This window comes from Rahnella inusitata (assembly GCF_003263515.1).
Taxonomy (GTDB): domain Bacteria; phylum Pseudomonadota; class Gammaproteobacteria; order Enterobacterales; family Enterobacteriaceae; genus Rahnella; species Rahnella inusitata.
This window is the reverse complement of record NZ_JYDE01000017.1, coordinates 1-115,343: the sequence shown is the minus strand read 5'-3', so window position 1 is coordinate 115,343 and position 115,343 is coordinate 1. Positions and strand designations below refer to the sequence as shown.

The 115,343-nt window shown below is 52.2% G+C and carries 109 protein-coding genes and 1 tRNA gene (1 of these 110 running past the window's edge); 37 read left to right on the top strand and 73 right to left on the bottom strand.

From position 1 onward, the window contains the following. The 5 genes from nuoE to lrhA form a co-directional block, all read right to left on the bottom strand. Positions 1-449, bottom strand: partial view of an NADH-quinone oxidoreductase subunit NuoE gene (gene nuoE / locus TU92_RS10480; RefSeq protein ID WP_244207705.1) — the 5' portion only. The gene continues 88 nt to the left of window position 1, outside the view; only the first 449 of its 537 coding nucleotides appear in the window; it begins with the start codon at positions 447-449; the stop codon falls past the left edge of the window. A gap of 2 nt (positions 450-451) precedes the next feature. Further along, complete coding sequence (gene nuoC, locus TU92_RS10475) at positions 452-2,251, bottom strand: NADH-quinone oxidoreductase subunit C/D (RefSeq protein ID WP_112166917.1); 1,800 nt, start codon at positions 2,249-2,251, stop codon at positions 452-454. 79 nt (positions 2,252-2,330) lie between these two features. Next, positions 2,331-3,005 carry a NuoB/complex I 20 kDa subunit family protein gene (locus TU92_RS10470; protein WP_112166915.1) on the bottom strand — a complete coding sequence of 225 codons (675 nt, stop codon included), beginning with the start codon at positions 3,003-3,005 and terminating at the stop codon, positions 2,331-2,333. A gap of 19 nt (positions 3,006-3,024) precedes the next feature. Then, positions 3,025-3,468 (bottom strand): NADH-quinone oxidoreductase subunit A, encoded by a 444-nt coding sequence (locus tag TU92_RS10465; protein ID WP_112166913.1) that lies wholly within the window; start codon positions 3,466-3,468, stop codon positions 3,025-3,027. A 705-nt stretch (positions 3,469-4,173) separates the two neighbouring features. Next, positions 4,174-5,118, bottom strand: a complete 945-nt coding sequence (gene lrhA / locus TU92_RS10460) for a transcriptional regulator LrhA (RefSeq protein ID WP_112166911.1) — start codon at positions 5,116-5,118, stop codon at positions 4,174-4,176. Between the two features lie 985 nt (positions 5,119-6,103). On the opposite strand from lrhA, the gene TU92_RS10455 reads away from it, so the two are divergent. Both TU92_RS10455 and yfbR read left to right on the top strand, forming a co-directional pair. Then, the gene (locus TU92_RS10455; RefSeq protein WP_112167387.1) at positions 6,104-7,318 is read left to right on the top strand and encodes a pyridoxal phosphate-dependent aminotransferase; all 1,215 of its coding nucleotides are present in this window, start codon (positions 6,104-6,106) and stop codon (positions 7,316-7,318) included. A gap of 111 nt (positions 7,319-7,429) precedes the next feature. Further along, positions 7,430-8,029 (top strand): 5'-deoxynucleotidase, encoded by a 600-nt coding sequence (yfbR, locus tag TU92_RS10450; protein WP_112166909.1) that lies wholly within the window; start codon positions 7,430-7,432, stop codon positions 8,027-8,029. A 45-nt stretch (positions 8,030-8,074) separates the two neighbouring features. On the opposite strand, the gene TU92_RS10445 is transcribed toward yfbR, so the two are convergent. From TU92_RS10445 to yfbV, 4 genes are all read right to left on the bottom strand, one after another. Continuing rightward, positions 8,075-9,907 (bottom strand): SLC13 family permease, encoded by a 1,833-nt coding sequence (locus TU92_RS10445; protein ID WP_112166906.1) that lies wholly within the window; start codon positions 9,905-9,907, stop codon positions 8,075-8,077. Between the two features lie 118 nt (positions 9,908-10,025). Next, positions 10,026-10,679 (bottom strand): sugar phosphatase, encoded by a 654-nt coding sequence (locus TU92_RS10440; RefSeq protein ID WP_112166904.1) that lies wholly within the window; start codon positions 10,677-10,679, stop codon positions 10,026-10,028. 27 nt (positions 10,680-10,706) lie between these two features. Further along, the gene (locus tag TU92_RS10435; protein WP_112166902.1) at positions 10,707-11,201 is read right to left on the bottom strand and encodes a YfbU family protein; all 495 of its coding nucleotides are present in this window, start codon (positions 11,199-11,201) and stop codon (positions 10,707-10,709) included. A gap of 200 nt (positions 11,202-11,401) precedes the next feature. Further along, positions 11,402-11,857, bottom strand: a complete 456-nt coding sequence (gene yfbV, locus TU92_RS10430; protein ID WP_112166900.1) for a terminus macrodomain insulation protein YfbV — start codon at positions 11,855-11,857, stop codon at positions 11,402-11,404. 463 nt (positions 11,858-12,320) lie between these two features. On the opposite strand from yfbV, the gene ackA reads away from it, so the two are divergent. Both ackA and pta read left to right on the top strand, forming a co-directional pair. After that, positions 12,321-13,523, top strand: a complete 1,203-nt coding sequence (gene ackA / locus TU92_RS10420; protein WP_112166896.1) for an acetate kinase — start codon at positions 12,321-12,323, stop codon at positions 13,521-13,523. A gap of 183 nt (positions 13,524-13,706) precedes the next feature. Continuing rightward, positions 13,707-15,845, top strand: coding sequence for a phosphate acetyltransferase (gene pta / locus TU92_RS10415; protein WP_208640419.1), 2,139 nt, complete (start codon positions 13,707-13,709; stop codon positions 15,843-15,845). 97 nt (positions 15,846-15,942) lie between these two features. Here the strand turns inward: pta and TU92_RS10410 are convergent, their stop codons facing one another. The 5 genes from TU92_RS10410 to TU92_RS10390 form a co-directional block, all read right to left on the bottom strand. Next, positions 15,943-16,896 carry a transketolase family protein gene (locus tag TU92_RS10410; protein ID WP_112166892.1) on the bottom strand — a complete coding sequence of 318 codons (954 nt, stop codon included), beginning with the start codon at positions 16,894-16,896 and terminating at the stop codon, positions 15,943-15,945. Continuing rightward, positions 16,889-17,722, bottom strand: a complete 834-nt coding sequence (locus tag TU92_RS10405) for a transketolase (RefSeq protein WP_112166890.1) — start codon at positions 17,720-17,722, stop codon at positions 16,889-16,891. The genes TU92_RS10410 and TU92_RS10405 overlap by 8 nt, the downstream gene beginning before the upstream one ends. Before the next feature lie 105 nt (positions 17,723-17,827). Beyond that, positions 17,828-19,204 carry a PTS ascorbate transporter subunit IIC gene (locus TU92_RS10400; protein WP_112166888.1) on the bottom strand — a complete coding sequence of 459 codons (1,377 nt, stop codon included), beginning with the start codon at positions 19,202-19,204 and terminating at the stop codon, positions 17,828-17,830. A gap of 46 nt (positions 19,205-19,250) precedes the next feature. After that, positions 19,251-19,532, bottom strand: coding sequence for a PTS sugar transporter subunit IIB (locus TU92_RS10395; RefSeq protein ID WP_112166885.1), 282 nt, complete (start codon positions 19,530-19,532; stop codon positions 19,251-19,253). Positions 19,533-19,651: 119 nt separating this feature from the next. Beyond that, a complete protein-coding gene (locus TU92_RS10390; protein WP_112166883.1) occupies positions 19,652-20,095 on the bottom strand; it encodes a PTS sugar transporter subunit IIA in 444 nt (147 codons plus the stop codon). Between the two features lie 331 nt (positions 20,096-20,426). Here TU92_RS10390 and TU92_RS10385 point away from each other — a divergent pair, with 331 nt between their 5' ends. Next, the gene (locus TU92_RS10385) at positions 20,427-21,443 is read left to right on the top strand and encodes a LacI family DNA-binding transcriptional regulator (protein WP_112166881.1); all 1,017 of its coding nucleotides are present in this window, start codon (positions 20,427-20,429) and stop codon (positions 21,441-21,443) included. A gap of 54 nt (positions 21,444-21,497) precedes the next feature. On the opposite strand, the gene yfcD is transcribed toward TU92_RS10385, so the two are convergent. Further along, on the bottom strand, positions 21,498-22,130 hold the full coding sequence (gene yfcD / locus TU92_RS10380) for an NUDIX hydrolase YfcD (RefSeq protein WP_244207704.1): 633 nt from the start codon (positions 22,128-22,130) through the stop codon (positions 21,498-21,500). 328 nt (positions 22,131-22,458) lie between these two features. Here yfcD and yfcG point away from each other — a divergent pair, with 328 nt between their 5' ends. After that, the gene (gene yfcG, locus TU92_RS10375; protein ID WP_112166879.1) at positions 22,459-23,103 is read left to right on the top strand and encodes a GSH-dependent disulfide bond oxidoreductase; all 645 of its coding nucleotides are present in this window, start codon (positions 22,459-22,461) and stop codon (positions 23,101-23,103) included. Between the two features lie 154 nt (positions 23,104-23,257). Next, a complete protein-coding gene (locus tag TU92_RS10370; RefSeq protein ID WP_112166877.1) occupies positions 23,258-24,154 on the top strand; it encodes a TIGR01777 family oxidoreductase in 897 nt (298 codons plus the stop codon). 233 nt (positions 24,155-24,387) lie between these two features. Here the strand turns inward: TU92_RS10370 and TU92_RS10365 are convergent, their stop codons facing one another. Next, positions 24,388-25,983 (bottom strand): ABC transporter substrate-binding protein, encoded by a 1,596-nt coding sequence (locus TU92_RS10365; RefSeq protein WP_112166875.1) that lies wholly within the window; start codon positions 25,981-25,983, stop codon positions 24,388-24,390. Positions 25,984-26,141: 158 nt separating this feature from the next. On the opposite strand from TU92_RS10365, the gene pepT reads away from it, so the two are divergent. Beyond that, entirely contained in the window at positions 26,142-27,374 is a 1,233-nt protein-coding gene (gene pepT, locus TU92_RS10360) for a peptidase T (protein ID WP_112166873.1), read from the top strand. Between the two features lie 89 nt (positions 27,375-27,463). On the opposite strand, the gene hisP is transcribed toward pepT, so the two are convergent. The 15 genes from hisP to TU92_RS10285 form a co-directional block, all read right to left on the bottom strand. Beyond that, positions 27,464-28,237 (bottom strand): histidine ABC transporter ATP-binding protein HisP, encoded by a 774-nt coding sequence (gene hisP, locus TU92_RS10355; protein WP_112166871.1) that lies wholly within the window; start codon positions 28,235-28,237, stop codon positions 27,464-27,466. 36 nt (positions 28,238-28,273) lie between these two features. Next, positions 28,274-28,990 (bottom strand): ABC transporter permease, encoded by a 717-nt coding sequence (locus tag TU92_RS10350; protein WP_112166869.1) that lies wholly within the window; start codon positions 28,988-28,990, stop codon positions 28,274-28,276. Continuing rightward, positions 28,987-29,673, bottom strand: a complete 687-nt coding sequence (locus tag TU92_RS10345) for a histidine ABC transporter permease HisQ (RefSeq protein ID WP_112166868.1) — start codon at positions 29,671-29,673, stop codon at positions 28,987-28,989. The genes TU92_RS10350 and TU92_RS10345 overlap by 4 nt, the downstream gene beginning before the upstream one ends. 105 nt (positions 29,674-29,778) lie before the next feature. Beyond that, entirely contained in the window at positions 29,779-30,561 is a 783-nt protein-coding gene (argT, locus tag TU92_RS10340; RefSeq protein WP_112166866.1) for a lysine/arginine/ornithine ABC transporter substrate-binding protein ArgT, read from the bottom strand. A gap of 323 nt (positions 30,562-30,884) precedes the next feature. Further along, positions 30,885-31,457 (bottom strand): UbiX family flavin prenyltransferase, encoded by a 573-nt coding sequence (locus TU92_RS10335; protein ID WP_112166864.1) that lies wholly within the window; start codon positions 31,455-31,457, stop codon positions 30,885-30,887. Between the two features lie 130 nt (positions 31,458-31,587). Then, positions 31,588-33,105, bottom strand: a complete 1,518-nt coding sequence (gene purF, locus TU92_RS10330) for an amidophosphoribosyltransferase (protein ID WP_112166862.1) — start codon at positions 33,103-33,105, stop codon at positions 31,588-31,590. Positions 33,106-33,135: 30 nt separating this feature from the next. Then, on the bottom strand, positions 33,136-33,627 hold the full coding sequence (cvpA, locus tag TU92_RS10325) for a colicin V production protein (protein ID WP_034791821.1): 492 nt from the start codon (positions 33,625-33,627) through the stop codon (positions 33,136-33,138). Between the two features lie 266 nt (positions 33,628-33,893). Beyond that, positions 33,894-34,709 carry a cell division protein DedD gene (dedD, locus tag TU92_RS10320; protein ID WP_112166860.1) on the bottom strand — a complete coding sequence of 272 codons (816 nt, stop codon included), beginning with the start codon at positions 34,707-34,709 and terminating at the stop codon, positions 33,894-33,896. Then, positions 34,699-35,985 carry a bifunctional tetrahydrofolate synthase/dihydrofolate synthase gene (gene folC / locus TU92_RS10315; RefSeq protein WP_112166858.1) on the bottom strand — a complete coding sequence of 429 codons (1,287 nt, stop codon included), beginning with the start codon at positions 35,983-35,985 and terminating at the stop codon, positions 34,699-34,701. Before folC ends, dedD begins: the two co-directional genes overlap by 11 nt. A 202-nt stretch (positions 35,986-36,187) precedes the next feature. Beyond that, entirely contained in the window at positions 36,188-37,105 is a 918-nt protein-coding gene (gene accD / locus TU92_RS10310) for an acetyl-CoA carboxylase, carboxyltransferase subunit beta (protein ID WP_112166856.1), read from the bottom strand. 262 nt (positions 37,106-37,367) lie between these two features. After that, on the bottom strand, positions 37,368-38,036 hold the full coding sequence (locus TU92_RS10305) for a DedA family protein (protein WP_112166855.1): 669 nt from the start codon (positions 38,034-38,036) through the stop codon (positions 37,368-37,370). Between the two features lie 36 nt (positions 38,037-38,072). Beyond that, positions 38,073-38,903, bottom strand: coding sequence for a tRNA pseudouridine(38-40) synthase TruA (gene truA / locus TU92_RS10300; protein WP_112166853.1), 831 nt, complete (start codon positions 38,901-38,903; stop codon positions 38,073-38,075). Positions 38,904-38,905: 2 nt separating this feature from the next. Then, entirely contained in the window at positions 38,906-39,919 is a 1,014-nt protein-coding gene (locus TU92_RS10295; RefSeq protein WP_112166851.1) for an aspartate-semialdehyde dehydrogenase, read from the bottom strand. A 119-nt stretch (positions 39,920-40,038) separates the two neighbouring features. Continuing rightward, a complete protein-coding gene (gene pdxB / locus TU92_RS10290; protein WP_112166849.1) occupies positions 40,039-41,166 on the bottom strand; it encodes a 4-phosphoerythronate dehydrogenase PdxB in 1,128 nt (375 codons plus the stop codon). A gap of 99 nt (positions 41,167-41,265) precedes the next feature. Continuing rightward, complete coding sequence (locus tag TU92_RS10285; RefSeq protein WP_112166847.1) at positions 41,266-42,060, bottom strand: AraC family transcriptional regulator; 795 nt, start codon at positions 42,058-42,060, stop codon at positions 41,266-41,268. Positions 42,061-42,185: 125 nt separating this feature from the next. Here TU92_RS10285 and TU92_RS10280 point away from each other — a divergent pair, with 125 nt between their 5' ends. Further along, the gene (locus TU92_RS10280; protein WP_112166845.1) at positions 42,186-43,082 is read left to right on the top strand and encodes a DMT family transporter; all 897 of its coding nucleotides are present in this window, start codon (positions 42,186-42,188) and stop codon (positions 43,080-43,082) included. Between the two features lie 241 nt (positions 43,083-43,323). Continuing rightward, on the top strand, positions 43,324-44,373 hold the full coding sequence (flk, locus tag TU92_RS10275) for a flagella biosynthesis regulator Flk (protein WP_112166843.1): 1,050 nt from the start codon (positions 43,324-43,326) through the stop codon (positions 44,371-44,373). An 8-nt stretch (positions 44,374-44,381) separates the two neighbouring features. Here flk and TU92_RS10270 read toward each other — a convergent pair whose 3' ends face one another. Beyond that, on the bottom strand, positions 44,382-44,837 hold the full coding sequence (locus TU92_RS10270) for a rhodanese-like domain-containing protein (RefSeq protein ID WP_112166841.1): 456 nt from the start codon (positions 44,835-44,837) through the stop codon (positions 44,382-44,384). Positions 44,838-44,936: 99 nt separating this feature from the next. Between TU92_RS10270 and pdxR the strand changes: the two genes are divergently transcribed. Continuing rightward, positions 44,937-46,463 carry a MocR-like pyridoxine biosynthesis transcription factor PdxR gene (pdxR, locus tag TU92_RS10265; protein WP_244207703.1) on the top strand — a complete coding sequence of 509 codons (1,527 nt, stop codon included), beginning with the start codon at positions 44,937-44,939 and terminating at the stop codon, positions 46,461-46,463. Here the strand turns inward: pdxR and TU92_RS10260 are convergent. The 6 genes from TU92_RS10260 to fabB form a co-directional block, all read right to left on the bottom strand. After that, on the bottom strand, positions 46,417-47,544 hold the full coding sequence (locus TU92_RS10260) for an SLC13 family permease (protein ID WP_112166837.1): 1,128 nt from the start codon (positions 47,542-47,544) through the stop codon (positions 46,417-46,419). The two genes, pdxR and TU92_RS10260, sit on opposite strands and share 47 nt — an antisense overlap. A gap of 214 nt (positions 47,545-47,758) precedes the next feature. After that, complete coding sequence (locus TU92_RS10255) at positions 47,759-50,065, bottom strand: Orn/Lys/Arg family decarboxylase (RefSeq protein WP_112166835.1); 2,307 nt, start codon at positions 50,063-50,065, stop codon at positions 47,759-47,761. 49 nt (positions 50,066-50,114) lie between these two features. Then, complete coding sequence (adiC, locus tag TU92_RS10250; RefSeq protein ID WP_112166834.1) at positions 50,115-51,452, bottom strand: arginine/agmatine antiporter; 1,338 nt, start codon at positions 51,450-51,452, stop codon at positions 50,115-50,117. Positions 51,453-51,730: 278 nt separating this feature from the next. Beyond that, positions 51,731-53,194, bottom strand: coding sequence for a PepSY-associated TM helix domain-containing protein (locus TU92_RS10245; RefSeq protein ID WP_112166832.1), 1,464 nt, complete (start codon positions 53,192-53,194; stop codon positions 51,731-51,733). A 94-nt stretch (positions 53,195-53,288) separates the two neighbouring features. Continuing rightward, positions 53,289-53,693, bottom strand: coding sequence for a DUF2946 domain-containing protein (locus TU92_RS10240; protein WP_248291965.1), 405 nt, complete (start codon positions 53,691-53,693; stop codon positions 53,289-53,291). A 204-nt stretch (positions 53,694-53,897) separates the two neighbouring features. Then, positions 53,898-55,118, bottom strand: coding sequence for a beta-ketoacyl-ACP synthase I (gene fabB / locus TU92_RS10235; RefSeq protein WP_112166830.1), 1,221 nt, complete (start codon positions 55,116-55,118; stop codon positions 53,898-53,900). A 172-nt stretch (positions 55,119-55,290) separates the two neighbouring features. Here fabB and mnmC point away from each other — a divergent pair, with 172 nt between their 5' ends. Further along, positions 55,291-57,321 (top strand): bifunctional tRNA (5-methylaminomethyl-2-thiouridine)(34)-methyltransferase MnmC2/FAD-dependent 5-carboxymethylaminomethyl-2-thiouridine(34) oxidoreductase MnmC1, encoded by a 2,031-nt coding sequence (gene mnmC, locus TU92_RS10230; protein ID WP_112166828.1) that lies wholly within the window; start codon positions 55,291-55,293, stop codon positions 57,319-57,321. Between the two features lie 70 nt (positions 57,322-57,391). Here the strand turns inward: mnmC and TU92_RS10225 are convergent, their stop codons facing one another. The 6 genes from TU92_RS10225 to prmB form a co-directional block, all read right to left on the bottom strand. Beyond that, positions 57,392-57,670 (bottom strand): YfcL family protein, encoded by a 279-nt coding sequence (locus TU92_RS10225; RefSeq protein WP_112166826.1) that lies wholly within the window; start codon positions 57,668-57,670, stop codon positions 57,392-57,394. Positions 57,671-57,705: 35 nt separating this feature from the next. Next, complete coding sequence (locus tag TU92_RS10220; RefSeq protein WP_112166824.1) at positions 57,706-58,260, bottom strand: elongation factor P hydroxylase; 555 nt, start codon at positions 58,258-58,260, stop codon at positions 57,706-57,708. A gap of 113 nt (positions 58,261-58,373) precedes the next feature. Continuing rightward, positions 58,374-59,174 (bottom strand): sulfite exporter TauE/SafE family protein, encoded by an 801-nt coding sequence (locus TU92_RS10215; protein WP_112166822.1) that lies wholly within the window; start codon positions 59,172-59,174, stop codon positions 58,374-58,376. A gap of 54 nt (positions 59,175-59,228) precedes the next feature. Next, complete coding sequence (gene mepA, locus TU92_RS10210) at positions 59,229-59,999, bottom strand: penicillin-insensitive murein endopeptidase (RefSeq protein ID WP_112167383.1); 771 nt, start codon at positions 59,997-59,999, stop codon at positions 59,229-59,231. Positions 60,000-60,084: 85 nt separating this feature from the next. Continuing rightward, positions 60,085-61,170 carry a chorismate synthase gene (gene aroC / locus TU92_RS10205; protein WP_112166820.1) on the bottom strand — a complete coding sequence of 362 codons (1,086 nt, stop codon included), beginning with the start codon at positions 61,168-61,170 and terminating at the stop codon, positions 60,085-60,087. A 198-nt stretch (positions 61,171-61,368) separates the two neighbouring features. Further along, on the bottom strand, positions 61,369-62,301 hold the full coding sequence (gene prmB, locus TU92_RS10200) for a 50S ribosomal protein L3 N(5)-glutamine methyltransferase (protein ID WP_112166818.1): 933 nt from the start codon (positions 62,299-62,301) through the stop codon (positions 61,369-61,371). A gap of 203 nt (positions 62,302-62,504) precedes the next feature. Between prmB and smrB the strand changes: the two genes are divergently transcribed. Further along, positions 62,505-63,044 carry an endonuclease SmrB gene (gene smrB / locus TU92_RS10195; protein WP_112166816.1) on the top strand — a complete coding sequence of 180 codons (540 nt, stop codon included), beginning with the start codon at positions 62,505-62,507 and terminating at the stop codon, positions 63,042-63,044. 91 nt (positions 63,045-63,135) lie between these two features. On the opposite strand, the gene sixA is transcribed toward smrB, so the two are convergent. From sixA to TU92_RS10175, 4 genes are all read right to left on the bottom strand, one after another. Beyond that, complete coding sequence (gene sixA, locus TU92_RS10190) at positions 63,136-63,624, bottom strand: phosphohistidine phosphatase SixA (protein WP_112166814.1); 489 nt, start codon at positions 63,622-63,624, stop codon at positions 63,136-63,138. Between the two features lie 404 nt (positions 63,625-64,028). Then, entirely contained in the window at positions 64,029-66,212 is a 2,184-nt protein-coding gene (fadJ, locus tag TU92_RS10185; protein ID WP_112166813.1) for a fatty acid oxidation complex subunit alpha FadJ, read from the bottom strand. Next, entirely contained in the window at positions 66,209-67,522 is a 1,314-nt protein-coding gene (gene fadI / locus TU92_RS10180) for an acetyl-CoA C-acyltransferase FadI (protein WP_112166811.1), read from the bottom strand. Before fadI ends, fadJ begins: the two co-directional genes overlap by 4 nt. A 213-nt stretch (positions 67,523-67,735) precedes the next feature. Continuing rightward, the gene (locus tag TU92_RS10175) at positions 67,736-68,068 is read right to left on the bottom strand and encodes a YfcZ/YiiS family protein (RefSeq protein ID WP_112166809.1); all 333 of its coding nucleotides are present in this window, start codon (positions 68,066-68,068) and stop codon (positions 67,736-67,738) included. 417 nt (positions 68,069-68,485) lie between these two features. On the opposite strand from TU92_RS10175, the gene fadL reads away from it, so the two are divergent. After that, positions 68,486-69,763 carry a long-chain fatty acid transporter FadL gene (fadL, locus tag TU92_RS10170; protein WP_112166807.1) on the top strand — a complete coding sequence of 426 codons (1,278 nt, stop codon included), beginning with the start codon at positions 68,486-68,488 and terminating at the stop codon, positions 69,761-69,763. Positions 69,764-69,844: 81 nt separating this feature from the next. Here the strand turns inward: fadL and mlaA are convergent, their stop codons facing one another. The 10 genes from mlaA to ccmA all read right to left on the bottom strand — a co-directional run bounded on the left by mlaA (position 69,845) and on the right by ccmA (position 77,880). Further along, positions 69,845-70,612 (bottom strand): phospholipid-binding lipoprotein MlaA, encoded by a 768-nt coding sequence (mlaA, locus tag TU92_RS10165; RefSeq protein WP_112166805.1) that lies wholly within the window; start codon positions 70,610-70,612, stop codon positions 69,845-69,847. A gap of 35 nt (positions 70,613-70,647) precedes the next feature. Continuing rightward, positions 70,648-71,862, bottom strand: coding sequence for a c-type cytochrome biogenesis protein CcmI (gene ccmI, locus TU92_RS10160; RefSeq protein WP_112166803.1), 1,215 nt, complete (start codon positions 71,860-71,862; stop codon positions 70,648-70,650). Continuing rightward, the gene (locus tag TU92_RS10155) at positions 71,859-72,344 is read right to left on the bottom strand and encodes a cytochrome c-type biogenesis protein (protein ID WP_112166801.1); all 486 of its coding nucleotides are present in this window, start codon (positions 72,342-72,344) and stop codon (positions 71,859-71,861) included. The genes ccmI and TU92_RS10155 overlap by 4 nt, the downstream gene beginning before the upstream one ends. After that, positions 72,341-72,892 (bottom strand): DsbE family thiol:disulfide interchange protein, encoded by a 552-nt coding sequence (locus tag TU92_RS10150; RefSeq protein ID WP_112166799.1) that lies wholly within the window; start codon positions 72,890-72,892, stop codon positions 72,341-72,343. Before TU92_RS10150 ends, TU92_RS10155 begins: the two co-directional genes overlap by 4 nt. Continuing rightward, a complete protein-coding gene (locus TU92_RS10145; RefSeq protein WP_112166796.1) occupies positions 72,889-74,859 on the bottom strand; it encodes a heme lyase CcmF/NrfE family subunit in 1,971 nt (656 codons plus the stop codon). The genes TU92_RS10150 and TU92_RS10145 overlap by 4 nt, the downstream gene beginning before the upstream one ends. After that, positions 74,856-75,350 carry a cytochrome c maturation protein CcmE gene (ccmE, locus tag TU92_RS10140; RefSeq protein ID WP_112166794.1) on the bottom strand — a complete coding sequence of 165 codons (495 nt, stop codon included), beginning with the start codon at positions 75,348-75,350 and terminating at the stop codon, positions 74,856-74,858. Before ccmE ends, TU92_RS10145 begins: the two co-directional genes overlap by 4 nt. Further along, positions 75,347-75,607, bottom strand: coding sequence for a heme exporter protein CcmD (gene ccmD, locus TU92_RS10135; RefSeq protein ID WP_112166793.1), 261 nt, complete (start codon positions 75,605-75,607; stop codon positions 75,347-75,349). The genes ccmE and ccmD overlap by 4 nt, the downstream gene beginning before the upstream one ends. After that, positions 75,604-76,341, bottom strand: coding sequence for a heme ABC transporter permease (locus tag TU92_RS10130; RefSeq protein WP_112166791.1), 738 nt, complete (start codon positions 76,339-76,341; stop codon positions 75,604-75,606). Before TU92_RS10130 ends, ccmD begins: the two co-directional genes overlap by 4 nt. Positions 76,342-76,557: 216 nt before the next feature. Then, complete coding sequence (ccmB, locus tag TU92_RS10125) at positions 76,558-77,217, bottom strand: heme exporter protein CcmB (protein WP_112166789.1); 660 nt, start codon at positions 77,215-77,217, stop codon at positions 76,558-76,560. A 21-nt stretch (positions 77,218-77,238) separates the two neighbouring features. Beyond that, on the bottom strand, positions 77,239-77,880 hold the full coding sequence (gene ccmA / locus TU92_RS10120) for a cytochrome c biogenesis heme-transporting ATPase CcmA (protein ID WP_112166786.1): 642 nt from the start codon (positions 77,878-77,880) through the stop codon (positions 77,239-77,241). Positions 77,881-78,128: 248 nt separating this feature from the next. Between ccmA and TU92_RS10115 the strand changes: the two genes are divergently transcribed. The 4 genes from TU92_RS10115 to TU92_RS10100 all read left to right on the top strand — a co-directional run bounded on the left by TU92_RS10115 (position 78,129) and on the right by TU92_RS10100 (position 81,355). Next, on the top strand, positions 78,129-79,046 hold the full coding sequence (locus TU92_RS10115) for a formate/nitrite transporter family protein (RefSeq protein ID WP_112166784.1): 918 nt from the start codon (positions 78,129-78,131) through the stop codon (positions 79,044-79,046). A gap of 110 nt (positions 79,047-79,156) precedes the next feature. Continuing rightward, positions 79,157-79,231 (top strand) — tRNA-Arg (locus tag TU92_RS10110). Positions 79,232-79,407: 176 nt separating this feature from the next. After that, on the top strand, positions 79,408-80,643 hold the full coding sequence (locus tag TU92_RS10105) for a tyrosine-type recombinase/integrase (protein WP_112166782.1): 1,236 nt from the start codon (positions 79,408-79,410) through the stop codon (positions 80,641-80,643). Between the two features lie 499 nt (positions 80,644-81,142). Continuing rightward, the gene (locus TU92_RS10100) at positions 81,143-81,355 is read left to right on the top strand and encodes a helix-turn-helix transcriptional regulator (protein WP_112167381.1); all 213 of its coding nucleotides are present in this window, start codon (positions 81,143-81,145) and stop codon (positions 81,353-81,355) included. 116 nt (positions 81,356-81,471) lie between these two features. Here TU92_RS10100 and TU92_RS10095 read toward each other — a convergent pair whose 3' ends face one another. Next, positions 81,472-81,660: a YlcI/YnfO family protein gene (locus TU92_RS10095; RefSeq protein WP_112166780.1), complete on the bottom strand. Its 189-nt coding sequence runs from the start codon at positions 81,658-81,660 to the stop codon at positions 81,472-81,474. Between TU92_RS10095 and TU92_RS22450 the strand changes: the two genes are divergently transcribed. From TU92_RS22450 to TU92_RS10045, 10 genes are all read left to right on the top strand, one after another. After that, positions 81,617-82,063: a host cell division inhibitor Icd-like protein gene (locus TU92_RS22450; protein WP_425272523.1), complete on the top strand. Its 447-nt coding sequence runs from the start codon at positions 81,617-81,619 to the stop codon at positions 82,061-82,063. The genes TU92_RS10095 and TU92_RS22450 overlap by 44 nt on opposite strands. Next, a complete protein-coding gene (locus TU92_RS10085) occupies positions 82,056-82,337 on the top strand; it encodes a derepression protein (protein ID WP_425272522.1) in 282 nt (93 codons plus the stop codon). The genes TU92_RS22450 and TU92_RS10085 overlap by 8 nt, the downstream gene beginning before the upstream one ends. Positions 82,338-82,403: 66 nt before the next feature. Beyond that, positions 82,404-82,865: a hypothetical protein gene (locus TU92_RS10080; RefSeq protein ID WP_112166778.1), complete on the top strand. Its 462-nt coding sequence runs from the start codon at positions 82,404-82,406 to the stop codon at positions 82,863-82,865. 158 nt (positions 82,866-83,023) lie between these two features. Beyond that, a complete protein-coding gene (locus TU92_RS10075) occupies positions 83,024-85,699 on the top strand; it encodes a DUF927 domain-containing protein (RefSeq protein ID WP_112166775.1) in 2,676 nt (891 codons plus the stop codon). A gap of 622 nt (positions 85,700-86,321) precedes the next feature. Then, positions 86,322-87,071, top strand: a complete 750-nt coding sequence (locus TU92_RS10070) for a hypothetical protein (RefSeq protein ID WP_112166774.1) — start codon at positions 86,322-86,324, stop codon at positions 87,069-87,071. Next, complete coding sequence (locus TU92_RS10065; protein ID WP_112166772.1) at positions 87,068-87,274, top strand: ogr/Delta-like zinc finger family protein; 207 nt, start codon at positions 87,068-87,070, stop codon at positions 87,272-87,274. The genes TU92_RS10070 and TU92_RS10065 overlap by 4 nt, the downstream gene beginning before the upstream one ends. Then, complete coding sequence (locus TU92_RS22620; protein WP_112166770.1) at positions 87,271-87,480, top strand: ogr/Delta-like zinc finger family protein; 210 nt, start codon at positions 87,271-87,273, stop codon at positions 87,478-87,480. Before TU92_RS10065 ends, TU92_RS22620 begins: the two co-directional genes overlap by 4 nt. Then, positions 87,473-87,718, top strand: a complete 246-nt coding sequence (locus tag TU92_RS22615; protein WP_112166768.1) for an ogr/Delta-like zinc finger family protein — start codon at positions 87,473-87,475, stop codon at positions 87,716-87,718. The genes TU92_RS22620 and TU92_RS22615 overlap by 8 nt, the downstream gene beginning before the upstream one ends. 592 nt (positions 87,719-88,310) lie before the next feature. Next, positions 88,311-89,324 carry a retron St85 family effector protein gene (locus TU92_RS10050; protein ID WP_112166766.1) on the top strand — a complete coding sequence of 338 codons (1,014 nt, stop codon included), beginning with the start codon at positions 88,311-88,313 and terminating at the stop codon, positions 89,322-89,324. Positions 89,325-89,333: 9 nt separating this feature from the next. Then, on the top strand, positions 89,334-90,302 hold the full coding sequence (locus TU92_RS10045) for a retron St85 family RNA-directed DNA polymerase (RefSeq protein ID WP_112166764.1): 969 nt from the start codon (positions 89,334-89,336) through the stop codon (positions 90,300-90,302). A 353-nt stretch (positions 90,303-90,655) separates the two neighbouring features. Here TU92_RS10045 and TU92_RS10040 read toward each other — a convergent pair whose 3' ends face one another. The 6 genes from TU92_RS10040 to hsdR all read right to left on the bottom strand — a co-directional run bounded on the left by TU92_RS10040 (position 90,656) and on the right by hsdR (position 99,038). Next, the gene (locus tag TU92_RS10040; RefSeq protein WP_112166762.1) at positions 90,656-91,093 is read right to left on the bottom strand and encodes a hypothetical protein; all 438 of its coding nucleotides are present in this window, start codon (positions 91,091-91,093) and stop codon (positions 90,656-90,658) included. A 110-nt stretch (positions 91,094-91,203) separates the two neighbouring features. Beyond that, positions 91,204-92,163, bottom strand: a complete 960-nt coding sequence (locus TU92_RS10035; RefSeq protein WP_168990326.1) for an ankyrin repeat domain-containing protein — start codon at positions 92,161-92,163, stop codon at positions 91,204-91,206. A 14-nt stretch (positions 92,164-92,177) separates the two neighbouring features. After that, positions 92,178-93,287: a PDDEXK family nuclease gene (locus TU92_RS10030; protein ID WP_112166759.1), complete on the bottom strand. Its 1,110-nt coding sequence runs from the start codon at positions 93,285-93,287 to the stop codon at positions 92,178-92,180. A 10-nt stretch (positions 93,288-93,297) separates the two neighbouring features. After that, entirely contained in the window at positions 93,298-95,061 is a 1,764-nt protein-coding gene (locus tag TU92_RS10025; protein WP_112166757.1) for a restriction endonuclease subunit S, read from the bottom strand. After that, positions 95,061-96,530, bottom strand: coding sequence for an N-6 DNA methylase (locus TU92_RS10020; RefSeq protein WP_112166755.1), 1,470 nt, complete (start codon positions 96,528-96,530; stop codon positions 95,061-95,063). Before TU92_RS10020 ends, TU92_RS10025 begins: the two co-directional genes overlap by 1 nt. A gap of 72 nt (positions 96,531-96,602) precedes the next feature. Continuing rightward, on the bottom strand, positions 96,603-99,038 hold the full coding sequence (gene hsdR / locus TU92_RS10015) for an EcoAI/FtnUII family type I restriction enzme subunit R (protein ID WP_112166753.1): 2,436 nt from the start codon (positions 99,036-99,038) through the stop codon (positions 96,603-96,605). A gap of 576 nt (positions 99,039-99,614) precedes the next feature. On the opposite strand from hsdR, the gene TU92_RS10010 reads away from it, so the two are divergent. Continuing rightward, positions 99,615-99,893: a DUF3761 domain-containing protein gene (locus TU92_RS10010; RefSeq protein ID WP_112166750.1), complete on the top strand. Its 279-nt coding sequence runs from the start codon at positions 99,615-99,617 to the stop codon at positions 99,891-99,893. 137 nt (positions 99,894-100,030) lie between these two features. Further along, a complete protein-coding gene (phoC, locus tag TU92_RS10005) occupies positions 100,031-100,768 on the top strand; it encodes an acid phosphatase PhoC (RefSeq protein ID WP_056774350.1) in 738 nt (245 codons plus the stop codon). Positions 100,769-100,833: 65 nt separating this feature from the next. Here phoC and nlpA read toward each other — a convergent pair whose 3' ends face one another. Next, positions 100,834-101,652, bottom strand: coding sequence for a lipoprotein NlpA (gene nlpA, locus TU92_RS10000; RefSeq protein WP_112166748.1), 819 nt, complete (start codon positions 101,650-101,652; stop codon positions 100,834-100,836). Between the two features lie 267 nt (positions 101,653-101,919). Between nlpA and TU92_RS09995 the strand changes: the two genes are divergently transcribed. After that, positions 101,920-102,441, top strand: a complete 522-nt coding sequence (locus TU92_RS09995) for a GNAT family N-acetyltransferase (RefSeq protein WP_112166746.1) — start codon at positions 101,920-101,922, stop codon at positions 102,439-102,441. A 43-nt stretch (positions 102,442-102,484) separates the two neighbouring features. Here the strand turns inward: TU92_RS09995 and TU92_RS09990 are convergent, their stop codons facing one another. From TU92_RS09990 to TU92_RS09975, 4 genes are read right to left on the bottom strand one after another with little or no spacing between them, the layout of a single operon-like run. Next, complete coding sequence (locus TU92_RS09990) at positions 102,485-104,023, bottom strand: MFS transporter (RefSeq protein WP_112166744.1); 1,539 nt, start codon at positions 104,021-104,023, stop codon at positions 102,485-102,487. Between the two features lie 40 nt (positions 104,024-104,063). Continuing rightward, positions 104,064-105,083, bottom strand: coding sequence for a Gfo/Idh/MocA family protein (locus TU92_RS09985; RefSeq protein WP_112166742.1), 1,020 nt, complete (start codon positions 105,081-105,083; stop codon positions 104,064-104,066). 15 nt (positions 105,084-105,098) lie between these two features. Beyond that, positions 105,099-106,166, bottom strand: a complete 1,068-nt coding sequence (locus tag TU92_RS09980; protein ID WP_112166740.1) for a Gfo/Idh/MocA family protein — start codon at positions 106,164-106,166, stop codon at positions 105,099-105,101. Between the two features lie 2 nt (positions 106,167-106,168). Then, a complete protein-coding gene (locus TU92_RS09975) occupies positions 106,169-107,344 on the bottom strand; it encodes a Gfo/Idh/MocA family protein (RefSeq protein WP_112166738.1) in 1,176 nt (391 codons plus the stop codon). 281 nt (positions 107,345-107,625) lie between these two features. Here TU92_RS09975 and TU92_RS09970 point away from each other — a divergent pair, with 281 nt between their 5' ends. Then, positions 107,626-108,693, top strand: coding sequence for a LacI family DNA-binding transcriptional regulator (locus TU92_RS09970; RefSeq protein ID WP_112166736.1), 1,068 nt, complete (start codon positions 107,626-107,628; stop codon positions 108,691-108,693). Positions 108,694-108,860: 167 nt separating this feature from the next. Further along, a complete protein-coding gene (yghU, locus tag TU92_RS09965; RefSeq protein WP_112166734.1) occupies positions 108,861-109,715 on the top strand; it encodes a glutathione-dependent disulfide-bond oxidoreductase in 855 nt (284 codons plus the stop codon). A 61-nt stretch (positions 109,716-109,776) separates the two neighbouring features. Here yghU and yghX read toward each other — a convergent pair whose 3' ends face one another. Then, positions 109,777-110,664, bottom strand: a complete 888-nt coding sequence (yghX, locus tag TU92_RS09960) for a YghX family hydrolase (protein WP_112166733.1) — start codon at positions 110,662-110,664, stop codon at positions 109,777-109,779. Between the two features lie 153 nt (positions 110,665-110,817). Between yghX and TU92_RS09955 the strand changes: the two genes are divergently transcribed. Beyond that, positions 110,818-111,822, top strand: coding sequence for a WaaS/CpsH family glycosyltransferase (locus TU92_RS09955; protein ID WP_112166731.1), 1,005 nt, complete (start codon positions 110,818-110,820; stop codon positions 111,820-111,822). Positions 111,823-111,863: 41 nt separating this feature from the next. After that, positions 111,864-112,064 (top strand): DNA polymerase III subunit theta, encoded by a 201-nt coding sequence (locus tag TU92_RS09950; RefSeq protein ID WP_112166729.1) that lies wholly within the window; start codon positions 111,864-111,866, stop codon positions 112,062-112,064. A gap of 10 nt (positions 112,065-112,074) precedes the next feature. Here the strand turns inward: TU92_RS09950 and TU92_RS09945 are convergent, their stop codons facing one another. Beyond that, entirely contained in the window at positions 112,075-112,971 is an 897-nt protein-coding gene (locus TU92_RS09945) for a LysR substrate-binding domain-containing protein (RefSeq protein WP_112166727.1), read from the bottom strand. A gap of 103 nt (positions 112,972-113,074) precedes the next feature. Here TU92_RS09945 and TU92_RS09940 point away from each other — a divergent pair, with 103 nt between their 5' ends. Together TU92_RS09940 and TU92_RS09935 are read left to right on the top strand one after the other, a co-directional pair. Continuing rightward, the gene (locus TU92_RS09940) at positions 113,075-113,398 is read left to right on the top strand and encodes a carboxymuconolactone decarboxylase family protein (RefSeq protein ID WP_112166725.1); all 324 of its coding nucleotides are present in this window, start codon (positions 113,075-113,077) and stop codon (positions 113,396-113,398) included. A 13-nt stretch (positions 113,399-113,411) separates the two neighbouring features. Next, the gene (locus TU92_RS09935; RefSeq protein WP_112166723.1) at positions 113,412-113,804 is read left to right on the top strand and encodes a tautomerase family protein; all 393 of its coding nucleotides are present in this window, start codon (positions 113,412-113,414) and stop codon (positions 113,802-113,804) included. A 49-nt stretch (positions 113,805-113,853) separates the two neighbouring features. Here the strand turns inward: TU92_RS09935 and TU92_RS09930 are convergent, their stop codons facing one another. After that, positions 113,854-115,143 (bottom strand): glycoside hydrolase family 68 protein, encoded by a 1,290-nt coding sequence (locus TU92_RS09930; RefSeq protein WP_112166722.1) that lies wholly within the window; start codon positions 115,141-115,143, stop codon positions 113,854-113,856. Positions 115,144-115,343 lie beyond the last annotated feature (200 nt).

Here is a 115,343-nt window from a genome sequence, read left to right as displayed (position 1 = left end):
TCACAGTTGCCAAGGCAACAGGTCGGCAGCAGAGTAAAACGTCCGTCTTCGGTCGTTTCACCCGGCTTGATGTGCAACTGTTGTTCCAGAGCGGCCTGGATCCCCTGATAACCGGTGATGTGGCACACCACGCTGTCACAGTAACGGATCACATGGCGACCTACCGGCTGGCGGAAGATTTGGCTGTAAAACGTTGCCACACCTTCCACGTCGCTGGCTGGAATGCCCAGAACATCGGAGATCGCGTAGATAGCGCCGTCAGGCACCCAGCCACGCGCTTTTTGCACGATCTTCAACGCTTCGATGGAGGCCGCACGGGCATCTTCGTAGTGATGTTTCTCGTGTTCAATCGCTTCACGTTCAGCATCACTCAGCTCAAATACCGGAGTAACCACCGGCTCGCTGATGTTGATGTACTGAACGCCTGAGTCTTTATTGATATCTGTCATCGTTAGCGGTCCACATCTGACATTACAAAATCGATACTGCCCAGATACACGATCAGGTCGGATACCAGGCTGCCACGGATTACGGACGGGATCTGCTGCAAATGCGGGAAGCTTGGCGTACGGACGCGCGTGCGGTAGCTCATGGTGCTGCCGTCACTGGTCAGGTAGTAGCTGTTGATCCCTTTGGTGGCTTCAACCATCTGGAAAGATTCTTGCGCAGGCATGATCGGACCCCACGACACTTGCAGGAAGTGAGTGATCAGGGTTTCGATGTGTTGCAGCGTACGCTCTTTCGGTGGCGGCGTGGTCAGCGGGTGATCCGCCTTGAACGGGCCTTCCGGCATGTTTTTGTAGCACTGTTCCAGAATGCGCAGGCTCTGACGAAGCTCTTCCACTTTTAGCATCACGCGGGAATAGCAATCACTGACGCCATCGCCGACCGGCACTTCAAAATCGAAGTTTTCGTAACCTGAATATGGACGCCATTTGCGGACATCGAAGTCGATCCCGGTCGCACGCAGGCCAGCACCGGTGGTGCCCCACGCCAGCGCATCATCGGCGTTGTATGCTGCTACGCCTTTGGAACGTCCAATCAGAATGGTGTTTTTCAGCGCTGCCTTGACGTAGGAATCCAGACGGGCTGGCATCCAGTCAAGGAATTCACGCAGCAGACGCTCCCAGCCTTTCGGCAGGTCGTGTGCAACGCCACCAATACGGAACCAGGCCGGGTGCATACGGAAACCGGTGATCGCTTCCACCAGATCGTAAATTTTCTGACGATCGGTAAAGGCGAAGAACACTGGCGTCATCGCGCCCACGTCCTGAATAAACGTAGAGATGTACAGCAGGTGGCTGTTGATACGGAACAGTTCAGACAGCATCACGCGGATGGTGTTAACGCGATCCGGCACGACGATACCCGCCAGTTTTTCAACAGCCAGTACGTATGGCATCTCGTTAACGCAACCGCCGAGGTATTCGATACGGTCCGTGTATGGAATGTAGCTGTGCCATGACTGGCGCTCGCCCATCTTCTCAGCACCACGGTGGTGGTAACCGACGTCCGGTACACAGTCGACAATTTCTTCGCCATCAAGCTGCAGGATGATGCGGAACGCACCGTGCGCAGACGGATGGTTAGGTCCGAGGTTGAGGAACATGAAGTCCTCGTTTTCGGTGCCGCGCTTCATTCCCCAGTCTTCCGGCTTGAAGGTCAGCGCTTCCATCTCGAGTTCTTCTTTTTGCTTGGTCAGCTCATAAGGATCGAACTCGGTGGCGCGTGCCGGATAGTCTTTACGCAACGGGTGCCCTTCCCACGTCTGCGGCATCATGATGCGCGTCAGGTGCGGGTGGCCATCGAAGGTAATACCAAACATTTCCCAGGTTTCGCGCTCGTACCAGTTAGCATTCGGGAATACTTTGGTCAGAGTCGGAACATGGAGATCGTTTTCAGCCAATGCCACCTTGAGCATGATGTCGCGATTACGCTCGACAGAGATCAGATGGTAGAAAACGGAAAAATCCGCGGCCGGTAAACCGTCGCGGTGGGTACGTAAACGCTCATCAACGCCATGCAGGTCGAACAGCATGACGTAAGGTTTTGGCTGTTTTCGTAAAAAGGTAATCGCTTCCAGGATCTGTTCACGTTTGAACCACACCACGGGAATTCCGGTGCGGGTCGGCTGAACAGTAAAGGCCTCGGGCCCAAAACGGTTACGCAACTCGCCAATCACCGGATCATCAAGATGATCACGGGTATGCCATGCTGGCAGGGCGGTATTTTGCGTCGTCAAATCTGTCATATTTTTTTCACCACACTAAATGGTCATTTATGCCGTAAGGGGTTTACCACCCCTCAGGGTTGACTCTCAGACCGCAGTGTTAAATCTCGTCCGGCGAACGCAGATTTGTCACGGCTATGCGTTCAGCACGTTTACGCTCTTTTTCAGACTGCATATTCGCGCGGTAAACACCCTGATCGCCGACGACCCATGACAATGGGCGGCGTTCTTTACCGATAGATTCCTGCAGCAGCAATAGCGCCTGCATGTAAGCCTCAGGACGCGGAGGGCATCCAGGGATATACACATCGACAGGCAGGAACTTATCCACGCCCTGCACCACTGAATAAATATCGTACATGCCGCCTGAGTTCGCACAGGCGCCCATCGAAATCACCCATTTCGGTTCGAGCATCTGGTCGTACAAACGTTGAATAACGGGGGCCATCTTGGTGAAGCAGGTGCCTGCAACCACCATGAAATCGGCCTGACGTGGCGAAGCACGCAAGACTTCTGCGCCAAAACGCGCAACGTCATGCACCGCAGTGAATGACGTCACCATTTCTACGTAGCAGCAGGAAAGGCCGAAGTTGTAAGGCCAGAGGGAGTTTTTGCGTCCCCAGTTCACCATGCCGTGCAGTGATTCCTGAAGGTTTCCCATGAAAACGCTGCGCTTAACCTGCTCCTGAAGAGGATCGCCGACGACCTCCTGATTCTGCAGGGGGTAACGGTCGTTCTCACCGTCCGGGTCTACGCGGGTGAGCGTATATTCCATCTTATTGCCTCGCTATGACTTACTGAGGGTGACTGTTGGTATTAATCGCCGGGCTTGGTTTAACAGGTCCTTTCGAACGTGTTGGTGTCCAGTCCAGTGCGCCAATACGCACCAGATAAAACAAACCAGCCAGCAGTACCAAAATGAAAATGGTGGCTTCTACGAATCCGGTCCAGCCGCTTTCGCGAATAGACGTTGACCATGCGTACAGATACAAGGCTTCAACGTCGAAAATGACGAAAAACATGGCGACCAGGTAGAACTTAGCGGAAAGACGCAGGCGGGCGGTGCCCACCGAGGCGATACCTGATTCAAAAGGCGTGTTTTTGTAGCGTGCTCTGGCTCTCCCGCCAAGGAACGCGGCGCCCAGTAACATCAGGCAACAAAGCCCAACGGCAACGACAAGAAAAACGGCGAACGCCCAGTGTTGAGCGATGACTTCAGTGGCTGTTGACATACGCATTGCTTACTCATCAAAAGTGGCACTCTGGCATCTGCTCTATGGGATCGGCAGTTTGCGTACCACATCGATTCAAGGGAAGGATTAATAACCACACAGTTCACGGCTCAATAAGGCATTAAGCCAGTGATTTGTTGTGGGCTTTTTACCCTTTTCTATAACCTTTTGTCAACTTTGACAAAAGTATCTCCACATTAGTTTACATGCTTATCATTTAATTAACATATCATGCGCCGACACTTAAGCTAAATCGTGTCAGTTAAATACCGTGATAAAGCATGAGCCTGTGACGGGAGTTATGACATCTTTCTCACTTTCCTATTGTCGCAGGAATAGACAGCGCTTCCACTCTCTTATTAGGGTTATTTTTTTGATCCAGGTCAGAGTTCTGTCAATTTCGACAGCAAAAAAGCCATATTTTTAACAAGTTTTGTTGAATTACAGAAAGCAGCAAGCGGATTACGGCAAAAAACACTGGTTATTGTTAATGTGAAAAAACGTCGATATTTAGGCAATTTAGTGAGGTGCTTATTGATGATGGAAACAGTCACAGCGTGGGATGAGACGGATTAACAGGGGAAAAAGGCACTTTGAGAGAAAATGGTAAACAAAACCACTAAAAGGAAAGGTTTTACTATCCAAAAGGAGTAGATGCCTTTACCTCCGCCCTTTACAACCATGGGCGGAAAGTAAAGCAGGCCAAATGTATTAACTTTTTGAATCAGCCACCAGCTCCTGATCGTCATCAACGACAGGACGAGGACCGTAGGCGCTCAGAGAATAGGGATCATTCCCCTGCTCTACCGCGTTAAAAATGGCCATGGCGAGTTCATTGGTGCAACGGGCATTTTTATACAATACGTATTGCGTATCCGGCAGACGCGGCAAGCCGTCCTGTTCACCCAACACACGCAATTCCGGGCTCATCATTTCGATAGGTCGTGCGGTCACGCCAAGCCCGGCACGCACGGCGGCGCGAATTGCAGACAAGGTAGATGCAACATAGGCAATGCGCCACGGGATACCAGCCTGATTGAGATACTCCGTTGCCATCTGACGGTAAGGGCTAGGCTCATCAAGCACCACCAGCGGCACGCTGTCGCCGGAAGGATAGGCAAAGTCAGCCGAGCAGTACCACAGCGTCGGTGAGGTTCTCAGTACAATATGCGGATGGTCGGTGCCCGTCATCGTGGTGATGGCCAGATCGATTTCTTCGCTTTCCAGCATGGATAACATAAACGGACTGCGTTTCACCCGAACGTCGATAGACAATTTTGGGTACACAGACGTCACGCGACTGAGCAGGAAAGGCAAAATAGTGTCGGCAGTATCATCGGATGCACCGATGGTGATCCCGCCCTGGACATTGCTGTACATCAAAGAGGTGCAGGCTTCATCGTTAAAACGAAGAATTTTCCGTGCATACCCCAATAACTGAATGCCGTGTTCAGTTAATAATTTATTACGTCCATGTCTGGCAAACAGTTCTTTTCCAACAAGTTGTTCAAGACGTTGCATTTGTTGACTGACCGCCGACTGAGTACGACACACGGCAGCAGCTGCTGCAGCGAACGTATTTAAATCCGCTACAGCTACAAATGTCCTCAACAGGTCAAGGTCGAGATTGAGGATTGGACGATTTGCATTTGTCATAGTTTTTCTTCGCTTTATAGAATCTAATAACAAGCTACCCTGATGATGCGTCAAAGTACCCGCAATAAGCAGAATACCAGATATGACAGATACTCACTCATTTGATAAGCAAGATTGAGAAATATTTGTGCATGAAAGTTTTCATTAAAGCCGTTTTCATCCCCTTAAATGCAGATGCAGAAATTCCACACAAAGGGTGAATGATTAGATAATCTTAATAAAAAAAGAATAGACCATTTTGACTAATTAACCGACATCTTTTCAGGCAACTTCCCTGCTGCCGCCTGCGATTGAGCGCTATCATCGCCCCAAAACCATAAGCAACATTAATTATTCACTTGTGATGTATAAAAATATACTTCAACAAATTCATTAACTCACGAGGATATCCATTACTCTTCGCAAAAAATCAGTTTAACTGACATTAAGATTTTTCTACACCCTGCCAAAATTCTTTATAGCCAATTGATCAAATATAGGTAAAGAACGTATTTATAAAACCTGACAAAATACATACGCCGACAGGCTTATCTTATGATCATTCATCCAGCGGTTATTAATAATCATTAGATAAATAAAACATATTCGTCTTCATGATTTGTGCCTGAATCTCAAAATCAGGGGATTTTTTTTCAGAATTTATCGAGGTTTAGTAAGTTTTAGTGATGTACTGTGCAAATTACCTACAAACTCCTGTCAGCTAATCACCTGTCAGGCAGTCAAAACAGTGAATTTTTCGGTCACAAATCAGGCGTTGGCAGAATTTAAAACTACCAATAACCTAATTGGCAAATTAACACACCAATTCAAAACCCCAAACGAAACAGAAATCCCCAACACCCGCGCTTTTCCTACTGTTTTTCACCAAAACGGTGCGCAGCCCTTCTCATGCCCGACTCTGGAGAGTAAATTGGCCGCTTCGCACTGTTCTACGGCGCTGTGCGCCAGGGAAGAACAGGCTTTACTGCAAAAGGCTCACATTTACATGTCCCCGATTGAAAAATCCCGCAAACTGGACAACGTCTGCTATGACATTCGCGGCCCGGTGCTCAAAGAAGCAAAACGTCTTGAAGAAGAAGGTAACAAAGTCCTCAAACTGAATATCGGCAATCCCGCGCCTTTTGGTTTCGATGCACCTGATGAAATTCTGGTAGACGTCATCCGCAACCTGCCGACCGCGCAAGGGTACTGTGACTCTAAAGGCCTGTTCTCCGCACGTAAAGCCATCATGCAGCACTATCAGGCACGCGACATGCGTGACATGACGGTGGAAGATATTTACATCGGTAACGGCGTTTCGGAGCTGATCGTTCAGTCAATGCAGGCGCTGCTTAATACCGGCGACGAAATGCTGGTACCGGCTCCCGATTACCCGTTATGGACTGCGGCAGTTTCTCTATCTGGCGGTAATGCGGTGCACTATCTGTGTGATGAAGGCGCCGACTGGTTCCCTGACATCGCCGATATTCGCGACAAAATCACCCCGCGCACCCGCGGTATCGTGATAATCAACCCGAATAACCCGACCGGTGCGGTTTACAGCAGAGAACTGCTGATGCAGATCGTGGATATCGCCCGCGAACACAACCTGATCATTTTCGCCGACGAAATCTACGACAAAATCCTGTACGACGAAGCCCAGCACATCTCTATTGCGTCACTGGCACCGGATTTGCTGACCGTCACTTTTAACGGGCTGTCGAAAACCTACCGCGTCGCCGGTTTTCGTCAGGGCTGGATGGTCCTGAACGGACCGAAGAAACACGCCAAGGGCTACATTGAAGGGCTGGAAATGTTGGCCTCCATGCGCCTTTGCGCCAACGTGCCGATGCAGCACGCGATTCAGACAGCGCTGGGCGGTTATCAGAGTATTAATGAATTTATTCAGCCGGGCGGTCGTCTGGTGGAACAGCGTGACCGCGCGTGGGAACTGATCAACCAAATCCCCGGCGTCTCCTGCGTGAAACCGAAAGGTGCGCTGTATATGTTCCCTCGTATCGACGCCAAACGTTTCAATATTCATGACGACCAGAAACTGGTGCTGGATTTGCTGTTACAGCAAAAAGTTCTGCTGGTGCAGGGGTCGGCGTTCAACTGGCCGTATCCGGATCACGTTCGTATCGTGACGCTGCCGCGCGTCGATGAGCTGGAAATGGCAATTAATAAACTGGGCCGGTTCCTAGAAACCTACCGTCAGTAATTCCCCAGGGCGCAGAATTCTGCGCCCTGTTTTATCTTTCTGATCACACTTGCCGATTGCCTTCACACTCCTCACAATGGACACTCATTTGCCGTTATTAATGAGAGTGCTATGAATCAGAGCCATTTCTTCGCCCACCTTTCCCGCCTGAAACTGATTAGCCGCTGGCCGCTGATGCGTAATGTACGCACCGAAAACGTCTCCGAGCATAGCTTGCAAGTCGCCTTCGTGGCTCACGCACTGGCCGTGATTAAAAACCGCAAATTTGATGGCAACCTGAACGTCGAACGCGTCGCCCTGCTCGCGATGTATCACGATGCCAGCGAAGTGCTGACCGGCGACATGCCGACACCTATCAAGTATTACAATCCGCAGATCGCGCATGAATACAAAAAGATCGAAAAGATTGCTCAGCAAAAGCTGATTGAGATGTTGCCTGAAGAATTGCAGGAGGATTTCCGCCCGCTGATCGATGAGCATTACTACAGCGATGACGAAAAACTGACTGTAAAACAGGCGGACGCGCTGTGCGCCTATCTGAAATGTCTGGAAGAGTTGTCGGCGGGTAACAACGAATTCACGCTGGCTAAGGCGCGTCTGGAAAAAACGCTGGCCGACCGTAAAAGCCCGGAGATGGATTACTTCATGGAGATCTTCGTCCCGAGCTTTAGCCTTTCCCTGGACGAAATCAGCCTCGATGAATCGCTCTGACCGTCATAGATGGTCAGCGCGATGGGCTTTCAACATGGCCGTGAATCAAAACGGATAGAGTACCGGCACCAGAAACACGCTGACGGCCATCACCAGCAACGTGAAAGGCACCCCGATACGCAGGAAATCACCAAAGCGGTAATTCCCCGGTACCATTACCAGCGTATTCACCGGAGATGACACCGGCGTCATAAATGCCGCCGAAGCCGCAATAGCGATAATCATCGTGAACGGGTATGGCGATACGCCCATCTGATGCGCCGCCGCGATAGCGATCGGCGCCATCAGTACCGCCGTCGCCGTATTGGAAATAAACAACCCGATGGTGGCGCAAAGGACAAACAAACTCAGCAGCATCATGTACGGTCCATAACCGCCACTCACCTGCATCAGACCTTCGACAATCAGGGCCACGCCGCCGGTTTTTTGCAGCGCCAGTGCGAACGGCATCATCCCGACGATCAGCAGCAAACTCGGCCAGTGAATGGCCCGATACGCACCTTCCATTGTGATACAGCGAAATTTTCCCATCAGCAGACAGGCGACGATTGCCGCAATGGCATTTGGCACGTCGTCGGTTAGCATCAGTGCGACCATCAGGGCCAGACAGAACAGCGCATGAGGTGCCTGGCTGAGTGCCGGAGCGACGTCATCCACTTCGGCGGGCAGGCTGAGCACAATGAAATCATGCATCTGCTGCTGAAGCTGGCGGATCAGTTTCCAGTCGCCAATCACCAGTAACATGTCGCCGAGCTGCAATTCCTCATCGACCAGTTTGCCCGGCAGCGCTTCGCCTTGTCGGCGGATGCCCACCACGTTCAGACCGTACGTGGAGCGAAACGCCACATCGCGTAAAGTTTTGCCCAACAACTCAGAATCAGGGATCAGCGACACTTCCGCCATCCCGACATCGCGGGACTGCTCGGCGAAATATTCGCCACGCAGCACCATGGGCTCCAGCATTTCATCGATACACATTTGTCTGACGGAAATATCGGGATCCGTCATATCGAGCAGAAGCACGTCGCGGGCGCACAATTCCGTGTTACCGGTCGCGCTGACCATCACGCGGCGGAACTTGCGCCAGCGCTCGATCCCCACCACGTTGGCGCCATAGCGGGAACGCAGATGCAGATCGTCGAGCGTGCGCCCCACCAGCGGTGAGCCGGGACGGATGGTCATCCTCCTCGCGCGTCCGTTGAGCTGATAATCGCGGATCAGATCGCGGAAAGTGCGGCGCTTCCAGCGCTGTTTATCCTGCGAGGCCTCTTCGGCAGACAACCACCGACGGGCGATCAGCATATATCCGATACCCATGACAAGCACCACAAGCCCTACCGGCGTGACGCCAAAGAAGCCAAAACCGTCAAATCCTTCCCGCAACAGCTCGCTGTTCACCACCATATTCGGCGGCGTGGCGACCAGCGTCATCATGCCGCTGATGAGACCGGCAAAACTCAGCGGCATCATCAGCCGCGCCGGCGAGGTTTTCATGCGGGCAGAAACGCTGATCACCACCGGAATAAAGATTGCTACCACGCCGGTGGAGCTCATAAATGCACCCAGCCCGGCGACAGTCAGCATCAGCAAAATCAGCATCCGGATTTCACTGTGACCGGCGACTTTCATTAGCCAGTCACCTACCTGATACGCCACGCCAGTTCGCACCAGTCCGTGACCGACGACAAACAAAGCAGCGATCAAAATCACGTTCGGATCGCTAAATCCGGCCAGCGCTTCGTTAAGAGTCAGCGTACCACTGAGCACAAAGGCAATAATGACCAGCAAAGCGACGATGTCCATGCGCAGCGTATTGCGCGCGAACAGCACCATCGCAATCAGCAGCAGAACCACAACCCAGATTAATTCACCGGTCAAAACAAACTCCTTTTGCGTTGAGTTGGAAAACTTAAAATCGGTTTTAGCATGGCATAAAAAAACCCCGCCGGAGCGAGGTTCAGGTCAATGAATGTGTACTTTTAATCAACAATATGAATTAACGCAGGCTCACTGTGACGCCCTGCTCTGTACTGTTCACCAGCAGAACTTCCAGCGTGGTGAGTTCGAAATCGACATTCTCGATCCCCGGCGTATCGTCGGGCGCATTCACCGCAATCACTTTGCAGCCTGCCGCCAGACCGGCCATTACGCCTGCCGCGGCATCTTCCACTACGACGCACTCATGCGGTGCCAGACCTAAACGCTCTGCGCCAAGTAAATAGGCATCTGGCTGAGGTTTGCCGTGTTTAACCTGCTCGGCGGTAATGAACACTTCCGACGCGGGCAGATGCGCCGCGGCATGGCGCGCACTGGCAACCGGCATTGAGCCTGATGTCACAATCGCCCATGGAATATTCTGGCGATTCAGTTCGCTTAACAATAAATGTGCACCCGGCAGCGCACAGACGCCTTCGGTGTCAGTGGCTTCGATTTTTTCCAGCTTCAGAAACTCTTTCTGAATCGTCTCCTCACTTTCACCGGTCATGAAGTGACGTAAAGAGGTGATCGCCTGTTTGCCGTGAATAAAGGCCAGAACGTCCTGCGGGCTGACTCCCCAACTGAGTGCCCAGTTAACCCATGCACGCTCAACGGCCGGTAATGAATCCACTAACGTTCCATCAAGGTCGAACAAAAAACCTTTACACTCCACAGGTCATTCCTCTTTAGTTAATTCAAATCAGGCATTAATAATTTGCGCTATCTCGACGGCGCTCAGATGATACTGACGCGGGCACGATTGCCAGACCGCCAACATACGCTGGTATTTATCCCACATTTTGGTCTGCGAGTTAAACCCATGGGTGCCAGCGTCAAAGTCAGTGTAACGTCCTTCGGTGTTCACCATAAAGCGAACATAGCTTAAAAAGCGGGATTCTGTGGCAGCGTCAAAGCCGAGAAAATCGATACGGCGGCGATCCAGACCCTGAGTGTCTTTCAGATTGGTCCAGGACACCTGCATCGCATGGTGCATTTCCATAATGTTAATCACGGTGCGGCAGGTTTCTTCCGGCAGTTCACCGAAGTCCCTGTCAAGCTCGCGCATTTGCAAGCCGAAACCGCGTTCGATCACCGTTTGCAAACGGCGATAGCGTTCGGCGTTATCGGGATCCAGCATGGTCATCATTTTGTATTGATTCGACAAGATCAGGCGTTGCGCGTTAGTCATTTCCATCGTGAAAATCCTCATGTCTGCATAATGAGCAAAGCATGGCATAGCGCAAACTTCTGCGAAATCGCAAGCACACCATTCTTTGATTTGGGTCTGGATCTCATGTGAAATAATCACCGGAGGAGACTTTCCTCCGGTCAATATGCACTGCAGCGAAGCTTAACAATTATGAAGCTGAGAACGTAAGCGGGGGGAGAAACGTCTTACAGATCGTCTAGAAAGGTTTTATCGAGCTGCTTGAACGCACGTTTCAGAACGTCCGCGAGTGCCTGATAGGTCGGGGTGCCTTCCACTGGTGCGAGGGCCTGACCGGCTTCGGCGAGTTTGTTGCGAACATCGTGGAACCAGCTCAGCAATGTTGGCGGCAACGGCGTCAGTGAACGGCGGCCGAGCCACCACAGTCCTTGCATTGGCAAACTACAGGCAAATATCGCCGTGGCGACCGCGGGGCCAAGCTGGCCGCCGAGGGCTATCTGCCAGGTCAGCGTGAAAATCGCGACCGGTGGCATAAAGCGCACCGCAAAACGGGTCGCTGTGGAGATCCGGTTTTCCGGAAATACCGGAGCCAGGCGCTTATCAGACGGCCATGTTTTCATATAATGCTGCCCACGCTGGAATACCTGGAACCAGCTTACAGAGCCTGTTGGCTTACTCGTCATAATTGCACCTCAACTTCACGTGTAATAATTAAAAAATATTTGTAAAACACAAACTGGAGTTTACCACGATAAAATATATTTTGTTTTTGCTGAAACGTGCCGGTATCCTGTCGCAGCATTTACACCCTCATCATTAAGCATAGTGCCTCGGGCTGAGGTGTTTTGTAATTACTAATTGTATTCTTTGTTAGGGTTTTTACTAACAGATAACATTCTAAAGACGTAAAACAGAGACATTTTGTGCACTGCGCCATCACTCTTCGGCGATGGATATGCACAAATAAAACCGGCGTCCTGCGATTCTTTAGCTTTTTCATTATCATGCCTGCTTTGGCTCTCTGGCATGATGTTAATCATAATTGTCACCGCCATTATGCGCTACGCTTGATGTCAGACTGACGATTTATTAACCATGTGTTTTGTTTTTTTCCTTAAACAGCACCAACAATAAATAGGTACTTCCATGTCGAGTAAGCTTGTACTGGTTCTTAACTGTGGTAGTTCTTCCCTTAAGTTCGCAATCATTGATGCTGTGAACGGCGAAGAGCACATTTCAGGTTTAGCCGAATGCTTCCACCTGCCAGAAGCGCGCATTAAGTGGAAAATGGACGGTGGCAAAGAAGAAGCCGCGTTGGGTGCGGGTGCCGCACACAGTGAAGCGCTGAAATTCATCGTTAACAAGATCCTGAGCAAAAAACCTGAGCTGTCCGCAGAGCTGGTTGCCATTGGCCACCGTATCGTTCATGGCGGCGAAAAGCTGACCAAGTCCATGCTGATCAACGATGCTGTTATCGAAGGCATCAAAGAATCTATCCCGTTTGCACCGCTGCACAACCCGGCTCACCTGATTGGTATCGACGAAGCGCTGAAATCTTTCCCTAAACTGGCTGACAAAAACGTTGCCGTTTTCGACACCGCTTTCCATCAGACCATGCCAGAAGAATCTTACCTGTACGCTCTCCCGTACAAGCTGTACCGCGATCATCACGTCCGTCGTTATGGCGCACACGGCACCAGCCACTTCTATGTGACGCAGGAAGCCGCGAAAATGCTGAATAAACCAGTGGAAGAAGTGAACCTGATCACTTGCCACCTGGGTAACGGCGGTTCCGTCAGCGCAATCCGTAACGGTAAATGCGTCGATACTTCCATGGGTCTGACCCCGCTGGAAGGTCTGGTGATGGGCACCCGCAGCGGTGACATCGACCCGGCGATCATTTTCCACCTGCACGACTCTCTGGGCATGAGCGTTGATCAAATCAACAAAATGCTGACCAAAGAATCTGGTCTGCTGGGCCTGACCGAAGTCACCAGCGACTGTCGTTACGTTGAAGACAACTACACCACCAAACCTGATGCCAAACGTGCAATGGACGTATTCTGCCACCGTCTGGCGAAATACATCGGTAGCTATACCTCACTGATGGAAGGTCGTCTGGACGCGGTAGTCTTCACCGGCGGTATCGGCGAAAACGCAGCCATGGTGCGCGAACTGTCTCTTGGAAAACTGGGCCTGTTAGGCTTTGAAGTTGACCACGAACGCAACCTTGCAGCACGCTTTGGCAAATCCGGTGCCATCAATAAAGAAGGCACCCGCACCGCTCTGGTTATCCCAACCAATGAAGAGCTGGTGATTGCGCAAGACGCCGCACGTCTGACCGCATAATCCGATTCAACACTGCCAGCGATTGCTGGCAGTGATTTTTTAACTCAAGGCAAACGCCGCCCGTTTGGACGCACCGCGCAGGATAATCATCGCGCTTATGCTGATCATTATCTCCTCTGCACAAACCTGCGACCGTCTCTGCCTGGCAACCGTTAAAGAGGTTTAGCCGTGTCCCGTACAATTATGTTGATCCCCACAGGCACCAGCGTTGGTCTGACCAGCGTCAGCCTCGGCGTGATCCGTGCAATGGAACAAAAAGGCGTCAGCCTGAGCATCTTCAAACCGATCGCACAGCCACGTGCCGGCGGCGATGCACCTGATCAAACCACCACCATCATTCGCGCTAACTCTTCCGTGACCGCAGCTGAACCGCTGAAAATGAGCCACGTTGAAGCGCTGCTCAGTTCAAACCAGCAAGACGTGCTGATGGAAGAAATCATCGCGCGTTATCACGAAAACACCAAAGACGCAGAAGTGGTGCTGGTGGAAGGTCTGGTCCCAACGCGTAAACATCAGTTTGCTAACGCGCTGAACTATGAAATCGCTAAAACCCTGAACGCAGAAATCGTCTTCGTTCTGGCGCTGGGCAACGATTCTCCGGCGCAGCTGAAAGAACGTATCGAACTGGCCCGTTCCAGCTTCGGCGGCAGTAAAAACACCAACATCACCGGCGTTATCATCAACAAACTGAATGCCCCGGTTGACGATCAGGGCCGCACACGTCCTGACCTTTCTGAAATCTTTGATGATTCCAACAAAGCCAGCGTGGCGAACATCGACCCGACTCAGCTGTTCGCTAACAGTCCGCTGCCGGTGCTGGGCTGCATTCCATGGAGCTTCGAGCTGATTGCCACCCGCGCAATCGACATGGCGAAACACCTGAATGCCCGCATCATCAACGAAGGCGACGTGCAAACCCGCCGCGTGAAATCCGTGACCTTCTGCGCACGCAGCATTCCACATATGCTGGAGCACTTCCGTCCAGGTTCATTGCTGGTGACCTCCGCTGACCGTCCAGACGTGCTGGTATCAGCTTGTCTGGCAGCAATGAACGGCGTGGAAATCGGCGCTATCCTGCTGACCGGTGGCTACGAAATTGACGAACGCATTAACAGCCTGTGCGAACGTGCTTTCCAGACTGGCCTGCCAGTGTTCATGGTAGACACCAACACCTGGCAGACGTCCCTGAGCCTGCAAAGCTTCAATCTGGAAGTCCCGGCGGACGACCATCAGCGCGTAGAGAAACTGCAACAGTATGTGGCTTCTCACATCAACGCGGACTGGATCGAGTCTCTGAGCGCTCACTCCGAGCGTTCACGCCGTCTCTCTCCGCCAGCGTTCCGTTATCAGCTGACCGAGCTGGCCCGTAAAGCCGGTAAACGTATCGTTCTGCCGGAAGGCGACGAGCCACGTACCGTAAAAGCGGCAGCACTTTGTGCTGAACGTGGTATCGCAGAATGCGTGCTGCTGGGTAATCCGGATGAGATCAAACGCGTTGCCGCGGCTCAGGGTGTGACTCTGGGTGCAGGCATCGAAATCATCGACCCGGTTGCCGTGCGTGAAGAATACGTGGCGCGTCTGGTTGAGCTGCGTAAAAGCAAAGGCATGACCGAAGTGGTTGCGCGCGAGCAGCTGGAAGATAACGTAGTTCTCGGCACCCTGATGCTGGAACAAGGCAAAGTTGACGGTCTGGTTTCCGGTGCCGTTCATACCACCGCTAACACCATCCGCCCACCGTTGCAGTTGATTAAAACCGCACCGGGCAGCTCCCTGGTGTCTTCTGTGTTCTTCATGCTGCTGCCTGACCAGGTTCTGGTTTACGGTGACTGCGCGATCAACCCGGATCCAACGGCTGAACAGCTGTCTGAAATCGCGATCCAGTCTGCGGATTCCGCTGCGGCATTCGGTATCGAACCGCGCGTGGCGATGATTTCCTACTCGACCGGTAATTCCGGCGCGGGCAGCGACGTTGAGAAAGTGCGTGAAGCGACCCGTCTGGCGCAGGAAAAACGCCCTGACCTGATCATCGATGGCCCTCTGCAATACGATGCCGCGATCATGGCTGACGTTGCTCTGTCCAAAGCACCGAATTCACCGGTTGCAGGTCAGGCGACCGTGTTCATCTTCCCGGATCTGAACACCGGTAACACCACCTACAAAGCGGTACAGCGTTCTGCGGATCTGGTCTCTATCGGGCCGATGCTGCAGGGTATGCGCAAACCGGTTAACGACCTGTCCCGTGGCGCACTGGTTGACGATATCGTCTACACCGTGGCACTGACTGCGATTCAGTCTGCTCAGGCAGAAGAGGCAGCAAAATAATTCCCTGAATTATTTTACGCCCGAATAACAGTATGCAAGACAGCAAAACGCCGACATCTCGTCGGCGTTTTTATTTTCTGATTTCCTCACTTCTCGCTCACAGCAACTGCTTTGCAGCCTCGAGAATATGTTCGGCGGTCAGCCCGTATTCCTGCTGTAAAAACTCCTGGGTTCCGACCTGTCCATAACGCTCCTTCACGCCAACGCGACGCATCGGCACCGGATGGTTTTCTACCAGCACTTCCGCGACTGCTGACCCCAGCCCGTTGTGAATACTGTGGTTTTCGCAGGTGATGATTTTGCCCGTTTTGGCGGCGTATTTAATGATGATGTCTTTATCAATCGGTTTGAGCGTAAACATGTCTATCACCGCCGCACTCACCCCCTCGCGCTCCAGCATCTCTGCCGCTTTCAGCGCTTCCGCCACCATGATGCCGTTGGCAATCAGCGTCACATCTTTCCCGTCGCGCAGCACATTCGCTTTACCGATGGTGAAGGTCGAACCTTCCTGATAAACCTGCGTCGCCTGTTTACGTATTGTCCGCACCCAGTAGAATCCTTTCAGATCCATCAGCTGTAACAGAATATCGCGGAACATCACGGCGTCGGTCACTTCCATCACTACCGAGTTCGCCAGCCCGCGCACGATGCCCATATCTTCAAAGGACATATGCGTACCGCCGTTGTGACAGGCGCTGACGCCAGCGTCGGATGCAATAATTTTGACGTTATTCTTCTGGTAATCCAACGACATAAACAGCTGATCGAAGCAGCGGCGGCTGGCAAAAGCGGTGAACGTATGCACAAACGGCACGCGGCCAGTAAGTGATAGTCCCGCGGCAACGCCGATCACGTTGGCCTCCATGATGCCGCAGTTAATGACATGGGAAGGATGGTCTTTATGCACGCCGTCCATCGCCATCGAGCTCATCAAATCCGCTTCCAGCGCGATGATCGGCGTGTTCTCAACAATCTTTTCGCGCACGGTATTGGCGTAAACCTTACGCATTTCCACCGCGTCTTTTTGTAATTCCAGAGAGACTTCAAACATGGGTGGCCTCCAGCTCAGCGATCGCATTTTCGATTTCCAGTTTCACATCCGGCGTTAAGCGCAAATGGTGGGAATTCGCCAGTTGCTCAAGATAGGTCACGCCCTGCCCTTTAATGCTGTCGAGGATCACGACCAGCGGACGCTGCTCGCCCTGACGCACCGGCGTGACTGCATTGCTGATTGCGACGACATCGTCGCCTTTGATGGTTTGCACATCAAAACCAAAGGCGCTGAATTTACCGGCCAGATCGAAAGGCCTGATCACTTCATCCAGCGTGCCGTCGAGCTGTTGTTTGTTGTAATCAATAAACAGCGTCAGGTTATGCAGATTATGGTGCGCGATAAACTGGAAGGCTTCCCAGCACTGGCCCTCGTTCAGTTCACCGTCGCCGAGAATGCAGAACACGCGGTTGGTACGGCCCGCCAGCTTGTGAGAAAGCGCCATACCGGCGGCAATAGACACGCCCTGCCCAAGCGAACCGGTGGTGGCATCGACGCCAGTCGTGCGCAGGCGATCGGGATGGCTTGGCAGTTTGGTGCCATTTTCATTCAGCGTTTTCAGTTCGCTGACCGGAAAATACCCTTTCAGCGCCAGCGTGGCGTACAACGCCGGACCGGCATGACCTTTGGAGAGCACAAAATAATCGCGCTCCTGCCAGTCAGGTTTTTTCGGGTCAATGCGCATGACATCGCCGTATAACACTGCCAGCGTTTCCACCACTGACATACTGCCGCCATAATGCCCGAATCCCAGACCGGTCAGCATTTTCAGCGTCTCGATGCGGATATGACGGGCCAGAGAACGAACCTCGTGGACATCTTTCATCTTTTTGAGTCCTTATTTTAGTGAGCACTTATCCAGACCTGCCATTGCTGGCAGGTCTGAACGGTGTTTCCCGGTGGGTGATAAGAGACGTAATGAGTGACTGAATTACTCTTCGCTGACTGCTTTCGCCGCAGCAGGTTTTTTACCGAGATAGTTGTAAGCGACGAGGACGGCAAAGATCCCGACGATCAGCGCCATAATGGCTTCTTTCGACATGAAGCGAGCCAGATTACCCAGCAGGATACCGATGACACCGAAGTCCGCGTCAGAGAACGTGGCGTTGGCAAAGCCCAGGGCACCGAGTACCGGCAGCAACAGAACCGGCAGGAAGGTGATCAGCACACCGTTGGCAAAGGCACCAAACATCGCGCCGCGGCGTCCGCCGGTGGCATTGCCGAATACGCCCGCTGTGGCACCGGTAAAGAAGTGCGGCACTACGCCTGGCAGGATCAGCACCATGTGCATCTGCCCCAGCAGGAACAGCCCGACCAGACCGCCGAGGAAGCTGAACAGGAAGCCAATCAGCACTGCGTTTGGCGCATACGGATACACCACCGGGCAGTCCAGTGCAGGACGCGCGTTCGGCACCAGTCGCTCGGAGAAACCGACGAACGCAGGAACGATTTCAGCCAGAATAAGGCGTACACCTTGCAGGATGATGAACACACCCGCGGCAAAGGTAATTGCCATAATGATGGAATACACCAGATAGTTCTGGCCTGCGCTGTAGGTTGCTTCAACGAAAATCTGTCCGGCGAAGACCGCCATAATCAGATAAATAATGATCATGGTTAGCGAGATGGAGATGGAGCTGTCGCGCAGGAAGCTGAGGTTTTTCGGCAGGTTCATCTCTTCGGTTGAGCGTGATCCTTTACCGACCTTACTGCCTATCCAGCCGGAAAGCACATAGCCGATGGTGCCGAAATGGCCGAAGGCGATATCATCGTTGCCGGTGATTTTACGCATATAACGCTGCGCCAGTGCCGGGAAGAACGCCATGATAAGGCCGAGTGTCAGGGAACCGGTAAAGACCAGCGCCACGCCCTCAAAACCGGCCACCGTCAGAATGACGCTGATCATACAGGCCATGTAGAACGTGTGGTGTCCGGTCAGGAAGACATATTTTAGGCGGGTGAAACGTGCCACGATAAGGTTCGCGACCATACCAAAGGCCATAATTAATGCGGTAGGGGCACCGAATTTTTCCATCGCGATTGAGACAATCGCTTCGTTATTGGGAATAATTCCCTGAATATTAAAGGCGTGTTCGAACATTCCGCCTAACGGATTTAACGAGCCGACTAATACCGTCGCACCGCCTGCTAATACGAGAAAACCCAGTATGGTTTTCACCGTACCTTTCACCACATCAGAAAAGTTTTTCTTTTGTGCGACCAGGCCGATTAATGCGATGAGCCCTACCAGAACTGCCGGGACTTTTAATATATCAACCACAAACTTGAGCGTTTCCTGGATAAACATATCCACCTCATACTTTATTAGTTTTATATGTAGGGTTTAGTGGCCGTCAGGACACCGGATGTTTTTCAAAATGGGCGACTAGTTTAGCTTCCAGCTCGTTGATATCCACAATATTAGTTATGACAACCAGCTGATTTTCCGGGATGTTAGCACTGGCAGCGATGTCCTTCGCCATGACGAACAGATCGGCCTCGCCGGGAATGGCCGACGACAAATCAGAGTGCTCAACGTCAGCCTGAATATTTAATTTTTTCAGCACTTTTTTAATGTTCATTTCGACCATAAAGCTGCTGCCTAAACCGGAACCGCAAATCGCCATGATTTTCATCTTATTCACCTGTGTTTTTAAAAGTTTGTAGGTTCTCGCATCAGAATGTTTTCTGATGTCATTACTGGTCACTACTTCCGTGATGAATTAACGTCATTCCATTAATGAAGAGTTCAGAGTCAGAATTTCGCGATGACATCCTGAATTGTTTTAATATCTGCCGCCTGATGTATTTTCTGCATCTCTTCATCGCTGGAGAATAACTCCGCCAGTTCAGAGATTAACTCGATATGACTGTGTTTATCCGGTGCCGATAACATCACCACCGTATACACCGGGTCATTATCTTCTGAATTAAATTTCACGCCGTGTGGTAGCGTGAGCAGCGACAGCCCTAATCCTTTCGCGCCCTCTTCCGGCCTGGCATGCGGCATCGCAATCCCCGGTGCCAGAACGAAGTACGGGCCCAACTTTTCCCGCTGGGCAAAAATCGCCGTCAGGTAATCAGGCGTGATAGTGCCATCTTTCAACAGTGGCTCAGCGCTGACTTCCACTGCCTGCCGCCAGTCCGTGATATCTGTTCTGATCTGAATCCTGTCAGACGTCAGCCAATCATTCAGCATAGGTAAAGCTCCGGTTTATTTTTTTATGAGCTGGCGTGCCGAATTCCCCCAGACAACACCAACGCCCTGACTCTACTCACCGGTAGCGTTAACATCTGTGATACATCTCACAAAGATAGCGCTACCAAGCTTCTATCATTGTGAAGTGTGATAGCGCTATCAAAAATAGTCACCTTCCGGTATCGCCGGACCGCAGTTCGCACAAATAACGGTATACTTTGTCGGGAAATCACCGATAATTTACCCAATTCTGCCGCAGAACCTTCGGGTATCACCCTGCTGTGGCTTGCTTTTTTCGCTATACCTGCGGGTGTAGGAGTCAGGATTGTGAATGTCCATTAACAAGAAAAGACGCAGTACCGGGAGGGTAACGCTGGCTGATGTGGCGCAGCTTGCGGGCGTGGGTAGCATGACCGTCTCCCGCGCATTGCGCACGCCAGAACAAGTCTCCGATAAGCTGCGTGAAAAGATTGAAGAAGCTGTCAGCCAGCTGGGTTATTTGCCCAACCAGGCCGCCAGTTCATTGGCCTCCGCCTCTTCTTATACCATCGCCATGATCGTCCCGAGCCTGTCAGAACCGGGCTGTGCCGAGATGTTTGCCGGGCTACAGAAAGTTCTGCAACCCGCCGGTTATCAGATAATGCTGGCTGAATCCCAGCACCGTATTGAGCGCGAAGAAAAGCTGCTCGAAACGCTGCTGTCATACAACCTGGCCGCAGCCATTTTGCTCTCCGTCGAGCACTCCGCCAATGTGCGGCAGTGGCTGGACAATCTGACTATTCCGGTGCTGGAAATCGGTGCGCTGACCGATTCCCCCATTGATATGAACATCGGCATTGATTATGTCGAAGCGATGTTTCAGCTCACGCAAACCGTGGTTGCCAAGGGATACCAGAACATCGGCATGCTGTGTGCCAATCAGGAGCAGTGGATTTTCCAGCAACATTTACAGGGCTGGCGCAAAGCGATGCTGAAAGCGCATATGTCACCGCACAGGGTGATCAACGCCGCCGAACCCGCCAGCTTCTCTACCGGTGCTCAGCAGTTACCGGAGTTTCTGCTGGCGTGGCCGGAGATCGACGCGCTGGTGTGCGTTTCAGACGATTTGGCATGCGGTGCGCTGTATGAGTGCCAGCGCAGGCATATCAAGGTGCCCGACAGTCTGGCAGTCGTTGGGTTTGGCAATGCCGACGTGAGCAAAGTCTGCCAGCCGCCGCTGACCACCATTGCCATTCCGCACAAAGAAATTGGCACCCGTGCAGCGCAGGCATTGCTGGCAAGAATCCATGATGAAGAGTGGGAAGAGGTGACGATCGCCTCGTCATTGTGTAAGCGGGAAAGCTGTTAAAGCGCGGGCTGAAAAGCAGCGGACGACGTGATATCGCCCGCATTTATCGGATAATCAGACAGAAGGACCCTGATTTTTTTCCTCATCATTCACATCGGTTGTTTCAACGTCTTGCGTTTCAACAACCGGCGCAGCCGTTTCGCGGGTTAACGGCTTGCCGTGTTCTTTCTCATTATTGCGTGTCATCCACAGCGACAGCGCTTTCAGAGAATCCGGCGTGAATTCGTCGCAGCGCGCGGTGATTTCTTCCGGCGTCATCCAGCGCACCGAATCAATCTCTTCTTCCTGTAGCGCGAACGGGCCGTGCGATACGCAGCTGAACAACGCGCCCCACACGCGGCATTTGTTCTCTTCTTCGAAGTAGAACTGGCCGTGTTCGGCAAAAGGCACACCGGCAATTCCTAACTCTTCTTCCGCTTCACGGCGGGCTGAATCAAGAATATTTTCGCCGCTTTGCACCACTCCACCTGCCGTTGCATCCAGCCAGCCAGGATAGAAGTCTTTGGTTTCTGTACGGCGCTGAACCAAAATATTTCCCATTCCGTCATGAACCACAATGTAGCTGGCACGGTGACGCAGGACCTGAGCACGCATTTGTTGTCGGCTGGCCTGGGCAATGACCTCGTTGTCTTCGTTGACGATATCAACCCATTCTTCCGTACTGATGTTTTGCTCTTGTTCTGACATCCGCTGAAACCTTCTGTTTTAAGCGCTGGTCTGTGCGCAATGGGTCTGTGCGCAGTAATTGGTGCAACACGTCGACAATGTCCGGAGATTCTATCTGGGTCTGCCACATGGCTTCAATAGCAATGGATGCGTTGGTGACAGGTAAAAGTTATGTTACCCCGCAAACTTCGCCATAAGACAACTCCGACAAAGGTCTGAGGCAGGCCGGTATTCATCGGCATTATGATACCCTACTCAATCACTTTAAAAACGTGTGATTGACGACTCCACATTGGCGTATCTCGTCCCGCAGCTCCCACAGAGTGATTAACATAACGCAGGAGGCAATATGATTGATCTTTATTACGCACCCACACCGAACGGCCACAAAATTACCCTCTTTTTGGAAGAAGCCGGATTGCCCTACCGCCTTCACCGAATTGATATCAGCGCAGGCGATCAGTTCAAACCCGAGTTTCTGGCCATCTCGCCTAACAATAAAATCCCGGCCATTGTCGACAGTCTGCCCGTAGACAACGGCGCACCGATAGGCGTATTTGAATCCGGCACAATCTTGCAGTATCTGGCGGAAAAAACCGGCAAGTTTCTCAGCAAGGAACTGCGCGAACGCACAACCACCCTGGAATGGTTAACATGGCAGGTGGCCGGACTGGGCCCGATGCTCGGACAGAATCATCATTTCACCCATTACGCCCCGCAGCCAGTCCCCTACGCCATCGAACGTTTTCAGCAGGAAACCAAACGTCTGTACGGCGTACTCAATACCCAACTGACCAAAAATGCCTACATCGCCGGGGACACTTATAGTATTGCAGATATTGCGACTTACCCGTGGATTGTGGCGCATGAGCGCCAGCGCATTGATCTGGCGGAGTATCCGGCGGTGCGTAACTGGTTCGAGCGCGTCAAAGCCCGTCCGGCGACGCAAAAAGCCTACGCACTGGCCGACACTACCCGCATCAACAATCAATAACCGCTCTATCCCCGGTGTCTGCCGGGGGTTCTTCTTTAAACTCCCGCTGTAAATAATTTCCACTAATTGTGCTCCATATCGCGCGTTAAGCGCGGCGACTCAACTATGATTACAAACAGTTCACTCGCATATTCAGACAGTTAAGGAACCTGACATGAAAATCCTGATCACTGGCGCTACCGGGCTCATTGGCCGCAGGCTCACCGAGAGACTTGTTGAGCAATCTCATCAGATTACCGCCCTCACCCGTGCTCCCGAACGCGCCGCAAAAATACTGGGTTCACAGGTTCAGCTCTGGGAAACGCTGGACGGCAAAACGTCGCTGGATGGTTTCGATGCAGTGATCAATCTTGCGGGCGAGCCGATTGCCGATAAGCGCTGGACGAAAGAGTACAAAGCCAAACTTTGCGAAAGCCGCTGGCAGTTAACCGAAAAACTGGCCCAGCTCATCAACGCCAGCCAGACGCCACCTTCAGTCTTTATTTCAGGTTCGGCAGTGGGTTATTACGGCGATCAGGGGCAGGCGTTAGTCCCCGAGGATGAACCGCCTAATAAGCAGTTTACCTGGCAACTTTGCGCCCGCTGGGAAGCGCTGGCGCTGACGGCCGAAAGCCCGCGCACCCGCGTGTGTCTGCTGCGAACCGGCATCGTGCTGGCGGCCAAAGGCGGGGCGCTGGCGAAAATCGTTCTGCCTTTCCGCGCAGGTCTCGGCGGCCCGATCGGCGATGGTCAGCAATACATGCCGTGGATCCACATCGACGACATGGTCAGCGGCATCATTTTCCTGCTGATGCATGAAACCCTCACCGGCCCGTTCAACATGGTCTCGCCGTATCCGGCGCGTAATGAACAGTTCAGTGCCCTGCTCGGTGAAGTTCTGCATCGTCCGGCGTTTATGCGGGCGCCTGCGGGCGTTGTAAGGTTGCTGATGGGAGAATCGTCGGTGCTGGTGCTTGGCGGCCAGCGGGCGGTACCGAAGCGGCTGGAGGCAGCCGGGTTTGCGTATCAGCACCAGGAGCTGAAGGGAGCCCTGGAGGATTTGTTGGGGTAATGGACTGCCAGCTTTTCAAACATGAGCCATGCATCTCGGCTATATTTCAGGTAGTTCTGCTATTGCCAGCCATACTCCTCCCCCTTCGCAGGGGGAGGAGCAAACCGGTTCAATTTTTATATTTAAATTCCGAAATGTAGATTCACTGTTCATTCGACTTACATAGCCAGTGGCCGCTTTCAAAAACGGCGTCGAATGAACGGCGAGAAACCGAAACCTTCCCGATCTAGGCCTTATTCCTTAATATCCACCTGATAAAAAACATGTTTCCCAAACGGATCAATCTCATACCCGCTCACTTCTTTGCGAACCGGTTCGAAAATCGTCGAGTGCGCAATCATCACCGCTGGAGCCTGATCGTGCATCATCTGCTGTGCCTGCTCGTAAAGCGCGACGCGTTTGGCGTGATCGGTGGTTTCTTTGGCTTCGGTAATCAACTGGTCAAAGGGTGCGTAACACCACTTGGCTGAGTTGGATCCACCCTTCGCGGCGTTGCAGGTAAACAACGGGCCAAAGAAGTTGTCCGGATCACCGTTGGCGGTGGTCCAACCCATCAGCGCAGCCATGTGCTCGCCATTGCGGATACGCGTCTGGTACTCGCCCCACTCATAGCTGACGATGTGCGCTTTCACGCCAATCTTCGCCCAGTCAGACTGAATCATCTCCGCCATACGTCGGGCGTTCGGGTTGTAAGGGCGCTGTACCGGCATCGCCCACAGGTCGATGTCAAAACCGTTCGGCATGCCCGCTTCCGCCAGCAAAGCTTTGGCTTTTTCCGGTGAATAATCGTAATCGGTTACCTTGTCGTTGTAACCCCAGACGCCGGTCGGCAACAGCGTTTTCGCCGCTGTGCCGGTGCCACGGAATACTGCCTCGATGATTTGCGGCTTGTTGATCGCCATGCTCAGTGCCTGACGCACTTTCACGTTATCCAGCGGTGGCTTCTGGGTATTGAAGGACAGGAAACCGGTATTCAGGCCAGATTTGCTCATCAGATTGATGTCTTTATTGGCGCGCATACGGTCAAGATCTGCCGGATTTGGGAACGGCATCACCTGACACTCATTTTTTTCCAGTTTTGCGAGACGCATCGAAGCATCCGGGGTGATGGTGTATACCAGACGATCGATTTTAGATTTGCCCTGCCAGTATTCCGGGAAGGCTTTGTACAGGAGACGCGTGTCTTTCTGGTACTGAACCAGCTCGAACGGACCGGTGCCCACCGGGTTGAGATCGAGTTTTTCCGGTGTACCGGCTTTCAGCATCTGATCGGCATATTCTGCCGAGAGGATAGACGCGAAATACCAGGCCAGATCGGCGACAAACGGCGCTTCCGGGCGGGTCAGATTGAAGCGCACCGTGTAGTCATCAACCTTATCAATGCTGCCAATCAAATCGCCCAGCTTCAGACTGTCGAAGTTCAGGTACGTGCCGCCGGAGACTTTATGGTACGGATTATTTTCATCTTTCTGGCGCATGAACGAGAAGATCACGTCATCGGCGTTGAAATCACGGCTCGGCTTGAACAGCTTGCTGCTCTGGAATTTCACGCCTTTGCGCAGGTGGAAGGTATAGGTTTTGCCGTCAGGGCTGACGTCCCAGCTTTCCGCCAGACTCGGCACCAGCTCAGTGCTGCCGGTTTTGAAATCGACCAGGCGGTTATAAATCGGTACCGCGCTGGCGTCCACCGAGGTTCCCGAGGTGTAAAGTTGCGGATTGAATTGCTCAGGTGAACCTTCAGAACAATAAACCAGCGTTTTGGCGGATACACCACCAGTGATTGCCAGAGCCAGTAACCCTGTGCTTATTTTGAGGATGTTGTGTTTCATTTTTTCCCTTTTTTCCCCGTCCGGAGAGTGTTTAAAAGTTCTTCATCATGGAACCCAAAGCAAAAACAGATTAACATCTGAATAACAACTAGTAATACTTTGTTATATATGAAAATCTTATAACAAGTAAACCCATTGGCGATCATTCAGAGGTCAAGATGTCGACAACTATCGCAAAACAGCTTACCGAACGTTTCTACCGCTATCTCTCCGTGACGTCACAAAGTGACGCCAGTGTGAACACCTTACCGAGCACGCCGGGTCAACATGACATGGCGCGTTTGCTGGCCGATGAGCTACATCAGCTCGGCTTAGAAAATATTCAGATTGATGAATATGCGACCGTCACGGCGGTTAAGCGCGGCACCAAACAGGGTGGCCCGCGCATTGGTTTTATTACGCATATTGATACCGTCGATGTCGGTCTTAGCGCTGATATTCACCCGCAGACGCTGCGTTTCACCGGCGGCGATGTGTGCCTGAACAAAGAAAAAGACATCTGGCTGCGCCCTTCCGAACGACCGGAAATCCTGCCCTATCAGGGCGAAGAGATCATTTTCAGCGACGGCACCAGCGTGCTGGGCGCCGATAACAAAGCTGCCGTGACCGTAGTGATGACCGTGCTGGAGAATCTCAAGGCCGATCAGGAATACGGCGATATCGTGGTAGCGTTTGTACCGGATGAAGAGATCGGACTGCGCGGCGCAAAAGCACTGGATTTGGCGCGCTTTGACGTGGATTTCGCCTACACCATCGACTGTTGTGAACTGGGCGAAGTGGTGTACGAAAACTTTAATGCGGCGGCGGTGGAAATCGACTTTACCGGCGTGACGGCACACCCGATGTCGGCCAAAGGCGTGCTGGTTAATCCGCTGCTGATGGCACAGGATTTCATCAGCCATTTTGATCGCGCAGAAACACCGGAAAACACCGAAGGTCGCGAAGGCTACGTCTGGTTCAACGGTATGAGCGCTACGCAACAGGGCGCGCAGCTGAAAGCGTCAATCCGTGATTTTGACAGTGCCAGCTTTGCGGCGCGTAAACAGAAAATTCAGGATGTGGCGAAGATCATTGCCGCTCAGTATCCGACGGCGAAGGTCTCGGTGGATATCAGCGATACCTACAGCAATATCAGCAGTGCGATCGGCGAAGATCGCCGGGCGATTGATCTGATTTTTGCCGGGCTGAAAGAGATCGGCGTTGAGCCGAAAGTGATCCCGATGCGCGGCGGCACCGACGGCGCGGCGCTGTCAGCCAAAGGTCTGCTGACCCCGAACTACTTCACCGGTGCGCACAATTTCCACTCAAAGTATGAGTTTCTGCCTGTGAATTCGTTTGTGAAATCTTACGAGCTGACCGTGCAGCTGTGCCTGCTGGCTGCGAAAAGCTAATGACTTAAGCACCTCCCCCAGCGAAGGGGGAGGTGGAGGGAATATAGCCGGCGAATAAACGCCATCCCGCTCTTCTCAGTGGCTTTCAATTACTTCAGCGCACCCGACAAAAACTGTTGCAGACGCGTACTTTTCGGATTGCTGAAGACTTCCGCCGGATTGCCCTGCTCTTCAATCACACCTTTGTGCAGGAAAATCACGTGATTTGACACATGACGGGCAAATTCCATTTCGTGTGTGACCACAACCATGGTTTTCCCCTCTTCCGCCAGCTTCTGCATGATGCGCAGCACTTCGCCAACCAGCTCAGGGTCGAGCGCGGAGGTCGGTTCATCGAATAACAGTACTTCGGGCTCCATCGCCAGCGCACGGGCGATAGACACGCGCTGCTGCTGGCCACCGGACAAGTTCACCGGATATTTTCCCTGAGCACGTGCGTCGATCCCGACTTTGTCGAGATACTTCACGGCACGTTCGCGCGCTTGCGCTTTGCTCAACCCCAGTACCTGCACCGGCGCTTCCATGACGTTTTCCAGCACCGTCATATGACTCCACAAGTTGAAATGCTGAAACACCATCGTCAGTTTGGTGCGCAACAGTTGCAGCTGCTTCTTGTCGAAGACTTTCAGCTGGCCGTCGGTGTCGCGCACCATACGGATGTCCTGATTATTGACGCTGATCGAGCCTTCACTTGGCTTCTCGAGAAAGTTAATACAGCGCAAAAAGGTACTTTTACCGGAGCCCGATGAGCCGATAATGCTGATCACATCTCCGGCGTTAGCCGTAAGCGACACGCCTTTCAGCACTTCATGGTCGCCGTAGCGCTTGTGTAAATCGAGAACAGCTAATTTGTTTTCTGACATAACGTTTCCCGCAATGGTGTCGATAGTTGGCTTTTTTTAATGAGCGGACTGAGGCTTAACGTGCGCCAGCCAGCGTTTTTCCGCCTTGCGGAACAGACCAATCAGAACAAAAGAAACACAAAGATAAATGACCGCCGCGATGCCGAAGGCGTAAAACGGCTGATAGGTCGCCGAGTTAATATCACGGGCAATCTTTAGCACATCCGGCACGGTGGCGGTAAAGGCCAGCGCGGTGGAGTGCAGCATCAGGATGACTTCGTTACTGTACGCAGGCAGCGCCGTGCGCAGTGCCGATGGCAAAATAATGCAGGTATAGAGTTTGAAGCGCGAAAATCCGTAGGCGTTCGCCGCTTCAATTTCACCGTGCGGCACCGAACGGATGGCACCGGCAAAAATCTCCGTAGTGTATGCGCAGGTGTTGAGCGTTAACGCCAGGATCGTACAGTTCAGACCGCTGCGAAAAAACGCATTCAGAAAATCCGTTCCGCGCACGATTTCCAGGCTGTACATCCCGGAATAAAACACCAGCAGCTGAACGTACAGCGGCGTGCCGCGAAAGATGTAGGTGTAGAGCCAAATAGGATAACGGATAAATTTATTGGAAGAGACGCGGCCCACCGCCATCGGTACGGCCAGCAATCCGCCAATGACGACGGAGCTGATCAGCAGCCACAGGGTGACAGCCAGACCGGTAAACCGGTAGCCATCGCTGTAGAGCAGCGACCAGCCATATTGTTGAAGAATGTCGATCATAGCTCAGCCCTCTTCACACCCAGCGAATAGCGGCGTTCAAGCCATAACAACACGCCGTTCGACAGCGTGGTAAAGATCAGATAAACCACACCCGCGACAATCGCAAAGTAGAACGGCTGATATGTGCCCTTGCCTGCCAGCTGCGTGGCTTTTACCACATCATTGAGGCCGAGCAATGACACCAGCGCGGTGGCTTTCAAAATCACCTGCCAGTTGTTGCCGATCCCGGGCAGCGCAAAGCGCATCATGGCCGGAAAGAGAATACGGCGGAAAATCTGTGAGCCGGAGAAACCAAAGGCGGTCGCCGCTTCGATCTGACCACGGGGAACGGCCATAAACGCGCCACGGAATGTCTCGGTGAAGTATGCTCCGTAGATAAAGCCGAGCGTAATGATACCGGCGCTCATCGGGTCGATATCAATTTGGGTCAATCCCAGGGATTCCGTTACGCTATTGAGCGCAATCTGCAAGCCGTAAAAAATCAATAACATCAATACCAGATCAGGTACGCCGCGGATAAGCGTGGTGTAACAACCAAAGAAACCAGAGATAACCCGGCTTTTTGACAGTTTCCCACCCGCTCCGATAAGCCCTATCACCAGCGCTAAAACCACTGACGAAATCGCCAGTTCCAGTGTCACCAACGTGCCCTGGATGATTACCTGGGAATACCCATACAGCATGGTTTTTTCCTGTCTCAGTGGATCCCGCCGCAGGCCAGCGAGCGCCCGCGCCAGAACCTCAGGGAGCGGCGCACCGCCCCCTGTGGCACATCACACAGCGGGCAATTAGCCGCCGTATACGTCAAAGTCGAAATATTTCTTCGCCAGCTTGTCGTAAGTCCCGTCTTTACGCATGCTGTCAAACGCCTTGTTCAGCGCGGCTTTCAGATCGGTATCGGTCTTGCGCAAACCCATGCCGGTACCCACGCCGAAGAATTTATCGTCTTTCACAGAAGGGCCCGCAAACGCGTAATCTTTACCGGCTGACTGTTTCAGGAAGCCTTCGCTACCTGCTACTTCATCCTGGAAAGCTGCGTCGAGACGGCCAGATGCCAGATCCGCATAAATCAGATCCTGGTTCTGGTAAGCCACCACGTTGATGCCTTTTGGCTGCCACATTGCGTTGGCATACGCTTCCTGAGTGGAACCCTGCAATACGCCGACGTTTTTGCCTTTCAGCGCATCCAGTTCAGGCAACACTTTTGAGCCTTTTGGCGCGATCAGACGGGCGTTGGCGGCGTACAGTTTCTCAGTGAAATCGATTTCCTGCTGACGCTTTTCAGTGATGGACAGTGAGGAAATGATCGCATCAATTTTTTTGGCTTTCAGGGAAGGGATCAGCGCATCGAAATCACTTTCAACGTAAGTACACTTGATGGCCGCACGCTTACACATTTCGTTAGCGAGATCGATATCAAAACCGACCAGCTTACCGCTGGAGTCTTTTGATTCAAATGGGGCGTAAGTCGGATCGGTGCCGATATTAATTGCTTTAGGCGCGGCAGCAAATGCACTGCCTGCACTGGCTAAGACCAGAACCAGCGGAAGAACCTTGAACAACTTTTTCATACATTAGCCTCAGTGATTATTCATCTGTTGTGGTTGTGTGTGCGTGAATGAACGTCTTTTTATAGTTTGCTGAACGAAGCAAATGGCTTTTTTGCCAGATTCTCTCATGCACTTTTCGTGCCGTTTCTCAGCAAGGACAATTTCCCTGCAAAGAGAGCGAAAACCGGTCAAAAAATCATCAGGAAGTTGAAAGTATTCAGAGGTCTGAAGAAAGGATAGCGTAAGGGGCGCTTAGCAATGCACCGCAATGAATCAATTTGTGATCACCGTTGGTGCAATGTTAGTTAAATGCTAGAAATGAGTGCGTAACAGGTGGGGAAAACTCAGTGGCTGCCCTGCCATCGAACAAATAAGTCCTGCGGCAGCTCAATATCAAACTGGTCAATTACGCGGTTAACGGTTTGATTGATGATATCGTCCACCGATTCCGGGCGATGATAGAATGCCGGCACCGGCGGCATGATAATCGCGCCAAGCTCAGCAGCCTGCGTCATCAGGCGCAGATGCCCGAGATGCAGCGGAGTTTCGCGCACGCACAGCACCAGACGGCGGCTTTCTTTTAGCACCACGTCTGCGGCGCGCGTCAGTAAACCGTCGGTGTAACTGTTCACAATGCCGGATAAGGTTTTAATCGAACACGGTAAAATCACCATACCGGTGGTTTTAAACGAGCCGGAAGAAATACTGGCAGCAATATCACGGGAATCATGCACCACATCAGCCAGTGCCTGAACGTCGCGCAGCGTCAGATCGGTTTCCAGAGTCAGCGTTTGCCGTGCGGCATTGCTCATCACCAGATGAGTTTCGATGTCGGGCACGCTTTGCAGCACCTGCAATAACCGGACACCATAAATTGCGCCACTGGCGCCTGAAATGCCGACAATAAGTCGTTTCATGAAAATGCCTTAGAAAAATGTTACCGGACCCGATGCTGCTAATACTGACATAAATTCAGGCATAAAAAAACGCGCCCGCCCGGCTGTTCACCGGAGGGGCGCGTTTAAGCGGATGTCAGCAACCGGCTAATCAGCCTTCGTTGTGCATCTCAAGGTTTTCAGCTTCCTGCTGGCCACGTAACGCCTGAGCGTCATCGTTGCGCAGGGCTTCGAGATATTCGAGGTAATTCTGATCAACGTCTTTGGTGACGTAAATACCGTCGAAAACCGAACACTCAAACTTCTCGATATCGCTGTTATCTTCTTTCACTGCGGCGATCAAATCGCTGAGATCCTGGAAGATTAACGCATCCGCACCGATGATCTGATTGATTTCGCTGACTTCACGACCGTGCGCAATCAGCTCGTTCGCGCTTGGCATATCGATGCCGTACACGTTCGGGAAACGAATTTCCGGTGCCGCAGAGGCCAGATAAACGCGTCTCGCCCCCGCTTCACGTGCCATCTCAACGATCTGCTGAGAAGTGGTGCCGCGCACGATAGAGTCATCAACCAGCAATACGTTCTTATCACGGAACTCAGCACGGTTAGCGTTCAGTTTACGACGCACCGATTTACGACGTTCCTGCTGACCCGGCATGATAAACGTACGGCCCACGTAGCGGTTTTTCACAAAACCCTGACGGTACGGTTTATTCAGGATGCGCGCAATTTCCAGCGCGATATCGCAAGAGGTTTCCGGGATCGGAATCACCACATCGATATCCAGATCTTCCCATTCACGGGCAATTTTCGCGCCCAGCTTTTCACCCATACGGACACGGGCGCTGTAAACGGAAATTTTGTCGATGAACGAGTCAGGACGTGCGAAATACACATACTCGAACAGGCATGGGTTGTACTGTGGATTCTCAGCACACATGCGGGTAAACAGCTGGCCTTTTTCGGTGATATACACCGCTTCGCCCGGCGCAACATCACGCAGGAATTCAAAGCCCAGCGTGTCTAACGCTACGCTTTCAGACGCCACCATGTACTCGTTGCGCTCGCCTTCCAGCGTACGTTTGCCGATCACCAGTGGACGGATGCCGTGCGGGTCACGGAATGCCAGCATGCCGTGGCCGATGATCATCGCTACGCAGGCATACGCACCACGGATTTTCAGATTCACCGCCGCAACGGCAGCGAAAATGTTGTCAGCTTCCAGCGGATAATGCTGGAAACGATCCAGCTCGCTGGCCAGGATATTCAGCAGAACTTCAGAATCGGAAGTCGTGTTGACGTGGCGACGCTGGCCTTCGAACAGGTTACTTCTCAGTTCATGGGCATTGGTCAGGTTACCGTTATGGGCCAGGGTGATGCCGAACGGAGAGTTGACGTAAAAGGGTTGAGCTTCTGAAGCGCTGGAACTGCCAGCCGTTGGGTAGCGAACATGGCCAATGCCCATGTTGCCTTGCAAGCGTTGCATATGGCGGGCTTCGAAAACATCCTTCACCAGGCCATTCGCTTTCCGTAAACGGAAGTTATTATTGGCGTCAATGGTGACGATGCCTGCGGCATCCTGCCCACGGTGTTGTAACACCGTTAACGCGTCATAAATCGACTGGTTTACCGGCATGAAACCGGCGATACCGACAATACCGCACATGTTGTCTTTTCCTCTTCAGCGCTGCCAAAACTAAAGATGTTTTGGCAAGAAACTCGACGTGCTCTGCAGGTAGTCAAAGAACCACCTGATGATATAACTGAACTGTGGGATCAACTGAGATTGTTTCCAGTCTTCACTTTGTGAGAAGCCGGTAAAGGTATCCAGGAAGAACAGCATCGCGGAGACAATCAACACACCGCGCAGTGCGCCAAAGCACACACCTAACACCCTGTCAGTGCCGGACAACCCGGTTCTTTCGACCAGCGAACCAATCACATAGTTGACAATTGCACCTACGATCAACGTCGCGATGAACAAGATGGCAATTGCGATCCCGTTTCGAACTAACTCATCTTCGAAACGCGTGAAGTAGATGGCGAGGTAAGGGTAATAATGGCTGGCAACGAAGAAGGCGCAAGCCCAGGTTACCAACGATAAAGCCTCACGAACAAAGCCACGAATCAAACTGACTAAGGCAGAAAATCCGATAACCGCAATGATGACGTAATCAATCCAGACCATTAACTATTCCAGTGTCTAATCCAGTCACGTCTACCCCGGCATCCAAATCGCTGCGAATTCTAACAGAAAAAGAAAACGTTTGCGTAGGGGAAATCTGCCGGTCAGACAAATTAATAATAGCGATTAAAAAAACCTCAATCGCAGCATAAACCTATAAAAATTCAGCGTACCTATTCTATAGAAAAAGGGCACAAATCGCTTGTGCCCTCATACAGATTAAATGAGTAGGTCTCACTCATCCCCCGGCGAAGGGAGAGGCCGTTTAATCAGCGCGCGCTGTAAGCGCGAACCTGCCCGCCCAGTCCACTCAGCTGTTGCAGCTGTGGCAATGACGCCTCGAGTTTTTGCTTCGACGCATCCGGGCCGACGTACAACCGCGTGATTTGTCCCTGCACCGGAGTGGAAGGCACCGTGAAGGCACGGAACCCTGACAACCGCAGATTCGCGACGATCTCATTGGCTTTGGCAGCATTTTTCAATGCCCCCAGTTGCACGACGTAAGACTGACCCGCTGGCGCTTTTTCTTCCGGCGCGGCTTTCGGCTGTTCGACCGCTTTCGGCTGCTCGACAGGTTTAGGCTGTTCGATCTGCTTCGGCTGTTCGACCGGCTTCTGTTTAACTATTGGCGGCGCTTCGACCATTGGTTTAGGTTCGATGGCCTTCGGTTTTTGCACCACCGGTTTTTGCTCAACCGGTTTCTGCTTCGCCGGCTCGGTCCGCGTTGGCGTCACGGCCTTCTTCTGCTCTGGCAACGTGGTGGACGGCGGCGTTTCCACCGTGGTATTGCCTGGTGCGACTGCGCCGCGATTGGCAGCTGTAGTATTGTTCGCAGAATGGTCCTCTTCAGGCGCGCCACTCATCGCCTGATTGGCACCTTCCGGTGCCTGCGCTGGCAGTGACTGCGTCACCGGCGGCACCGAGTCCTGTTCTTCAACATCACCCGCTTTTGGCACCAATGGGATAGACGCAAATTCGTCTTCGTAATGTTTTTTCTTGCCGTCGAGTAAACCGGGCAAAATGATGACGCCCAGCGCCACCAGAATGACCGTCCCGACCAGACGATTTTGAAACTTACTTGCCACTGGTTTTCCCCGTATCTAAAGCATCCATTACGTGAGCGACGGTATGAAACGAACCGCAGACGATCACAATATCCTGAGGAGCCGCCTCCTGCATAGCCTGCTTCCAGGCTGATCCGACATCCGCAAACTCACGCGCCGAAGGCAGGTGCGCCGTCAGCTCTTTTGCGCTGGCACCGCGCGGACCTTCGAGCGGTGCGCAATACCAAACATCGACCTGAGGCGACAGACATGCCAGCGTACCGGCAATATCTTTATCTGACAACATGCCGACCACCGCACGCACTTTCCCGTCCTGACGCGGCAACTGCGCCAGACGTCCGGCCAGATAAGCCGCGGCATGAGGATTGTGCGCAACGTCGAGGATCAGGCGTGGCGATTCACTTACCGTCTGAAAACGTCCCGGCAGCGCGGCGCGCTGCAACCCCGAACGTATGGCGTCAGCAGGAATATCCAGCGGTGAATAATGCAATGCAGCCAGCGCCGTGGCGGCATTCGCCAACGGAACGTTCGGCAGCGGCAGATTTTCCAGCGCACCGGTTTCTGCGCCGTTGTGCAACGCCGCCCAGCGCCAGCTCTGATCACTGGCGGTAAAATGCCAGTTCGTATCCCGACGGTACAAATCAGACTGTTTTTCCTGCGCGACGTCGGCAATCGACTGCGGCATATCCGGCTCACCGACGACTGCCGGTTTGCCCGCACGGAAAATACCGGCCTTTTCGCGGCCAATGCTTTCGCGGTCGGAGCCCAGCCAGTCGGTGTGATCCAACGCAATGCTGGTAACAACCGAAACGGCGGCATCCACGATATTCGTGGCATCCAGGCGCCCGCCCAGCCCCACTTCGAGAATAACCACGTCCAGCTTTGCCTGCTTAAACAGATGCAACGCCGACAAGGTGCTGTATTCGAAATAGGTCAGTGAAATATCACCGCGTCCGGCTTCCAGCAGCGCGAAAGACTCACAGTGCGCCGATTCCGGCAGCTCTTCGCCCTGAATGCGCACGCGCTCGGTGTAACGCACAAGATGGGGAGAGCTGTAGACGCCGACGCGATAACCGGCGGCCATCAGAATCGATTCGAGTGTGGCGCAGGTGGTGCCTTTACCATTGGTGCCCGCGACGGTAAAGACCAGCGGTGCGGGCGTCAGCAAATCGAGTTTTGCAGCAACCGCGCTGACCCGTGTAAGGCCCAGCTCAATCGCCTGAGAATGGAGGTGTTCGAGATAATAAAGCCACGTGGCTAAAGGCGACGTGGCTTGAGGGATATGTTGATTTTGCATGAGCCCGTTCAACCTGTTCAGGTTCGCTTCGACACGGCATCACCAGACTGAGACAGCAGGCAATGCCCTCTTTGTCAGATACCACTAACAGAGTAAAAGCACGGCCTGCCAGTCCTGAGCGATAACAGCTTGAGGCGACAGTTTGGGCGGCACAACGATGAGTGGCCGCCCTGAACAACTGACCGGCTTTTACTCTGATCGATCAGGCATCCTGATGATGGTCATCGGCAGAACCGTTGACAGCAGCCGGAACCTCGGCCACTTTTGGCTCCGGTTTCCCGGTCAGTTTCGCCAGAACGCTGCCTAACTTGGCACGCAGATCCGGACGACGGACGATCATATCGATCGCGCCTTTTTCGATCAGGAACTCACTGCGCTGGAAACCAGCAGGCAGTTTTTCACGCACGGTTTGCTCGATAACACGCGGTCCGGCAAAACCAATCAGGGCTTTTGGCTCAGCCACGTTGATATCACCCAGCATCGCCAGGCTGGCTGAAACACCGCCCATCGTCGGGTCAGTCAGTACAGAAATGTACGGCAAGCCGCGTTCCTGTAACTTCGCCAACGCCGCACTGGTTTTCGCCATCTGCATCAGCGACATCAGTGCTTCCTGCATACGTGCGCCGCCACTGGCTGAGAAACACACCAGCGGGCAGTTATCTTCCATTGCCTGTTCAACGGCACGCACGAAACGCGCGCCCACCACGGAGGCCATGGAACCGCCCATGAAAGCAAACTCAAACGACGCGACCACAATCGGCATACCAAACAGCGTGCCTTTCATGACAACCATGGCGTCTTTTTCGTTGGTTTCTTTCTGCGCAGCCACCAGACGATCTTTGTATTTTTTGGAATCTTTAAACTTCAGAACATCTTTAGGCTCAAGCTCGCTACCTAATTCAACCTCACTCCCTTCGTCCATGAAAGAGGCCAGACGCATACGCGCAGAAAGACGCATATGGTGGTCACACTTAGGGCAAACCATGAGATTGCGCTCGAGCTCGGCGCGGTAAAGTACCTGTCCGCAGCTGTCACATTTAGTCCAGACGCCCTCAGGAATGCTTGCCTTACGGGTTTGCGAGTCAGTGCTCTTACTAAGAATTCGTTCAATCCAGCTCATCGATAACCTTTCTGTTTGAACCCGGCCAAAGCCAGTCCGCTGTTCATGCTGTAACAAGTCCCCTGAAACCTACCCAAAAACGTCTGCCCGCGAGGTGATAAAAAAACTCACACGCCGCATCACAGAAGGGTTGTTCGCAGGAACAGACCATAAATTGTCGCTCATTAAACCATAACAGCCAGAGACTGTGGATAAAAAACTGGTGAGTCTGCGGGTTTAATGACCGTCAATATCCTGTTAATTCATAAAAATCGTCACGGGATTAACCCTGATGACGTTTCTCTTTCGCCGCCGCACGTTTGTGCCGCCAGATTTCAATCACACCCGGCAGGACCGAAACCACGATGATGCCGACGATCAGTAATTTCAGATTTTCCTGAACAATCGGAAGATCGCCGAAAAGGTAGCCTGCGTAAGTAAACAGCAGCACCCAAATTAACGCACCAATCACGTTATACGCAGCAAAGTGACGATAAGACATGTGTCCCATACCGGCGACAAACGGCGCAAATGTCCGGACGATCGGCACGAAGCGCGCAAGAATAATCGTTTTGCCGCCATGTTTCTCGTAAAACTTATGCGTCTTGTCCAAATAACTGCGACGGAAAATCTTCGAATTCGGGTTGCTGAACAAGCGCTCACCGAAGACCCGCCCGATGGTGTAGTTCACGGCGTCTCCCACAATGGCAGCAATTGCCATCAGAAACACCATCAGATGCACATTAAGATCGTTGGTCGGCAACGCGGCCAGTGCCCCCGCGACGAACAGCAACGAATCCCCTGGCAGGAAAGGCGTCACCACCAGCCCGGTTTCACAAAACAGGATCAGGAACAAAATTCCGTAAACCCAGGCGCCATACTGTGCAACCAGTTCTGCCAAATGCACGTCAATATGTAGAATAAAATCGATCACAAACTGGATGAAACCCATTTGATTTTCCGTCCTTTCTTACATCTTCAGAGGTTCTTAATCTTCTAAGAACAGCGGCCCCATATTGACCTGAGGTAATGCAAATTTCTCGGGGTAATCCACAGAGACCAGATACAGCCCTTCGGCTTTACCGGTCGCCGCCGCCAGATTGCGATCTTTCGCCGCCAGCAGTTCGGCCATCCAGTTCACCGGCTGATTCCCCGCACCAATTTCCACCAGACTGCCAACGATGTTACGCACCATATGATGCACAAACGCGTTAGCCTTGATATCCACCACAACATAATTGCCGTGACGGGTGACGTTCAGATGCATCATGTAGCGCCAGGGCGTGCGTGACTGACATTGCGACGCGCGAAACGACGTGAAATCGTTCTCGCCCAGCAACGCCTGACCGGCCAGCTGCATTTTTTCCACATCCAGCGGCATATGCACGTGCGTCACGCCGGTATGTAAAATCGCCGAACGGTAGCGATGATTGTAGATGACGTAGCGATAACGGCGGGCTGTGGCACTGAAGCGCGCGTGGAAATCTTCCCCGACGTTCGCACACCAGCGCACAGCAATATCTTTCGGCAGATGAGTATTCACACCCATCGTCCAGGCCGCGTCATTACGCATCACCGGCGTATCAAAATGCACCACCTGACCGGTGGCACTGACGCCTGCATCAGTGCGACCAGCGCAGAACACCACAATTGGCGTATCTGCCACGCGGCTAAGCGATTTCTCCAGGCACTCCTGAACACTGGCAGCACCCTGCTGACGCTGCCACCCATAATAAGCGCTGCCGTTGTACTCAATACCTAACGCAATGCGTCCCACGACAGGTGCAGCACTGACGTCAGCAATAACTTGGTCGGACATAATCAGTACCAGTACTCATTAATCAGTTTTTCTGCGGTTTCCACCGCCATCAGGGCACCGCCAAAACGCACGTTATCTGCCACTGACCAGAACTGCAATAACTCAGGCACGCCGTAATCGTTACGCAGACAGCCAATGCTCAGATTGGCATTGCCGGAAGCATCGCTCACCTGAGTCGGAAAATCGTCTTCGTCACTCAGGGAAATATCGTCAATACGTTCCAGTTCCGTGCGCGCTTCTTCCGCAGACAGCGGACGCAAACCTTCCAAATGCACAACCTGCGCATGGCCGTAGAAAACCGGCGACTGCACGCAGCTGACAGAAATTGGCAGGCCATCGTCCTGTAACACCTTACGCACCTGATCCACCAGACGACGTTCCTGCAGCACGCTGCCCTCTTCGTCGCTTACCAGCGGCAACATGTTGAACGCCAGCTGCTTGCTGAACAGACCGCCCTCTTCAGCCGGAATGCCGTTCAGCAGGCGCGCACTTTGCCCGGCTAAATCATCCACCGCGACTTTACCCAGCGCGGAAACGGACAGCAGTGAGGTGACATGCAGACGCGACAAACCGGCCTGTTCGGTCAGCGGTTTGATGGCGGTCAGCAGCTGACTGGTCAGGCTGTCAGCGACGGCGACGATATTGCGGTTGCGATAATGAGACAGCGCATCAGGATTCACGCCCGGTACCACCAGCGGAATGTCGTGCTCGAGCGAGAACAGACCACTGCTGTCGATCACCAGGCAGCCCTGATTGGCAGCTTCTTCGGCATACAGTGCAGAGGCTTCGCTGCCCGCTACAAAGAACGCCAGCTGAACCTGCGACCAGTCAAATTCGGACGCCAGCTGTACGCGCAGGCTTTTGCCATTAAAACGCACGGTCTGGCCGGCGCTGCGCTCACTCGCCAGCGGGAAGAGCTCACCAACCGGGAACTGACGCTCGGCCAGTAAATCCAGTAACGCATCACCGACTGCGCCCGTTGCGCCAAGCAGCGCAATATTCCAGCCATCAGACATGTTGGTTTTCTCCAGAAATAAAAGTGCAAAATACAAAGGGGCGATGAATGATCACCGCCCTGTTTTCGAAATCGTTATCACATCACTGTATGCGCAAAAGCTTAAGGGCGCGTTAAGGCTCAGCCCATCACGCTGTTAAATCCCAGCTTTTTCAGCACATCGGCGGTCGCCGGATCGTCACAGACCACCCGCAAAGATGACCACTCGCGACGCTCTTCATAGAACTTACGCAGCTTGTCGAATTCACCCGGTTTTCCGGCGACACGGCGCAAAGGCCGGTCATCGCGGCGCACATCATACACTAAGTGAATAAGTCGCAGCAGTTTGGCTTCACTCAGCGCACCGCGCAGCGTTACTTCGGCAAATTCAGGCGCAGGCAACAGTGATTCCAGCGGCACGGTTTGCGGCTGACCGATAAACTGGCTGAATGCCTCAAACACCTGCGTGGTACCGCGCGCTTTGCCTTCCAGGCTGTAGCCCGCAATATGCGCGGTGCCAATGGCCACTTTATCGAGCAGCGCCAATGACAGATCAGGCTCCGGCTCCCAGACATCCAGCACGGCGGTGAGTTTTTTGGTGCCGTTTAGCGCCTCGAGCAAGGCAGCGTTATCCACCACTTCGCCTCGACAGGCGTTGATCAAAATACGGTCAGCAGGCAGTTGCGCCAGCAAATCAGCGTCCACCAGATGATGGGTGGCATAAGGGCCGGACATATTCAGCGGCGTGTGGAAGGTCAGAATATCGGCTTCAGCGACCAGTTTTTCCAGCGGCCAGAATTCACCGGCGTCGCCGCGATCGGCACGCGGCGGATCGCATAACAGCGTACGTATACCCAGCGCTTCAAGGCGGGCATTGAGTCGCGAACCGACGTTACCGACGCCGATAATGCCCACGGTTTTGTCACGCAGCTGGAAGCCATCACGCTGGGCGATAATCAGCAGCGAGGAGAAAACGTACTCAACCACGGCAATGGCATTGCAGCCCGGCGCGGCGGAAAAGCCGATGCCTTGCGTCGCCAGCCACGCGTCATCCACATGGTCAGTGCCCGCCGTGGCTGTACCGACAAATTTCACCGGTTTTCCCGTCAGTAAACCTTCGTTCACCTTAGTCACAGAACGTACCATCAGCGCATCGGCGTCATTCAGGGCGTCTTGCGGGATCGGACGGCCGGGAACGGACTGTACAGTGCCCAGCCGGCTGAACAGCTCGACGGCGTAAGGCATATTTTCATCAACCAGGATTTTCACGTTTGTCTCCGGCAGCATGGCCTAAGAAAGAATAGAAAATAAAGAAGAGTGGGATTTTGCCACGTTCGCCGCGCCGATCCCAACTTTCAGGGCACAACTTTACCTGTCGTTACGAAAACGCTGCGGCGTGGTGCCGGAAATCTGCTGAAACATGGTGATAAACGCCGACGACGAGCTGTAGCCCACTTCGTGCGCGACGTCCTGCACATTTTTGCCCTGCTCGAGCAGCGAGATGGCGTGTAAAAAACGCAGCCGCTGACGCCACTCAGAAAAGCTCATGCCCAGTTCCTGCTGGCATCGGCGCGATAGCGTGCGCTCGGTGGTGTAAATTTTCGCTGCCCATTGCGCCAGCGGGGTGCTGTCCGCCGGATTCTTTTCCAGTCCGGTCAGCACCTGCGATAACAGCTTATCTTCCGACGTCGGGAGGTAAGTGTTCTGACGCGGTGCCAGACTGATTTGATCGAGCAATACGCGGCACATGCGCAGATCGGCCTCGGTTTGCGGCTCGGTCAGCTTGCGCGAAAAGCAATCGTCGGCGATGGCATTGAAAATCCCCGTTGGCGTAAGCAGGCACGGCGCAGCAGGCAGGTTTTGACTCATCTGTGGCGCGATATCAATTGCGCAAAACCGCGTGGTCTTACGGTTATAACTTGAATGCTCGGTGCCCGCCGGCAACCAGACGGCAAACTCACGCGGCGCCAGATAACGCTGTCCGGCGACCAGCATGGCAAGAACACCGGACTTCACGCAGATAATCTGGCTCCACGGATGCGAATGCCGCACATATTCGGAATTCCCTTCAATAATTTCACCACGAAATAACAGCGTCGTCGGGGTCTTTTCCGGTAACGGTGGATAATAGCGCGGGAGCGGTGATGTCCGGCGAGTCGGCATAAAAACCTTTTGTCTGTGACGGCGCAGGTTGTCTGAATTACAGAAAGGGTTGTCTGATTATCGTTATATATAACAAATAAGACAATCGTACACTTGCGGAACGATTTACTTAGGGATGATTTGCAATGAATGTACTTTTTCCGCTGCTGGCCGTTTTAATCTGGTCGCTCAATGCTGTAGTCAGCAAGGTGTCCGCGACCGCCATTGATCCCGCAGCGATCTCTTTCTACCGCTGGCTGCTGGCCTTACTGACGCTGACCCCGTTTATTTTGCCGGGCGTACTGCGCAATCTGCAGGCGGTGAAGCAATACTGGTGGAAGCTGTTGATCCTCGGCCTGCTGGGCATGGTCTTGTATCAGAGTCTGGCCTATTACGCCGCACACAGCGTCAGCGCGCTGTTTATGGGGATCCTGAACTCACTGATCCCGCTGCTGACGGTGGTGATAAGCCTGTTCCTGCTGAGCGTGGTGCCAACCGTCGGTATCGCGCTGGGTTGTGTGATTTCCTTCGCCGGGCTGGTATGGCTGGTCAGCGCTGGCGACCCTGCGCAACTGCTGCAACACGGGATTGGCAAAGGTGAGCTGATGATGTTTGCGGCGTCGGCGTCCTATGCGCTGTATGGCGTACTGACCAAACGCTGGGCGATCCCGCTGCCTAACTGGCAGTCGCTGTATGTGCAGATCATTTTTGGTGTGCTGCTGCTGCTGCCAAACTTCCTGCTGGCGAGCGACGTCAGCCTGACTGTGCACAATATTCCACTGGTGTTGTTCGCAGGGATCCCGGCCTCGATCATCGCGCCGTTTTTGTGGATCCAGGGTGTTATCCGCCTCGGTGCTAACAAAGCGTCTATTTTCATGAACCTGTCACCGATTTTTACCGCCATTATCGCGGTGTTGTTCCTGCACGAACAGCTGCACAGTTACCATATTATAGGCGGCGGCATTACGCTGGCCGGGGTGGCTCTCGCCCAACGTTTGCGTAAACCCCTGTTTGGCCGCTCGTCGGTAACCACGCAAAAATAACCGCTCAAAACCTCACTGCTCTGTGCGTAAACATGCCGGGCAGTGAGCCATTTTTCGCTTTCGCGCCCCGCCGAACGTTTTTAACGTCCGTTTTGATAAATAATATTCCTAAGAATCTTAATCGGCCTGCCATTCCCGGTGTTGATTAATAAACTTTGCAGGTATGATGAGGCGCTTCTGCGCTCTTGCGCCGCGCTTTTCCAATCAAGCGACGATTTAATTTCCAGCGAAGGACGGTGATATGCAACCTTTGAGCGGCCCGGGCATGCCGGTTGGCGACAACAGAACACAGCCTCAGGGTCAGACCGTTCCTGCTCAACCGGGTGGCGAACTGCCGTTAACCCCGGCGCAGCGAACCACGCTGGAGAAGCTGATCGTCAAGCTGATGGCGCTGACCCCGATAAAATCTGCGGAGATCTGGGCAAACCTGCGCCACGATCTTTCTTTGCCGCACGGCGCAGAAATCACGTCATCGCAATTTCCTCAGGCGCAGACTCTGCTTCAGGGGAAACTGACGCAGGCGCAGGATAGCCACGCCTCGCGCCAGTTGATGTTGCAGCTAACCGAGCTGTTGCCACAGGGCAACAACCGCCAGGCCGTCAGCGACTTTATCCGCCAGAATTTTGGCCATACCGTGCTGAGCCAGCTGACTCACCCGCAGCTGCAACAAGTGCTGGACTTGATCCAGACGCGCCAGATGAATATCCCGCAGCCACAACAAACTCCGGTAACCGATCGCCCTTTGCTGCCTGCCGAACACAACAACCTGCAGCAGCTGGTTACGCGTCTCAGTGCAGCCACTGGCGAAGCACCGGTCAAAGTGTGGCAGGAGTTGTTTACTCTGGTGGGCGTAAAAGTCGGTGATTCTATTCCGGCAAAACACTTCCAGTTACTCAGCCAGTTTATGCAGGTTAAAGCCTCACTCAGCCAGCAGACCACGCCACCGACGCTGACCACTCTGCTGAGCGTGCTCAAACAGCCTGCCAGCACCCAGGAAATCCGTCAGTTGACCGAATATGTGGAAAACCGGTTCAATGCGACTTTGTCTACGCCGTTGACGCCGGTGCAGGTGAATGACCTGATTGGCGTATTGTTCAGCCAGCGCGTGGACCGCACACCACGCAGCGAAGAGGTGGATGACCACTTCTCCACCACGACGCGTACGGATCCGCAGCCGATCATGAATCCGTTTGTCGCGATGCTGCCACCTTCCATGCAGGCGCTCGGCGGAAAACCGCTGCTGTTTATCGCCTTTGTGGTGGTCGTGCTTCTGCTTTGGGCACTGTTTTAAACGCAGGTTCAGGCACAACCGCAGTCATCGGGGGCGAGGCTCAGGGAATAGTTTCCCCGTTCTTCGCCCGTGGCTAATGGATGATTATCGCGGATCCAAAAATCCAGCCCGCCAATCATTTCCTTCACATGAAATCCCAGCTTTGCCAGCTTGTACGCCCCCTGCGTCGAGCCGTTACAGCCAATCCCGTCACAGTACGTCACGTAAACCACCTCTTTGCTCAGCGCCAACGTGCTTTCTGCCGTCATCAGTTTATGCGGAAAACTTACTGCGCCCGGCACATGCCCGCGCACATAATATTCAGCAGAACGGGTATCAATAACCACAATGCGGGTAATGCCGTTCTGCAGGTCCGCCGCCACGTCGGCAGCATCGGTATAAAAGCTCAGTTTCGAGTGCAGATACGCGGCGCTGACCTCCGGTGACGGCGGTGCGAAAGCCAGAACATAAGATGAGTGCGACATAACTTCTCCTGTGAAATTTTCTCTGTTGAAAGCCGTTCCATCATCGCTGTTTTTGGTCTTATTATTGATACCAATTCTTCGCCAATGATGAGACCCATTATGCCCGGTCCGGCTCAGCCCTCTGCGTTAATTACGCTGTTCGAAAATACAGGTGCGCAGGAAGGCGCAGCGACCACCGGCCTGCGTGACCGGCTGTGTGCCGCATTGCGCAAAGCAATTAACACCGGCGCGCTGACTGCCGGGCAAAGGCTGCCATCTTCACGCATGCTGGCTGCTGATTTGAAAGTGTCGCGTATTACCGTGGAAGCGGCATATGCGCAGACTGAAGCCGAGGGCTATTTGCGACGTCATACCGGCAAGGGAACATTTGTCAGCACATCACTTTCCCTCCCCTCAGCACCGCGTAAAGGCACCACGACTGCCCCCAGCCTCTCAAGACTGTCCTTACGCGGGCAAAAAATTGTCGCGACTGGCGGATGTCGTGATCCACAGTTTCCCGTGGCTTTCGCAGCGGGATCACCGGATCTGCGTGCCTTCCCGCTAAAAACGTGGAAACAGCTGACGGCCAGAGAGCTGCGCATTCACGGCGAGCACCTGCTGGGATATGGTGATCCGCAAGGCTATTTACCTTTGCGTGAAGCTATCGCCAGTTATCTGCAACAGTCCCGTGGTGTCGTGTGCTCCGCCGGGCAAATCATGATCACCACCAGCTCGCAGCAGGCGCTGCAACTACTGGCGATGCTGCTTATCGACCCTGCTGATAAGGTCTGGCTGGAACAGCCCGGCTATCTGGGCGCACGCAACGCTTTTGCCAGCGCCGGTGCAGATATTTGCGCTATCCCGGTCGACTGCGAAGGAGTTAACCCGACGCCGGATTTCCCCACACCTCGTCTGATGTATCTGACGCCTTCACATCATTATCCGACCGGCGTCAGCCTGAGTTTACCGCGCCGCCTGCATCTGCTCGATTATGCAAAACGCCACGGCAGCTGGATCATCGAGGACGATTACGATAGCGAACTGCATTATGACGGCAGACCTCTTCCGGCGATGCAGGGGCTGGATAAACATCAGCAGGTAATCTATCTCGGCACCTTTTCGAAAGTCCTGTTTCCGTCACTGCGTCTGGCTTATGCCGTTTTACCCCCCGCATTGGTTGCGCCGATGGTTACGTTGCGCACCGTCAGCGACGGGCACTCTTCTCAGCTGATGCAGGCAGTGACCGCTGAATTCATGCATGCCGGGCATTTCGCCGCTCACCTGCGCTTTTCCCGTCAGCTGTATCACAGCCGTCGCGACCATCTGTTGCACCAGATTAAGCAAAAAATTAGCTGGCTGACCCCGCAGGTTGCCGCGGGTGGTTTGCAGCTCGCGGCTCACTTACCCGCCGGGCAGGAAGCCTATTTAAGCACGCTGGCAGCACAGGCCGGGGTGGAAACGCCGCGCCTGTCGCCGTTATTTTTCACTGAGGCAGGCGCTACCAGTCAGCATCAGGACGGCTGGATGTTAGGATTTTCCGCCCTGACACCAGCGGAAATCACCGCCGCCGTCAACCGGTTGGCGTCTCTTAACGTGCAGGCTACTTCACCACCAGGGGTAACAGAAACCAGCCTGCCAGCCCGCTGAACAGCAGGAACGGGAATGAATAGGCGTGGAATTTGAGCCAGATCTTTTTGTCATTTGCCATGCGCAGAGCAATCAGGTTAGCAAGCGAACCAATCGCCAGCCCGAAGCCACCAGCATTCACGGCGTAGGCCAGCAGCGCGCCCGAAGGCAAATAGTTGATCATCAGGATGGTTGCGGGCACGTTACTGATCACCTGAGAAAGCCCGATGCTGAGCAGGTAATGTCCGTAATCCGGCAGACCGGCAATATGCGCAAAGGCAGGTTGCAATATATCCAGTCCGACAATCAGTCGCACATCGATAAACATCACGATGAAGACCAAAATCAGCGGCCAGTCGATGCGCAGCAGCACCTGCCGTGCCAGCCAGATAAAGCACAGAATGACCGCCAGTAAGCCGTAGATCGCCAGCCCCAGATCCACACAGGCAATAAACGCTACATACAGCAGCACGGAGCTGAACAGCAGACGTTTCTGGAAGGGATAACCTTCGTTACTCTCCAGCTTTTTAAGGCTGTGAGATGGAAAACAGAACCAGGTAACCAGCAGCAATGCGGCCAGCGTAATTATCGCCAGCGGTGCCATCTGAGCAATAAATTGCAGGAACGACAGACCGGATTTATTCCATAACAGAATATTTTGCGGATTACCGATGGGCGTCAGCAGAGATCCGGCATTTACCGCCAGCGCTTCAAAAATGATGAGCCGGGTGACCGGCAGCGACGTCAGTTTTTTCAGCGTAATGGTCAGGGGGATAACGATAAACAACGCCACATCGTTGGTCATAAAGGTAGAAAGCACCGCCGCCGCCATCACCAGAAACAGCGCCAGCCAACGTTCGTTATCGATGGCGTTAATCATCTTACGGCCAACAAAATCGAAATAGCCGCTGACTTCCACACCCTTGGTCAGCATCAGCAAACCTAACAGTGTAACGATGGTGTCCCAGTCAACAAACTGCGGGAACTGGACAATTTTGGCAGGCTGAAAGCAGGTCAGCACAATGCCAAGCAGCACTAAAAGATGCAAAAAACGATCGCGTAAGAAAGGTTTAAGTAATGTGCCCATGACTGTTTTGAACATAAGTTTTCTGCATTAATAAGCCGGTTATCTGATGCGCTGACGTTACCCGAAGAAATTTCCCTCTGCCACTGCAATTACTCACTTCCCGCGATATCACGCAAAAAAAACGAGGCTCATACAGAGCCCCGTCAGCGGATTGCGAGATGTGCCGCAACCCTTTCATTTGCCCTCTCTATCATCTTGCAAACCGCAAAACGGGGAGGCAGACTCGCCGCTAGTTTTTCAGGACCCAGATGTGATACTGCCCGTCCTTAAACTCTGCGCCTTCGAGCTCTTTTTCGAAGCCGGGGAATTTCTCGCCCCACTGCGCAATGCTGCGGATATAGCTGAGCCACGGATCGTTTTTGGCGCCAAAGCTTTCGCCAGGCATGACGATAGGAATGCCCGGTGGATAAGGGATCACGCCCACCGCAGAGACCCGCCCGGCCAGCTTGTCCAGCGTCAGGTGTTCACAGCGTCCGGCCATGTGATCCTGAAACGCGGCGCGCGGCAGCTTGACCGGCATCGGGATTTTGCCAAAGGCCTCGGACTGGAGTTTATCCATCTGGCTGGTTTTCATGTAGGCGAACATTTCGTCGCAGAGATCCTTCAGCCCCATACCGGCATAGCGCGCAGCGTTAGAGGAAGCCAGATCTGGCAGGCACAGCGTCAGCGGGCTGTTGTCATCGTAATGCTGTTTAAATTCCAGCAGCACGTTGATGAGCGTCCCCCACTTACCCTTGGTGACGCCGACCGAGAACAGGCACAGCACCATGAAATCGGTAGTGCGAGAAGGCACGATCCCATGCTGAGAAAGGAACGCGGTGACCATCGCCGCCGGGATGCCATTTTCCAGCATTTTACCGTCATCCCCCATACCCGGTGCCAGAATACCGGCTTTGATGGGGTCGAGCATGCACCAGTCATCGTCGAGCTGGTCGAAACCATGCCAGCTTTCCCCCGGCCTGAGCACCCAGCAGCTCGGGTCGGTGGTGAGTTGTTCTTTGGAGGCATTAATGAACGGAATTTTTTTACCGGTTTTGACATCCACAACATCCGGCGCATTCCACGGCGAAAAGAACCATTCTCCCTGAGCGGAAAACGCCGCATGCACTTTGGCGAGCGCCATGCGGAAATCCACCGCTTCGTTGATGACTTCCTGCGTCAGTGATTCGCCCTGCTTGCCGTCCATCATCGCCGCGCCCACTTCATTGGCGGCAATAATGGCATACAGCGGCGAGGTCGTTGCCTGCAACATGTAGGACTCGTTGAAGCGGGAATGCTCCACGGGTTTTTTACCGTTGCGGATGTGAATGTAAGATGCCTGGGAGAGCGCGGCCAGCAGCTTGTGCGTGGAATGCGTGGCGAAAACGGTCGGGCCTTCAGGATCATGATCCGCCGGATTGCCGCGCATGGCATAACGATCGCGGTAGAACGGGTTAAAACGCGCGTAGGCGTACCAGGCTTCATCAAAGTGAATATTATCAACGCTTTTCGCCAGCAAATCCTGCGCCTGTTTCGCGTTGTAGCACATGCCGTCGTAGGTACAGTTGGTAACCACGGCGTAAATAGGTTTCGGATCGGTGGCGAGTTTTTTCAGCGGATGTTCGTCGATCTTCTGCTGAATGGACTCGGCCATAAACTGTGATTTAGGGATCGGACCGATGATGCCAAAACGGTTGCGCGTTGGAATGAAGAAGACAGGAATGCCGCCTGTCATCACCAGCCCCTGTTCGATCGATTTATGGCAATTACGGTCGCAAAGCGCGAACTGACCGTCGCCGACGACCGCCGTCATGATTGCGCGGTTGGAGCCGGAGGTGCCATTAAGCACCGAATAACTCTGGTGTGAGCCGAAGACCCGTGCGGCATAAGTTTCTGACTCTTTAATGGGTCCGCTGTGATCGAGCAATGAGCCCAGCGCACCACGCTCAATGCCGGTATCGGTACGAAAGAGATTTTCACCGAAGAAATCGAGAAACTCGCGCCCCACCGCCGTTTTGGTGAATGCGACGCCGCCCTGATGTCCGGGTGCAGCCCATGAATATTCCGGTGAATATTTGGTGTAGTTAAACAGTGCCTTGGTGAACGGCGGCAGCAGCTGATCGTAATATTTGTCGATCAGTGCGACAGAGCGTGCGGCGATAAACTCGGCGGTATCTTCATGCATCCACACGAATTCGTTGACCATCTTCATAGTGTCCAGCGTCAACGTGTCGATACAGGAGTGCTCTGCCATCAGCAGCACGGGCACGCCTTTATTTCGACGGCGGATCTCCTTTAGCAGCGCAAATGCCTGACTGTGCGAGGCGTCGTCGTTGCCACCGGAAGTCCAGTCGACAAACACGCAGCAGATGGAAGCATCTGAGGTGATAGTTGCAATGCCGTCTTCGAAGGTGACCGCCGGGATCACTGTCAGGTTAGTGTCTTCCAGCGCTTCGATAAGCTCCCGCACGGCGCGCCCGTTGGCGGTGTTTACATCCGTAATATTGCTGTCAACAACCAGCACTTTACGTTTTTTATGGCGACTTAAATCGATCATAACCTTTCCTTTTCGTCTTGAATTTAAAAATCCGGGAGTTAAAAAACGGTCAGTCCAGTTCAAGCGGTTTACCCAACGGGTACGGGTTTTTATGACGACGGTTATAGTTGAAACTGTACATGGCGGTAATCACCATCAGCGCGATAAATGACCACATCACCTCTTCCGCGCCGGAGCCGACCACAGCCCAGATGCAGTACACAAAGGCAATCAGCACAATGAAACTATACATCCCGGTACGATTGCCCAGGTGCCCATGCCCGACCAGCAGTAATGCGGCGCAGGTATAGAGGTACGGCACTAAGGTGAAAATGACCGAGACCGAAGAGACCAGCGCGAACTGCGCCGTGGCGTCGGGAGATATGGTGGAAATCTGGAAGATGGTCATCAGGATACCGAGCACGATAAGTCCTTTCACCGGCACGCCCTCCTTGTTGACCTTGGCAAATATTGGCGGAAATAATCCGTCATCGGCTGCCGCTTTCGCCGTCTGGCTGGCCAGTAACGTCCAGCCGCCGAGTGATCCCAGACAACCGGCCGCCGCGCAGAAGGTGACTATCGCCCCTGCCGTATCGCCCATCGCCATTCTTGCAGCATCACCGAACGGCGAAGTGGAAAGACGAAGCGCCGCATTGGGGATCATTCCCATGATGGCGGTGGTTGAAAGCACATAACAGATGGCAGCGATCAGCACGCCGCCAATAGTGGCAATCGGCACGTTGCGTTTCGGGTTCTTCACCACCGCAGCAGCGACCGAGGCGCTCTCTACGCCGATAAACGACCACAGCGTTACGCTCAGCGTGCTTTGAATAGCACCGAAGGTGCTTTTCCCACTGACATTCCAGGCCTCCATGTAGGTATCACTTTTGAACCAGAACCAGCCAAAAATGGCAATCGCCAGTATTGGGATCAGCGCAAGCACCGTCGCGACGGCCTGAACGCGGGTGATCATCTTCGCCCCGACAATGTTCAGGATGACGAATAACCACAACACCGCGACGCAGGTGAAGGTCAGTACCAGAGGTTCTTTTAAAATCGGGAAGAAATAACTGAGATAGCCGACGCCGATCACCACCATCGCGATATTACCGACCCAGCAGGCCAGCCAGTAAAGCAGGTTGGTTTGATAGCCGAGATACGGGCCAAACGCTCTTCGTGCGTAGGCATACGAACCACCGGCACTGTCATCAAGAGAGGACATTTTGGCGTACACCATCGACAGCGCCAGCGCGCCAATAATGGTCACCAGCCAGCCGTAGATCGCTACCCCGCCGGTGGAGGCCAGGTTTGCCGGTAAGAGGAAAACTCCCGAGCCCATAATATTCCCGGACACCATCAGCGTGACCGGAATTAACCCTACTTTATGATCGTCTGATTCAATAGCCATAAACTAACCCCTACAAAAAGTAATGCATTAATTTTCAAAGGAAATATTGAATAAATCAAAGACAGACTTAGGACTAATCTGATGCAAAGATAAGACTAGTAGAGTTTTATAGTGGGCGTGATAAATCGCGAGATAACTTAAAAAAATGGTTAATCATCACAAACATAAAAAGTCTGTTTATCAGGTTGATAAATGAAATTGTGAATGTGAGATTCAGCAGAAGGACAGTAAAACCGGCAGCGCGGCGCTTTCGCACCACCGGTCAGGGCGTTGAAATCTTAGTCTGACGTTCGGGCAGTCTGCAAAGCGCGTTCAGAACGAGCCCAGCGGACGATATCAATCAGCATAAAAATGACCAGACTGACGCCCATTACCGGCAAAGAAATTGCCAGCCCCAGCGTTATCAAAAATATCGGGCATTGCAGAGTGAAAGGGGCTGATTTCCAAGTCTTCATCAGCGTTATCACCGGATTCACCCCGTCAGTGTTAACGCTTCTGCGCAACCACCAAAGGCGATATCCCCAGGCAATCATCACGCAAAGACCGATGCCAAACACCGCCAGAATCACCTGATTCCACAAACCAAATAAAATCCCCATGTGGGCGTCGACGCCCCAACGAGTGAGTTTAGCCAGCAGAGGGAAATCAGCAAAATAGACGTGATCGACAATCCGCATTGTTGCCGGATCGACCGACACCGCATCGACCTGCGTCGGCCAGCTGCGATCCACTTCGGTCACCGTCCAGGCTTTATCGGGTATATAGGCCGGGCGAATTTCGATTTTGTTCGCCTCAATCCCCGACGCCCGCGCTGCCGCAACGACCGTATCAAAAGTGTGCGCCATGACCGGCACCGCTTTCGGTTGCTCGTGCATCGCATGCGTGGACATATCCATGCCCGGCATATCAGGCATGTCGGCCATTGCAGCGTGATGTTCTGCGTGTTCGTCCGCAGGCGCCGCCGCCACTTGCGCATCCAGATTGGTGTTCACCGCAGGGGTCAGCCAGCCCATATAGGCGCGCAGCACGCCAATGTTGTCCCCTGCCCACTGTGACCACGTCAGACCGGTGGCGGAGAAGAACAACAGCCCGGCCATCAGCGCCAGTCCGATGGTGCTGTGCCAGCGGCGACTGCGATGCTGTTTTTCGGTTTTCTCGCTGAGCTTACGCGGCATGCGAGTTTTCCGGCGCCCGGTAAGCCACAGGATCACGCCCCCCAGCGCGGCAACCCACAGCCAGGATGCGGCCAGTTCGCTGTAAATCCGCCCCGCGTCGCCCAGCAGCAGGCCACGATGTAAATCATCCAGCCACGTACGAAACGGCAAAATACCGCTGGTGCCGTACACCGTCATATCCCCTTTCACCGCCAGCGTGGCAGGGTCGATAAAGATAGCGCGGCTTTTTGATGCGCCTAATAGCGGATCGGAAAACATTACCCGCGTTGTATCGCCCGTATGAGGTGCGGGGCGAACGGCATAAATCTTAGGATTTGTGCCCGCGGCGTTTACTGCAGCATCAATCTGGCGTGACAACGGCTGCGCCTGGCCTTTCGACGATGTGAACAGGGCATCGGCGTACAGATAATTTTCAAACTGTGGCGTAAGGACGTACAACGTGCCGGTCAGCGCGGCGATAAAAATAAACGGACCGACAAACAGGCCAATATAAAAGTGAATGCGCTTAAGCAGCGCAAGGGATGCGGCTTTGACCGTCATTTTGTGAGAAACAGCAGGCTGGCTCATCAATCAAATTTCCTGAATTTTCCATAGCATATGCATAACGGCTACGCGGGCTAGGCGCCGTTATGACGATAATTTTTTTAAGAGAAAAGTGACTTCAGGAGATGACAGGCGGCGCGCGGGGCTGGGAATCGGTATAGAACTGTGACGGGATATGACGTTGAATGATCGAACGCGCAGGTGCGCGGGCGGAGAAACCCGGCCACCACAGCATCGGCATGGCCTGCAAATCGAGCATCGGCAAATGCACCAGCAACACGCAATAACCGCAGGCGGCATCGCTCATGTCACCGAACATCATCATTTTAGCGATGTCCTGTGGTACCGACTGGCAGGTTGGCTTCTGGCAATGTGCCGCAGAGGCGTCGTGGTCTGACATATCCATGTCAGCCATTTCACCCTCAGGCATGTCCATATCGGACATTACCATGCCGGACATCATCACATGCTGCGCACCCTCCGCCACCAGTGATTTTGAAACCACCGGTGCAATAAACAACATCAGTATCGCCAGGATCCCAAGCCATGCCGGGAAGCGCAGATGCCGATGATTGATTTGTCGCAGTGAGAGCATCATGTCAACAAAATGAGAGGAAAAAGTGGCTAAATTGTACCTGAATCGTTGAAATATGACAGAAACTACAAATCACAAATATAAAAAAACCCGCTAAAAAGCGGGTTTTTTTATCACACTGAGCGACGCGAATTATTTGTCGTTTTTCAGTTTACGCATGACCAGCGTGGCGTTAGTACCGCCGAAGCCGAAGCTGTTGGACATTACTGTCGTCAGCTCGCGCTGTGTCGGTTTGGTGATGATATCCATCCCTTCTGCTTGCGCATCGAGTTCTTCGATGTTGATGCTTGGTGCGATAAAACCGTTTTCAACCATCAGCAGGGTGTAAATCGCTTCCTGAACGCCTGCGGCACCCAGAGAGTGGCCGGTCATGGCTTTAGTAGAAGACAGGGCTGGCGTTTTGTCGCCAAACACTTCACGGATAGCACCCAGCTCTTTAACGTCACCGACCGGAGTAGAAGTCCCGTGCACGTTAACGTAGTCGATTGGGGTATCAACGCCATTCATTGCCATTCTCATGCAACGCACTGCGCCTTCACCCGATGGAGCCACCATGTCAGCGCCGTCAGACGTTGCGCCGTAGCCAACGATTTCAGCGTAGATGCGCGCGCCACGTGCCAGAGCGTGTTCCAGCTCTTCAACAACCACAATACCGCCACCACCAGCGATGACGAAGCCGTCACGTTCCTGATCGTAAGTACGGGACGCTTTTTCTGGGGTTTCGTTGTACTTGGTAGACAACGCGCCCATAGCATCGAATTCGCAAGCCATTTCCCAGCACAGTTCTTCGCCGCCGCCGGCAAAGACCACGTCCTGTTTGCCCAGCTGGATCATTTCTACCGCGTTGCCGATGCAGTGTGCTGAAGTAGCGCAGGCAGAACTGATGGAATAGTTAACACCGCGAATTTTGAACGGCGTTGCCAGACAGGCAGAAACACCTGAAGCCATCGCTTTGGTCACCATGAATGGACCCACGCCGCGCAAACCTTTTTCACGCATACCGTCGGATCCCGCAACCTGGTTGCGCGGAGAGCCGCCACCGGAACCGGCAATCAGACCGGTACGGTCGTTGGATACCATTTCTGGCGTCAAACCGGAATCTTCAATAGCCTGCTGCATAGAGAGATAAGCGTAGATAGAAGCATCGCTCATGAAACGCACAACCCTGCGGTCGATAAGCCCTTCGGTGTCTAATTTCACATCACCCCAGACGTGACTACGCATGCCGGAATCTTTCAGCTCTTGCGAGAAGGTGATCCCTGAGCGACCCTCTTGCAGAGATGCAAGAACTTCCTGCTTGTTGTTACCGATGCTCGAGATGATACCCAGGCCAGTAATCACTGCACGTTTCATTTAATACCTCTTGTACTATTAATAACTATTCGGGATTTCGTCACGCACTCTAGCGTACAGTTGTACGCCGAACAAGTCCGATCAGCAATTCGTTGTGTAAATCGTGGTAAATTTGCGCAGGGTCAAACGCAGGCGTAAACTCCGGCATCGCCTTGAACTGAGAGAGTTTCACGTGAGCCATAACCCGATCACACCCGCTGAATTAAGCTGGAACGAACAGGGTACACCTGTTTCCCGACATTTTGATGACGTCTACTTTTCCAACCAGGACGGCTTACTGGAAACGCGTCATGTCTTCCTGAATGGCAACCATTTCCCGGCCCGTTTTGCCGACCACCCTCGCCCGCTTTGCATCATTGCGGAAACCGGTTTTGGTACCGGACTGAATTTCCTGACGTTGTGGCAGACCTTCGAGAGGTTCCACAATGAGAACCCCGACGCCATCCTGCAACGGCTGCATTTCATCAGCTATGAAAAATTTCCGCTGTCTGCGCAAGATCTCGCCGCTGCCCATGCGCAGTGGCCGGAGCTGGCCTCCTGGTCCGCCGAGCTTTGCGAGCAATGGCCGATGCCCTTTGCCGGTTGCCATCGCCTGCTTTTAGCTGACGGGCGCATTATGCTCGACCTGTGGTTTGGCGACGTGACTACCCTGCTTCCGGCATGTGACACCAGTATGAATCAGCAGGTGGATGCCTGGTTCCTCGACGGTTTTGCGCCGTCGAAAAATCCGGACATGTGGACACCCGATCTTTTCAATGCCATGGCGAAAATGACCCGCCCGCAAGGCACCTTTGCGACCTTCACCGTGGCCGGCGTCGTCCGTCGCGGCTTGCAGGATGCCGGTTTTGAGATCGAAAAAGTGCCTGGCTTCGGTGAAAAGCGCCATATGTTATCCGGCGTTTTACCTTCAAAAATTGATGTTCCTCATCCTGCCCCCTGGTATTTTCGCCCGGCGGCACAAAATGCAACAGAGTTTGCAATTTTAGGCGGCGGCGTGGCAAGTGCGGTATTGGCGCTGGCGCTATTGCGCCGTGGCTATGCGGTGACGCTGTACTGTGCCGATGAAAAACCGGCGCTCGGCGCGTCGGGCAACCGTCAGGGCGCGGTGTATCCGCTGCTCAACGGACGCGGTGATACGCTGGAGCGTTTTTTCGCTCATGCCTTCACCTTCGCCCGCCGCCAGTATGCGCAACTGGAAAAACAAGGTGTGCCTTTTGATCATCAGTGGTCTGGCGTGACACAGTTGGGTTACGACGAAAAGAGTCAGGGGAAGATCGACGGGATCGTGAACGGCGGCTGGCCTGAAGGTCTGGCGGCGGCGCTGACAGAAGAACAAGCGGAAGCCTTGTGCGGCGTGCCCTGTGGCAGCGGCGGCGTCACGTATCCGCTCGGGGCATGGCTGTGTCCGGCAGAGCTGACGGCGTCGCTGATTACCCTTGCGCAAACGCAGGGCTTAACCGTGCATTACCGCCAGCGGGTGACGAACTTACGTCAGGTTACCGGTTCACAATGGACGCTGACCTTCGCCGACGGCCACGAGGCCGTTCATCAGGCCATCGTGCTGGCAAACGGCGCGGACATCACGGATTTCGCCCAAAGCGAGAAGCTGCCGGTTTATGCGGTCAGCGGTCAGGTTTCGCATATTCCGACCACGCCTGAACTGAGCAAACTCAAACAAGTGTTGTGCTATGACGGCTATCTGACCCCGGTGAGTCCGCTCAATCAGCATCACTGCATCGGCGCCAGCTACCATCGTGCGGATAAATGTACCGATTACCGTGACGACGATCAGCAGCAAAACCGTCAGCGCCTGATCGATTGCCTGCCCAAGCAACAGTGGCCGCAAGACGTTGACGTCAGCGGTGGCGAAGCGCGTAACGGCGTGCGCTGCGCGACCCGCGATCACCTGCCGATGATCGGTTCAGTTTCTGATTACGATGCACTGCTGAAAAGCTACAAGGCATTGGATCTCGACGTGAAACGTCATCGGCCAGTCGCGCCTGCGCCAGTGCATGAGAATCTGTTTCTGTTTGGCGCCCTCGGCTCGCGCGGCCTGAGCTCCGCTCCGCTGGGTGCGGAAATTCTGGCCGCGCAGATTGCCGGTGAGCCGTTACCGCTGGACAGCGAAACGCTGGCGGCACTGAACCCGAACCGTATGTGGGTGAGAAAATTACTGAAAGGCCGCCCGGTCGAATCGCATTGATTCAGAATCGTCAGGCAATAAAAAAGCGCAGCCGGATAAACCGTAACTGCGCTTTTTTTTACTGAAGAGATTACTGAGGAAGGGATGCCTGATAGAGATTTTCCCACATGCCCTGCACCAGCGCCTGATCGCGTGGGGATAATTCACCTGCGTGGATAGCTTTATCCAGACCTTCCTGAACGAGAATTTTCAACGCTTCAGGGGTGTGCTCACCGTTCTCTTCCGCTTCTGCGACAGCAACAGTCAGATGACCACGCAGATAGCCGCTGGCAAACAGTTCGTCGTCGCTGGCGCTTTCGACCATGTCGTCAATCAGCGTTAAAATCCGCGTTTCAAATTCTGCGATCATTACTCTTCCTCTCGTATCCGGAACTCAGTTTTTTATTACAGCGGCTGCAACGCAGGGAAGTCTGCAGGCGTCAAAGGGGCGGTATTGTAAAACGATTGTAACGCTTTAATAAAGCGCAAAGGTCTTGGGGGAATACCCTGCTCCAGCATGCGCAGCACTTCTTCGCGCACTTTGTTCTGGAATCCGACACGGTCTGGCTCACAATCGCCGCTCAGGTTGTCACAGCTGACGTTGAAAGCAAATCCCGCCGCCGCACAGAACAGCCACTCATAAGACTGCGGTTTGATTTCCACTTTCTCGAACTCGCTTTGCGTCTGGGCATCGCGACCGTCCGGACAATACCAGTAACCGAAATCCACCTGTTTATGCCGTTCGGCACCGGCGACGCACCAGTGGGAGATTTCATGCATTCCGCTGGCGTAATAACCGTGGGCAAACACGATACGGTTAAACGGCACAACTTCGTCCGCCGGCAGGTAGATCGGCTCGTCGTCGCCTTTGATCAGGCGCACGTTGAATTCCTCAAAGAAACAGGAATCAAAAATGTCGATCAATTGATGGTAGTTATGTGTTGCGGTCGAATCAGACATATTTGCTGTGAAACTCTGTAAGTAAGATCAGGGGCGACAATATAACCCTGTTTAATCGCGCGTTTTTATGACCTCGGGCAAGCCGGGGAACGATATCCGGCTTGCCTGAAAGATTATAAATGCAGGCTCAGCCAGTGGTGAATATCTGCTCCGTGATTGTCATAAATCAGCTTGCAGCTCATCACCACAGACACGACCACCACCATCGGGCGGATCATCCTCTGGCCTTTACTCAGCACCATCCGCGCTCCGAGTCTCGCTCCGATAAACTGCCCGGTCATCATCACGAAACCCAATCCCCACACCACTTTTCCGCCGAGGATAAAGAACAGCAGGCCGCCGAAGTTGGAGGTAAAGTTCAGGACTTTAGCGTGTGCCGTGGCTTTTGCGAGGTTAAACCCGCATAAGGTCACAAAGCCTAAAGCATAGAAGGAACCTGCGCCGGGGCCAAAAAAGCCGTCATAAAATCCGACGCAACCTCCGCCGACCAGCGCATACGGCAAGGCTGACAGGCGACGCTGACGATCGCTTTCGCCAAGTTTTGGCGTCAGCAGGAAATACAGCCCGATGCAGATGATCAACAGCGGCAAGACCTGTCGCAGCATATCCGCCTGCAACCGCTGAATTAAAATCGCGCCCAGCACCGCCCCCACAAAAGTACAGGCGATATTGAGCTTCTGATCGTTAAGATTGACCACGCCCCGCCGCACAAAGTACAGGCTGGCGGAGAACGAACCGCCCACAGCCGATAGCTTATTGGTGGCGATCGCCTGTGCCGGAGAAACCCCGGCGGCCAGCAGCGCTGGCAGGCTGATAAGGCCACCGCCGCCTGCGATTGAATCAATAAATCCCGCCACGACAGCCACTAAAAACAGAACGCCTACTACCCAAGGGGCAACAATCAACCAGTCCATTTTCTATCAGTCCCGCTTTACGTGGCGAAGAATTATTGAAGTATTCATGCGTGATTAAAGAACGTGCTTGTCCAGCAGCGCCTGACAGGTCGGCGGCAACGGAGGTGGCTCGCTTTTGACTGACCCGCTACCCGGTTTCGGCGGCAGGAACCAGCTTTGCAGCTCAGCACCACAGCCATCGCCCGGCGGAGGCGGCGCCTGATTTTCACATTCCAGACTCCCGACCGGACAGCTCAGACGAACATGCATGTGGGCACGATGACCAAACCATGGACGCACTTTATGCAGCCATTCGCGGTCGGTTCCTGCGTCCAGACAAAGTTGTTGCTTGATAGCCGGATTAACGAAAATCCTCACCACTTCTTTATCCTGCGCGGCCATTTTGATCAGCGTTTCAATGCGCGGCTGCCACTGGCCCGGCACGACGTTTTTACCATTAGCACTGACCAGATCAATAGGCTGCGGTTTGAGCAGCATTTGCTCGCTCCAGCGCTGACGCGGCAGTTGCAGCCAGATATCCACGTCCAGCCCGGACTGATGGCTGGCGTGACCACTGCTAAAGCGCCCGCCGGCAGGCATCGCCATATCACCGACCAGCATGGTACCCAGCCCTTTTTCACGCGCCTGCGTACCAAGACGGGTAATAAAGGCCAGCAAATCCGGCTGACCGAAATAACGGCGCTGATCGGTACGCATCACCTGATAATCCGGTGAATTGAGCGGCAGCGGCTGTGCGCCAATCTGACAGCCGTTGGCATAGCCACCCACGGCTTGTGGGGTACCGGAAATCGGTTGAGTAATTTTCTGCCACGGCGTCGCCGCCATAGCGGGTGCGCAGAGCGCAAGCGCCAGAAGACTGGCGCAGGCCGCTTTCAATGCAGGGATTTCGCGTAAGGATTTCATCAAAGGCTTACCAGCGTGGCACGGTAGAATGGACGTCGCCGTTCTGAGCGCGCTGTCGCAGTAAATGATCCATCAGCACAATTGCCATCATCGCTTCGGCAATCGGCACCGCACGGATACCGACGCAAGGATCGTGACGGCCTTTGGTGATCATCTCTACCTGTTCGCCTTCACGGTTGATGGTGCGCCCCGGTACGGTGATGCTGGAAGTCGGCTTCAGCGCCAGATGCGCGATCACCGGCTGGCCGCTGCTGATCCCCCCGAGGATCCCGCCTGCGTGGTTACTATCAAAACCGTTTGGTGTGATTTCGTCACGATTCTCGCTGCCGCGTTTGGCGACAACCGCAAAACCGTCACCGATTTCCACGCCTTTCACCGCATTGATGCTCATCAGCGCATGCGCCAGATCGGCATCCAGACGGTCAAAGACGGGTTCACCAAGGCCGACCGGTACGTGATCCGCCACGACGGTGATTTTGGCACCAATCGAATCGCCTTCTTTTTTCAGCGCTCGCATCAGTTCATCCAGCGCTTCCAGCTTACTTTCATCCGGGCAGAAGAACGGGTTGGTTTCGACCAGGTCCCAGTCTTTAAGCTCGCAGGTGATATCGCCCATCTGGGACATATAACCGCGTACTTTAACGCCGAATTTTTCCAGCAGATATTTTTTGGCCACGGCGCCTGCGGCTACACGCATCGCTGTTTCGCGGGCTGACGAACGGCCACCGCCGCGATAATCACGCACGCCGTATTTCTGTTCGTAAGTGTAATCCGCGTGCCCCGGACGGAACACGTCTTTGATAGCACTGTAATCCTGCGAGCGCTGATCGGTATTCTGGATGATCAGACCAATGCTGGTGCCGGTGGTCACGCCTTCGAACACGCCAGACAAGATCTTCACTTCGTCGGCTTCACGGCGCTGCGTGGTGTAGCGCGAGGTCCCCGGACGGCGACGGTCGAGATCGTGTTGCAGGTCTGCTTCGGTCAGCGCAATACCCGGCGGCACGCCGTCAATAATACAGCCCAGTGCCACACCGTGGGATTCGCCAAACGTGGTGACGCGGAAAAACTGCCCAATACTGTTCCCTGCCATCACGGCTCCTTAACCATTATGTTGATGTTTTATTCTGGAATGGCCGGTGATATATCGGCCATGAAATAGTTATACCCTTAAGAATTCGCGCTCCAGGAAGGCGGCAAATTCATGAATCCCCGGCAGCATGGCCGTACCATGTGACCGGGGTGAATGAACGCAGCCAACGCATTTGCAGCGTGAAGTATGACGGGTATTTTAGTCGCGGTAGCCGGTGAAGTACTCGGCACATTCCACAAGCTGCTGTTTGGTCAACATAAAGACACCGTCACCGCCGTTTTCAAACTCCAGCCAGGTGAACGGGATCTCAGGATATTGTTCCATCAGATGTACCATGCTGTTGCCCACTTCACAAATCAGCACGCCGTCGTCGGTCAGATAATCCGGCGCACAGGCCAGAATGCGGCGGGTCAGTTTCAGACCGTCTGTGCCGGAAGCCAGACCAAGCACCGGTTCGTGGCGATATTCCTGCGGCAAATCAGACATGTCTTCTTCATCCACATACGGCGGATTGGTGACGATCAGGTCGTATTGCAGCGGCGGCAGTTCGCGGAACAAGTCGGAGCGGATTGGCGTAACCCAGTTCTCGATCCCGTGCGTGTCGATATTGCGCTCAGCCACGGCCAGCGCATCCGCAGAGATGTCGACAGCGTCGACTTCGGTTTCAGGGAACGCGTAGGCACAGGCAATCGCAATACAGCCGCTGCCGGTACACATGTCGAGAATATGCTCAGGCTGATTGTGCAGAATGCCGGAGAAACGGTTGGTGATCAGTTCACCGATCGGTGAACGCGGCACCAGCACACGTTCATCGACGTAAAACTCCATGTCGCAGAACCAGGCTTTATTGGTCAGATAAGCCACCGGCACGCGCTCGTTGACGCGGCGGATCACGCGCTCAACGATGCGGTGACGCTCGCTGGAGGTCAGGCGCGCCGTGTGCATATCTTCGGGAATATCCAGCGGCAAAAACACGCTTGGTAACACCAGCTGCACTGCTTCGTCCCACGGGTTATCGGTGCCGTGACCGTAATAGACATTGGCCGCGTTCAGGCGGCTGACGGTCCAGCGCAGCATATCCTGAATGGTATGCAGTTCACTGACAGCTTCGTCGACGAAAATTTTGTCCAATTTTATTCTCCAGGCAGTGCACGGGTTTTTAACAGACGTTTAACCCATAATTTGCCGCATAGTTTGCCACGAAGCCCGTCACAAATCAGCAGCTAGTCAACGCACTTGCGCGATGTCTCGAAGAATTTAACCCTGAGTTTTCTTTAAACCACAGGGTCCCCGCAGGTACACTGTCCGCATTGTGCGAAAAAGACGACCAGAAGATGAAGAAAAAGCACCTGCTCAGCCCGGAAGAAGCAGCGATATTTCGCGAGGCTGTGCCGGGCGTCAAGCGCCTGAAAAATGACACTATTACTCACCGCCCGCCGCGTAAAAAAGCCATGCAACTGTCGCCTAAAAAGCTGATTCAGGAGCAGGTGGATGCGAGTTATTATTTTTCTGACGAGTTCCAGCCGATGTTGCAGGAAGAAGGCCCGGTGCGCCATGTGCGGCCTGACGTCAGCCATTTTGAATTGAAAAAATTGCGCCGCGGGGATTACTCACCCGAGCTGTTTCTCGATTTGCACGGATTAACGCAACTTGAGGCCAAGCAGGAACTCGGTGCGTTGATCGCCGCCTGCCGCCGCGAACATGTGCACTGCGCCTGCGTAATGCACGGCCACGGCAAGCATGTTCTCAAGCAGCAAACCCCGCTGTGGCTGGCGCAGCATCCCGACGTCGAAGCTTTTCATCAGGCACCGAAAGAGTTCGGCGGCACCGCCTCGCTGCTGGTACTCATCGAGCTGGACGACAAAATCAGTTAACCGCCGTTTCCAAACAGCGGAAAGCAGAAAGGCACAGCGAGTACGTACGCGCTGTGCCTTTCTTTTGTTTAATCTTCCCGTCCCGGAAAAATTAAACTTTAGCCATAACCTGGCACGGACTGAACTGCCAGTCAAAGCTGCCCTGCCCGGTTTCGCCGTTCAGTTCCACACTGGCCATCGCGGAAGTGGCAAACATCGGCGGACACATGCCCGGACACAGCTCGGCAATTAGATAACCCACCAGCGGCAGATGAGACACCACCAGCACGGCTTTCGCGCCGGTCAGCGCCAGATGTTGCAGCTCGCTGGCCACCAGAGCAGGATCGCCGCCCGGCGTCAGTTCTTTCAGAGTATCAATTTCAACGTTTTCAGGCAGTGACAGGTTCTGCCGCACTTTTTCAAGTGTCTGCTGCGCACGCAGGTACGGACTGACCAGAACGTGGTCAATTTTAACGCCACGGCCATTCAGCCAGGCTGCCATATGTACTGATTCGTCACATCCGCATTCGCTCAATGGGCGAACCGAGTCGCTTGCAGCTTCAAGAACCGCATCACCGTGACGCATAATTACAACTTGCATATTGCACCGCTTTTGTTAACAAAAATAGCGCTATACAGAAACGCTTTGCGTGCTGTATCACCCATTGCCCAGCATTTTTTCATCGTCGTATTAACAGTAAAAAAGCTGAAAGGCAGTACATCCACTTAACCCACCGAGCCCACATGCTTTGCATGGTAAGCATCAGCGGTCGGGCATTTTGCCTGAAAGTTCGCGTAAAGAAAACGCTGTTTTTTACACCAACCCATACCGCATGTAAATCACTACGGCTGATTTTTAACCACTCGGGTTGTAGATCAATCGTTTGGGTTTGTTCTTGTACAAAACGGGCCTCAACTTAAAAAAGATCCCGCAGGCTTAAGTATGGCTGCAAGCAGGATCTGTTCCAGATTCTCGCGAAATTCATTACCACGCAGTGATAGAGGTCACACTACGTCGGCAATTTCCTTCGTTTCCCCTTGCGGATAGAACAGCGCGTGGCTCTCTGCGCGGCGCAACAAACCTTCGCAGGGGGTGAAATGCTCACCGTAACGCTGCGCCAGCTGCTGCAGCGTTTTCACCACGTTGGCTGCGCCCAGCGTATCGATATAGCGGAACGGGCCGCCGCGAAACGGCGGGAAACCGATGCCGAACACCGCGCCCAGATCGCCATCGCGGGCGCTGCGGATGACTTTTTCATCCAGACACCGCACCGCCTCGTTGAGCATCAGCATCACACAGCGCTGCGCCAGTTCCGTTTCTGATTGCTGCGCTTTTGGCGTGACGTTCAGTAAGCGATAGATGGCCGGATCGACCTGTTTTTTCTTCGCAGACCGCCCTTTCTGGCCGTAGAGATAGAAACCTTTGCCGTTTTTACGACCTTTGCGATCGTCTTTCAGCACCGCGTCAAAACCGGCGGGCGCCGCAAAGCGTTGTCCAAACGCCTCTACCAGAATCGGGCTGATTTTTGTCCCGACGTCGATCCCCACCTCATCCAGCAACTGGACAGGCCCGACCGGGAAGCCAAAATGCACCAGCGCTTTGTCAATGTGGTCGATAGGTTCCCCGGCCAGCAAACAGCGCGCCGCTTCGTTGATGTAGGGCGCAAGAACGCGGTTTACGAAGAACCCGGCGCTGTCGCCGACCACGATCGCCGTTTTACCCTGTTTCTTCGCCAGCGCCACCGTAGTGGATATGGTCTGTGCGCTGGTGCCTGCGTGCGGGATCACTTCCACCAGCGGCATTTTATCCACCGGACTGAAATAGTGCAGACCGATGACCTGCTCCGGGCGGGTGGCCAGCCCGGCAATCTGATGAATCGGTAAAGAAGAAGTGTTTGAGGCGAAAATGGTGCGCGGTGCGGCGTTTTTCTCGATCTCCGCCACCATACTTTGTTTGAGGGCTAAGTCTTCAAACACCGCTTCGACGACCAGATCCACCTGCGCAAAACCGCTGTAATCGGTGGTGCCGGAGATAAGCATCATCTGCCGCTGTTGTTCGTTACGGGTCAGCCTGCGGCTGCGAACTTTTTTCTCCAGCAAATCCCAGCTGTATTTCAGCGCATGGCGGATGCCTTCGTGATTGACGTCTTTAATGCGCACCGGCAGCCCGGCTCGGGTCGCGGTGACGTTTGCGATCCCCCCTCCCATCAGACCGCCACCCAATATACCCACGCGACGAACCGTCAACGGTTCGGCATCCGCACCCTTTTCTTTTTTCAGTGCCGTGGAAGCGAAGAATAACCCGCGCAGCGCGGCGGATTCCGGCGTCATGACCAGTTCGCCAAATGCATTGGCTTCCGCCTGATAACCATTGCCACTGCCCTGATCCAGGCCGGTTTTTACCACATCCAAGATTTTTTCGGTGGCCGGATAATTACCGTGGGTTTTTGCACGCGTTTGCTTGCGCACAAAATGGAATAGCAAACTTTTGCCAAGCGGGCCGCCCGCCAGTCGCGCCTGCCAGGGTAACGGCGGACGCGCTTTACGGCCTTTCGCGACGCGCTCAAGTGCGGTTTGCAACAGAATAGAATAAGGTACGGCGTCATCCACCAGCCCCAGCTTTAGCGCCTGCTTCGCCCGCAAACTGCGGCCGGTCAGCATCAGCTCGAGCGCTTTCGGTGCGCCGATCAGGCGTGGAAGACGCTGCGTACCACCGGACCCCGGCAGCAGGCCAAGCTGAACTTCCGGCAGACCGAGCTGGGTTTTATCATCCAGTGAACAGATACGGGCATGACACGCCAGCGCCAGCTCAAGACCCCCGCCGAGGCAGGCACCGTGAATAGCCGCCACAACTGGCACCGGAAATGAGGCAATTTGCGACATCACCGTCTGGCCTTTCACCGCAAGCTGGCTGGCCTCTGCGGCGGTTTTGCAGCCAGCAATCATAGTAATATCAGCGCCGGCGATGAAGGAGTCGGGTTTGCCAGAAATAAGCACCAGACCTTTCAGATTTGGATATTGCTGCGCTTTATGCAAAATAGAGGAAATTTGTTCAGCAAATTCAGCCTTTAAGGTATTCACTTTTTCACCGGGAACGTCAATGGTGATAATGCCGACGTGTTCCGTCGTAAACATCAGTGAAAACGCGGAATCCGGCGTTGTGGTTGGATTTTCCATATTGTCCCTCATTGTGCCGCCTCCAGAATCATTGCCGCGCCCAGCCCACCGGCGGCACAGGCCGTCGTCAGACCGTATTTTCCGCCACGGCGGCGCAATTCGTGCAATGTCTGGGTGATCATTCGTGCGCCGGTGGCGGCGAACGGGTGCCCGTATGCCAGAGATCCGCCCAGTACGTTAAATTTATCCCAGTCGATTTGGCCGACGGCCTCGCTGCGCCCCAGCTTTTCACGGGCAAACTGCTCACTGCCAAGCATTTTAATGTTCGCCAGCGTCTGCGCCGCAAAGGCTTCATGCATGTCGATCAAATCAAGGTCGGCAAACGTCAGCCCGGCGCGATCGAGCGCGACAGGCGTGGCATAGGCCGGGCCCAGCAACATATCTTCCCAGACGTCGATAGCGGCAAAGGCAAAACTTTTAAGGTAACCCAGCGGCTGCAACCCAAGTTCGCGGGCGCGGGATTCGCTCATCATCAATACCGCTGCCGCACCGTCGGTCAGCGGCGTACTGGTGGCCGCCGTCACCGTGCCGTGTTTGCGATCAAACGCCGGACGAAGCCGGGCATACTGCGCGATTTCGGAATTCAGGCGAATGTTGTTGTCTTTTTGCAGCGCCTCGCGGTACGGCGGGATCTGCGCAGTCATCACCTGACTGTTCAGATAGCCCTGCTCCCAGGCCTGCGCGGCCAGCGTATGCGAGCGGTGCGCCAGCTCGTCCTGCTGTTCGCGGGTAATGCCGTGACTTTTCGCCATCTGCTCGGCGGTGTCGCCCATACGCAGGCCGGTCGAATACTCCGCCACAGCAGGAGGCACTGGCATCAGGTCGCGCAGTCTGAGTTTGCTGAATAAAGACAGGCGTTGCGAGAGCGTGCGGGCTTTGCTGACGTCCACCAGCGTACGGGCGAGGCGTTTGCTGACGCCAATCGGCAGCACCGAAGAGGAATCCGCGCCACCGGCAATCCCGACGCTCACGGTGCCACTGAGAATACTTTCCGCGACGTTGGCCACCGCCTGAAAGCTGGTGGCGCAGGCGCGCGAGACGCTGTAGGCATCCGTCGATACATTCATGCCGGTGCCAAGTACGATTTCGCGGGCAATGTTGGGTGCTTCCGGCATCTGTACCACCTGCCCGAACACCAGCTGGTCAATGACTTTCGGGTCGATCCCACTTTTTGCCAGCAACTCGCTGACCACCATTTTGCCCAGATCAACGGCGGGGATGCCGTGGTAGGCGGTAGCCTGTTTCGCGAATGGCGTGCGTAAACCATCGACAATCGCAATGCGATCGCCTTCACGCGTGACCAGTGGAATGACGTTGTTCATACAAGCTCCTGAGTAAAGAGGGTCTTAAGAGGTCTGACCTGATAACTCAGTTTTAACCATGTATTTACATTTGGCAAAGCGAAACCCGCCGAAGTGCGAGCAACAGCAAATTTTTCTGAAAATAGAATGAGAAGGAATGCTGGCGGGGAAAGATGACAGACAAAAAAATACCGCTGCATTTGGGCAGCGGTATTTTGAAATCGATAAAAGAAATTATCTGAGAGCCAGTTGGAAGATCATGGTCTCGGCCTGGCAAGAGAACGTGAAGTCGATGTTCAGCTCTACGCCACCTTCGACTTTCTCAATGCGGCTGGTTATTTCGCACGGTTCGGATTCAACGCCGCGCGCGCGTTCAGTCAGTGCCTGCAACATCTCTTTGGCCTGCGCTTCGGTTTCGAAAACGTGGCTGTAAGTGGCGGTGCAGTCGGTGTTATCCATGATGGTACCCACATCAACACAACAGCAGGCGGCGGTTTCTTCTGCGCCGCATTTGTTGATGGAATGCAGAGGTTGGGTGGATTTGGAGGACATGGTTACGTCAGACATAATTTTCTCCCCGGCACCAACGGCAACGTCCACCGTCTGGCCTTTAAGCGAATTTAAGATTTATTTTCCGTGGGTATTTTACGCCACCCCTTACGCTTCGACTAGCACTTACTTTTTATGGGTGTTTAAAGTGATCTGCATCACGATTTCGTGAACAACAGATTAAAATTAAGCCGCTCTTCTCACTTTAGCGTTTCTAAATTGAACTTTTATTGTTGGTTTTTTGTTAAGCAGATCCAATTTCTTGCATCAAATAAGAAATATCAATGAAACATCATTGCAACTACACCACAGGTCAGACCTATACTTCGCTCACTGGTCTGATTTGTCAGACTGATAACGGACCCTACAATCCCGCGCTCATTGTTACCTTGTGTAACATTGTTTGATAAAAAACATAAAATTGAGGTTTTGGTCATGAACCAGAAAAACCTGTTAAAAAAATCAGCTCTGGCAGCTGCAGTGGCAATTGTTTCTTCTAACGTATACGCGGCAGGTTTTCAGCTCAACGAATATACCGCTGCGGGTTTAGGTCGTTCCTTCTCTGGTGAAGGTGCGATTGCGGACACCGCGGCTTCCGGCAGCCGTAACCCGGCTACGATGACGATGTTTGATCGTCCGGCATTTTCTATCGGTGCAGTTTACGTTGACCCGGACGTAAGCGTGACCGGTAAATCCCCTGTCACCGGCGCCAGCACAGACGCAGGCAATATCGCGCCGAACCAGTGGGTTCCGAACATCCACTTTATTATGCCGCTGAACGATCAGTGGGCACTCGGTGCGTCAGCCACCTCCAACTACGGTCTGGCGACAGAGTTTAACGATAATTATCCTGCGGGTCCTATCGGTGGCGAAACCGATCTGATGACCATCAACAACAACATTAGCGCGGCTTATCGTTTTAACGAACACTTCAGCTTCGGCGTAGGCTTTGATGCCGTTTATGCCAAAGCCAAAATCCGTCGCACCGCCGGTGAACTTGCACCGCTGAAAACCGGCGGATTGATCGCCGAGGATACCGAAGCGGCGAAGCTTAAAGGCAACGAATGGGGTTACGGCTGGAACGCCGGTATCCTGTATGAAGTTGATGACAACAACCGCTACGGTTTCACGTACCGTTCAGAAGTGAAAATTGATTTCGACGGCGAATACCGTAACGGCATTCCTCGCGCATTGGGCGGTACCGGCGGTCAGACCGTGCCGGGTTCACTGACCCTGAACTTGCCGGAAATGTGGGAAGTCTCAGGTTATAACCGCGTTGCGCCGAAATGGGCTGTTCACTACAGCCTGGCCTACACCAGCTGGAGCCAGTTCCAGGAGCTGAAAGCGACCGGATCTAACGGCCAGACGCTGTTCCAGAAAGAAGAAGGCTACCACGATGCTTATCGCATCGCGCTCGGTACAACGTATTACTACGACGAGAACTGGACCTTCCGTACCGGTGTGGCATTCGATGACAGCCCGGTTCCGGCGGATAACCGCACCATCTCTATTCCGGATCAGGACCGTTTCTGGGTTTCAGCCGGTACAACTTACGCGTTCAATAAAGATGCGTCAGTGGATGTCGGTGTTTCCTATATGCACGGTCAGACCGTCAATATCAGCGAAGAAGTGGCTGCCGGCGCACCTAAATATGAATTCCAGGCTAAAGGCACCGCCATGCTGTACGGCGCGAACTTTAACTACAGCTTCTGATCACTCTTTCAGAAATGAAAAAAGCGCCGGGAGGCGCTTTTTTTTGCTTTCTGTTTATATGCAGATAGCGCGTTGCCGATATTATTCGGAATCGATATCTTTCAGATCGCCCTGAATCAGTGCCGCATTCGGGTTCAACTGTGGCGTCAGCTGACCGCCCTTCGCTAAGAAATCGTGACGCTGGAAATACGCTTCACGCATCATCAGGTAAGGATCGGAAGAGTTACGCAGAATGCCGTCAGAATCGAGCAATTCGGCACGGGTTTCGATGCCCTGAAGCGCCCACTTACCGGCTGACATCCAGAAGGTCAGGTAGCTCAACATTGGGTAGAGGGTATCGACAAAATCGCCACCCTCGTCACGCACGGTGAAGCTGCCATACGCCGGTAACTGGACATACGGACCGTAACCGACGCCGTAATGGCCGAGCGTGCTGCCGAAGCCCTGCGGTTCTTCGCGCGCCAGTTTCGGGTTCGCCATGGAAGCCACGTCAATCAGGCCGCCCATCCCCAGCAAGGTATTGAGGAAGAAACGGTTGAAGTGGATCGCCGCACGGTACGGATCGCCTTTTAGCAGGGAGTTCACCATGCTGGCCGGTTCGTCTAAGTTGCTCATAAAGTTGCTGGTGCCGTTACGCGCCGGTTGCGGCACGTAATCACGCCATGCCACGGCGACCGGACGCAGAACGTACGGATCAACGTAGTTGTAGTTGAAGTTGAACATCGTCCGGTTGAAACCTTCCAGCGGATCAGACCGTCCCTGCGGTTCGCTGTCCGAGGATCCGGACGTGCCGGCACAACCGACCAGCATAACTGATGCAAACGCCAGCCCAGTCAGGCGTAAGTTCATGGATATCTCCCTGTTATTGATCTTCGGCTCTCTGATTACGGAACCTGCTGATTAATCTCAATGCTGACCTGACCGTTACCGGCAAAATCTGTCAGCGGACTGTCGCCGTACCAGTCACCGGTGGCTGGTGTTGCCAGACCATTTCGTGAAATACGAACGCGTACTTTTAATTTTTGCAGCGAAGAAAGCAAGCGTTCCGGCATCATTGCGTTGCTGTCATCTACCGTGATTGCCAGCGGGAAGCGACTCAGCGGCAGTTTTTTCACTGCCACCGGAACCGGGCTGCTGCCATCTGTCACGGAAATAAAGACCGTGCCATCCGGCGGAATATGTTTCGCCGCGTCCTCTGACAGCGAAACATTCACCGCCAGTTTGGCCTGATCGGCACCGGACTTTTGTTTCGCCTGTTGGATACTGGCCTGCACCATCTCAACACGCTTGTCACCGGCAGGCAGAATTTTCAGCATAACTTCCCACGCGCCAATCGCTTGCGGATAGTGACCTTGCTCATATTCATTATAGGCCAGCAGGCTTAATACACGCAGGTCGCCCTGAGATTTTTCCAGCATACCGCGCAGGAGATTTCCGCCGGTAAGGTTATCCTGCGGATCCGCTGAGCGGGTTAACACTTCGGCATAACCCAGTTTTACCGCCACATCATCCGGCGAAAGTTCCCAGGCATGAGCGTAGGCCTGCGTTGCCGTCGCGCCATTATTGAGCGCCATACCGACGCGGCCCAGCATCACCCAGTCCTGCACATTTTTCGGATCCGCCTGTAAATCGGTGCGCAGCCCCAGACCTAAATCCTGCACATCCATTGCAGTCAGCGGCGCGCCCTTGTCGCTGGCAATGCGTTGGCGCAAATCGGGCATACGTTCCATGACCTGATTCCATGCGCTGACCTGCCCCAGACCACCGGCGTACAGATAAACGCCGAGCGTGATAACCACCAGCAAAATCGCGCCCGGTACCAGCGTCCAGCGGCCAATCGGCTGCACCGGCGCGGGCGTTTGTCCGGCCGGAATATCGGTCAGCAAGTTTTCCTGCAATTCCTGAATATGTGCCGGACGCTCATCCACCACGCCCTGCGCTTCGTCGTCTTCCAGCTCACTCAAACGGTGATGATAAAACGCCTTATTTAGCGCATCCCGCGACGTGTGTTCGCTGCGGTCACCGCGGATCACCGGCACGATAAACAGCGCCAGTGCGATAACCAGCATCACCCCAATACACAGCCAAAAAATACTCATGATCCTTTCCTGTCGCTGTCTTTAAGTAACTGCGCCAGGCGCTGTTTTTCTTGTTCTGACATTTCTTCTGCGGCGGTTTTGGTGTTTACAGACCCGCGGCGCGAACGCATGAAAATCATTCCACCGCCGATAATCACCACCAGCACCGGTCCCAGCCAAAGAATCAGGGTAGATGGCGTAACCGGCGGTTCGTACGTCACGAAATTACCGTAACGTGCCACCATATAGGCGACGATCTGCTGGCGATTTTGTCCTTCATTAAGCAGCTGAAATACCTTGGTGCGCATGTCAGCGGCGATGATCGAATCCGACGCCGCAATATTGGTGTTCTGGCATTTCGGACAACGCAGCTGCGCGGTAATGTCGCGGTATGCCTGTTCCTGCTCCGGCGATTTGAACTGATAAGTGTCGATGGCTGCAAATGCGCTGACGCTCAGCAACATGCCGAGCAGTAACGCGGGCAGTGACGAAAACAGTCTCATGCGCCACCTCCGTATTTCTTGTACAGCGGCAAGACTTCGGTTTGCCAGACTTTCTCATTTAAGTCACCGGCATGGCGATAGCGAATGATGCCCTGCCCGTCGATCAGGAAGGTTTCCGGTGCGCCGTACACTCCGAGATCTAATCCAAGCATGCCGTCGCCGTCGTACAAACTCAGCATGTAAGGATTGCCCAGCGTGTTCAGCCAGTTCACCGCTTTCTGGCGATCGTCTTTGTAATTAAGCCCGACCACGCGCACACCGGTGGCGGCAAGCCGGTTCAGATAATCATGCTCGGCGCGGCAGGTCGGGCACCACGTCGCCCAGACGTTGAGCAGCAGCGGTTTACCGTCGCGCAGCACCGACTGATCGTAGGTTTTCCCGGCTTCGGCCAGCGATTCGAGCTTAAACACCGGCACCGGTTTACCGATCAAGGCTGATTCGAGCAGCGTCGGATCATCGCCGTTGGCGTTTCGCGTCAGCTGAACTAAAAAAGCTGCCGCCAGCGCCAGAAACAGGAACAGCGGAATAAAGAGGAGTTTACGGTTCATACTTCAGCCTCCGCTTTACCTTGTTTCTTGAGTTTCTTGCTCATCCGGTAGCGCGGATCGAGAATACAGAGCACGCCGCCGACCGCCATGAAGATGCCGCCCAGCCAGATCCAGCGCACGAACGGTTTGTAGTACAAACGCACTGCCCACGAACCATCGTCCATCTCTTCACCCAGCGCCGCATACAGATCCCGTGCCAGATTGCCGTCGATCGCCGCTTCGGTCATCATGCTGCGCGCCACGCTGTAGAAGCGTTTTTCGGCGTGCAGCGTGGTGATTTTTTTGCCGTTTTGTTCGACATCGATATTGGCTTCGCCGCCGGTGTAATTCGGGCCAGTAATGTCGCGAACGTCGCGGAAGATAAAGTGATAATCATGGATATCCACCGTATCGCCGGCTTTCATACGCACATCACGCTCAACGCTGTAGTTCTGGCTAAATGCGATTCCAATTACCGTCACCGCCACGCCGAGATGTCCGAGCACCATGCCCCAGTGGCTGCGCGACAGTTTGGTCAGGCCGCGCCAGAAAGTATGGCGATGCGTGGCGCGCTCATGTAATTCCATCAGCGTCAGCACAATCACCCACACTGACATCAGCAGGCCAACAACGGTCATCCCAACGATTTTGTCCTGCAACAGCCACGGCAGCAGAATCGACAGGATCAGCGTAATCACCAGCGCCACGCCCAGACGACGCCACAGCTTGCTTGGCTCATCGCGACGCCAACGCACCAGCGGACCGATACCCAGCAGCAGCGCCAGCGGCGCCATCAGCCAGGTAAACATCGTATTGAAGAAAGGTTCACCGATGGAAATACTGCCCATGCCCAGTTGCTTATGAATAAGCGGCAGCAGCGTGCCGAGCAACACCACCAGCATGGCGGCAACCAGCAGCACGTTGTTGCTGAGCAAGTAGCTTTCACGCGAATGTAGCTCGTGACGGCTTGGTGCCCGCACCGAATTCCCTTTAATGGCATACAGCAGCAGCGAGCCGCCGATGACGATCACCAGATACGCCAGAATAAACATGCCGCGCGCCGGATCGGAGGCAAACGAGTGAACCGACACCAGCACGCCGGAGCGTACGAGGAACGTGCCGAGCAGGCACAGCGAGAAGGCGGTGATCGCGAGCAGTACCGTCCAGGCTTTGAACGTACCGCGTTTTTCGGTCACGGCGAGGGAGTGGATCAACGCCGTTCCTGCCAGCCACGGCATAAAGGAAGCATTTTCCACCGGATCCCAGAACCACCAGCCGCCCCAGCCTAATTCGTAATACGCCCAGGCAGAACCCAGCACGATGCCGATAGTCAGGAACACCCATGCGGCCTGCGTCCACGGACGCGACCAGCGCGCCCACGCGGTATCGAGACGTCCGGCCATCAGCGAGGCAATCGCAAACGCGAAGGCAACGGAGAAACCGACATATCCCATGTACAGCAATGGCGGATGAAAAATCAGGCCAATATCTTGCAAGACCGGGTTGAGATCACTCCCGTCGACCGGGAAATTCGGCAAAGAGCGGATAAACGGATTGGACGTCAGCAGGATAAACAGCAGGAAGCCGCCGGTGATCATGCCCATCACCGCCAGCACGCGCGCGATGGCATCCTGCGGCATCTGTCGGCTGAACAGCGCAACGGCAAGCGTCCAGCAACTCAGCAACAACACCCACAGCAGCAAGGAACCTTCGTGCGCCCCCCACGTTGCCGCCACGCGGTAATACACCGGCAAGTGGGTATTGGAATTGTTAGCCACGTAAGCGACGGTAAAATCATTCACCACAAATGCGTGAACCAGAATAATGAACGCCAGCGCGATACAGGCGAACATGCCGTAAGCCAGCGGGCGCGCCATCGCCATCATCCGGCTGTCCTGCCGCGCGGCCCCCCACTGCGGATAAATACTCAGCAACACCGCCAGACCTAACGCCAGACAAAGTGCAAATGTTCCCAGTTCCGGCATCATGAGCGATCGTTTCCTTTATCATTACCCACGTAGGCCGACGCCGGTCCTTTGTGGTTTTCTTTCATGGCGTCGGCAACTTCCGGCGGCACATATTTTTCATCGTGTTTTGCCAGCACCTGAATGGCGTTGACCACGTTGCCCGGCTCCATCACGCCCTGCGCCACCACGCCCTGCCCTTCACGGAACAGGTCCGGCAGAATGCCGTTGTAGGTCACCGCAATCGCGCCGCGCGCATCGTAAATTTTAAAACTCACCTGCAAACTTTTCGGGTCACGTTTCACCGAACCCGGCATCACCATGCCGCCGATACGCAGCCGCTGGCCAACTTCCGGCATTTCGTGGTTTTCACCTTTACCTTGCAGAATTTCACTCGGGGTGTAGAACAAATCAATATTGGAGCGCAGCGCGTACATCACCAGCGTGATGCTCAGGCCGAGACCGGCCAGCACCAGCAGCGCCAGCGTCAGGCGCTTTTTACGACGTGGATTCACAATAACTTCTCCGGGGAGGTGTCCGGTTCCAGCGCTGACGTCTGGGCGCCTTGCTGTTTTTTAGACTGAGACTGAATAATGCGTTTTTCGCGCGCCTGACGACGGCGGACTTCACCGAGGATCTGCCGATGCTGCACAAATGTGTGCGCCACCAGCGCGAGCAGCGAAATCAGGGTGACGGCCACGGAGAGCCAGACGTAAAACGCATAGCCGCCCATCGCAAAGAAATCGTGCCAGCTTGAGAATGCAGGGCTCATCCGCGGCGCTCCTTATTCAGCAGGCCAGCTACCCACGGACGCAGACGTTCCTGAACGAGGATCAGGTTACGTAAACGCATCAGCGTCAGGGTAATGAAGAAGAACAGATAACCGAAAATCGCCCAGCGGAGCGGATAGCGCATACTCGGATCGATGGTTTGCTGCATGTTGGTGGACCCCTGATGCAGGGTGTTCCACCACTGTACGGAGTAATGAATGATAGGAATATTCACCACGCCGACCATCACCAGAATACCGGCCGCGCGACCGGCTAGACGGCGGTCATCAAACGCGTTATACAGGGCGATCACGCCGAGATAGAGAAACAGCAACACCAGTTCAGACGTCAGACGCGCGTCCCACACCCACCAGGTTCCCCACATCGGTTTGCCCCAGGCGGAGCCGGTAACCAGCGCGATAAAGGTGAAGACCGCCCCGACCGGCGCCATCGCCGCCACCGCCAGATCGGACATTTTCATCTGCCATATCAGGCCGATAAATGCCGCGACCGCCATCGCGCTGTAAATGCCCATCGACCAGATCGCCGCCGGGACATGAATATACATAATCCGGTAACTGTTACCCTGTTGGTAATCCGGCGGCGCATAGCCAAATCCCCAGACCCAGCCAATCAGCAGGCAGGCGAGACCGAGCAGCCCGAGCCACGGAATAAATCGCCCGCAGACGTGGTAAAGCCGTTCCGGCCTTGCGAGTTGATGTAACCATTTCCACATTGTTATCGTTGCTCACTCTAAAATGTCACTGTGTGGGTTGCCGTGGAGCCTCATCGGGCTCTTGCGCGGTCAGACACGAATCTTCCGCACTTACTTAGCAATCTCTCTATTTTTACGCATAGAGAAATGTGATGTTAGTCAAAGGTTGCGATTTTTCTTCCGTATTGTAACGACAGGTAAAATAATTACGCTCTGCGCGGCAAACTGACACATTTGTCAGTGGACGCTCACTCTTAACGCCACCGCCGTGGCAAAGGGCGCTAACGTCGCACTGCCCGCCAGCATTGCGCCCAGAATAGCCAGATAGCCATCAATAGGCATCGACATCGACGCCGCATCAATTGCGCCGGTGGCAAAAATCAGCACCGGAATATACAGCGGCAGCACCAGCAGGCTCAGCAACACGCCGCCCTTGCGCAGCCCGACGGTCAGCGCCACGCCAATCGCACCGATAAAACTCAGCGTCGGCGTACCCAATAAAAGGGTCAGTGCCACGGCTTTCCACGTTTCAAAATCCAGTGAAAGCAGTAACGCGATGAGCGGCGAGAGGACAAGCAACGGCAAACCGGTCACCACCCAGTGAGCACACACTTTCCCCAGAACCGTGAGTGCCAGCGGCGAAGGCAATAACAGCAGCTGTTCGAGCGTGCCGTCGAGATAGTCATCGCGGAATAACCTTTCCAGCGCCAGCAGCGAAGACAGCAGTGCAGCGACCCAGACAATCCCCGGCGCGATGCGCGCCAGCAGTTTGGGTTCCGGGCCAATGCCTAACGGAAACAGGGTAATAACAATCAGGAAAAACCACAGCGGGTTAATAATTTCGGCGCTTTTGCGAAAGGCAATTTTTAGCTCGCGGCGCAGGACTTTAGTCAACATTCCGTCTCATTTCCTTTCACGTCACGCCAGCGCTTCACTGGTCAGACGGAGTTTTCGCACGTCGCGGCTCATGCCCTGCAAATCCTGATGCGTGGTCAGCAGCACCATACCGCCCTGCTGTGTGTGCTGTTCAAACAGCGCAATCAGTGTCGCCACGCCTTCTTTATCTATCGCGGTCAGCGGCTCGTCGAGGATCCACAACGGCGCATCGCTCAGCCACAAACGCGCCAGCGCCACACGTCGCTGCTGCCCGGCGGACATCTGTGCGACCGTGACATCCTCGTAACCCGGCAATCCGACATTTTCCAGCGCCTGATAGATGGCATCAGCGTCACCTTTGCGGTTAACGGACTGGCGGTTCACAGACTGATAGAAAGCAAGGTTCTCAAACGCAGTAAGTACTGACTTTACGCCGGGCTGATGGCCGAGATACAGAAGCTGCTGATGAAAAACATCACGCTGGCGGCGGGTGTTCACGCCCTGCCAGCGAACTTCACCGCCGTCCGGTGAGGAAAGGCCGGCGAGAATGCGTAATAAGCTGGTTTTACCGGCGCCGTTGCGGCCCTCAATTTGCACCATTTCAGCCGGTTCGACAGTGAAACTTAAGCCACTGAACAGGGTTCGCTCATCGCGAACGCAACTCAGATTTAGGGCTTCAAACATGAGGATGTCTCTTATTTTTCACAAGTGCGCATCATATCACAGGCGTCAGGCGCGACGCAGCGCAAGGTGCCACAGTTTACATGGCTGAAATCCCTGAAATCCAGCAGCTATTCTTCAAAATGACCCATAAGGTTCATGGGTTAATGATTTGTAACTTTTCGGTATACCTCTTCATAAATCCCACGCCTCGCCTATGCTTATCCGTGAACACTTTAAAAGCCGCCTTGCGGCACACCGAAGGATTACCCATGAACGAAGAAAAGAAAAAACAGGACACCAGCGACGTCGACAGCGACGAGCACTCACAAGGCAAAGAGATCGAGACCGGTGAGGAAAATTTACCCTCCAAAGCCGCAGCCGTGCATGAAGTTATCCGCATGGAAGGTGAAAAAGAGCTGGATCGTGACGGACAGGCTTTACTGTGGTCAGCCATTGCCGCCGGGCTTTCGATCAGCGCGTCGTTGATGGCGAAAGGCATCCTGCACGCCCGTCTGCCCGACACGCCGGAGCGATTTTTCATCGAGAACATTGGTTATACCGTCGGGTTCATAATTGTCATCATGGCGCGTCAGCAACTGTTTACCGAGAACACTGTCACTGCCGTATTGCCGGTAATGCAAAAACTGACCGGTAAGAACATCCTGCTTCTCTTGCGGCTATGGGGATTAGTGCTTGGGGGAAATATCATCGGCTGCGGGATTGCAGCGCTGGCTTTCCATCTGGTGCCGTTCTTTGATTCGGACACTGACAAAGCGTTTCGCACCATCAGCATGGAGATCATGGAGAAAGGGCCGGGAGCGATGTTCGTTGGCGGCATGGTTTCCGGGTGGCTAATCGCCACGATGGTCTGGATGATCCCGTCAGCCGGTACGGCCAAACTGTGGGTGATCATGCTGATGACCTATATGGTGGCGATCGGTGACCTGACGCACATCGTGGTCGGCTCGGTGGAAGTTCTCTATCTGGTCTTCTCCGGCGCAATTCCCTGGTATGAATTCATCTGGCCGTTTGCCCTGCCGACGCTGGCAGGCAACATCGCCGGCGGGACCTTTATCTTCGCGCTGATAAGTCACGCGCAGATCCGCAACGACATGAGCAACCAGAAGAAAGCCAAAGCCAAAAAAGAGGAACAGGAAGCCGCAAAGAAAGAGGCCGCGAAGCCTTAGAAACCGGTAAAACGGCAAGACTGGCGAGGAAACGACCAAACGGCAGTCTAACGCCTTATTATTGAGAGAAAAACGAGTATACTACGCGGGCGCTTTCCACAGGCGCCCGTGTCTCCTTAGTTAAACGGATATAACAAGCCCCTCCTAAGGGCTAGTTACAGGTTCGATTCCTGTAGGGGACACCATAACCACTTTCCACGACATCCCGCCAAGTACAAAAACCTAGTAAAATCAGAAAGTAAAATAGAAACATCATCCCATTCAATCCCATATAAACCCACTACAGCCCATTTTTTCTTGGGTATAAATACGGGTATAATTGGTTCGATAAAATTTGTACCCGTCGAACTAAGGAAATTTCATGCCATTAACTGATACAGGCATCAGGAGCTCGAAGCCAAAAGATAAACCTTATAAACTCAGTGATTCCAATGGGTTATATCTTCTGGTGCATTCTAATGGTTCGAAGTATTGGCGCTTCAGACGCACTATTAACGGGAAGGACACCACTCGAGCTTTAGGCATGTACCCAATAATGACACTTGCAGAAGCAAGGAAAGCTCGGGATGAATTTCTGAAAAGTTTGTCTCAAGGGATCGATCCTTTGCATGCAGAAAAAGAAGAAATCGCCTCGTTTGAAGAGATTGCGCGGCAGTGGCATGCCAGAAAGAAAACTTGGTCTTCCCTACACTCTCTTAATGTCATGCGAGCCTTCGAGACTCATCTTTTCCCTGAAATCGGCAGTAAAGCGATAGATCTGTTAACCACTCAAGACCTTTTAGCTCCTCTCAGAGCAATTGAAGAAACTGGGAAACATGAATTAGCCTCTCGTTTACAGCAACGCACGACTTCAATAATGAGATATGCAGTACAGAGTGGTCTTATTAAATACAATCCGGCACAAGAGCTGACTGGAGCGATTGAAACCCATAAGTCGCAGCACCGGCCTGCTTTGCCACTTGAAAGAATCCCTGAACTATTGCAAAAAATCGACAGTTATAGTGGCCGTAATTTGACCAAAATTGCCGTTAAATTAAACCTGCTGATTTTCATTCGCTCAAGCGAACTAAGATTTTCGAGATGGGCTGAAATTAACAAAGAGCATCGTATATGGGAAATTCCAGCGAACCGTGAAGAATTGGAAAAAGTGCGCTTCTCTTATCGTGGAAGCAAAATGAAAATGCCTCACTTAATTCCTCTTTCAAGTCAGGCTCTGATGCTTATAGAAGAGCTTGAGGCAATCTCTGGTGATGAAGTGTTAATGTTTCCCGGAGATCATTACCAACATAAGCCTATGAGCGAGAATACGATTAATAAAGCTTTACGCACGATGGGTTTCGATACAAAAATAGAAATTTGTGGTCATGGATTCAGGGCAATGGCATGTAGCGCATTGATTGAATCAGGCAGATGGTCGCGCGACGCCGTGGAACGTCAAATGAGCCATCAGGAAAGGAACAGCGTCCGAGCTGCTTACATTCATAAAGCGGAGCATATGGAAGAACGTAGGCCAATGCTGCAATGGTGGGCAGATTACCTTGATGCATGTAGAGAGGAGTTTATCCCCCCCTATGCATTTGTATGGGGAAGAAAATAGCAGCTTTAAGGCGTGGACATTATGTGGACACGTTTTTAAAATTCTCTATTAAAAACAGATATTTATCTTATTTATTTTTTACACTAGGAGCCTTTAAGCCATAACCGATTGAAAATTAATATAAAAATTTAAAGCAGCGTCTACTTAAGTTATAGACTCAAAATAATCGCCACAATTTTGTGATCGACATCACAAAATTAACCATTAATTATCACTTGCCATCACCCATTTGCTCATATTAAAGCCAGTCCCCCCTCTTTTCCTTGTTCACAACTATCCAATTCATTTTTTTCGAAACCGCTCTAAAACCTTCTAGAACCATCTAGCTGCTTACAGTGGCTTATTTTCTGACTTTGTTTATTAATAACATTTGTCAACTCTGTCTTTTTATCAGCAATTTTACAAACTAGCCCTAATTTGTTTATTATTTTTACGTCCCGTAAGCAACCGTAGCTTACCAAACATGAATAAATTAATAGCAGAAATTTGGAGATTGATCATGTACACACAACCTCAAACCGACTTTCCGAGCAAACTGATTCGCTTACCCAAAGTGATCGAAAGAACAGGTAAATCAAGAACACGTATATACGAGGACATAAAATGCAATCTATTCCCAAAACAAATTAAAACAGGGATACGTACTGTGGCATGGATTGAGAAAGAAATAGATGAGTGGATTGAAAATCAAAAAATGCAGCGTTACATGTAAAAAACCTCCCTACAAATTAAATCGAGAGGTATTTAAAAATCAGAGCTTAACTGAAAAAATTAAAATTCAGAATAGTATTTCTATGAAAAGTACTTGATTAAATCATTAACATTGAATTACTGGTTGTTTTTACTTAGCTCTATTTTAAGCTTTCGCTCACAAGCGTCTAAAACCCAAGATGAAAAATTAGCACTGGGATTTTTATTTTTTTCTCGCTCGACACTTGCATCAACTTCTTCAATCAATTCGTGGGGAAAACGAATGTTCTTTTTGGCTGATTTATTGTTGGTGTTACCACTAGACACTTATGCACCTCAAAATAGTGATATTCATGTGCGCACACAATACAACAAAGAAAGTCAAAATGTAAGAGTTGACATGTGCGCACACATGGAAACATACTGTGCGCACAGTATCGTTATCCGGTACTACAACGAGCGACGCCCCGATGTGCTTGCAACCACTATCGAGGCGTCTAATCAAAACGTAATCGAGATTTACGCTATGACTACTATGAATACTAACACACACTCACCAGCTATCTATTATTGGCTGTTTCTTGCAGTTAGCCGCTCTGACAGTAATGATCGCCCACATCGCGAAGCTGTTACGGCACCCGATGAGCGTACTGCTCGTCAAATACTGACTCGTCAATTCGTTTTGTCTTTCGCTGGCCGCCTGCCCGTACAGGAGGCAAAACATGCATAAACAAACGCAGACTAAATCCCCTGCTTGCACTGTTTCTGTACGCCGCCGTAGTCGTAAAATGCCAAAGGAACATCTGAGCCTTGAGGCCTATCACAAGCTAAGCCGTTCTCAGGCTGTATCGAATTATATCGGTGGGGACTTAATGCATCGGGAGCTTAATGGCCTTCACCAACTTTATATCCCGCATATTTTAAGCTATCTGAATGAAGATATCAGTTTCGTACTGGAAGAGTTAAAAGCCAAAGGGCTGTGCACAGACTTCCTGCATAACTAATTTATTTAATTCGCACCGTATTCATTACTAACTTTCTTGTTCTGATAACAAGCAGGGAGATACTCCATGTTCGATTTTCCACAGCCTGATGAAAAATGTTGCCTGAATAATATCGTTGTGTCCGTTATTGGTATTTTGCAGGATGGTATTCCTCACGAAACACCCTACCGCTGTCCGGGTCTCGTCTGGAACCCGAGCAACCTCCGTTATACTATCGTTATTCGTATTGAGCACGATGGGCGCGTAATTAAGTTGCCGCTGGGTCGTTTTATAAATGAATTCACCTGTATCAAGGTTGATACATTTAAACGCGATCCTGCTAACCGGCACGTCGTGCTAAAAGAAATAATGAATAACGTCATTTTGCAGGCGTACCGCAAGGAGAATATTGATGTGTATCCAAAAGAGAACTACGTCTATTTAAGCAAAAGCAAAGTCGGGCGGACGAGAAGGCATACCGGCTGGTTCTCTCACTGGACGGCAATGCGGGAAAATAACGACAGTCAGCATTACCTAAACTTCCTTTAACCCTCATAAACGCAACAGGAAGCCAATACTGGAATATTTTTCTCGGGTATATCTGCGCCTCTTTTTTGAAAATTAGCAATAAAAAAGCGCCGTATGCGCGGCGCTTAATATATTTACACGGTGCTGTAGAGCAACGTCATTACTATAAGGGATACGTGATGAAACACCAACCCATCGGTCAGGTTATTAAGGGCGCTAACGGGCGCTGGGCGACGCTATTACCATCACTGGGTATCAAGGTTCCCGCTGGCGGTCATCATGGCGCCTGCCCTTCCTGCGGGGGAAAAGACCGTTTCCGTTTCGACGATAAAGGCGGGCGTGGCACATGGTTTTGTAATCACTGCGGCAGCGGTGACGGCTTCGATTTAGCCTGTCTGGTCTCAGGGCAGGATAAAACGGCGACCGCAGCCGAAATCACCAAAATTCTCGGCACGGCTCCCGCCGAAAATATGCCTGCCAGAAAAGAATCCTCGGACGCCCAAAAGCGCGTGCAGCTTGAGAAAGCTTATCAGTCATTAGCCGGTCAGTCCTCGCTGGGTGAAAGCCTGTACCTCAAAAATAAAGGGCTTATCGGTCATACATACCCACTGACGGCCAAACCCTTCTCCATGGCCGGTATGACCTTTCCAGAGGGCTCTTTGCTGTTACCTCTGGTCACGCTGGATAACCAGACCACCGGCGCGCAGCTTATCAGCCCTGCGGGGGATAAATGCCTGCTCTCCGGCTCTAAAATGGCGGGCTCATTTTTGGCCGTCACGCCGATGCCCGACGAGTATCCAGAGCGCGTGATCATCACCGAGGGCTTCGCCACGGCCGTGACCGTTTCCGGTCTGAGCGACGGCTGGTGCGTGGCCGCGGTGTCAGCCAACAACCTGCTGAACGTTGCCAAGGTCATGCGGGACAAATGGCCGGATGCCCGTCTGGTTATCGCCGGTGATAACGACTTCGCCGACGGCAAGGATAATCCGGGCCGAGAGAAAGCATTTCAGGCGGCGCAGGCGGTTAACGGCTGGGTCACTATCCCGTCAGGACAATTTAAAGCCGACTGGGATGATTTTCGCCGTGAATTTGGCATCCAGCGCGCCCGTGACGCCTTTACCGACGAAATGGTGAACACTAACGACACGGCAACCCGTCTGCCCCATGGCTTTCGTCTGACAAAGGATTTTCTGTGGTTCGACAAGCCGGTCAATGACGACGGTGACAGCGGTCAGGTCAGGCAAATCAAAATTTGCAGCCCGCTGAGGGTCACGGCTATCAGTTGCGATGCCGACGGAGGGAAGTTTGGCCGCCTGCTGGAATGGGAGGATTCCAACGGCATCAATCATCAGTGGGCAATGCCGATGACGGTGCTTGCCGGCAGCGGTCAGGAGCTGCGGGAGGTTCTGCTTGAAAACGGTTTACATTTTATCAGCGTCAACGGTTCGGCCCGCGGGTTTCTGATGGAGTACATCTCCACCTGTCGCCCCGTGCGCAAGGTCACCTGTGTGAATAAAACCGGCTGGCACGGCTCCGTGTACGTCCTGCAGGACGAGGTGATAGGTAACGGGGCGGAGTCCGTGATTTTACAGTCGGCCTATTCCTCAAAGAATGATTTCAGGGTGGCGGGCAGCACGGCGGATTGGGTCGAACAGATTGGCCGCTACTGTGTTAATAATTCACGCCTGACATTCTGTGTCAGTCTGGCGCTGGCCGCTCCCCTGCTCCACCTTATCGGCGCAGGCGGCGGCGGTTATCACCTCAAGGGCGAATCCACCGACGGCAAAACCACCACCATGAAGGTGGCCGCATCGCTGTGCGGCAGCCCCGACTTCTGGAAAACGTGGCGAGCCACCGGTAACGCGCTGGAGGGTATCGCCCTGCGGCGCAACGATGCAGCCCTGATGCTGGATGAGATAAGCGAGGTGGACGGTAAAGAGGCCAGCCGCATCGCCTACATGCTGGGAAACGGTCAGGGTAAGGCTCGTAGCCGCGTCGACGGTAGCGTACGGGATCCGGTGACGTGGTCGATGCTTTACATGTCCACCGGCGAGGTTTCCATCATGGAGCACGCCGCCGAGGCCGGAGAAAAACGCACCGGCGCAGGCGTCGGTGTTCGTATGGTGCAAATTCCCAGCGATACCGGCGTACACGGTGCCTTTGAAACCCTGCACGCCTTCGACAACGGCAAAGACTTTGCCGAACATCTTGAACAGGCCACCAAGCAGTATCACGGCGCACCGTTCCGCGACTGGATACGCTATCTGGCCGCTAACCTTCAGGACGTGACGAACCGCGCCAAAACGCTGAAAAAGGAGTATGAGCGCGCCCTGCTTCCTGCGGATTCCGGTAAACAGGTTGGGCGCATCGTTGACCGCTTTGCCCTGCTGGCCGTGGCGGGAGAGTTGGCATCGGCGGCGGGGATAACGGGCTGGCCAGCCGGTGAGGCATTACGCGCCGCCAGAGCCTGTCTCGATGCATGGCTGAAAGACCGTGGGCATTCTGCCAATCAGGAAGAAGCGGACGCGCTGGAGCGCATAAGGCGCTTCGTCACGGCCAATCAGTTCACCCGTTTTGCCGACTGGGACGATGACAAAAACCGGCCTGCAAACATGGTGGGATATCGCCGCGTGATAAGGGGGAATAATATCAGTGACGCAGTGACCACGTTTTACGTGTTGCCGAGCGGCTGGAAGGAGATTTGTGGTACGTCAGACCAGAAGAAAACCGCCCTGCTGTGTCGTGAAACCGGCTGGATAACAGAAACCAGCGAAAGCCGGATACAAAAACAAATTCGCCTGCCAGAAATAGGGCCTAAATTCGTTTACGTGCTTAACCAAGAAGTTATCGGCTAAGGCAGCGCCTCACGTATCTTATTTAATTACTAATACATGTAGTACATGTAGTACAGCGCGTACAAGCATTGATATTTAAAGGGATTTTTCTGTACTACATCAAAGGTGGCGTGTAGTACATGTAGTACAGCGTTGATTTATAAGTGTAAAACCTTTTTCTGTACTACATGTACGCGGTGCAATACCGGCATGTAGTACGGATTTTCTCTTTTAAAATCATTCCTGTACGCGGTTGTACTACATGTACGCGCTGAAAAAGACATAACAGTATTTAAAATCAGAAGCCTTTCCTTCTGGCAGGCGCTTTTTAAGCCTCACGTTTCCTAAATAAAAAACCTAACAAATAGCCAGTAACAGGCTCTCCGTTGAGGATTTCCCCTCATCCTTTAACCATGTCGTATTCCCTGTCAGCGTGGTTTTCTAATGACTCAGCTTCAGTGTGATCACAATATATTATCCACTCAATTTTTTGACCCAGTCGGCATACATAGATTACACCGCTGAAAAATTAATGAGATAAGCCCCCGTTCTGCTATCCATTGCACGTCCCGACTCAATAGTGCGGGTCGCCGGTACAACACATAATGTTTGACATCAAATCACTCCCAGCACCGAGGTCACGATGAAAGAACAAGCCCCCCAGACCACCATCGCCGTTCAAAAAGCGATTAATCACTTCCAGAATGCACGGCATTCGCAGCGGGCGGACGTAGAGAAAATGGAGGAAATCACTGGCGATATTCTCCGCTGCCAGCAGCAAAAGCAGGACGCCGAAGCCCGAAGCGAACAGGCCGGAAATCAGTGGCGCGAAATGTTTCGCAAACTGCGCGGGCAGATCAGCCCTGAGATAAAGCAGCAGCACTTACAGCGGATGGCTGAGCAGGAAATGGCACGCGAGCTGGGAGAGCTGCTTGATTCTCTGAATATTCAAAAAGAGCGTCAGGAAGTGAAGTGCTCAACGTCGGGTGAGGCGATGCGCAGGAACCATGGCCTTGCACTGATGGACTATGGCACTCAGGAGCTAACGCACGCGCTCTCTAACGCCATCACCCCGCTAGTCCGCGCAATGGCTGTCAAATACCGGGCGCTGGCCATTGAGCAATCTTTTGTGACCCAAAACGGCCATTTCAATGAGTACGCTCACCCGCCACTGGACGCAGTCGTGAGTGAAGTGAATGAATATCTTAAAGCCGCAGTGTCCGGTTATGCCTTCAATATGCATAATGAGCCTGTACTGTCGCAGATTGGCCTTAGCAGTCCTGAGGCAAAATACCTTAACCCTAAATTGACAAGCGTGGGCGGGCGCACAATGGCGCTAACAATGATCAAGCGAAAAGAAGCACAGCTTGGTATTGGAGGACAGGCATCATGATGTATTGCCCACTTTGTCTCAAACCTGCCCATATGCGAAAAGTGAATGATTTGGAAGACGGGAGCAAAGAGACATTCCATCAATGTCAGAACCTTGAATGTTCCACGACCTTCGTCTCCAGGGAAACCTTTGGCCACATTATCAAAAACTCAAAAATCACGGTTGGCGAGGATGCGAAAGGCAGAAATAAGGGGGTTGAATGAGCGTAAGCCCAACTTATACAGAGTTGAAATGCCCCGTCTGCAAGAAAGCAGCCGTAAGGTTGACTGCAAAGCGCATAACCCCCTTTACCGTGCTTCGGTATTGCAAATGCAAACACGCATACTGTGCAGTGAGTTTTACTAATTATGAGGTCATAACGCGAATAATTCGCATACCGGAAAATAAAATAGGCACCGTTAATGCTTAAATGTCCGCATTGCAGAAGTAGCAGCAAAAAAAGGTCAACTCGCGCTTATTCTGCCACGTCGAAACTAGCCTATAGCGTATGCGTTAATGACCAGTGTCAGTGCGTATTCACCACTTTCGAAACGTTTGAGCGCTTTATCACTAAAACCGTCGACCCCGCGCATTTGCCAGCACCAGTGGAGGAACTCATTAATGCGCCTCGACCTGTAACGCCCGCCTATGCCGTGCGATTAGAGTGATAATTCCGGCGTATCTTTGTGCCATTCCATCACTGAGATACGCTTTTTATTATGTGTACCCCTCCATCTGATGATCAACCCGCCCGCCGACAGAATTCATTCCAAAACGTGCAAAACTCCCCAAAATGGGTGATATTAAGTCTGCATTCTGACTGCATGGATTTGCATTCAATTATGCCTATTTTTCAGCAGCATTCCCGCCAGCAATGACGCGGAATGAAGGGCATCAGGCAACTGCATTAAAACCAATACATAAAGCGGGCAGGCGTGGCGGGGATAGCATTGCGCGCGGGACACCAACTATTCTTTTGCCCTGTTTAGTTATCTACAACGTTATGAACACTAAACCATCTTACGTCTAGGCTTGATTGAAGATGGTATAGGCAATATGATGTCGCTACTCTTTACGCGTTAGAAGCGTGTGGCTATTGCTTCATCTGGTGTATCACCGGAGCTTTGTTATTGTGGTCAATTCAGCCACGGTCACCGCAAAAATCTGCGATTTTTACGCCGACCGTGCCTATTCTGGTAAAGAGGCAGTAGCCCCAGTATCTACTGGGGCTATTTCTATAAAAAATCATGGTTACATATAATGGATGATATTAGAGATAATTTTTTACTTTGTATTGATACTAAAAAATTACGTGTAAAGAATTTGCCTAATTTTATTTTCATATGTGGCGGTCTTATAGCTGACTTAGGCGATCATGAACCTGATGCCCCTCCCCCTTTGCCTAAATCAATGAGAGACGCTCTAATGCGGCGTATACCTGAGATGCGGCATATACCTCTCAATAAACGCATTACCCCTGATAAAATAATACTTGCAGAAGAATTTCAGGACTGGCTTGAGCACTCTATTGTCGAAAATCTTATTGACTTTGAAATAGTCCTTGCAGACTTAGCTAGTGCAGTTATTCTTGTAGTTGAGGGTTTGGGTGCTTATGCAGAATTAGGGTCGTTTAGCATCATTGAGTCAATATCTGAAAAATTAATAACAGTTGTTAATACCAATACAACTGTCCAAAGATCATTCATTAACCTAGGGCTGTTGAAATATCTAGAGGATAACAATAGAACCTTACTCAAATATCGATGGGGTGTTAGATATTCCGTCTCAGCACGTGAAGAAACACGAGTAAATCTTTCATTAACGGGAAGTCATGAGGAAATAAATCAAATAGCAGATGTTATCTTGGAAAGATTAACGACTGAAGTAGAAATAAAAACTCAACAATCTGTTAATTTCAACAGTCAAGCCAAGGGACATGTGTGCCTTTTGATTGGCGATCTTATATATATTTTCTCGGCCTTAAAAGTTAGTGAGATTAGAAAGTGTCTAAATGATGGGTTTGGTATAAATATCACATTAAAAAAAATAAAAGAATATATTTACACATTAGAAAAACTTGGTTATGTGGATATTGAACATTCAGGTGACACATATTATATAGCAACCGCGAAAAACCTAGGGTTTATAAAATATCGATACGTACCAGACAAAGATACCATCTATGAATTTAGTGATGTTAATGATATAAAAGCAAATGCTCTTCTCTATTATAGAGAGCACGACAATGCAAGACTAGCAGTAATTAGAGGATGAGGAGACACTATGAGTTACTTAGATGAAATAGCAAATTACCTAGACAAATCAGTTCCTTATCTGATCAAAAATTACATCTCCGCACCACGCGAATACAAAGTTTTTTATATTAATAAAAAAAACAGTTCTGAAAAAAGAGAAGTAGCTCAACCATCAAAAGAAATAAAAGAAATTCAACGGGCTATAGTTAAAACTCTTTTGGAAACCATCCCCATTCATAGCTGTGCAAAAGCATATATGAAAAACTCATCCATTTATGATAATGCATTGCCCCATAAAGATAACGCATTTTTATTAAAAATGGACTTCAGGAATTTTTTCCCTTCGATTAAGCCTTCCGATTTCCTATATTTCCTTGAAAAAAACGGATTGGTATTTGGGGCATTTGAAAGCACGATAATAACTAACTATTTATTCTGGCGAAGAAAAGGAGAAAGAAAACTTAGCCTTTGCATTGGTGCCCCTTCTTCACCAATAATTTCAAATATAGTCATGCATGATGTTGATAGCGAAATAAATTCATATTGCGAAAAAGAAGGTATTTTATATACTCGTTACGCAGATGATTTAACATTTTCCGCAGATAACATAGAAAAGCTTGAGATGATTCACTCTTTTATTTCCACTCTCATCAACAAAACTGAAAATCCGAAACTACTCATCAACAAAGAGAAAACCAGATATATTGGCAAAGGACGTTCCAAGCGAGTAACTGGAGTGGTAATTACTCACGAAGGCGAACTGGGTGTAGGTCGTTACCTGAGAAAAAAAATAAGAGCCATGATCTATCTTTATAGCCAAAATAAACTAAAAAGGGAGGATATTCCTTATTTACATGGAATGCTGTCACATATTAATAACATTGAACATGATTATTATATTAAGCTAAAATATCAGTATGGTTCTGAGATGTTTAAAGTTCTTTATCAAGAATCCTTGTGCATTTCAAAAGAAATAAAATCAGCTAACTTTAAATAAAAACATAAATTTAGTCAGACTTGCCACTTCTATGGGCTTAAAGGTATTTTATGTAATGGTCAGATTTTTCATCTCCATTCGATAGCATATCTTTGAGCTATGAAACTCTTACGTTTGTAGGACAAGCTAAATAGCGGGTACAAAAGCGGGTACAAAAACAACATAAAAGTAAAAATAACAATAAAATCAATGCAATAAAAGTAAATACGATTCCTGTAGGGGACACCATTAAGTCATTTCACGCCACTTCAAAAACCCAGCAATACCAAGCCTCTCGGCAAATTTAAGCTTTAAATAGCTTTCATATCTCTTCATGACATCACAGCATCATTGCGCGAACGCTTAGCAAAATTTTATAGACTAAGTCCCATCATCCCCCACGCATCTTTCCAGTCAGTGATGCGTTTTACTGAAATAGCATGATGAGTCGACTCATCATTTTGCGCGCGGTGTCCACCGTGTTTCTGCAGATAATCCATATATGCCTCATAAATATCATTCCTGATCCAAGATAACGGCGTGATATAGAAACTATTCGGTTCTCGACCAAGATCGATAAATACCCAAAACTCATTGTCATTTTTATCAAGGGTACAATGGGCAGCATAGTTTGTTGAGGTTTGCCAGGTCCCTGACGTTTTCGCTCTGGTTGTGACTTTATACGTTTTACCATTTGGGGCATCAAATGTGATGAATGATCTGTTGCCTTTTTTCTGGACGATGGCGTTTCTGGCCCCAAAGCTCATTAGTTTCTGCAATACCCTTAACTGCCCTAATTCTGCTGTAGTCATACTTCCCCCAGATCGATTTAAACATTTTCAACAACCACTGCAAATTTGAGGCGATGAAATAATTCCATGAAAAGTAGCAAAACAACGCCCGATACCTACTAAATAAAACATCAAAAGGAACGCGGTGAAATCGACCAAACAGTTTGCTGCCAGGTTAACCGCTGTTGCAGTTGTGGGATGAACTCATTAAGCCAAAACAGGGAAGCAACAAAACCTGAAGATCCACCACCACGACTGAATCGCTCAACGTAAAAGTCGTTGCCGCCCACCCGATTGATTAACGACTTCCCCGTCAGTGACTGAAATGCTGCCGAAATGATATCGCCCAATTCATTTTTATCTTCAGGAATACTGACCTGACATAAAGCCTGCCGCATCTCCAGCCACAAGAACAAACTCCCTCTCAATCCCCATTGCGTCGGAGCAGGATCAAATAAGTCGGATACAACGGCCCATTCACTTTCCAGATAGCTAATCTTTTTTACCGCAACTTGATGTACCAACGGGAAAAATATCAGCCTGAAAAACTCAGCCTCTACCGTAAATGTAAAACCTTCACCTACATCAAAGTGAATGGTGTCAGCCGTTGATATCGCTTTCCCCGTCAACGCAAAAAAGAGGTGACTTAGCCTGGTATCCAGTTCGTTAAGGTCATCAGGGCATTGCTCAACACCGGAAGCCGCAATCATTTTATCGACCAAAATTTGGTTGCCATCATAATCAGTGAACAATTGCCGCTCAGTGGAAACCACTTTTCTGAGAATTTGTCCGATGGTCAATTTTTGCGGGAACAGAAGATATTGCAGATCAGGCCGTTTGTGCTTTTCAACCACGATGTCATAAGCAGTCTGCCGCTTAGCATTCGTTGTCGCACTTCGGTCAGCGCCAATAGATAACAGTTCTCCCATTACCGACAAATTCGCTCCATGCCATGCAGCCTGATGCAGCGGGGTATAACCTTTAGGTTCACTGGGGTGATTTACCAGATCAGGATAACCACGAAGAATAGGTAAAAGCGTATTCCATTCCCCCTGGAAGGCGAGTTTCAATACCTTATCGCTAACAGACATCATCCCAGCCTCTCTTATTCTGCCCGTTCAGTGTCCCAGCGTAAAAACATACGCTTTAGCTTATCGACTGTGTGCCGCCATTTTGGTGTGGTCGGTTTGCAGACCGTATTCTGGTTGCCAAAGAAACCAACCTCATTCACAGCTTCATGTTCGCTGCGGGTTTCAAGCCATTTCACCGGCACAAAATACTCTGATTTATCGGGATCATCGGCATTCTGGCGATACAGTTCGCCATGCTTCAGCACGTCCATCGCGAGTTTTTCGCCGTCTTCAGTGTTGAGCGTAAAACTGCTGGCAGGCTCAACGGCGCTCTGCACAATGCCGACGCCGACATAACCCGTTGCCGGAATTTTTACCCAAACGCGATCGCCTGGCTGAAGCTGCTTTAACGTCTGGCTGTACCAGCTTCCACCGCCTGCACTGATGAAACCATAGCGGCGGGCCTCTTCCCAGTTACGGCTGCTTGGGTCGCCAAACGAGACATAGAACTCCCCGTTCCAGGGTTCCTTCGCTTTGGCACTGGCACCTGCGGTGGCTTGTGCGGCGTTAGTTTGCGTTTCGCTTGGGTCAATAAGCCAGGCACGGCTTAGGAACTGCTCTTCGCCGTGCTGGAACACCTTAAAGAACAGAACGTTTATAGAGATACCATTCTTACTCAGATAGTCCACGATGCGCTCAGTCGACGGATCCAGCTCCGCTGCCACAATGATGATTTGATGCGACTGGTTGATGGATTCTTCTTCCAACTCAGTATTGAAACGTTGCTGAAACGCGTCACCCAGATTGCCGCCACCGGAGAATTTCTCATAAATCTGTGAGAGACGGTCTGCGGTTAAATCATCCACCCACGAAGCGTAATCCAGCGCCTGCGCCACCACTTCACGCGGTGTACGGTCGCGTTTAAGCTCAATTAATATCAGCGAGGCATCCGGCGCAATCGCCAGCAGATCAATGCGCCCTTTATCGAGCGTATTTTCCTGATGACCGATAATCATCCACTGGTCAGAGAGGATGGTAGGATCGTTTAATATCATCTTCTCCAGCAACTGCTCGCTAGAAAGTTTACTGATGATCAGCGGCTGAGGGTTCTCCCCCACCCGCCAGATAGCATGATGAACCGGCATAAACTGCTCCTTAGTTTAACGCTGCATCTGTGAGAGCATCCGCCAGATGGAGTTGGGTTTGTTGGGCAGATAGAATATTGCTCTTTAATGATTCACATATTTCGAATAATCTTTGAACTTCATTATATATTCTCGATTGCTCTTCTAACGGCGGGCAAGGGAAGGCATATAACATTACACTGTTAGCAGATAAATTTGGTTGTGCTGAGCCATTGTCAAAACGAAATATTTGCGACTTACCAAATGGGCTTGTGAGGTAATTGTAAAAAAAAGCTCCGACTTGAATAATAAATGGGCGAATAATCATTAGAGATGAAGCAATGGCTCCTACCTTGTATGGAGTTACAAAGGCTGTTTTACCAAACGTTGCACCACGTAAACAATATACCAGATCTCCATCCTTTATTTTCCCACCTCGAAGTTCATCGAATTTTTTTTGCGTAATATAGTTCATAAATTCAACGGATAGAGTCCCATCTTTCTCAATATGCCCAGTATTTATCCAAGGAACACCGCTATCAACATATTCGTTTTTATTGGGATAATTACTGCCTCGATCACCATTTATAAATTCGGATAAAAGACCAAACTTGCACCATTCCCACCCCACTGGCAACTCAAACGGTTTTTCCTCTTCACTAATCGGCGGCAAAGGTTTTTGTTTTTTAATTTTCCCTTCTTTCACCAGTTGCGCTTTTTCCTGCTCAATACGATTTAGCAGTTCAGAGGCTGGTTCATCGTTAGGGTCTTGCGGCACCAGTTTCCCCATTACAGCCAGTTGCAGAATAGTTTGCTTAAGCGCATCTATACTCGCTTCGGTGGTAAACAGCGTGTCGAAATGTTGGCTGATTCGCGCCCAGTTTTCGGCCAATTCCTGGGAGTTTTGGCTGGCGGTAAGCGTGGAAAGCAGCGTTTCAACCAGCTGTGAATGCGCCTCCAGACTGGTCAGGGATTGCTGTTCCAGTTGATCGCAGAGGGACATGAGCTCTTTAACTTTAGAGATAATATTATTTTGTTCATCAATAGACGCTACAGGTAATATTATTGCCTTTAAGGTATTACCATTTACATTTGGTTGCCCTGTGCCGGATGTTCCATCATAAAGTTGCTTCCAGTACAACTGACTACCCAAGAATATTTTTGTGAATTGTGCTTGCATAGGGGGAAGGTATTTCAACCTTATTAAATAGGATGCAAATACTGATGGAACATTTATATTCTCAACTAAATATGACTTCCCTACAGTCCCACCAGTTCGAGCAATAACAATATCATTATCTTTCAGCTTATATTGCTCAGCCATTTTTTCACTGATATCACAACCAGGCACTGTTGCCCAGTTTACTTTGTCATCTTGGATATCAGTTATCCTTAATAATTTTATTTTTTTTGTTTCATCAGCAGAAGCTGTATACCCATAATGAATATCCGCCATAATGTCGTTGAGTCTCACCCACTCCCAACCCACCGGCAATTCAAATGGTTTTTCATCTTCACTAATTTCCGGCAAAGGCTTCTGCTTTTTAATCTTCCCCTGCTTCACCAGCTCCGCTTTTTCAGCCGCAATGTGTTTGAGCAATTCAGACGCCGGTTTATCATTCGGATCCTGTGGTACCAGTTTGCCGCGCACCGCCAGTTCGAGGATCAGTTCGCGCAGCTTTTTGATGCCGTACAGATCAATCTTGCCAGAGGTTCCGCGTCCGGCGGTGGAACGGGTGCGCAGGGCGGACGTCCAGGTATCGATATGCTGGGTGATCAGTTGTTCGACAGCCATCAGTTCGCTCCTTTACCGGCCAGCGCAGCACCGAGGATGTCGCGCAGCTGGTTGCGCAGTTCGCTGATTTCTGTTTGCTGCTGCTGATACTGACTTAACAGTTCATCCGGATCGTGGCTGATGGTTTCGCCCTGATACGGGTTTTTAATATCGAGGTTGAAGTTGCGGGCAATGATCTCGTCGATGCCCACTTTCCAGGCCTGATGGCTTTCTTCGCGGCTGGAGAAACCATCGGCTTCATCGCCCCACCAGTCGATTTCTGTCTGGAATTCTTCGAACTTCATCGGGCGGGTTTTGTTGTAGTTCTTCACGCCTGCCGGATACGGATGTTCGTAGAACCAGATGTCTTGGGTCGGCTGGCCTTTGGTGAAGAACAGGATATTGGTTTTGATGCCGGTGTACGGGCTAAACACGCCGTTCGGCAGGCGCACGATGGTGTGCAGGTTGCACTCTTCAGTCAGCATCTTTTTGATTTTGGTTTTTACGCCTTCACCAAATAAGGTGCCGTCCGGCAGCACCACGGCGGCGCGGCCTTTATCAGCCAGCACTTCGACGATCAGTTGCAGGAACAGATCGGCAGTCTCGCGGGTCTGCATTTCGGCCGGGAAATTCTTCTCAATGCCATCTTCTTCGGTGCCACCAAACGGCGGGTTGGTGACAATCACGTCAAGCTGCTCATCCCATGAGGAGAGCGGTTTGTTCAGCGTGTTGTCGTGGCGGATTTGCACCGGTACTTCAATGCCGTGCAGCAGCATGTTGGTGGTACACAACAGATGTGGAAGCTGCTTTTTTTCGACGCCGAAAATCTGCTTTTGCAGTATCTGATGGTCTTCGGTGGTGTTGACGTAATGCTCTTTGACGTGGTCAAAGGCACAGGCCAGAAAACCGCCGGTACCGCAGGCCGGGTCCATAATCGATTCGCCCAGTTTCGGGTCGATACGGTTGACCATAAAACGTGTTACGGCGCGCGGGGTATAGAACTCACCGGCGTTACCGGCGCTTTGTAAATCACGCAGGATCTGTTCGTAGATATCACCAAACAGGTGGCGTTCATTGCTGTTGCTGAAATCAATTTCGTTCAGCTTGTTGATCACCTGACGCAGCAAAGTACCGTTCTTCATGTAGTTGTAGGCATCGCTGAAGGCCTGCTTCACCACAAAACCGCGCGGATTAATATCAAACGGCGCAGTCAGGTTTTTCAGTGCCGGGAACAGGTCGTCGTTAACAAACTCCATCAACGCATCGCCGGTGATCCCTTCATTATTGGCCGCCCAGGTGCGCCACAGATAACGCTGCGGGATCGGCAGACGGTAATCATCCTGCTCCAGTTCCAGCTCTTCTTCCTGCGTATCGAAAATCTTCAGGAACAGCAGCCATGAAAGCTGACCAAGACGTTGGGCATCACCATCGACACCGGCGTCTTTACGCATGATGTCCTGCAGGGATTTAATGACGGAGCTAATAGACATAGTGGTTTCCATACTTCAAAAAATGATGCCACCGGAATCAAAAGCTACCGGTGGCAGAAAAGTGTCGTGCAGTCAGGCGGAGCGTGGCGATGGCTGGTAGATTTCGTTTTCCAATTCGTTCACGGCGTTCTCATAGGATTTTTTATCGCCAAAGCTGTTTTTGATGATTTCTAACGGGCGGCCAAGGGTATCGAAAGGTTTCAGTTTTAGCACCTGAATATCTTCAATTTCGTGCACACCCTGATCGGCATATTTGTCCAGCAGCGTATTCAAAACGTTCTGTGCGGGCGCGGAATATTTGGTGAAGTAATTACGCTTACGCACGTTGTCCGCGCGTTCACGACGCGTCAGCGGTGGCTGGCCGTAAACGACGTGGCAGAGCAGATCAAACGGGTCGAGATCTTTACCCACTTCTTCCGCCAGCACTTCCCACAAAATACCCAGTTCCTTTAGTTCATCAATGATCACCTGTTTGCGGGTGGCAGACTGCCACTTACGGGTAAAATCATCAAGCGATGCGTAGTCTTTGTCTTTCAGCAGGGTTTTGCGGGTGTAATCCTGGAAGGATTCTGTCACCAGTTTCCCGTCCGCATCGTAATACTGAACGCGTTTTGCCAGCACTTTCACCGGCACGCCGTTCACGTAGAATTTACGGATTGGACGCTCTTCATCTTCTTCAAAAGGCGCGAAATCCGGATCGGGCGTAACGTTATATTCCCCCGGTGTTTCGTGAACGGCTAAGGTATCAGGATCCGCTATTTCATCCGTAGATTCATCTTCCAGCATTTCATCAAACTCAGAATCCGGATCGGAAATGTCCTCCGGCGTGGTGCGGATCACTTTTTCCGGCACGCCATCAAAACGTTCATCGGCGAACAGTTCGGTGGCTTTTTTGAAGTCGAGAATGGTGAACCACAGTTTGCCAAATTTCTCGTTGATACGCGTACCGCGCCCGATGATCTGTTTAAACTTGGTGATCGACTGGATATTTTGATCAAGCACCACCAGTTTGCAGGTTTGGGCATCGACCCCAGTACTCATCAGCTCGGAGGTAGTGGCGATAACCGGATACGGCTTTTTCGGATTGATGAAATTATCCAGTTGCGCCTTGCCGATATCGTCATCACCGGTAATTTTCATCACATACTTTTCATTCTTCACGACCTGCTCTGGGTTCAGATTCACCAGCGCCCGGCGCATACGTTCTGCATGATCGATGTCGTTACAGAAGACGATGGTTTTATCCATCGGATTAGTGCGTTTTAAATAATCGGTGATGGTCTGTGCCACCAGTTGAGTACGTTCATCAATCACCAGCGTGCGGTCAAAATCTTTCTGGTTATAGATGCGGTCATCCACCAGCTCACCGTTTTTATCCATCTGCCCGATAGTAGGACGCCAACCTTGCAGATCAACGTCGATATCTACGCGGACGACTTTATAAGGTGCGAGAAAGCCGTCTTCAATCCCTTCTTTCAGCGAATAGGTATAAACCGGCTCACCGAAGTAATCGGTATTGGACACGTCGTCAGTTTCTTTCGGGGTTGCCGTCAGGCCGATCTGCGTGGCGCTGCTGAAATAATCAAGAATTTCGCGCCAGGCGCTGTCTTCCGACGCGCTGCCGCGATGGCATTCGTCAATTACAATCAAATCGAAGAAATCAGGAGCGACTTGTTTGTAAGCTTTCTGATGTTCTTCCGGCCCGGTGATGGCCTGATAAAGCGCCAGCTGAATTTCATATGCCGGATCGATATTCCTTCCGGTAACTTTTGCCATCGCGGTGCCAAAAGGCTGGAAATCATTATTCTTTGACTGATCGACGAGGATATTGCGGTCAGCAAGAAACAGAATGCGTTTCTTATTTTTCGCTTTCCACAACCGCCAGATTATCTGGAAGGCGGTATAGGTTTTACCGGTGCCTGTGGCCATCACCAGAAGCACGCGTTTTTGCCCGGCTGAAACAGCGGCTATGGTTTTGTTAATCGCCTGCAACTGGTAATAACGCGGGGATTTACCGGTGCTGTCATCGTAATAATCCTGACTGATGACCGGCAGCTGCTCAGCGGTAAATCCTTTCCAGACGCAATATTTTTCCCAAAGCTGTTGCGGTGTCGGGAAATCGGCAAGTGATATTTCTGATTCGAGTTGTGAGGGATTGGTTTTGTCGTGAAATATAAAACCATCGCCATTGGAAGCAAACACAAAAGGCACATCAAGCAAACGAGCGTAATCCAACCCTTGCTGCATACCTTTGCCGATCTCATGCTTATTGGCTTTCGCTTCTATCACTGCGAGTGGTAATCCCGGCTTATGGTAAAGCACGATATCAGCGGACTTCACCGTCAGGCGTGCCGCTAGCTTTCCTCGCACTACAACCTTGCCATCGCGGAGTTTTACCTCCTGGCGAATCTGCGTCATCACATCCCAACCCGCCTCTTTAATTGCAGGCAGGATGAATTTTGTGATGATGTCCGTTTCGGTCAGATGAGTTTTGTTAACGCCAGCCATAGCAGAGATCTCAACGATATTGGGTTAATTCTGATTTTACACAGGTTAGTGCGTCAAGTAATGACATGAAACGTTGTTTTGAGCCATTGGCACCCGGCAAACGAAATCAAAGACCGCATCAAAATTGCAGCGACTTCTTTTTTGCAGCATGTTGTGGGCTAAAAGGACTTTTTACTCTGTGACTTGGTTCGTGTGAACAGGAGCGTAATGATTCCCGTGTTCTATTCTCGTCAGACTTAAATTGGGGCTACTCATGAACGATTAATGGGATCTGTGATTTTACGTGGCAGTAATTAACCAGACGGCTAATTTATTATCAACACCTTACAGATGGATTCGATTCCTGCAGGGGACACCATAACGTTGCAACTTCCTTTTAAATTTCTCCGCTGTCTCGACGAATACGCTGACGCCCTATTGATCTTGTTCGTCTGTCATTAATTCTCTGATTCATCACGTCGCAATCGAACATCCGGACACTGGTTAAATATCAGCATTGTTTGTGAGGTTATTAGGAGTACTCTCGTCGCCACCTCAACTGGACAAAAGTACTCATCACAAGGATGCAGTAAGATCATGCGTTTGCCTGGACTTATCTTTTTCGCAGTGACGCTTCTATTCAATACAGCCATTGCAAAGCAGCACACCCCGTCAGTCTCTCAGGATAATGAGCTCATTGAGCAAGGGGATTACATTAACTCGGACGGGCAGGATGTTCACAGTCCGGCACATACCCGATCGGGAAATGCACCTGACGGCGCATCCGCTAAGTGCAGGGATGGCACGTACAGTTTCAGCCAGCACCGTCGGGGAACCTGTTCAAGACACGGTGGTGTAGCGGAATGGCTTAATTAAAAGCATCTCCACAAATTCCAAATTCTGAGACCTCACGCAAACTTTTCTGCAAAAAATTTGTTTTACTTGCACATGTTAAGAAATGTTACGGAAATGAGTTCGTAATGACATCTAAGACGTAAGTAAGGAAACTTTTAATGAAGACTTTGACCACTTTTTGCCTCGCCAGCCTTTTCTCTGTCAATGCATTCGCCCTTACCGGCAACGATGCGACCACCAAACCAGACCTTTATTATCTGAAAAATGATCAGGCCATCAACAGTCTGACACTGCTTCCGCCGCCTCCGGCCGTGGGCAGCATTGCATTTTTGAACGATCAGGCGATGTATGAACAGGGCCGTCTGCTGCGATCCACCGAACGTGGTAAGCAGGCTGCTGAAGATGCAAACCTGAGCGGTGGCGGCGTGGCGAATGCCTTCTCCGGTGCGTTCGGTTCACCGATCACGGCCAAAGATACGCCGGAGCTGCACAAGCTTCTGACCAATATGATTGAAGATGCTGGCGATCTGGCGACGCGCTCTGCCAAAGAGAAGTACATGCGCATTCGTCCGTTTGCGTTTTACGGCGTCCCGACCTGCAACACTACCGAGCAGGATAAGCTGTCGAAGAATGGATCTTATCCTTCAGGCCACACCTCTATCGGCTGGGCGACCGCACTGGTTCTCACCGAAATCAACCCGCAGCGTCAGGATCAGATCCTTCAGCGCGGTTATGATTTAGGGCAGAGTCGTGTGATTTGCGGATATCACTGGCAGAGCGATGTGGATGCCGCACGTATCGTCGGCTCCGCAGTGGTGGCCACGCTGCACACCAACGATGCTTTCCAGCAGCAATTGAAGAAAGCGAAAGAAGAATTTGCGAAACAGCATAAATAAACCGGCGTTAAGGATTTAACGCAGTAGCCTGACAGGCGGCGCAAAGCCCCTGTCAGGCACATTCATCACCAGCCTGGCACGGCCCCGCCGTTGAAGATTTTCTCCGCCGCTTTCGCCACTTCCGGCGACTGATACGATTTCAAAAAGTCTTTCACATTCTCTGCCTCTTTATTGTCTTCCCGCGCGACCAAAATATTCACGTAAGGCGAGTTTTTATCTTCAATAAAGACGCTGTCATGCACCGGCGATAATCCTGTCTGCTGAATGTAAGTGGTGCTGATGATCGCCACATCGACTTTCGGGTCATCGAGCACACGTGGCAACTGCGCGCCTTCCAGCTCCATAATGTTCAGATGGTGAGGATTCTCAGTAATATCCAGCGCCGTCGGCAGCAAACCTTTGCCCTCTTTGAGCGTGATCAGTTTTTCTTTTTGCAGCAGCAAAAGCGCGCGGCCCAGATTGGTCGGGTCATTAGGGATCGCGATGGTTGCACCCTCTTTCAGCTCATCGACGGTTTTAATTTTTTTCGAATATCCGCCCATCGGGAAGACAAACGTATTGCCGACGGCCACCAGATGATAGTTATGCGCCTTATTATCTTGCTCGAGGAACGGGCGATGCTGGAAGACGTTCGCGTCCAGTTCGCCGTGATCTGTCGCGTCATTGGGCAGCAGAGAACCGCTGAACCCTACCAGTTCGACGTCGAGACCGTATTTTTCTTTGGCGACTTTTTTCGCCACTTCCGCAACATCCTGCTCGGCACCGTTAATTACACCCACCTTAATATGCTTCGTATCACTGCTTTTTTGATCACAGCCCGCCAGCAGTAAACCTGCCAGCAACACCGCCGCGCCGGTGCGGAAATAAGAGGTCGTCAGTTTCACTTTTTATCCTTAAAAAATAGGCATTAATGGCCAAAGAAATGACTATAGCAGGATGCCTGTGGCGGTTTAAAAAACGAAAAAGTATCGATAAGAAGAAAAAAGCATATGACTGAAATAATGTGGATTAGGCAAATGCGCCACGCCGCCACTGAAAATCAGGAAAAGCCATCCATATGTTTTACTTATATCCACCAGAAACAATTTGCCTTTATGGCCTGTTTTCGTAAAAAGTGGTTGTCTCGCGTCCCCCTCCACGGAGCAGCAGGAATGGAAATTATCGAAGCGGATGAACAGCATGTTCCCGCTATGCACAAAATTTATGCCTGGCATGTTATTCACGGAACCGCATCGTTCGAGACGCAGCCGCCGGGCGAAGAAGAAATGTCTGCGCGCCTGAAGAAGATTAAAGACGCCGGGTTGCTCTGGCTGGTTGTGCTGGAGGACGGGGAAGTTAAAGGTTACTGCTATCTAGGCCGTTATCGCGAGCGCTTTGCTTACCGCCATACGCTGGAGGATTCGATTTATATCGATCCCAATTTTCAGAAACGCGGTGCGGGGAAAGCGTTAATTCGCCGCGCCATAGACTGGGCGGAAACCCACGGCTACCGGCAGTTGATTGCCAACGTGGGCGACAGTGAAAATAACGCGTCGATTGGCCTGCATCTTGCCGCCGGATTCCGCGTTACGGGTACGTTGCACTCGGTGGGATTCAAACACGGACGCTGGCTGGATACGGTCTTTATGCAACGCGCGTTAGGTGAGGGAAATCAGACGCTGCCTGCGCAGTAACTCGTTTCAAGACGGGCAGCCGGGCTGCCCGCTCTTCTCTTCATTATCCCGCGGCAATTTCGTTGCGAACCGCTTTGTGGGTGGCTCTTCCGCCCCACACTTCCTGATACTGATAGCCGGTCAGATCCTTGATAACCTTCTGACATTCAGGCGTACAATCCTGAAGATTACCCCCCAGCTTCAGGCGGGCCACTTCCTGAATCAACATTTTGTGGGTTTCGCGCGTCAGTTTGAATTTGAAAGTCATGTAGAAACTGACCGCCAGCAATGCCGCGGTAGCGAATACCAATAACCCGATGATGGCATCCAGCGCACTGTCAGGCTGCACGCCCTGTCCTTTAACGAAACCACTTTCCTGCAATACGATGCCGATAAGCATAATAGCCAGCGCGACGGTGCTTTTGCGCGTCAGCACCATAACCCCGGCGAAGATCCCTTCGCGGCGTTTTTTGGTGACTATTTCATCAACATCGGGAATAAAACTGTAGATATTCCACGGAATATAATACAACCCGGCGCGGGCAAAACCGAATACAGCAAATACGCCTGAGAACAACAGAACCGATACCGCCATTTCGGTGATATAGACGTAGAATAAAAAAGCCAGCACGCAGAAAATAATGCCATACGCCAGACGAAGTGCCCCGGATGGCGTCATATTCATTTTTTCAAGCAACATCATAAAACCAAAGGTCGAAGGCACCGATGCCAGTGCAGCGACCGTTAAATATCCCGATACCGCCGACGCGTCGAGGTGTAATCCGTACACCACGTAATAGGTAAATACGGCGCCGAAAACGTCGAGCGCAGTAAATGAAAAGATATAGATAATAATGTGCTGGCGGAACATACGTATTTTAAAAGACGACAGGAGATCTAAAACCAGACTTTTTAAATGATGCCAGAGATTACCGCTGCGCGCGCCGAGCGGTTCCGGTTCAAACTCTTCGCGCACGTCTTTGGCTTCCCAGGTACACATCCAGGTGGTAAATACCGCGAGACAAAAAATACACGCGAAAATAATGCCGGTATAGGTATAGGTCATCGGATTATCTTTACCGGTGAACTGCATAATGACGCCAGGGATCGACACCGCCAGCAGGCCGCCAAGCTGGGAGCAGATCATGCGCACGCCGGAAAGGCGGGTGCGTTCGCTGAAGCGGTTGGTCATCTCCGAGGAAAGCGTCTCCCAAGGCACCAGCACCATGGCAGAAAGCAGTTCGATAGACAGATAGGTGCCGAGATAATACCAGTAGCTCATGTCGGTCACCCAGACCAGCGCATACAGGAACATCATCGGGGCGCTTATCAGCAGGAAAAAGCGACGGCGGCCAAATTTTTTCCCAAGCCATGTATTGGCGAAGTTATCGGTGATGTAGCCCATGATCGGGCTTAATATGGCGTCGATCACGCGGGCGATAGCGAATATCGATCCCGCTTCTAAAACGGATAATCCGCAATAGGTGGTGTAAAAAAATAACAGCCAGGTACCGATCACGGCGAATGCACCGCCACCAAATAAATCCGTCACGCCATATCCTATGGCTGTGCCGTAACCGACTCTGCGTTCAGTAGGTTTCATTTTTATTATCCTGTGAATGTAGGGTTATTATTAAAGTTATTTATTCAATCGTTATCCATTGTCTTAATTGTGAGGATCGATAAATCGCCTCTACCATATTCAGAGAAATTTCCGCATCGGCCAGCGAGGTATAGTTTTTATCTTCAGGATATTGCACAGAGTGCGTGAAATTGATGATGGCCTGACGATGGCTGTCGCCCCAGTAACTTTTCGTATTCCCCGCCGGACTGAGATCGTTCACCAGCAGCGTTCTGGTTTCACCTTCGATCAGCCACAGCGCATTGTGGTGCAGTTGCAGCAGCCCTTTCTCGCAGTGAATTTCCAGCAGCAGCGGTGAATCGGTGCTGTGCCCGTTGCTGGCATAAAACAGGCCGCGGGCACCGTTCGCCAGTTTCATGCTGGCCATCGCGGTGTCTTCGTTTTCGGTCACGTCGGTCAAAAAATGGCTGTCCACCACACCTTTGAGCGCGTGAATGCCGCCGCCGAACCACTGCATCAGATCCAACGTGTGGATCGCCTGATTGATAAGCAGGCTGCCCCCTTCAGTGGAGAAGCGCCCGCGCCACGGGCTGTCGGAGTAATACGCGCCACCACGCGACCACGTCAGCACCGCTTTAATACTTAGCATGTTGCCAATTACGCCACTTGCCAGCATTGCGTAAATCTTCTGGCTCGACGGATTCAGCCGGTTCTGATAACACACGCCGAGCAGCCTTCCGGAAAGGCTTTGGGCCTGCCGGATCGCTTTGACTTCGGTGGCGTTGAGCGCCACCGGCTTCTCGGTGAAAACGTGCTTTCCGGCCGCCAGCGCGGCGAGGATCGCATCCTGATGCAGATGATGTGGCAGACAAATATGCACCACGTCGATGTGCGGATCGCGCAGCATCACACCATAGTCTGTGTAAAAATCGCACTGATATTGCTGCGCCAGCCCCAGCCCAATATCTGCATCGCATTCGGCGATGGCCAGCAACCGGCTGGCCGGGTTTTGCAGGATGGCCTCTGCGTGACAGGTATGGATCGCCCCGCAGCCGATGATGGCCGCATTCGTGATTTTCATGGTCCGCCTCCCGAATTACTCCGACTGATTCGCCAGCATTTGCGCTCGCACACACAGCTCGGCGGCTTTGAATGCATGGTCCTGCGTCATGGCTTTTTCAGTGCGATGCAGACAATCACGTATCAGTTCGCCGAAGAACGGGAATCCAACGGTACCTGACACCGGATAGCGGAACTCGCCGCGCTGATTCACCAGATACACCACGTCCTGATCCCCACGGGTAAGATCGACATATTTGCGGATCTCGATATAACCTTCGGTGCCCAGCAGCGTGAGTCGCCCGTCGCCCCAGGTGCTCAGCCCTGGTGGCGTAAACCAGTCGCAGCGGAAATAGCCGCGCGCGCCGTTGTCACCTTCGAGCATCGCGTCGCCAAAATCTTCAAAGCGCGGAGATTCGGGATGATTGAAATTTACCGCCTGCGCCGCCACCACGCGCGCATCGCTGTTAGCGGTGTAGAAAAGGAATTGTTCTATCTGATGACTGCCGATATCGCACAAGATCCCGCCGAACTTTTCCTTTTCATAGAACCAGTCCGGGCGGCCTTCGCCCTCGCGATGTGGCCCGGTGCCGAGCGTCTGCACAACACGCCCGATCGCCCCTTCCTGCACCAGTTGTCCGGCAAACACCGCGCTTTCCACGTGCAGCCGTTCGCTGTAATAGACCGCATATTTTCGCCCTGTGGCGGCCACTTTGGCTTTCGCTGCGGCCAGTTGCCCAAGGGTGGTCAGCGGCGCTTTATCGACGAAGTAATCTTTGCCGGCGTCCATCACTTTCAGCCCGAGTTCACAACGCTCAGAAGGGATCCCCGCGCCCGCCACCAGCTGCACCTCTTTATCGCCGAGAATAACGTCCAGTGAATCAGCCACCGCCACCTGCGGATACTGGCTGACGAATTTCTGCACCTTTGCCGGATCCGGATCGTAAACCCATTTCAGGCTGGCACCCGCTTCGATAAGCCCGTTGCACATGCCGTAAATATGCCCGTGATCCAGCGCCGCGGCGGCTATCACGAATTCGCCCGGTTTCACAACCGGCTGAGGTTTACCCACCGGCGCGTAGTTCATGCCATCTTTATTACTCATTTTCAGACACCCTTATCCATGTTTTTGCCGAGCGGGATCGCCTCTTCATTGGCGAAGTTTTCTACGGAGGCCGATTTCTCATAAAAGTGCGGGGCCAGCGACACCAGCCCACCGGTCTGATAGAACGGATCCCCCGGCAGGATCGGCAACGTCACGATGCTGCGGGTGATGGCTGATTTATAAATGGCGGCGATGAGTTCCAGCGATCGCTTGCCCTGAACGCCGTCGATCAGCGGCGGCGTATTGGTCTCGAGTGCGGTCAGGAAATTATCGATCTGGCCGGTGTGCAGCGTATAGGTCAGCCGGGGGATCGACTGATACAGATCGTCGAGGCGGCTTTCCCGCGCGGTATCGCGTGCATCGACAGGGAATCCGTTGGGTGCGGAAATGCTGGCAAATTTGTCCCAGGGTGCAGAAATCCGCGCCTTTTCGCCCTGAATCACCATCTTCTGATCTTCGCCGTGATGCACCACCGAGGCGGTCAGCTGCGTCAGCGCGCCGGAGTCATATTTGAAAATCGCCGCCGAGAGATCTTCCACTTCGGCGTTATCGTGCGCGGTGTTGGTTATCATCGAAACCACTTCAGACGGAAATCCGAGCATCCACTGGATCGCATCAATATGGTGAACCGCATGGTTGAGCGTGCAGCCGCCCGCCTCTTTCTCCCAGGTGCCGCGCCACCACAAATCGTAATAGGAGTGACCGCGCCACCAGAAGGAATCCACCTGCGCATGACAGACTTTGCCCGCTTCGCCGGAATCGATGACTTTTTTCAGCCGCCAGAAGGCATCAGTAAAGCGGTTCTGCGCGATAATCGACAGCGTTTTTCCGCTCTCCTTCGCCGCCACAATCATTGCATCGCATTCCTGCAACGACGCCGCCATCGGCTTCTCGCACAATACGTGCTTGCCGGATTTCAACGCATCAATGGAAATTTCCGCATGTACGTACGGCGGCGTGCAGATATCAAAGACGTCGATATCCGGATCGTTGAGGATCTCCTGATGGCTGGCATACACTTTCGCCGTCGCGAGACTGTAATGCCGTTTTTTCTCCTCTGCTTTTTCGGGGTAAATATCGACCAGTGCGACTATCTGACAACGGTCAGCAAACTCTAAATATCCCTGAATATGGTTGTGCGAAATATTACCGGTACCAATGATTGCTATTTTCAACATTATTTCATTCCTGATTTCAGACTGACGGGCAGCCGTCACCTTGCTGATTTAATGACGATTTTAATTAATCTGTTATTAAATCCGGCGCGGATAAATACGTTATTTATTTTCTGATGCGAATTGGATTGAGAATAGTAATGACATTTTTTTCCAACAACCGGTATTTGTGACAGGAATTGCAGCGCGGGGTTTTGGATTTGCTATGATGGTGAATAGCTGATGATTTACAAACAGTTAACTGTGGTAATAAGTCCATAAGCTAATGAGGCGTTGATCACAAAATGACAGGAAAATTAAAAATCAGGCAAATAGCCGAGTTAACGGGGCTTTCTCCCAGCACCGTTTCCAGGGTATTAGCAGGCAAAGCGAATGTCAGCCCGCAGGCAAAAGAGAAGGTATTTACCCACGCAAGAAACATGGGTATTTTACGCGACATTCCGGCCAGCCGGTTGTTAATGAATACCCTGTTAATTTGCGCGCCCCCGGCGGCATTCTCTCCTCATGAAGATCTCTACTATTACGAAGCTATTCAGGAAATAACGGCTGAGGTCACGCGTTTCGATATCCACGTCCGTAAATGTGCGCTGGCGGTTAACGAACCGGATATCGCCAACTTTATGCAGGCGCTTAATCAGTCAGATGTCGATGGCATTATTATCATCGGCATCGACGACGTGATGCTCTACCGGCTGGCCGCCGAATCGAATAAACCGGTGGTGTTGATCAACGCCAGAGACAACGAAATGCGCCTCGATTGTGTGTCAGCCGATCATTATTCCCTTGGCTACAGCGCCGCGAACTATCTGTTTCAGCGCGGTCACCGGCCTGTTTTACTTTTCACCGATCTGCGCAGGGAAACCATGATGCAGCGGCTGGACGGTTTCAAACGCGCCTGTCTCGAATACCACATTGCGTTCGACGAGGCCACGCACCTGCTGGTCAATAAAGGCAATGGTAAAGAGCAGGCCAGAGAAATTATTGAAAAGTACCTCAGGGAACATAAGCGCGAAACACTGCCTTCGGCGATTATCTGCGGCGGCGATCCGATAGCGCAGGCGACGCTTGAAGTCCTGAGGGAGCACGGCATTCTGGTGCCGGAGGATATTTCGGTGATGAGTATGGATTTCGCACATGGGGTGAAAAATCTTTACCCGATGGATTTCACCGCCGTTAATCTGCCCTGCCGCGAACTGGGGACGGAAGCCGTCTATATCCTGCAAAGCCGTCTGATGCGCGCCTCTGGCGCGAAATTCAACCTGCTGTTACAGGGGAAAATTCACCCCGGTCAGTCGGTCGCTGATGTGAAATGGAAGCGCAAAGGGCTTTATCCGCAGCAGGTTGGGCTATAAACAAAGGCAGTGTCATATCACGTAATGACAGTGATTTATTACACTGCCTGACTTCTCTGCCGGATCCTGCATGATGCATCGCGCAGGGCACATTCTCAGCATCACAGTCCGGGTTCTCCTGCTAGACTTTTCGGTCTTATCCTCAAAAAACCGATGTGGAGCTTTCAATGTCAGATAACTATCAACCACCGAAAGTCTGGACGTGGAATAAAGACGAAGTCAGTAAGTTCTCGAACATCAACCGCCCGGTAGCCGGTCCGACGCATGAGAAGACGCTGCCGGTGGGTAAACACCCGCTTCAGCTCTATTCACTCGGCACGCCAAACGGCCAGAAAGTGACGATCCTGCTGGAAGAGCTGCTGGCGCTTGGCGTTACCGACGCGGAATATGACGCTTTTATCATCCGCATCAACGAAGGCGATCAATTCTCCAGCGGCTTTGTGGATGTAAACCCAAACTCCAAAATCCCTGCCCTGCTCGATAACTCCGCCACCCCGCCGATCCGCGTGTTTGAATCCGGCAACATCCTGCTGTATCTGGCAGAAAAATTTGGCAAGTTCTTGCCAAAAGATCTCGCTGGCCGCACCGAAACCCTTAACTGGTTGTTCTGGCTGCAAGGTTCCGCGCCGTATCTTGGCGGCGGCTTCGGGCATTTCTACCATTACGCGCCGGTGAAAATCGAATACGCCATCAACCGCTTTACGATGGAAGCTAAACGACAGCTTGACGTGCTCGACAGACAACTGGCTGATCATCGCTTTATCGCAGGTGAAGAATATACCATCGCCGATATCGCTATTTTCACCTGGTACGGCAGCCTGGCCAAAGGCGGCCTGTACGAATCGGGCGAGTTCCTCGATATCACGTCATATAAGCATTTCCAGCGCTGGGCCGATGAAGTCGCCAGCCGTCCGGCGGTGAAACGCGGGCGAATCGTTAACCGCACCTGGGGCGAAAGCGATGAACAACAACTTGAAGAGCGCCACGACGCGTCAGATTTCGATGACAAACTGAAGTCATAACCGGTTTGCAGAACGCAAAAAGGGCGGGATCGATTCCCGCCCTTTTCATTGAAAATTCGTTTTACACCAGATATTTGTTGAACCACGCCACCGTTCTGTCCCACGCCAGATCAGCTGCCGCTTTGTCATAACGCGGAGTGGAATCGTTATGGAACCCGTGATTGACGCCGGGATAGACATAGCCTTCGTACACTTTATTGTTAGCCTTGAGCGCCGCTTCATACGCAGGCCAGCCTTCCGTAATCGGTTTATCCAGCTCGGCATAATGCAGTAATAACGGCGCTTTGATACGCGGCACATCTTCGGCCTTCGGCTGACGACCGTAGAAAGGCGCTGCCGCGGCCAGTTCAGGATAGGCGACTGCCGAGGCGTTCGCCACGCCACCGCCGTAGCAAAAACCGGTAATCCCGACTTTGCCGGTCGCCGTTTCATGGTGCATCAGAAATTCAATCGCGGCAAAAAAGTCATTCATGAGTTTGGTTGGATCGACGTTCTTTTGCAGTTCGCGCCCCTTTTCATCATTGCCGGGATAGCCACCGACGGAACTCAGCCCGTCCGGCGCAAGCGCAATAAATCCGGCCTTCGCGACGCGGCGCGCCACGTCTTCGATATAGGGATTCAACCCGCGATTCTCATGCACCACCACCACACCCGGCACTTTGCCGCTGGCTTTCGCCGGGCGCACCAGATATCCGCGCACGCTGCCGTGCCCCTGCGGCGAAGGATACTGGATGTACTCAGCCAGAATGTCCGGATCGGTGAATTCTACCTGCTCAGCGTAGGCGTAGTTCGGCGTCATCAGCGTGGTGAGCGCCGCCGCCGATAATCCGCCGACCACAAATTTGGCTGAGAGGTCGAGAAATTCCCGCTTGGTCATTTTACCGTGTACGTAGAAATCAAAGTATTCGAGGAGTTCAGGAGGAAAGTCTTTGGCTGTCATTCGCGTCATCGTCAGGCTCCACTCTGTGCAAAAGAAGCCTGAATAATGACCTGACTTTGGCGATTTTGTAAACCAATTGTGAAATCACAGAAAGAAGATGCCGGGGATCCGCAACCCTTTTAGCCAGGAATGCTAAACTGCAGGGTAAAAAAGGAGGATGAAATGGACAACAATCTGAGGGATACGGTGAGAATACATTTTATTGAATGGAACTCAGAATACGAAAGGATGATGACTTCCTCACTCAAAAAAGACTTCAACGTCACTGAAATTTATCGCGTCAAACAGCATTTCAAATCTGTGCAGAAACTACTGCCGGGAAAAACGCTTAAGCGCTGGCATCAAAAACTGCAAATCGCGATTAAATTCCGGCACATTGCCGATAACGATATTGTTATTTCTAATGGTTACAGCGCCTTCCTGATGCTGGACCTGATTGCTCCCCTGCGCTGCAAAAAAATACTGGTGCTGCGGGACTCCGTTGCTGCGCTGACATCCAAACGACGACGCCTGAAATTGCTGTCTGAGAATGAAAATTATCTGGACAGAGTGAGTTCTGTTTTCGACGTCATATACAGTTTTGATCCGCAAGATTGCCTTAAATATAATCTTTCATATGTGGATCAATTTTTACCTTTCACGCTCAGTGAAATTCGCGCGCACGCTGCAGAACCGCAGACAATTTCTTCCCCACTCTCGTGTTTCTACGTGGGGGGATATGACAGTTATCGCGCAGAATTCCTCCGGGAACTTGCCTCATTGTTGCAAAGAAATCATTGTCACCCCGATTTTTATCTGGTTGACGGCGACGAGATGAATTCTGACTATCCTTCTGTTTGTGTTAATAAAAAACTGACATACCATCAAAACATTGAAAAGCTCAAAAAGTCCTCCATTGTTGTGGAAATTAATAAACCGGGGCAAACCGGATTAACGTTACGCGCGCTGGAAGCGATGGCATTTAATAAAAAGCTGATCACCAATAATGTTTCGGTAAAGACGCATGTTTTTTATCACCCGGACCGGGTATTCATTTGGGGGGAAGATAATTTCGAACGAATGACTGATTTCATTGAGGCCATTCCCCCCAAATTAGAGAAGGGGCTGTTAGATAAATACTGCGCAGATGGGATGCTGAAAACACTGGTTGGAACTGCGCTAAAATAAACCTTATATACCCGTAACAGATAAAGAATAAAGGAGACCCTATGAACAACACTCTCGCAGGTCTGAGTAAAGAAGAAATGGACAAAGTGAGTACCGGGCTGGCTGCCGGTACGGTGGTGGTGCGTGAGCGCAATAACCTGCCGGTGAATGCCGAACAGGTGGAGATGGAACAACCGGAACATCTGCGTACGTACTTCCGCGAACGTTTGGCGCACTATCGCCAGCAGCCGGTAAAAAAGTAACCTTCGCCGTTCACTTATTCACGGTGAGAATAGTCGCGGTGAAGAAATCGATAATCGCCTCTTTCAGATGCGTCGCGGCCTCACCCGGCGGCGTTTCGCTCTGATGGAGGCTGACACCGATATCCCCCGCCGCAGGCAGTTCCTCCAGGATCTGCAATGACTCAGGCTTGCCGAAATCAGTGCGCAACGTCACGCCCAGCCCTGCCGACATCGCCGCCCAGATTCCGCTCAGGCTGCGGCTGGTAAAAGCAATGCGCCAGGAAATTCCCGCGCGATCCAGCGCCGCCGTTGCCGCACTGCGCATCAGGCATGGCGCTTCAAACACCAGCAGTGGCAAGGGCTCATTGCTCGCCAGATAATGGCTTAGCGGGAAATTCTGCGGACCTACCCAGCGCAAAGGCACGCGCCCGAGGGACTGGCTTGACGGGAAAAGCGGCGCGTCGTCCGCCTGCCAGCACACGGCCAGATCGAATTCATTGTGACGAATACCGTCGAGCAGCTGCCGGTTACGGGTAATGCTGGCAGAAACCTGCACCTGCGGATGCGCGCGGGTAAAGGTGCCGAGGATCGCCGGTAACAGCGTTTCACCAAAATCTTCCTGCATACCCACATTCAGGCTGCCGCACAGCGTGCTTGCCAGCAGTGCCGCACTGGCCTCGTCGTTCAGGCTGAGGATCCGCCGCGCAAAGCTCAGCATCACTTCGCCGCGTTCAGTGGGCATCAGATGCCGCCCTGACTTCTGCACCAGCTCCGTTCCGGCCTGCTGCTCGAGTTTTTTCAGCTGAGCGCTGACCGCCGAGGTCGAACGCCCCAGCCGGTCAGCCGCCAGCACAAAACTGCCGAGCTCGATGCCGGTGACAAAACTGCGCAAGGCTTCAGCATCAAAGGTTACCGGTCTTTTCGCCATATCTATCATCCTGTTTTATCGTATCAATACTGCTGATATTTTCGATTTTACGGATAATAATAACGGCTTATGCTTCTTTTCACACCCATAAAAGGAGCCTGATATGAGCACAACGCCCTCTACCCTGCGGCCGCCCGAAAACATGGTGCGCCTGACGCCAAAGCTGGCAGAACTGACCGAACAGGTGTTGTTTGGCGATCTGTGGAACAGAATTGAGCTGTCACCGCGCGACCGCAGCCTGATCACCGTTGCCGCACTGGTCGCGCTGAACCGTGCTGAACAGTTGCCGTTCCATCTGGATCTGGCGGTGAAAAATGGCGTCACGCACAGCGAAATAGGCGAACTGATCACCCATCTGGCGTTTTATGCCGGATGGCCTGCCGCCGCCTCGGCGCTCACCCGCTTTGCAGCGCTAAGTGAAGAATAAAGAGAGGTTTTTTATGCCGTTTACCCGAATTTCACTGCCTGCACATCGTATGGACGAGTGGCAGGCCTCGATTTCAGCCATCCTGCAAAACGCGCTGGTGTATACCTTTTCCGTGCCAAAAGATGACTGTTTCCAGCTGTTCGAACCCGCCAGCCCCAGCCAGAGAGTCATTCATCCGGGTTATTTAGCGGGTAACGACTGTTTACGTTCTGAGGATTTTTTATTGTTTCACATCACCGCTGGCAAACCGCGCAACTCGTATCAGAAGCAGGAGTTGTACCGCCATCTGGCCGAAAACCTTCACGTTACACTTGGGATCTCGCCAGCCGACGTAATGATTGTCGTGAACTTTACCCAACCGGAAGACTGGTCATTCAGCCATGGCGAAATGTTTCAGATAGCATAGAAACAAGAAAGGCTGCCCGAAGGCAGCCTGAATCAGGTTTATTATCAGATTACGCGTCCAGGACCACATCGGCCATTGGCGGGATGTAGCCGTAATCATACTCGCCGACCACAAAAGTCTGTTCACCTTTCAGTTTGATTTTCACAGTCGGCGCTTCTGTGCCGCCGATGCGATAATCCATCCCGGTAGTGGCCTTATCGACCGGTACGCTGTCGATAAATGACGTTACCAGACCGTTAGGCATCACATAGTGAGAATAAGTCTGGTATGGCTGAGATGGCGGGTTGCCGAGCACCAGACCGGAACCGTTCAGCGGTACATAAGGGCCGAAAAGTTCATCACTCACGAAGCCGTAAACGCCGTCCGGACCGGTTACGCCCTCGCCATAAGTGAATTTATGGCTGATGGTGAACAGGTAATATTTACCGTCCTGGAACACAAAGTGCGGGCGTTCGGTCTGGTCATTAACACCTACGGCGGTCAGCAACGGTGGCAGCAATGTCCAGCTGTCGCCGTCCTCATCAGCCGCTTCTGCAATACCAATGCAGGCGGTCTGATAACGGGAGTTGCCGACATCTTCATAACCGGGCGGCACATCGCCGATTTCTTCCGGCCCGACCACGTGGGAACCGCGATCGCCCGCCACATTACCTTCAAACAGCATATACAACTTGCCACTTTTCGGGTCACGGAATGGGAACGGGTCGCGAAAGCCCCAGTACGGGTTCTGCGTTTCGGTTTGATAAATTTTACCGTCGGCCTCAAATAAAGGTTTTACCGAAATAAATTCCGCGACTTCAACCCCCTTATTGTTAGTCTTCACGCGGCCACGGACTTTAACAATCGTCGCACCCGGTGTGACTGCCGTATAATATAAATCCACTTCCCCCTTGTTATTCACCAATACCGGCGAACCTGCCCATTCACGCACGGTAGGAGAAACACCTTCAGCCATAACACGGCCACCAAAAACCCAGTCCTTGCCGGTATTAGAATACCAATAGCAAATTTTTGCGCGGCCATGTCGGTTATTCCAGTCCAGCGTAATATCGTAATTTCCTTTGGCATCGATATTAGCGGGATCATTGGGCTGACGTTCAGCCGTCAGGGTAAAGATGACTGACCAGCCGTCGACGGAAAGGACATTACCGTCAATGTCACGCAGCGGCATGGTATCCCAGATAAAGACGTCATCGCTCATCACCGGGAAATCTCCGCTCACCAATGGCTGTGTAGTCGTCGGGTCATTTTCGTTCACTTTGAGCGCATCAGCACGCGTCCAGATGCTCGGTTTTTTCGCCGCCAGCGTCTGTAAACCACTTTCAATTACGTTACTCATAAACCACCTCATCATTATAAAAACCAAAAGACTTCAATTAAGTACCTTGCCGGTTTCACTGCGCTCATTTATATTCATGACCGAAGCGTTGCCGACGAAATTAATACTGAAGCCAATCAGATATTTGATAAAGCGATCGGCGTCCGGTGGTAACTCACAGGACGTACTGATTAATAAGACCCTAAATTTAAAATAAAAAA

Bases quoted from the DNA above. Each gene is read 5' to 3' on its own strand.
- ccmD (WP_112166793.1), bottom strand. From the start codon at position 75,607: ATGAGCCCTGCATTCTCAAGCTGGCACGATTTCTTTGCGATGGGCGGC.
- TU92_RS10045 (WP_112166764.1), top strand. From the start codon at position 89,334: ATGAGTTACTTAGATGAAATAGCAAATTACCTAGACAAATCAGTTCCT.
- argT (WP_112166866.1), bottom strand. From the start codon at position 30,561: ATGAAAAAGTTGTTCAAGGTTCTTCCGCTGGTTCTGGTCTTAGCCAGT.
- TU92_RS10010 (WP_112166750.1), top strand. From the start codon at position 99,615: ATGCGTTTGCCTGGACTTATCTTTTTCGCAGTGACGCTTCTATTCAAT.
- TU92_RS10130 (WP_112166791.1), bottom strand. From the start codon at position 76,341: ATGTGGAAATGGTTACATCAACTCGCAAGGCCGGAACGGCTTTACCAC.
- hsdR (WP_112166753.1), bottom strand. From the start codon at position 99,038: ATGGCTGGCGTTAACAAAACTCATCTGACCGAAACGGACATCATCACA.
- lrhA (WP_112166911.1), bottom strand. From the start codon at position 5,118: ATGACAAATGCAAATCGTCCAATCCTCAATCTCGACCTTGACCTGTTG.
- TU92_RS09940 (WP_112166725.1), top strand. From the start codon at position 113,075: ATGAGCACAACGCCCTCTACCCTGCGGCCGCCCGAAAACATGGTGCGC.
- smrB (WP_112166816.1), top strand. From the start codon at position 62,505: ATGAAGAAAAAGCACCTGCTCAGCCCGGAAGAAGCAGCGATATTTCGC.
- TU92_RS10280 (WP_112166845.1), top strand. From the start codon at position 42,186: ATGAATGTACTTTTTCCGCTGCTGGCCGTTTTAATCTGGTCGCTCAAT.
- TU92_RS10050 (WP_112166766.1), top strand. From the start codon at position 88,311: ATGGATGATATTAGAGATAATTTTTTACTTTGTATTGATACTAAAAAA.
- TU92_RS10075 (WP_112166775.1), top strand. From the start codon at position 83,024: ATGAAACACCAACCCATCGGTCAGGTTATTAAGGGCGCTAACGGGCGC.
- TU92_RS10260 (WP_112166837.1), bottom strand. From the start codon at position 47,544: ATGTTCAAAACAGTCATGGGCACATTACTTAAACCTTTCTTACGCGAT.
- purF (WP_112166862.1), bottom strand. From the start codon at position 33,105: ATGTGCGGTATTGTCGGTATCGCCGGTTTCATGCCGGTAAACCAGTCG.
- TU92_RS22620 (WP_112166770.1), top strand. From the start codon at position 87,271: ATGAGCGTAAGCCCAACTTATACAGAGTTGAAATGCCCCGTCTGCAAG.
- TU92_RS09935 (WP_112166723.1), top strand. From the start codon at position 113,412: ATGCCGTTTACCCGAATTTCACTGCCTGCACATCGTATGGACGAGTGG.
- TU92_RS10390 (WP_112166883.1), bottom strand. From the start codon at position 20,095: ATGCTGAATGATTGGCTGACGTCTGACAGGATTCAGATCAGAACAGAT.
- phoC (WP_056774350.1), top strand. From the start codon at position 100,031: ATGAAGACTTTGACCACTTTTTGCCTCGCCAGCCTTTTCTCTGTCAAT.
- TU92_RS10155 (WP_112166801.1), bottom strand. From the start codon at position 72,344: ATGAGACTGTTTTCGTCACTGCCCGCGTTACTGCTCGGCATGTTGCTG.
- mlaA (WP_112166805.1), bottom strand. From the start codon at position 70,612: ATGAACTTACGCCTGACTGGGCTGGCGTTTGCATCAGTTATGCTGGTC.
- TU92_RS09950 (WP_112166729.1), top strand. From the start codon at position 111,864: ATGAACAACACTCTCGCAGGTCTGAGTAAAGAAGAAATGGACAAAGTG.
- adiC (WP_112166834.1), bottom strand. From the start codon at position 51,452: ATGGCTATTGAATCAGACGATCATAAAGTAGGGTTAATTCCGGTCACG.
- TU92_RS10175 (WP_112166809.1), bottom strand. From the start codon at position 68,068: ATGTCTGACGTAACCATGTCCTCCAAATCCACCCAACCTCTGCATTCC.
- TU92_RS10070 (WP_112166774.1), top strand. From the start codon at position 86,322: ATGAAAGAACAAGCCCCCCAGACCACCATCGCCGTTCAAAAAGCGATT.
- TU92_RS10215 (WP_112166822.1), bottom strand. From the start codon at position 59,174: ATGGACTGGTTGATTGTTGCCCCTTGGGTAGTAGGCGTTCTGTTTTTA.
- accD (WP_112166856.1), bottom strand. From the start codon at position 37,105: ATGAGCTGGATTGAACGAATTCTTAGTAAGAGCACTGACTCGCAAACC.
- aroC (WP_112166820.1), bottom strand. From the start codon at position 61,170: ATGGCAGGGAACAGTATTGGGCAGTTTTTCCGCGTCACCACGTTTGGC.
- TU92_RS10350 (WP_112166869.1), bottom strand. From the start codon at position 28,990: ATGATCGACATTCTTCAACAATATGGCTGGTCGCTGCTCTACAGCGAT.
- TU92_RS10385 (WP_112166881.1), top strand. From the start codon at position 20,427: ATGTCCATTAACAAGAAAAGACGCAGTACCGGGAGGGTAACGCTGGCT.
- ackA (WP_112166896.1), top strand. From the start codon at position 12,321: ATGTCGAGTAAGCTTGTACTGGTTCTTAACTGTGGTAGTTCTTCCCTT.
- TU92_RS10240 (WP_248291965.1), bottom strand. From the start codon at position 53,693: ATGTTGTTTATTGCACCGGTGGTTTCAAAATCACTGGTGGCGGAGGGT.
- cvpA (WP_034791821.1), bottom strand. From the start codon at position 33,627: ATGGTCTGGATTGATTACGTCATCATTGCGGTTATCGGATTTTCTGCC.
- TU92_RS10255 (WP_112166835.1), bottom strand. From the start codon at position 50,065: ATGATCGATTTAAGTCGCCATAAAAAACGTAAAGTGCTGGTTGTTGAC.
- TU92_RS10225 (WP_112166826.1), bottom strand. From the start codon at position 57,670: ATGATCGCAGAATTTGAAACGCGGATTTTAACGCTGATTGACGACATG.
- ccmA (WP_112166786.1), bottom strand. From the start codon at position 77,880: ATGTTTGAAGCCCTAAATCTGAGTTGCGTTCGCGATGAGCGAACCCTG.
- TU92_RS10065 (WP_112166772.1), top strand. From the start codon at position 87,068: ATGATGTATTGCCCACTTTGTCTCAAACCTGCCCATATGCGAAAAGTG.
- TU92_RS10465 (WP_112166913.1), bottom strand. From the start codon at position 3,468: ATGCGTATGTCAACAGCCACTGAAGTCATCGCTCAACACTGGGCGTTC.
- pdxR (WP_244207703.1), top strand. From the start codon at position 44,937: ATGCCCGGTCCGGCTCAGCCCTCTGCGTTAATTACGCTGTTCGAAAAT.
- yfcG (WP_112166879.1), top strand. From the start codon at position 22,459: ATGATTGATCTTTATTACGCACCCACACCGAACGGCCACAAAATTACC.
- TU92_RS09995 (WP_112166746.1), top strand. From the start codon at position 101,920: ATGGAAATTATCGAAGCGGATGAACAGCATGTTCCCGCTATGCACAAA.
- TU92_RS10405 (WP_112166890.1), bottom strand. From the start codon at position 17,722: ATGAAAGATGTCCACGAGGTTCGTTCTCTGGCCCGTCATATCCGCATC.
- TU92_RS10470 (WP_112166915.1), bottom strand. From the start codon at position 3,005: ATGGAATATACGCTCACCCGCGTAGACCCGGACGGTGAGAACGACCGT.
- TU92_RS10295 (WP_112166851.1), bottom strand. From the start codon at position 39,919: ATGTCTGATGGCTGGAATATTGCGCTGCTTGGCGCAACGGGCGCAGTC.
- TU92_RS10370 (WP_112166877.1), top strand. From the start codon at position 23,258: ATGAAAATCCTGATCACTGGCGCTACCGGGCTCATTGGCCGCAGGCTC.
- TU92_RS09990 (WP_112166744.1), bottom strand. From the start codon at position 104,023: ATGAAACCTACTGAACGCAGAGTCGGTTACGGCACAGCCATAGGATAT.
- TU92_RS10100 (WP_112167381.1), top strand. From the start codon at position 81,143: ATGTACACACAACCTCAAACCGACTTTCCGAGCAAACTGATTCGCTTA.
- yghU (WP_112166734.1), top strand. From the start codon at position 108,861: ATGTCAGATAACTATCAACCACCGAAAGTCTGGACGTGGAATAAAGAC.
- TU92_RS09980 (WP_112166740.1), bottom strand. From the start codon at position 106,166: ATGAGTAATAAAGATGGCATGAACTACGCGCCGGTGGGTAAACCTCAG.
- fadL (WP_112166807.1), top strand. From the start codon at position 68,486: ATGAACCAGAAAAACCTGTTAAAAAAATCAGCTCTGGCAGCTGCAGTG.
- TU92_RS10145 (WP_112166796.1), bottom strand. From the start codon at position 74,859: ATGATGCCGGAACTGGGAACATTTGCACTTTGTCTGGCGTTAGGTCTG.
- yfbR (WP_112166909.1), top strand. From the start codon at position 7,430: ATGAATCAGAGCCATTTCTTCGCCCACCTTTCCCGCCTGAAACTGATT.
- TU92_RS10085 (WP_425272522.1), top strand. From the start codon at position 82,056: ATGCATAAACAAACGCAGACTAAATCCCCTGCTTGCACTGTTTCTGTA.
- TU92_RS22615 (WP_112166768.1), top strand. From the start codon at position 87,473: ATGCTTAAATGTCCGCATTGCAGAAGTAGCAGCAAAAAAAGGTCAACT.
- folC (WP_112166858.1), bottom strand. From the start codon at position 35,985: ATGCAAAATCAACATATCCCTCAAGCCACGTCGCCTTTAGCCACGTGG.
- TU92_RS10020 (WP_112166755.1), bottom strand. From the start codon at position 96,530: ATGTCTATTAGCTCCGTCATTAAATCCCTGCAGGACATCATGCGTAAA.
- TU92_RS09930 (WP_112166722.1), bottom strand. From the start codon at position 115,143: ATGAGTAACGTAATTGAAAGTGGTTTACAGACGCTGGCGGCGAAAAAA.
- flk (WP_112166843.1), top strand. From the start codon at position 43,324: ATGCAACCTTTGAGCGGCCCGGGCATGCCGGTTGGCGACAACAGAACA.
- TU92_RS09985 (WP_112166742.1), bottom strand. From the start codon at position 105,083: ATGAAAATCACGAATGCGGCCATCATCGGCTGCGGGGCGATCCATACC.
- TU92_RS10270 (WP_112166841.1), bottom strand. From the start codon at position 44,837: ATGTCGCACTCATCTTATGTTCTGGCTTTCGCACCGCCGTCACCGGAG.
- ccmI (WP_112166803.1), bottom strand. From the start codon at position 71,862: ATGAGTATTTTTTGGCTGTGTATTGGGGTGATGCTGGTTATCGCACTG.
- TU92_RS10285 (WP_112166847.1), bottom strand. From the start codon at position 42,060: ATGCCGACTCGCCGGACATCACCGCTCCCGCGCTATTATCCACCGTTA.
- sixA (WP_112166814.1), bottom strand. From the start codon at position 63,624: ATGCAAGTTGTAATTATGCGTCACGGTGATGCGGTTCTTGAAGCTGCA.
- TU92_RS10220 (WP_112166824.1), bottom strand. From the start codon at position 58,260: ATGTCTGATTCGACCGCAACACATAACTACCATCAATTGATCGACATT.
- TU92_RS10040 (WP_112166762.1), bottom strand. From the start codon at position 91,093: ATGACTACAGCAGAATTAGGGCAGTTAAGGGTATTGCAGAAACTAATG.
- TU92_RS10335 (WP_112166864.1), bottom strand. From the start codon at position 31,457: ATGAAACGACTTATTGTCGGCATTTCAGGCGCCAGTGGCGCAATTTAT.
- TU92_RS10365 (WP_112166875.1), bottom strand. From the start codon at position 25,983: ATGAAACACAACATCCTCAAAATAAGCACAGGGTTACTGGCTCTGGCA.
- TU92_RS10115 (WP_112166784.1), top strand. From the start codon at position 78,129: ATGAACGAAGAAAAGAAAAAACAGGACACCAGCGACGTCGACAGCGAC.
- nuoC (WP_112166917.1), bottom strand. From the start codon at position 2,251: ATGACAGATTTGACGACGCAAAATACCGCCCTGCCAGCATGGCATACC.
- TU92_RS22450 (WP_425272523.1), top strand. From the start codon at position 81,617: ATGTTCTTTTTGGCTGATTTATTGTTGGTGTTACCACTAGACACTTAT.
- yghX (WP_112166733.1), bottom strand. From the start codon at position 110,664: ATGACGCGAATGACAGCCAAAGACTTTCCTCCTGAACTCCTCGAATAC.
- pepT (WP_112166873.1), top strand. From the start codon at position 26,142: ATGTCGACAACTATCGCAAAACAGCTTACCGAACGTTTCTACCGCTAT.
- TU92_RS09975 (WP_112166738.1), bottom strand. From the start codon at position 107,344: ATGTTGAAAATAGCAATCATTGGTACCGGTAATATTTCGCACAACCAT.
- fadJ (WP_112166813.1), bottom strand. From the start codon at position 66,212: ATGAGGGACAATATGGAAAATCCAACCACAACGCCGGATTCCGCGTTT.
- TU92_RS10025 (WP_112166757.1), bottom strand. From the start codon at position 95,061: ATGGCTGTCGAACAACTGATCACCCAGCATATCGATACCTGGACGTCC.
- TU92_RS10400 (WP_112166888.1), bottom strand. From the start codon at position 19,204: ATGTTTATCCAGGAAACGCTCAAGTTTGTGGTTGATATATTAAAAGTC.
- yfcD (WP_244207704.1), bottom strand. From the start codon at position 22,130: ATGTCAGAACAAGAGCAAAACATCAGTACGGAAGAATGGGTTGATATC.
- TU92_RS10305 (WP_112166855.1), bottom strand. From the start codon at position 38,036: ATGGGTTTCATCCAGTTTGTGATCGATTTTATTCTACATATTGACGTG.
- truA (WP_112166853.1), bottom strand. From the start codon at position 38,903: ATGTCCGACCAAGTTATTGCTGACGTCAGTGCTGCACCTGTCGTGGGA.
- TU92_RS10455 (WP_112167387.1), top strand. From the start codon at position 6,104: ATGTCCCCGATTGAAAAATCCCGCAAACTGGACAACGTCTGCTATGAC.
- pta (WP_208640419.1), top strand. From the start codon at position 13,707: ATGTTGATCCCCACAGGCACCAGCGTTGGTCTGACCAGCGTCAGCCTC.
- TU92_RS10435 (WP_112166902.1), bottom strand. From the start codon at position 11,201: ATGGAAATGACTAACGCGCAACGCCTGATCTTGTCGAATCAATACAAA.
- TU92_RS10080 (WP_112166778.1), top strand. From the start codon at position 82,404: ATGTTCGATTTTCCACAGCCTGATGAAAAATGTTGCCTGAATAATATC.
- TU92_RS09945 (WP_112166727.1), bottom strand. From the start codon at position 112,971: ATGGCGAAAAGACCGGTAACCTTTGATGCTGAAGCCTTGCGCAGTTTT.
- TU92_RS10030 (WP_112166759.1), bottom strand. From the start codon at position 93,287: ATGCCGGTTCATCATGCTATCTGGCGGGTGGGGGAGAACCCTCAGCCG.
- TU92_RS10035 (WP_168990326.1), bottom strand. From the start codon at position 92,163: ATGTCTGTTAGCGATAAGGTATTGAAACTCGCCTTCCAGGGGGAATGG.
- mepA (WP_112167383.1), bottom strand. From the start codon at position 59,999: ATGGCGGCGACGCCGTGGCAGAAAATTACTCAACCGATTTCCGGTACC.
- TU92_RS09970 (WP_112166736.1), top strand. From the start codon at position 107,626: ATGACAGGAAAATTAAAAATCAGGCAAATAGCCGAGTTAACGGGGCTT.
- yfbV (WP_112166900.1), bottom strand. From the start codon at position 11,857: ATGACGAGTAAGCCAACAGGCTCTGTAAGCTGGTTCCAGGTATTCCAG.
- ccmB (WP_112166789.1), bottom strand. From the start codon at position 77,217: ATGTTGACTAAAGTCCTGCGCCGCGAGCTAAAAATTGCCTTTCGCAAA.
- TU92_RS10345 (WP_112166868.1), bottom strand. From the start codon at position 29,673: ATGCTGTATGGGTATTCCCAGGTAATCATCCAGGGCACGTTGGTGACA.
- TU92_RS10245 (WP_112166832.1), bottom strand. From the start codon at position 53,194: ATGAGCCAGCCTGCTGTTTCTCACAAAATGACGGTCAAAGCCGCATCC.
- fadI (WP_112166811.1), bottom strand. From the start codon at position 67,522: ATGAACAACGTCATTCCACTGGTCACGCGTGAAGGCGATCGCATTGCG.
- TU92_RS10105 (WP_112166782.1), top strand. From the start codon at position 79,408: ATGCCATTAACTGATACAGGCATCAGGAGCTCGAAGCCAAAAGATAAA.
- TU92_RS09955 (WP_112166731.1), top strand. From the start codon at position 110,818: ATGGACAACAATCTGAGGGATACGGTGAGAATACATTTTATTGAATGG.
- fabB (WP_112166830.1), bottom strand. From the start codon at position 55,118: ATGAAACGTGCAGTGATTACTGGCCTGGGTATCATCTCGAGCATCGGT.
- hisP (WP_112166871.1), bottom strand. From the start codon at position 28,237: ATGTCAGAAAACAAATTAGCTGTTCTCGATTTACACAAGCGCTACGGC.
- TU92_RS10395 (WP_112166885.1), bottom strand. From the start codon at position 19,532: ATGAAAATCATGGCGATTTGCGGTTCCGGTTTAGGCAGCAGCTTTATG.
- TU92_RS10150 (WP_112166799.1), bottom strand. From the start codon at position 72,892: ATGAACCGTAAACTCCTCTTTATTCCGCTGTTCCTGTTTCTGGCGCTG.
- TU92_RS10410 (WP_112166892.1), bottom strand. From the start codon at position 16,896: ATGTTTGAAGTCTCTCTGGAATTACAAAAAGACGCGGTGGAAATGCGT.